Below are 114,854 nucleotides of genomic sequence, written 5' to 3'. Positions count from 1 at the left end.
CCAACGGTAGCCTAGGGGAACATGCGTCGCGAGCAATTGCGTCGTTTGAAGCTTTCCCGACAACGTAGCCCCTGGTGGCAACAGGTGTACGTGTACTGTGAGGTACGCGTGCAGAGACTCCCAGCAGCGAGGGGGTTGAGGAGCAAGGCTGGCTGGCAAGGTTAATGTAAGTGAACTGCTGATAAACCTCGTGATAAGGACCGTGCTCAAGCTGCTAATGGGCACAAGCCAAAAGGTATGCGGTCGGATAACTCGCTGAAAGTTCGGGTTACGTCGTCTTCAGATCGCCGGGGAATAGGTAGAACCTAAACCAGTCGTGTGACAGGCCGGGAACGTGGTAAGCCCGTATCTCCGCCAGCGGTGGATCGCTGGCAAGTGAACCGCGAGGGGAACCGTCGGAGGTGCGGGTATGGGAGCGAGGAAAAAGCGAACGCTGTCCTGTAATGGGGCGGATAGGGGTTGGAACATCACCCCACCGTGAAAACGGGCTGACTTCCTTATGGTCCACCGTCGCAAGACGGCTGTGAGACCCTTGAAAACTGGTCGCGACACGGATTCGTCCGCGTCGCTATGAATTATTCCCCGCGGGGGGCGTTGCTGCTCCCCGTCGGGGAGTGGTGCGCCTCCTTGTCCGGGGAATTTCTTTTTCCGGAAAGGAGAGCAGCATGGAAGAGTCAATCCGAAAGGATGGATCTGCGCTTTCCCGCGCACCGGACGACTGGCACGCCGTTGATTGGCGGCGGGTTGTACGGAACGTGAGGGGGATGCAGATACGAATTGCGAAGGCGACGCGGGAACGCGACTGGCGCAGAGTGAAAGCCCTGCAACGGATGCTGACCCGCACGTTGTCCGCGAAGTTGTATGCGGTACGACGGGTTACTGAAAACACTGGTGCGCGAACGGCGGGAGTCGATCGTGAACTGTGGGCAACGCCTGAAAGCCGACTGGCAGCAGTCGGCCGATTGAAACGGCGCGGATACCGACCCTTGCCACTGCGGCGGGTCTACATCCCGAAGGCCAATGGAAAGAGGCGCCCTCTGGGCATTCCGACCATGCGGGACAGGGCTATGCAAGCCCTGCACCTATTGGCTCTCGAGCCGGTGGCAGAGTCGACGAGCGACCTGAACTCTTACGGGTTTCGGCAAAACCGCTCGACCGCTGACGCCATGTCTCAGATATTCGTCACCATGTCCAAGCGGGTCTCGGCCCAATGGGTACTAGAAGCGGATATCAAGGGATGCTTCGATCACATTAGCCACAACTGGCTGGAAAACAACGTCCCCATGGACCGCGTGATCCTCCGGCAGTGGCTGAAGTCCGGACTGGTGTATCAAGGCCGGTACGAGGCAACGGACGCCGGAACGCCGCAAGGGGGGATCATCTCCCCGACGCTGGCGAACATGGCGCTGAACGGGCTGGAACGTGAACTGGCGCAGCACCTTGGTGCAAAACTGGGGATCGTGAAAGCGTCGAAGCTGAAGATCAACGTAGTTCGATACGCGGATGACTTTGTGATTACCGGCGACTCGAAAGAGACGCTAGATTGCGAAGTCAGGCCTTGGGTGGAGGCATTCCTTGCGGTTCGAGGGCTGCAGCTGTCCGAGGAAAAGACGCGCGTCACACACATCGACGACGGTTTCGACTTCCTCGGGTGGAATTTCCGGAAGTATTCTGGAAAACTGCTCATCAAGCCTGCGAAGAAGAACGTGCAGACGTTCTATCGTAAGGTGGCGGAGACGATCAGCGGCAACAAGGCGGTAACGCAGACGGATTTGATTCGCCTGCTGAATCCGATGTTGCGGGGTTGGGCGCAGTATCACCAGCCCGTCGTTGCCAAACAGGCGTATAGCCGCATGGAGCATCTGCTCTTCGGGAGGCTCTGGCGGTGGTCGAAACGGCGGCATCCCAACAAGGGATCCGATTGGGTGAGAAAGAAGTACTTTCACTCGGTGGGAGACCGGCGCTGGGTGTTCGCCGCGCCCATGGAACGTGATGACGGTAGTAAGGGGCTGCTTGAGTTGTATCAGATCAGCGGTACAGCGATTGAGCGGCACAGGAAGGTTAAGGGCGATTACAACCCTTTCGATCCGACAATGGAGCAGTACGGTGAGGAACTGCGTCAGAAGCGTATGGAGCGATCCAGAAGCTATCTGAAGGAATGGTTCTCGTTGTACTCATCGCAGAGCGGGATATGTGCGCACTGCGGCGGTGCCTTGACGGATGAGACAAGTTGGCACGATCATCATCTGGTGTATCGGATGCATGGCGGGTCAAATGCGCTCTCCAACCGGGTTCTGCTTCACCCTGACTGCCACCGACAGGTGCATGCTAGGAATATTGCAGTAACGAAGCCGGTTCGACCTTCGGGTCGGGCTTTGAAAAAGTTGTAGGCGTGGGCTTGAGCCGTATGCGGTGAAAGTCGCACGTACGGTTCTTAGGGGGCCCTTTCTCCGCAAGGGGGGAGGGCTACCCTACATGGTCGTCAAACTCGTTAGTCAACAGCGGGAATCCTGATTCATGGCACGCAAGTGGCTCCGCGACGGCGTGCTGATCGCCGCCTTGACGGTCGGTCTTGTCGGCGGATTTCCGTCAGGTGTCTGGGCTCGGGAAGCGCAACAGGGACAGGTCGGGGGCACCATCGCGGCGGCGCAATTACCGCCCGAAGCCGCCCGCACATTGAACTTGATTGCAGCTGGCGGGCCTTACCCGTATGAGAAGGACGGCGTCGTATTCGGCAATCGTGAGCGGTTGCTGCCGCCGCACCGGCGCGGTTATTACCGCGAATACACCGTTCCCACGCCAGGCGCCCGCGATCGCGGCGCACGCCGCATAGTCTGTGGAGGGCCGCTCAGGCGGACCAGCAATTGTTATTACTCAGACGACCACTACGCCAGTTTTAATCGCATTATTGAATGACATCGGGATAATCGGCATGAGCGACAACGTCTACGCGCACGACTCGAAAGTCGCGACGGATTTTTTCGCGCCCGGCGAGGGCAATATGTTCCAGCGCGTCATGCAGATGCGCGATGCTGGCCAGGACCATGGCGCTCATCACGAAGCCGGCACGAGACCTTCATCGGAAGAGGAACGCATGGAGCTTTTCCAGACCGTACGACCGAACATCGTGCAGTCGATCCGCGCGTTCCGCGTGCAGGATCTCGCCGACGAAGCAAATCGGCTCGGTCAGCATTTTCTCTATGCGTTTGTCGGGAATGCCCAGTCGAAACAGGAAGTGATGGAAACGATCGCGACGTCGTTCCTGTTTCCGAAGCATTTCGGCAAGAACTACGACGCGCTGTACGACTCGCTGACTGACCTCGTGCACAAGGCGGGAACGCAACCCGGCTTCGTCATCGTCCTCGAGGCGCTGCCCATCGCGATCAAATTCGACAAGGAAGCGCGCGAGACGCTGCTCGACGTGTTCCGCGAGGCGGCGGAGTTCTGGGCTGAGCGCAAGGTCGCGTTCCGGGTGTTTTACTCGTTTGCCTGAGTTGTCTCATTCGACGTGAAATGAAAAAGGCCCGCCAGATTGGCGGGCCTTTTTGCATTTTCGGCGATGTTTTTATCTGAAGCGGTGGAAACGCTGCTTACCAGCCGCCCCATCGCGCAGCCAGCGCGGACAGGACAGCGATCCCAGCCGTTTCGGTACGCAGCACGCGCGGACCGAGGCCGACGGCCATGAAACCGTGGCTCGCGGCCGCCGCTTCTTCGGCAGCCGAAAAGCCGCCTTCCGGACCGACCAGCACCAGCGCACGGACTTTCGGCGGCTCGGTCGGCAGCGCGGAGAACGGCACGCTCGCGCGCGGCGACAGCAGCAGACGCAGTTCGCCGTCGACGGGATCTTTCGGCATCGAACTGAGCCAGGTGGCCAGTTCGCGCGTCGGCATCACTTCGGGAAGGCGGTTGCGGCCGCACTGTTCGCACGACGCCTGCACGATCCGCTGCCAGTGAACCTGGCGACGTTGCGCGCGCTCGCCCGCGAGCCGCACGACGCTGCGCGTCGTCGTGAGCGGCACGAATTCGCACGCGCCGAGTTCGGTGGCTTTTTCGATCAGCCAGTCCATCTTGTCGCTGCCGGCGATACCTTGCGCGAGCGTCAGCTGGTACGGCGGCTCGGCTTCGATGTCGCGGAATTCGCCGATCCGCACGATGGTGCCATGTCGATCCATATCGACGATTTCGGCGCCGTACTCGCCGCCGTTGCCGTTGAACAGGCTCACGGTATCGCCCGGCTGCAGGCGAAGGACGCGGACGTGCCGGTTGACTTCATCCGGCAAGGAAACGATGTCGTCGGTTTTGAACGGGGTGCCGACGAAGAAGCGAGGCATAAGGAAAGTTCTCATTCACTCAAGACAGATGGCAGGCTAACGCCCAGCGATAGCCGTCGAGATCTTCGATCTGGGCGAAACGATCGCCCCAGAACTGATCTTGTGGTTCGCTCAGCGACCTGGCGCCGGCCGCGATGGCGCGCGCATAAACCGAGTCGACGTCGTCGACGTAGAGGTAAAACGATTGGGGTGCCGTCGTGGCCGCGCTTTTCGGCGTTTGGGCCGTCGAGCCGAACGCGCCCTCCGGAGCGAACATCACAATCAGCTGGTCCTGATATGTCATCTCGACATGCATGACGGCGCCGTCGTCATGCACGCTGTCCCGGATGCGGAAACCAAACGCTGCTTCGAAGAATGCGATCGAGGTACGCGCGTCACGGACGGTCAGATACGGCGTCAGCCACGGCACTCCGGCTGGGCGTGGGGCAGTCATCGAACTCTCCTGAAACCAGTGGGTCGGTATGCCATCGCCTTCGCATCCCGGTTGCCTTGCGGCGGCCAGTGCCGAAGAAGCGATGAATTTTGCAGCACTCTCAAGGCTAACGCTCTAAGAATCGGCTTAGTTTATCGCCGCACGCGCGACGAACGGCGAATGTTCGCGCGCGAAGCGATATTTCCGGGCGTTGGGTGTTGATGGATTTTCGCAGGTTCGAACCATCGGAACGAGCCGATCCGCCGCTCCGGCCAATTCGCCTGTGCATGGAAAGATTCCGATAGCGCCACAAAAGTTCGGAAGAATACGCGGTATCGACCTGTACGGCGACCCGCGGCGGAAACCTTCCGGATGGTTGACCGATCGAGTCCGGGCGTGCCGTGCAGACACCCGTTTGCAGTGCGCCGACGGCAGGATCATGCGCGCCGGATCGCTCCGAAACGCCCGTCTATGGCCGAAGCCAAGGCTGGCTATCTGTTAGAATATCCCGCTTTGCAGCCCTGTCCGTTTGCTCTGCCCGCCTCGCGTCTCCCGGCGCCGCACCGTGCGCCGAAGCAGATTGGCCGCACGACTTCCGGACCACCATCGGCGCCCCCGCTTTTTGGACCATTCTCCGGACTCGACATGACGACCCCGTCTCCCGCCCCTACTTCCCTGATGGCCAACGCGATCCGCGCGCTCGCCATGGATGCCGTTCAAGCAGCGAACTCCGGTCACCCCGGCATGCCGATGGGCATGGCCGAGATCGGCGTGGCGCTCTGGTCGCGTCATCTTCGTCACAACCCGAAGAACCCGCACTGGGCCGATCGTGACCGCTTCGTGCTGTCGAACGGTCACGGCTCGATGCTGCTGTACTCGCTGCTCCATCTGACGGGCTACGACCTGCCGATGGAAGAGCTGAAGAACTTCCGTCAGCTGCATTCGAAGACGCCGGGCCACCCGGAATACGGCATCACGCCGGGCGTCGAGACGACCACGGGCCCGCTCGGCCAGGGTCTCGCGAACTCGGTCGGCATGGCGCTCGCCGAATCGCTGCTCGCGAACGAGTTCAACAAGCCTGACGCGACGATCGTCGATCACCACACGTACGTGTTCCTCGGCGACGGCTGCCTGATGGAAGGCATTTCGCACGAAGCCTGCTCGCTGGCAGGCGTGCTGAAGCTGAACAAGCTGATCGCGTTCTACGACGACAACGGCATTTCGATCGACGGCGACGTGATCCACTGGTTCCACGACGACACGCCGAAGCGCTTCGAAGCGTACGGCTGGAACGTGATCCCGGGCGTGATCGGCCACGACGTCGAAGCTGTCGACGCCGCCATCAAGAAGGCGAAGCAGTCGGACAAGCCGACGCTCATCTGCTGCAAGACCGTGATCGGCGAAGGCTCGCCGAACAAGGCGGGCTCGCACGACGTGCACGGCGCGGCGCTCGGCGATAAGGAAGTGGCGGCCACGCGCGAAAAGCTCGGCTGGAACTACCCGCCGTTCGTGATCCCCGAAGAAGTCTACGCAGCGTGGGACGCGAAGGAGCAGGGCGCGAAGATCGAACGCGAGTGGAACGACGCGTTCGCTGCCTACCGCGCGAAGTATCCGCAGGAAGCCGCCGATTTCGAGCGCCGCATGGCGAACAAGCTCCCGGCCGACTGGGCGGAAAAGGCGCAGGCGATCATTGCCGGCGCAAACGAGCGCGCTGAAACCATCGCGACCCGCAAGGCGTCGCAGCAGGCCATCGAAGGCCTGTCGGCTGTGCTGCCGGAACTGGTCGGCGGCTCGGCCGACCTGACGGGCTCGAACCTCACGAACTGGAAGGCGGCGAAGTACGTGCGCGTCGGCGAAAACGGCGCGGCGGGCAACTACGTCAACTACGGCGTGCGCGAATTCGGCATGAGCGCGGCCATCAACGGCCTCGCCGTGCACGGCGGCCACAAGGCGTTCGGCGGCACGTTCCTGACGTTCTCGGACTACAGCCGCAACGCGCTGCGCGTCGCCGCGCTGATGAAGTCGCCGTCCATCTTCGTGTTCACGCACGACTCGATCGGTCTCGGCGAAGACGGTCCGACGCACCAGTCGATCGAACACGTCGCGAGCCTGCGTCTGATTCCGCACATGCAGGTGTGGCGTCCGGCGGATACCGTCGAAACGGCCGTCGCGTGGACGCAAGCCGTCGAACATCAAGGCCCGTCGTGCCTGATCTTCAGCCGTCAGAACCTCGCGTTCAACACCCGCACCGACGCTCAGATCGCGAACATCGCGAAGGGCGGCTACGTGCTGAAGGACTGGAACGACGACATCCCGGCACGCAAGATCATCCTGATCGCGACGGGCTCGGAAGTCGAACTGGCGATGAAGTCGGTCGAAGCGCTCGCGCGCGAAGGCATTGCGGCACGTGTCGTGTCGATGCCGTCGACGACCACGTTCGACAAGCAGGACGCCGAATACCGCGAGCGCGTTCTGCCGCACGGCGTGCGCCGCGTCGCGATCGAGGCGGGCGTCACCGACTTCTGGCGCAAGTATGTGGGCCTGGAAGGCGGCGTCGTCGGTATCGACGTGTTCGGCGAGTCGGCCCCGGCCGGCGTGCTGTTCAAGTTTTTCGGCTTCACCGTCGAGAAGGTTGTCGAGACGGCTAAGGCCGCACTCGGCTGATCGCGCGCAGCGTCGTGCGCGCCGCTTTTCGGGCGGCGCGCGTGAACGCTTCGAAGCGCATGAGCCGAAGCATCACCGATTTTTTCAGCCATCAGGAGATAGAACATGACGATTCGCGTCGCAATCAACGGCTATGGCCGTATTGGCCGCAACACGCTGCGCGCTTTCTATGAAAACGGCAAGAAGCACGACCTCGAGATCGTTGCGATCAACGACCTCGGCGATGCCAAGACCAACGCGCACCTGACGCAGTACGACACGGCGCACGGCAAGTTCCCGGGCGAAGTGACCGTCGACGGCGAGAACCTGATCGTCAACGGCGACAAGATCCGCGTGCTGGCCAACCGCAACCCGGCTGAACTGCCGTGGGGCGAGCTGGGCGTCGACGTTGTGATGGAGTGCACGGGCTTTTTCACGACGAAGGAAAAGGCAAGCGCGCACATCAAGGGTGGCGCGAAGAAGGTGATCATCTCGGCGCCGGGCGGCAAGGACGTCGACGCGACGATCGTCTACGGCGTGAACCACAACGTGCTGAAGGCTGAGCACACGGTCATCTCGAACGCATCGTGCACGACGAACTGTCTGGCACCGCTCGTCAAGCCGCTGAACGACAAGATCGGTCTGGAAACGGGTCTGATGACCACGATCCACGCGTACACGAACGACCAGGTTCTGACGGACGTGTACCACGAAGACCTGCGCCGCGCGCGCTCGGCCACGCACAGCCAGATCCCGACGAAGACGGGCGCGGCATCGGCTGTCGGCCTGGTGCTGCCGGAACTGAACGGCAAGCTGGACGGCTACGCGATCCGCGTCCCGACGATCAACGTGTCGATCGTCGACCTGTCGTTCATCGCCAAGCGCGACACGACCGTCGATGAAGTCAACGCGATCATGAAGGAAGCATCGGAAGGCGCGCTGAAGGGCATCCTCGGGTATAACTCGGCACCGCTGGTGTCGATCGACTTCAACCACAACCCGGCTTCGTCGACGTTCGACGCGACGCTGACCAAGGTGTCGGGCCGTCTGGTGAAGGTGTCGAGCTGGTACGACAACGAGTGGGGCTTCTCGAACCGTATGCTTGATACGGCGGTCGCTTTCGCTAACGCGAAGTAAGGTTTTTTGTTTTTTTGTTCTGCCGAAGGCCGCTCTTTTGGGTGGCCTTTTTTTTGACTTCGCTGGCATCCGCGATTTGCTTTCGGTTTATTAGCGTTGCCCCGCACAGGGGCAACGCATGAAGCACAGAAAGCAAAACGCGGATGCCAGCGCAGCAAAACCAAAAGCAAAAACCAAAGGCCAGAATCACGCCTGCGGCGTAGGAAAATAAACCCCGGCCCGCTGCGCGGCATTAGCGATGTGCTTCTCGATAGCAAGACCAGCGCGGTGAGGATCCCGCGCCTTAAGCGCATCAAGAATCGCGCGATGCTCATGATAAGTAGACAGCACAAGCTCACGCCGATAGAAAGGCATCCGCTGACTCTCCTTCATGATATCCGCGCTGCTGCGCAGAATAGACTCGATGGCAGCATTGCCAGCAATCGCCACGATGCGCATATGAAAGTCGAAATCGAGCTGCGAGGCGTCGTCCAGATCACCGTTCACGAGCGCCGTCTGCAAGGCGGCGATATTGTCCTCGAACCACACAACATCGTCGTCACCGATAGCCAGCGCAGCCATCCGCGCGACAAACCCTTCCAGCGCAAACCGCATCTGATACGTATCCGGCAACGACGACTGATCGGCAAACCGCCACGGATGCGCCGACGATGCCTTCGCCGACTGCACGTACACGCCCTTGCCAGGGCGAATCGTCAGCATGCCGAGCGCTTCGAGCGTCGATAGCGCCTCGCGCAGCGACGCCCGGCTGATGTCCAGTTCCTCCGACAATTGCCGCTGCGCCGGCAACAAGCTGCCGACAGGATAAGCGCCGCCTTCGATCCTCTCGCGGATCGTCGCGATAGCGGCGTCAGTGACGGTGTGCGGCACGTTTTTCATGATGTCGGCGGCGGTTTGGGGCGGTCTGACCAGCATTCTAGAACGGCTTCGCATTCAACGTGCAATCCGCGTTCCGATAGCAAGTTCCGCGCGAGAAAGCCGGTCAGACCAGATCGGGTAAACACCGTCCCGCCAAACCTTGACCTCACTATATCGGCTTCCTACTATTGGCCATAACAGCACTGGTCAGACCGGTATGAATGGAGACCTGATAATCGTGCTGCTGACCCAATTCGTGACCGGGAGAAAGCCGTGTTGAAGTTTTTCAATTCGCTGTTTGGCCGGGTGGTGATCGCTCTCGTAGCGGGCATCGTGATCGGCGCGCTGTTTCCGCATTTCGCGCAGTCGCTGCGTCCGTTGGGCGATGGTTTTCTCAAGCTGATCAAGATGGTGATCGGCCCGATCGTGTTCTGCGTGGTCGTCAGCGGCATGGCGCACGCGGGCGATCTGAAGAAAGTAGGGCGCGTCGGCTTGAAAGCGGTCGTCTACTTCGAAATCATGACGACGATCGCGCTCGTGATCGGCGCGGTGCTCGCGTACGTGACGCGCCCGGGCGTCGGCATGAACATCGATCTGCATTCGCTCGATCCCGCGTCGCTCGCCTCGTACACCGAGCACGCGAAAAGCCTCAAGGACACGGCCGGCTTCCTGCTGAAGATCATCCCCGAGACCGCGTTCGATGCCTTCGCGAAAGGCGACATCCTGCAGATTCTCGTGTTCTCCGTGCTGGTCGGCTCGGCGCTGTCGCTGCTCGGCCCGCGCGTGCAGCGCGTCAATGGTCTGATCGACGAACTCGCGCAAGTGTTCTTCCGCGTGATGAGCTTCATCATCAAGCTCGCGCCGCTCGGCGTGCTGGGCGCGATCGCGTTCACGACGGGCACCTACGGCGTCGCGTCGCTCAAGCAGCTCGGCATGCTCGTCGTCGTGTTCTACGCGAGCTGCTTCGTGTTCGTCGTCGTCGTGCTGGGCGTCGTGATGCGTCTCGCCGGCTTCAGCATCTTCAAGCTGATCCGCTATCTGCGCGAAGAACTGTCGATCGTGCTCGGCACCGCGTCGTCCGATGCCGTGCTGCCGCAGATCATGCGCAAGCTCGAATGGATGGGCGTGAAGGATTCGACCGTCGGTCTCGTGATTCCGACCGGCTACTCGTTCAACCTCGACGGTTTTTCGATTTATCTGACGCTCGCCGTGATCTTCATCGCGCAGGCTACGAATACGCCGCTGTCGATGCACGATCTGATCGTCGTCGTGCTCGTTTCGCTGATTACGTCGAAGGGCGCGCACGGCATTCCCGGCTCGGCGATCGTGATTCTCGCCGCGACGCTCTCCGCGATTCCGGCGATTCCCGTGCTCGGCCTCGTTCTGATCCTGCCCGTCGACTGGTTTGTCGGCATCGCTCGCGCGCTGACCAATCTGATCGGCAACTGCGTCGCGACGGTCGTCGTCGGCGTGTGGGAGAACGACATCGACAAGGCGCGCGCCCGCCGCGTTCTGAATCTCGACAGCGACTTCCGCTTCGTGCCCGCCAGCCCCGATCTCGACGACGAGACGGGCCACGCGAACCCGGCGCACGCCTGACCACGCTTTCCCGCCATCTGACCGACCAATCGTGGCACGCGGCGGACCGAAACGGTCCGCCGCCTATTCAAGCAAATTGCTCTAGAACGCACCTCAAACGAACCTCTCGACCGAAGACTGAACCGATCATGGCTAATCCGATTCTCGATCCGAACGCACCCGCCTTCACGCGCCGCTACATGAATCTCGCCGACCCGCGCCTCGGTGCGAAGGCGCTCTTCGCCAGCGACGAATTCTTCGCGCCGAAGGAGCGAATGCTCGACCCGCAGCCGGCCGTCTTCATCCCCGGCAAATACGACGACCACGGCAAGTGGATGGACGGCTGGGAAACGCGCCGCAAGCGTACGACGGGCCACGACTATTGCGTCGTGCGACTCGCGCGGCCGGGTGTCGTGCATGGCGTCGATCTCGATACGAGCCACTTCACGGGCAACTTCCCGCCGGCGGCATCGATCGAAGCCTGCTATTCGAACGACGACATCCCCGCCGACAACGCCGACTGGCAAAGCATCGTGCCCGCGACCACGCTGCAGGGCAATCAGCACCAATACGTCGAGGTGCATGACGCACGCGCGTTCACGCATCTGCGCGTGAATCTGTATCCGGACGGCGGACTTGCGCGTCTGCGCGTCTACGGGCAACCGAAGCGCGACTGGGAGCGCACCGAACGTGGCAGCCTGATCGACCTGGCGGCCGTCGAAAACGGCGCGTATCTCGTCGCGGCGAACAACCAGCATTTCGGACCGGCATCGCAGATGCTGATGCCGGGGCGCGGCGTCAACATGGGCGACGGCTGGGAAACGCGCCGACGCCGCGAGCCGGGCAACGACTGGGCGATCGTCGCGCTCGCGCGGCCGGGCGTGATCCGCAAGGTTGAAGTCGACACGGCGCACTTCAAGGGGAATTTCCCGGATCGCTGTTCGCTGCAGGCGGCGTCCGTCACGGGCGGCACCGACGATTCCCTCGTCACGCAAGCGATGTTCTGGCCCATTCTGCTGCCCGAACAGAAGCTGCAGATGGACAACATCCACACGTTCGCTGCGGAACTCGCCGCGCTCGGCCCCGTGACGCACGTGCGCTTCAACATCTATCCGGACGGCGGCGTGTCGCGCCTGCGTCTGTGGGGCGAACCCGAGTAACGCGTACTGCAAGGATCGACGGAGAAGGCCATGAACACACTGCGCATCGAGCGCCTGACGCGCGAAGCGTTCGCCCCGTTCGGCGACGTGATCGAACTGGACGGCGCGCGCCATTACCCGATCAACGAAGGCACGACCGAGCGCTTCCACGATCTGGCGAAAGTCGACGTGAACACGCAGGGCGGCCGGCCGCTGATCAACGTGTTTCGCGCGCAGCCGCGTGCATGGCCGATCGACATCGTGATGATGGAGCGGCATCCGCTTGGCAGTCAGGCGTTCGTACCGCTATCGGCGGCGCCGTATCTGATCGTCGTCGCGCCCGCTGGCGAACTTGATCCTACGAAGCTCAGGGCGTTCTCGACGCACGGCTGGCAGGGCGTCAATTACGCGAAAGGCGTCTGGCATCATCCGCTGCTGGCGTTGGAGCGCGTGAGCGATTTCGTCGTGGTCGATCGTGGTGGAGAAGGGCCGAATTGCGACGAACTCGCGTTGCCGCAGACGTGGCGGCTGGAGCGTGAATCGTTCGAAATGCTGGCGGTTTGAGGCCAGTTTTCGGTGGTGAGCGGTCGATGTAAGCACCGGAAAGCAAAAGGCCCGACCGATGAGAATCGGCCGGGCCTTTCTGCGTCTTACCGGCAAAACCGGCGGGACGGGAACGTCAATGCTTGCGATGCGGGCACTTGTCTTTCGTGCACGCGCCATAGAGCGCGAGCGCGTGTTCCTGCAGCTTGAAGCCACGTTCTTTCGCGATCGCCTGCTGGCGATTCTCGATCTCGGGGTCGAAAAATTCTTCAACGAGACCGCAATCGATACACACCAGATGGTCGTGGTGTGTCCCTTCGTTCAGCTCAAAAACGGCTTTACCCGACTCGAAGTTGCTGCGCGACAGCAGACCTGCCTGCTCGAACTGCGTGAGCACGCGATACACCGTGGCGAGCCCGATATCCAGTTCTTCGTGCAGCAGGTTGCGGTAGACATCTTCGGCGGTCAGATGGCGCACCGGGCTGTGCTGAAAGATCTCCAGAATCTTGAGGCGCGGTAGGGTCGCCTTGAGTCCGATATTTTTCAGATCGGTTGGATTGGTCATGGCAAGGGATCCCTAGAGTACAATGCGGGGTTCTAATGGTAATGTGAATTGCTGTTCAGGTCATCTTACACGGAAACACGCGCGGCTCGGGAAGCCCGCACGGTGAGGGAAATGATTCCAAAAGCTCTATTGATCAACCGGGGGAGCCGCATACGGCGTTCCTTGATCGTCGCTGCGGCTGTGGCCGTACTTGCTGGATGTTCCACGTATGACAGCCTGACTCAGCGTGTTGCCCAAAGCATCACGCCGTATCGCATTACTGTGGTTCAAGGCAATTTCGTGTCGAGCGAAATGGCCGCGCAGATGCAAGTCGGTATGTCGCGGGCGCAGGTCAGACAGGTACTCGGCACACCGCTCCTGGCGGACATGTTCCACGCGGATCGCTGGGACTACGTGTTCTATTTCAAGCGCGGCTCGACGTCGATCGTCCAGCAGCGTGACTTCATTGTGAACTTCACCGGCGACCGTGTCGCGAGCTGGTCGGGCGGCGAAGATCTGCCGTCCAACCTCGAACTGCTCGCCGATATCGACGGCGACCGCACCGGCAAGAAAAAGGCCGTCGCGCCCGCGGTTGCGAGCGCAGCCAGCGCGCCTGCTGCGGCAGCGGCAGCGCCTGCTGTCTCGCCCGACACGGTGCAGTCGCCGACGTCCGACGCCGCGCAGGCAGGCAATCTGCCCGCCGTCGATCCGAACGCGCAGGCTGCGCAGGCTGCGAACCGCCTGACCAACGCGGTGCAGGCGCCCGCGCCGGGTGCGACGCCGTCGGTGCGTGCGAACACGCCGCCGTCGAACGGTGGCGTTCCGCAGAACTCGACGGAGCCGGGCAAGCCGCAATTTCGCTTCACGCGTCCGCCGCCGCCGCAGATGCAGGGTGTGCCGAGCGACAACCCTGTCGGCCCGACCGGCCCGGAAAGCAACAACGGCCAGTCGAAAGACAAGTCGGCCAAATCGTCGCAATCTTCCGTACAAACGGGCACGGGAACGGGCGGCTGATTCCGTTGTCCGTAACATGATGGGCGGGTGACTCGGTCACCTTCCCATCATGTGTCTTGCACCGGCGCACCGCCACCGCGAGACACCGCCCGCTTCGTTTCTTTTGTCGCTCTGCCGCGCGCCATCCATCGGCGCAGTGCACAGGCGCTGTTTCTGGACTACCCATGAAAATTGCCATCGCCGGCGCATCGGGCCGCATGGGCCGGATGCTCATCGAAACCGTTCTCAACGATCCTGAAGTCAAGCTGTCGGGCGCGCTCGACCGCACCGGCGCGCCGCAACTCGGCCAGGACGCCGGCGCGTTTCTGGGCAAGCAGACGGGCGTGCTGATGTCGGACGATATCGACGCCGTGCTCGCGCAATCCGACTACCTGATCGACTTCACGCGCCCCGAGGGCACGCTCGCGCACATCGAAGCCGCGCTGCGCACGAACACGAAGCTCGTGATCGGCACGACGGGCTTCGACGACGCGCAAAAGGCGCAGATCCGCGCCGCGTCGGAGAAAATCGGCATCGTGTTCGCGTCGAACTTCAGCGTCGGCGTGAACGTCACGATGAAGCTGCTCGAATTCGCCGCACGCCATTTCTCGCAGGGCTACGACATCGAAATCATCGAGGCGCATCACCGTCACAAGGTCGACGCGCCGTCGGGTACCGCGCTGACGATGGGCGAAGTGATCGCCGGCGCGCTCGGCCGCAAGCTCGAAGACTGCGCCGTCTACGCGCGCGAAGGCGTGACGGGCGAGCGCGATCCGTCGACGATCGGCTTTTCGGCGATTCGCGGCGGCGATATCGTTGGCGATCACACGGTGCTGTTCGCGGGCATCGGCGAGCGCATCGAAATCACGCACAAATCGGCGAGCCGTCTGTCGTACGCGCAAGGCGCGGTGCGCGCGGTACGCTTTCTCGAAGGCCACGCGAACGGCCTGTTCGACATGCAGGACGTGCTCGGCTTGCGCTAAGCCCGGCATCGGCCTGTTTTTGATTTGCCCCGGGCGCGCCAGCCCGGGCGACCGGCGAGGTCCGATGGCAAACACCGGCATCATCCATTATCTGCAAACCAGCGACGCCATTACGCATGGCGTCGCCTATGTGCTGCTGGCGATGTCGATTGCGAGCTGGTGTTTCCTGATCGTCAAAAGCTGGATGCTGAGCCGCGCAAAGCGGCAAGGGCCGCGCGCCGTCGCGCGGTTCTGGCAGGCGCCGACGCTCTCCGATGGCGTCGCCACGTTAAGACTCGCGGATCGCGAGCATATCTTTTCCCCGTTGGCTGAAGCGGCGCTGCTGGCGTCGGAAGTCGAGACGCCGGGCGCGCTGCTCGCGCGCGTCGAGCGCAGCGAACGCGTACTGCGCGCGCTGCGCCAGGCGCTGCATCGCTCGCAGCGGCGGCTCGAGTTCGGTCAGGTGCTGCTGGCGTCGGTGGGCAGCACGGCGCCGTTCGTCGGGTTGCTCGGCACCGTGTGGGGCATTTATCACGCGCTCGGCAGCATCGCGCAGAGCGGGCAGGCGATGATCGAAAACGTCTCGGGCCCGGTCGGCGAGGCGCTGATCATGACGGCCTTCGGCCTCGTCGTCGCGATTCCCGCCGTGCTCGCCTATAACGTGCTGGGGCGGATGGTGCGGCAGGTGTCGGAGGAACTCGACGGCTTTGCGCACGATCTGCACGCATACGTCTGCGCACCCGCCGACGAAGCGCACGGCGCCACGCGCGGCGATCTGCGCGACGCGCAAGGTGCGCGGTCGCCCGCGCGGACGCAGGCGTAAGCGCAAATAAGCGCACATAACCGGCGAGAGCGAGGCACGGCACATGGCATTCGGCGGACTCGAACGACACAAGACAGCGGCGCCGATGGCGGACATCAACATGACGCCGCTCATCGACGTGATGCTCGTGCTGCTCGTCATTTTCATCATCACGGCGCCGCTTTTCACGCACGCGATCCGGCTGGATCTGCCGCGCGTCGCGGCCGCCGAGTCGCGCGAAACGCCGCAGACCATCACGCTGTCGATCGACGCGGCCGGCAAGCTCTACTGGAACGACAAACCCATCACGCTCGACCAGATGCGCGCGCAGTTCAACGACGCGGGCAAACAGAAGGAACAGCCGGAAATCCATCTGCGCGCCGAGCGCTCGACGCGCTACGAAGTGATCGCGCAGGTGATGGGCGCGGCGCAGCAGGCGGGGCTGGAGCGGATCGGCTTCGTGACGGAGCCGCCATCGGACGTTACGAAAGCTGGCGGACCGGCGACGGCGCCAGCCGCCGCGTCGTCCGCACAGTAGGGCGCATACGGCTTAAAACCCCCCGCGATCACGCCCAATCGGCACGCAATTGCCGCGCAAAACGCGGCGCATCCGCTCAATCGCGCGCGGCGTGAACCCGGCCGAACGGTATAATCAGCCCTTTCCCCTTGACGAAAGGGGAATCGACGAGACTTTCATCACGCAGAGCACCCCGCCGGTGCCGAAGCAACTGAACAGCGGCACCGAACAGCGATCCCATCACACCATGCACGAAAAATACGTTCCCTCCGACGTCGAATCCGCCGCGCAAGGACAATGGCGCGCCACCGACGCGTACAAGACGACGGAAAAGGCCGACAAGCCCAAGTTCTATTGCGTTTCGATGCTGCCGTATCCGTCGGGCAAGCTGCACATGGGGCACGTACGCAACTACACGATCAATGACGTGATGTACCGCTATCTGCGGATGAACGGCTACAACACGCTGATGCCGATGGGCTGGGACGCGTTCGGCATGCCCGCCGAAAACGCCGCGATGGCCAACGGCGTGCCGCCCGCAAAGTGGACGTACGACAACATCGCGTACATGAAGAAGCAGATGCAGTCGATGGGTCTCGCTATCGACTGGTCGCGCGAAGTCGCCACCTGCTCGCCCGACTACTACAAGTGGAACCAGTGGATCTTCCTGAAGATGCTGAAAAAGGGCATCGCGTACAAGAAGACGGGCACGGTGAACTGGGACCCCGTCGATCAAACGGTGCTCGCGAACGAGCAGGTGATCGACGGCCGTGGCTGGCGCTCGGGCGCGCTCGTCGAAAAGCGCGAAATCCCGATGTACTACATGCGCATCACGCAGTACGCGGATGAACTGCTGAACGATCTCGAAGGCCTCGGCTGGCCCGAGCGCGTGAAGGTGATGCAGCAGAACTGGATCGGCAAGAGCTTCGGCGTGAACTTCGGCTTTCCGTACGAACTGGATGGCGAGCAGAAGTTGCTGCGCGTGTTCACGACGCGTGCCGACACGATCATGGGCGTGACCTTCTGCGCAATCGCTGCAGAACATCCGCTCGCCACACGTCTCGCGCAAGACAAGCCCGAACTGCAGCCGTTCATCGACGAATGCAAGCACGGCGGCGTCGCCGAAGCCGACATGGCGACGATGGAAAAGAAGGGCATGGCCACGGGCTTTTTCGTCACGCATCCGCTGACGCAGGAAAAGGTCGAAGTGTGGATCGGCAACTATGTGCTGATGAGCTACGGCGAAGGCGCTGTGATGGGCGTGCCGGCGCACGACGAGCGCGACTTCGCGTTCGTGAAGAAGTACGGTATTCCTGTGAAGCAGGTGGTCGCCGTCGAAGGCCAGACGTTCTCGACGGACGCGTGGCAGGAGTCGTACGGCGACAAGGAAAACGGCGTCCTGATCAATAGCGGCAAGTACGACGGCCTCAAGTACGGCGAAGCCGTCGACGCGATCGCGGCTGATCTGAAAGCGCTCGACCTCGGCGACAAGCAAGTCACGTGGCGTCTGCGCGACTGGGGCATCTCGCGCCAGCGCTACTGGGGCACGCCGATCCCGATCATCCACTGCCCGTCGTGCGGCGACGTGCCTGTGCCGGAGAAGGATCTGCCCGTCGTGCTGCCGGAAGATCTCGTGCCGGACGGCACGGGCAATCCGCTCGCGAAGTCGGAAGCGTTCGTGAACTGCACGTGTCCGACGTGCGGCGCGGCCGCGAAGCGCGAAACCGACACGATGGACACGTTCGTCGATTCGTCCTGGTACTTCTATCGCTACGCCGCGCCGGACGCGAAGACGATGGTCGACGAGCGTACCGATTACTGGATGCCGATGGATCAGTACATCGGCGGGATCGAGCACGCCATTCTTCACCTGCTGTACTCGCGTTTCTGGGCGAAGGTCTGCCGCGATCTGGGCATTGTGAAGTTCGGCGAGCCGGCGAAGAACCTGCTCACGCAGGGCATGGTGCTCAACGAAACGTATTACCGCGAAAACGACGCGGGCAAGAAGACCTGGTACAACCCTGCCGACGTCACCGTCACGCACGACGACAAGGGCCGCCCGGTCGGTGCGACGCTGAATGCGGACGGCCAGCCTGTCGTGCTCGGCGGCGTCGAGAAGATGTCGAAGTCGAAGAACAACGGCGTCGACCCGCAGGTGCTGATCGACCAGTACGGCGCCGACACCGCGCGTCTCTTCACGATGTTCGCCGCGCCGCCTGAACAGCAGCTCGAGTGGTCGGGCGCGGGCGTCGAAGGCGCGAGCCGCTTCCTGCGCCGCGTGTGGGCGTTCGGTCAGGCGAACGAAGCCGCGCTGTCGCAGCGCGGCGCGTTCGATGCCGCGAAGCTCGCCGATACGGACAAGACGCTGCGCCGCGAAATCTATACGGTGCTCAAGCAGGCGGACTTCGACTATCAACGTCTGCAGTACAACACGGTCGTGTCGGCGGCGATGAAGATGCTGAACGCGATCGAAGGCGCGAAGGGCGCAAGCGCCGCCGTGCTGCACGAAACTTACGGCGTGCTGCTGCGCGTGCTGTACCCGGTTGTGCCGCACCTCACCTTTCAGCTGTGGCAGGAACTCGGCTATGAAGGCGAGTTCGGCAATCTGCTCGACGCTGCGTGGCCGAAGGTCGACGAAAAAGCGCTGGAACAGAGCGAGATCGAACTCGTGCTGCAGGTGAACGGCAAGGTGCGCGGCGCCGTGACGATCGCGAAGGATGCCTCGAAGGAAACGATCGAAGCCGCTGCCCTCGCGCACGAAATGTTCGCGAAGTTCAGCGAAGGCAAGCCGGCGAAGAAGGTCATCGTCGTGCCGGGCCGCCTCGTGAACGTCGTCGTCTGACGGCCGCGCCGATCTCGCCTTAACTGCGAACCAGGAGCTCATGTGACTCGCAGATCGTTTTTGACTCTGGCGTGCAGCGCGGCGCTGCTGTCCGCGTGCGGCTTCCAGCTGCGCGGACAGCAGGACTACGCGTTCAAGCGCCTTGCCATTTCGGGCGCGTCGGCGTCCGTCGCCGCGCGCCTCACGCGTATGGTGCAGGGCGGCAGCGACACGGTGATCGTGACGTCGCCCGGCAATGCCGACGCGATCCTGTCGGTGTCGGAAGGGCGCGGCACGGCTGTGCTGACGCTGAACTCGCTCGGGGTGGTGGAAGAATACGCGCTGAACTACTCGCTGAACTACACGCTGCGCGGCGCGGACGGCACCTTGCTGATTCCGCCGAGCTCGATCGCGCTGAACCGCGCGATGACCTATAGCGACCAGTTCTCGCAGGCGAAGGCTTCGGAAGCGGACATCCTCTACGCCGACATGCAGAACGATGCCGTCGATCAGCTGATGCGTCGTCTGGCCGTCGTGCGTTCGCTGCATCCGGCGCCGGGCCAGGAAGTGCCGGGCATCGCGCCGCGCGCGCCGCTGCCGCCGCCGCCGCTTTGATTCATCGCGTAACGCAGCTTTACCCGCTTTCACTCTCGAATATCCGTCGCCATGCAACTGCGTCTTGACGCGCTCGAAGCGCATCTCGCGAAAGGTCTCGCCGGTCTGTACGTCGTGTACGGCGACGAGCATCTGCTCGCGCAGGAAGCGTGCGACCGCATCCGCGCGGCGGCGCGCGCGGGCGGCTTCACGGATCGCACGGTCTTCACGGTGGAGCGTGGTTTCGACTGGAGTTCACTACTCGGCGCGAGCCAGTCGATGTCGCTGTTCGGCGACCGCCAGCTGGTCGAATTGCGCGTTCCGACGGGCAAGCCCGGCAAGGAAGGCGCCGACGCGCTGAAGACGCTGGCGGCTGCCGCGAATCCCGATGTGCTGACGCTCGTCACGCTGCCGCGCCTCGATGCGGCGACGCAAAAGGCCGGGTGGTTCACGGCGCTGGCTGATGCAGGCGTCGCGCTGAAAATCGATCCCGTCGAACGCGCGCAATTGCCGAACTGGGTCGGACAGCGGCTTGCGCAGCAGGGGCAACGCGTCGCAGCGGGCGAAGAGGGCAGGCGCGCGCTGCAATTCATTGCGGAGCGCGTCGAAGGGAATCTGCTCGCTGCGCATCAGGAGATTCAGAAGCTCGGGTTGCTGTATCCGTCGGGCGCATTGACGTTCGAGCAGGTGCACGATGCCGTGCTGAACGTCGCGCGTTACGACGTGTTCAAGCTCAACGAAGCGATGCTGGCGGGCGACGTCGGCCGTCTGTCGCGGATGATCGACGGTCTGAAGGGCGAAGGCGAGGCCGCCGTGCTCGTGCTGTGGGCCGTCGTCGAAGAGATTCGCACGCTGTTGCGCATCAAGCGCGGCGTCGAGGCGGGCAAGCCGCTCGCGATGCTGCTGCGGGAAAACCGCGTGTGGGGGCCGCGCGAGCGGCTCGTCGGACCGGCTCTGTCGCGCGTGACTGAGGCGTCGCTGGAAAAGGCGCTGGCGCTCGCGGCGAAGCTCGATCGACAGGTGAAGGGCTTGTCGGGTGGCACGCCGGGCAATCATCGCAACGATCCACCGCCCGACGCGTGGGCGGGGCTTTTCGAACTCGCGATGGCCGTGGCGGGCGCTTCTGCTTCACAGGCGCACGCCGCGCCGATGCGGCCCGCTCCGGCGCGACCGGCGCCAATGCGCCGACCGTCGTAGGCGTGTCGCACGCCTGATGGGGTTCCTCGCGGCTCCTGTGGCGCCGCGAACATCCGTCATCCAGGCCACGCGGCAGCCGTTCCCAGCCCGTGACACGGCGCCGCTGCGCCGAGCAGACTACTGTCACACGTCATACAATCGGCGGATCGTTCCGCTCTCAGAAATTGTCAGCCGCACTTCAGATAACGCTGAAGCATCGAGCGGCACAACGGGAATCATCATGGATATCGACCAGTACATGACCGACCTCGGCCGCCGCGCGCGTCACGCATCGCGTGCGATGGCGCGGGCGTCGACGGCGGCGAAGAATGCCGCGCTCGAAGCCGTTGCCGCCGCTATCGAGCGCGAGACGGCCACGCTGAAAGAAGCGAACGCGCGCGATCTGGCACGAGCGAAAGACAAAGGCCACGACGCGGCGTTCATCGACCGTCTGACGCTGTCCGACAAGGCGCTTAAGACGATGGTCGAAGGTTTGCGGCAAGTGGCGGCGCTGTCCGATCCGATCGGCGAGATCAGCAATCTCAAGTATCGGCCGAGCGGCATCCAGGTCGGCCAGATGCGCGTGCCGCTCGGCGTGATCGGCATCATCTACGAATCGCGCCCGAACGTGACGATCGACGCGGCCGCGTTATGCCTGAAATCCGGCAACGCGACGATTCTGCGCGGCGGTTCCGAAGCGCTCGAATGCAACACGGCGCTGGCCAGGCTGATCGGCGAAGGCCTTGAAAAGGCCGGTTTGCCCCAGGAAGCGGTGCAAGTTGTCGAAACCGCGGATCGCGCGGCTGTCGGCAAGCTGATCACGATGACCGAGTACGTCGACGTGATCGTGCCGCGCGGCGGCAAGAGCCTGATCGCGCGGCTGATCGAAGAAGGCCGCGTGCCGATGATCAAGCATCTGGACGGCATCTGCCATGTGTATGTCGACGATCGCGCGGACATCGCGAAGGCGCTGAACGTGTGCGACAACGCGAAGACGCATCGCTACGGCACCTGCAACACGATGGAGACGCTGCTCGTCGCACGCGGCATCGCGAGCGAGGTGCTGCCGGCGCTCGGCAAGCTGTATCGCGAGAAGGAAGTCGAACTGCGTGTCGATCCGGCGGCGCGCAAGGTGCTCGCGGATGCGGGCGTCGGCCCGCTGGTCGATGCGACGGAAGAAGACTGGCGCACCGAATATCTCGCGCCCGTATTGGCGGTGAAGATCGTCGACGGCATGGACGAGGCGATCGAGCACATCAACGAATACGGCTCGCACCACACGGACGCGATCGTCACGGAAGACCACGATCGCGCGATGCGTTTCCTGCGCGAAGTCGATTCCGCGAGCGTGATGGTGAACGCATCGACGCGTTTCGCCGACGGCTTCGAGTTCGGCCTGGGTGCGGAAATCGGCATTTCGAACGACAAGCTGCACGCGCGCGGGCCGGTCGGGCTGGAAGGGCTGACGTCGCTGAAGTACGTCGTGCTGGGCCACGGCGAGGGGCGTCAGTAGTCTTAAGAACCTAAAACGGAGAGCAAGATTGCAGATGCTGTGGGTCAAGACGTTTCACATCGTTCTGGTCGCGTCGTGGTTTGCGGGGCTGTTCTATCTGCCGCGTATCTTTGTGAATCTCGCGATGGAGACCGATCCGAATGCCGTCAAGCGTCTGCTGCTGATGGGGCGCAAGCTGTTCCGCTTCATGACGTTCATCGCCGTGCCGGCGCTGGCTTGTGGGCTGTGGCTTTGGCTCGCCGTGGGCATCGGCAGCGGGCAGGGCTGGATTCACGCGAAGGTGGGCGTGGTCGTGCTGCTTGTGATTTATCACGCGTATTGCGGGGTGCTACTGCGGACCTTCGAGCGCGGTGAAAACAGGCGCTCGCACAAGTGGTATCGGATGTTCAATGAGTTACCTGTTCTGGGGATGCTTGCGGCTGTGGCGCTGGTGGTGATCAAGCCGTTTTGAGCTTTTGATTTTCGAATGTTGACGGGGCTTCGGTCCCGTTGTTTTTTGCGGGTGCCGTTGCTGTCGATCCGCTTTCCAACTTATTTAATTTATAAGTAATCCTACGGAAAATCGTTAAGCTCACACTCACATCTGTGCAGTTCCGCCTCATTCAAAAGCACCCTTAGGTTGTGACCTCGACTTTGGGAGTCGTCCTATTCGTCGTGCTGACGGCTCCGTTGCGGGTCGTGCGAACACGGTGTCGGTGGGCTCCGCGGGCAATGAACGCCAGGTCGCGAACGTTGCAGCCGGTACGCAGACGACGGATGCCGTCAACGTCGGTCAGTTGAACGAGCCGATCGCGGCGGCCGTCGGCGATCTGCCGGCTGGCATGACCTCGAAGGACTACACGGATCAGCAGATCCAGAAGGTCCAGGCGGGTGTCAACGACGTGGCGCGCAACGCCTACTCGGGTATCGCGGCAGCGACCGCGCTGACGATGATCCCCGACGTCGATCAGGGCAAGACGATCGCGGTCGGCATCGGCGTTGCGTCGTACCACGGCTACGCGCCGACTGCGCTGGGTGCTTAGGCACGCCTCACGCAGAACATCAAGGTCAAGGTCGGCGCGGGCATCAGCGCGCAGGGCACAACCCTAGGTGTCGGCGGCTCCTGCCAGTGGTAAGCAATACGAGGTGAGCGCGAGGGCGGCGCAGTAGGGCCGCCTGAACGCAAGCAGTACGCTACAAAACGAAAAGGGCTCCTTCGGGAGCCCTTTTTGTGTTTATGCATCGCTCATGCATTCTTCAAGCGCACGTCGCTATGTCGCCACGCGACGCTGCGCAATCAGATCCTTCGCCCCCGCCAGCTTCTCAGCCAGTTCCGGACCGCGCTGCAGCGCGACGCCCACCGCCAGGATATCGCCGATCGCGAGATGCGACGTGCGCGAGGTCATCGGCGAAAAGATGTCGGTGTCTTCGTCGACGTTCGCGAACAGGCCGATCGACGCAATCCGTGCCAGTGGCGAATTCCCATGGGTTACCGCAATCACTTTTGCGCCCGCGGCGAGCGCGGATTTCGCCGCGTCGATGATGTCGCGCGTGCGCCCCGTGTTCGAGATCGCCACGACGACATCGCCTTCGCCCAGCAGCGCCGCCGACATCAGAAACGTATGCGGATCGGAATACGCGACGCTCGGCATACCGAGCCGGAAAAACTTGTGCTGCATATCGAGGGCAGCGATGCCCGAGCCGCCCGCACCGTAGAACTCGATGCGTTTTGCACGCGACAGCAGCTGGATCGCGGCCGCGACGCTATCGGAGGACAAATTGTTGCGCACCTGGATCAGCGCGCCGATCGTCCGGTCGAGTACTTTCGCCGCGACGCCGGGCGCGGGCTCATCGGGCCGCACGTCGCGATAAACGGCGGGCACCTCCGTTGCTATGCCTTGTGCGAGACGGATCTTGAATTCGCGGAAGCCCGAAAAGCCGAGCGCGTGACAGAAGCGCGCGATGGTCGGCTGGCTGACGCCCGCGCGCGCAGCGACTTCGGTCATCGACAGATCGAGCACTTCGCGCGGCGCCTCGATCACGTAGTCGGCGAGCTTGCGTTCGGAAGGGCGCATCTGATCGCGCATCGCTTCCACCTGGGACAGCATCATCGGAAATCTCGCACTATGCTGAAGAATGCGTGGACTATAGCTGATAGACGGATCAAGTACAAAAACTACATCTGTACTGTAGGTGATTACCCTGACGAAGTGCGTTCAGTCGCTGAAAGCACCAATGGACAATGGTTTGGCGTGACTCCGGGCGTTCCGCGGATTCAGCAACTGCCACATTGTGCGCGTGTAGTTTTTCTACTAATATCCCGGTTGCCGGCTTTCCATGCCGTTCCCCGCGATATCAATCTGGCGCAACGCGCGCATCAGCGCGAGCCAGCGACGAAGGAGCATCGATGGTTTCCCCGCATTCGCAACTGATGAAAGTCACGAAGCGCGTGATCGAGCGCAGCAAGCCGACGCGCGAAGCGTATCTGGCGCGCATCGACCAGGCGCAGGGCAAGTTCCCGGCGCGCGGCGCGCTATCCTGCGCGAACCTCGCGCATGGCTTCGCCGGCCTCGAAGGCAACGACAAGCTCGTCATCAAGCAGATCCGGCAGCCGAATATCGGCATCGTCTCGTCGTACAACGAGATGCTGTCGGCGCACGCGCCGTACAAGGATTTCCCCGAGATCATCAAGGCCGCCGCGCGTGAGAACGGCGGCGTCGCGCAGTTCGCGGGCGGTGTCCCGGCGATGTGCGACGGCATCACGCAGGGCAACGCAGGCATGGAGCTGTCGCTGTTCTCGCGCGAAGTAATCGCGATGAGCACTGCCGTCGCGCTTACGCACAACATGTTCGACGCGGCGCTGTGCCTCGGCGTGTGCGACAAGATCGTGCCGGGCCTGTTGATCGGCGCGTTGCAATTCGGCCATCTGCCGACCATTTTCGTGCCCGCCGGTCCGATGACGAGCGGCATTTCGAACGACGCCAAGGCGAAGGTTCGCCAGGAATTCGCGACGGGCCAATGCAACCGCGACGCGCTGCTCGAGTCCGAAGCGGCCGCGTATCACGGCCACGGCACGTGCACGTTCTATGGCACGGCCAACAGCAACCAGATGCTGATGGAAATCATGGGCCTGCATCTGCCGGGCTCGGCGTTCGTGCATCCGCATACGCCGCTGCGCGACGCACTCACCGCGCAGGCCGCGCGCCGCGTGCTCGATCTGACGGTGGAGCGCGGCAACTACATGCCGATCGGCCACGTGATCGACGAGAAGGCGATCGTCAACGGCATCGTCGGCTTGCTGGCGACGGGCGGCTCGACCAATCACACGTTGCATCTCGTGGCAATTGCGCGCGCGGCGGGCATCATCATCGACTGGGACGACTTCGACACGCTGTCGGCGTCCGTGCCGCTGCTCGCGAAGGTTTATCCGAACGGCAAGGCCGACGTGAACCATTTCCACGCGGCGGGCGGCATGGCGTTCCTGACGCGCAACCTGCTCGAAGGCGGCCTGCTGCACGACGACGTGAACACGGTCGCGGGCAACGGTTTGTCGCATTACACGGAAGAGCCGAAGTTGCTCGACGGCAAGCTGACGTGGGTGCCGGGCGTCGCGCAAAGCCAGGATTCGAGTGTGCTGCGTACATTCGGCGAGCCGTTCCAGCCGGACGGCGGTCTGCGTCTGATGCAAGGCAAGCTCGGTCGCGGTGTCATCAAGATTTCGGCGGTCGCGCAGCAGCATCGTACGGTGAAGGCGCCTGCCATCGTGTTCGATTCGCAGGAAGCCGTGCAGGAAGCATTCGATAACGGCGAACTGAAGCGCGACTTCATCGCCGTCGTGCGCTTCCAGGGCGCGCGGGCAAACGGTATGCCTGAACTGCATCGTTTGACGCCGCTGCTCGGCGTGTTGCAGGATCAGGGTTTCCATGTCGCGCTCGTTACCGACGGACGTATGTCCGGTGCATCTGGCAAGGTACCCGCCGTGATTCACGTGTCGCCAGAAGCGCTGCTGCAGGGACCGCTCGGCAAGGTGCGCACGGGCGACAAGCTCGTGATCGATGCGGAAGCCGGCCTGCTCGACATCGAAATCGACGACGCCGAATGGGCTGCGCGTCCGATTGCCGTGTCGCAGCATCAGGCCGAAAACGAAGTCGGTTTCGGCCGCGAACTGTTCGGCGTGTTCCGTGCTGCGGCTGCGCCGGCGGAACTGGGCGCGTCGGTGTTCGGGTCGCTGGTCGGCGAAGCGCCGCAAGCCACGCAGCACGCGGAACGCGCGCCGGCCGCTAGCGAAGCCACTCACGCAATGCAGAAATAAGTGCAGAAATAAGCGATAAGGAGTTTGAAGATGACGTCGAAAACAGTCAGCGAAATCGTGCGCCTCGGACCGGTGATTCCCGTCCTCGCATTCGATACCGTCGAACAGGGCGAACACGTCTCGCGCGCGCTGCACGCGGGTGGCGTGAAAGTGCTGGAAATCACGCTGCGCACGCCGGCAGGCATCGAGGCGATCAAACGCGCGAGCCAGCTTGCCGAGGACATCGTCGTCGGTGTCGGCACGATCACGAAGCCCGAGCATTGCGAGCAGGCGAAGAAGGCGGGCGCGCAGTTCGGCGTGTCGCCCGGCCTGACGAAGGACATGCACAAGGCCGCGCAGGACGCCGGTCTGCCGCTTCTGCCCGGCGTGATGACGCCGAGCGACATCATCGTCGCGCTCGAACTCGGCTATGAAATCGTCAAGTTCTTCCCGGCGCAGCAGGCGGGTGGCGTGCCGATGCTGCAAGCCTTCCACGGCCCGTTCCCGGCACTGAAGTTCTGCCCGACGGGCGGCATCACGGCGGAAAGCGCGCCGAACTTCCTCGCACTGCCGAACGTGGTGTGCGTCGGCGGTTCGTGGCTCACGCCGAAGGCCGCGCTCGCCGCGCAGAACTGGGACGAAGTCACGCGTCTCGCGCGCGCTGCCAGCGAACTGGCTGCTCCCGCACATTGACGCGCTGCACCGCGTTTTGACGCAGCGTGCAACCGGCATTCGAGAACCTCGCCGTTTCAGCTCTGACGGGCTGCAGCGGCGAGGTTTTTTATTTTTCCGCGGGTTTATTCCGTGCGCGGTATTCGTCAACAAACAGTAAAATTCAGCGTCCGCGAAAGCGCCCGTTTTGCAGGCGTTTTTAGCATCCGGAAGCGGGCGAGGTGCAGCAGCACTTTGCAATTCCAACGAACAAACCAACAACGCAAAGGAGGAGCTTCATGGAAGCTGTCCACGGCAGCATGCTGCTGATCTACGCCCTGATTGCCATTGCGGTGCTGATCCTGATGATCACGCGCTTCAAGGTCTATCCGTTCCTCGTCCTCATCATCGTTTCGTTGCTGCTGGGTCTTGCCGTCGGCATGCCGGCGGGGACGATCGTGAAGTCGTTCGAAACGGGCAACGGCAATACGCTGGGTCACATCGCAATCGTCGTCGGCCTCGGCACGATGCTCGGCAAGATGATGGCCGAATCGGGCGGCGCCGAACGCGTCGCCACGACGCTGATCAACTGGTTCGGCGAGAAGAACATTCACTGGGCAATGATGGTCGTCGCGATCATCGTCGGCTTGCCGGTGTTCTTCGAAGTCGGCTTCGTGCTGCTGATCCCGATCGCGTTCAACGTCGCGAAGCGCACGGGCAAATCGCTGCTGCTGATCGGCCTGCCGATGGTCGCGGGTCTGTCCGTCGTGCACGGCCTGATTCCGCCGCACCCGGCCGCGCTGCTTGCCGTGCAGGCGTATCACGCGGATATCGGCCGCACGATTGCGTACGGTCTGATCGTCGGCGTGCCGACGGCGATCGTCGCCGGTCCGCTGTTCGCACTGCTGATCCACCGCCATATCAAGCTCGCGGCGAACAATCCGCTCGCCGCGCAGTTCATCGATGCCGAAGAGCGCGACACGAAGCGCGAGCTGCCCGGCTTCGGCATCACGCTGTTCACGATCCTGTTGCCCGTCATCCTGATGCTGGTAGGCAGCTGGGCCGACCTCGTGTTCGCGCCGAAGACGACAGCGAACGATCTGCTGAAGTTCATCGGCACGTCCGATGTCGCGCTGTTGATCGCGGTGCTCGTGAGCTTCTGGACGTTCGGTGCGCAACGCGGCTTCAACCGTGAGCAGATCCAGAAGTTCTGTGGCGACTGCCTGGCGCCGATCGCGGGCATTACGCTCATCGTCGGTGCGGGCGGCGGTTTTGGCCGCGTGCTGATGGACAGCGGCATCTCGAAGGAAATCGTCGCGACGGCGACGGCGGCGCATCTGTCGCCGCTGCTGTTCGGCTGGTTCGTCGCGGCGCTGATTCGTCTCGCGACGGGTTCGGCGACGGTCGCAATGACGACGGCCTGCGGCATCGTCGCGCCCGTTGCAGCGGCGAGCGGCGTGCAGGTGAAGCCGGAATTGCTGGTGCTGGCGACGGGTTCGGGCTCGCTGATTTTCTCGCACGTCAACGACGGCGGTTTTTGGCTCATCAAGGAATACTTCGGCATGACCGTGGGGCAGACGTTCAAGACGTGGTCGCTCTGCGAAACGATCATTTCGCTGATGGGTCTGGGTTTGACCTTCGCTTTGGCGGCGGTCCTGTAAGGAGTTTCAAATGATTTTGATCGCGATGGGCGTGTCGGGCGCCGGCAAGACCCGCATTGGCGAAATGCTGGCGGAGCGGCTCAAGTGCACATTCACCGATGGCGACGCGTTTCACAGCGCCGCCAACAAGGAGAAGATGCACAACGGCATTCCGTTGACCGACGAAGACCGTTGGCCGTGGCTCAGGACGATCCGTGCGGCGATCGAAGAAAAGCAGCGGGCGGGTGAGACGGCCGTGTTCACCTGCTCGTCGTTGAAGCGTTCTTATCGCGATGTGTTGCGCGATGGGGATCGCGATGTGTGCTTTGTTTATCTCAAGGGTACGCAGGAGGTTCTGCAGCAGCGGTTGCAGACGCGGACAGGGCATTTCTTCGATCCGTCTTTGTTGCAGAGTCAGCTTGATACTTTGGAAGAGCCTGGTGAGGATGAGGCTATCACCGTGAGTATCGAGCTGACGCCCGAGCAAATTGTGGATGAGGCGCTTGCCAAGATTGAAGCGCGGTAGGGGTTGGTTTTTTTGTTTGCGACGCTAGTCGCGATTGTGGTTTTTTGCTTTTTTTGGTTTTTTGGGCTTTCGCTGGCATCCGCGTTTTGTCTCTGGTTCGCTAGCGTTGCCCCTGTGCGGGGCGGCACCTACTTTTCTTTGCAGCGGCAAAGAAAAGTAGGCAAAAGAAAGCCGCTTCAAACCTCCGGTGCCGGCCAGGATAACGCCACGACACACCGTCTCTGAGCTGTCGCGCAGCGACGCAAACACTCCGTAGGAAGCCCGCAGTCAGGCGCGCGCGGCGCGAAAGATGACATCCGCCCGGGGCACATTCGGTCGGCTTGTTTTCGTGTGTTTGCCGTCGGTCTGATTGTGGTGGTATGTGTTCCGGATTGTGTGTGGGTTTTCGCGCCGTGCGCGGTTGACTGCGGGCTTTCTACAGAGTGCGGAAGTCGCTGCGCGACGGCTCAACTGCGGCAGGGCGCGGCGCTATCCTGGCAGGCACTGGAGGTTCAAAAGCGGCTTTCTTTTGCCTACTTTTCTTTGCCGCTGCAAAGAAAAGTAGGTGCCGCCCCGCACAGGGGCGACGCGTGAAGCACGGATACGAAAACGCGGATGCCAGCGACAAAAAGCCGTCGCAGACAAAAAAGAGTTATTTGATCCGCTTAGCCAGCTCGGCAGCCTTGCCGACATAAGACCCTGGCGTCATCGCAAGAAGCCGCTCTTTAGCGTCAGCAGGAATAGAGAGCCCATTAACAAAAGTCTGCAGCGCCTCACGCGTGATGCCCTTCCCACGCGTCAATTCCTTGAGCTGCTCATACGGATTCTCGATCCCATACCGACGCATAACAGTCTGCACAGGCTCAGCCAGAACTTCCCACGTAGCATCGAGATCATCGTTCAAACGCTGCGGATTAACCTCAAGCTTATCGAGCCCACGATTCAATGCGTCATACGCGAGCAGCGAATACCCAAACGCCACACCAATATTCCGCAGCACCGTCGAATCGGTCAGATCACGCTGCCAGCGCGAAACCGGCAGCTTGTCTGCCAGATGTCGCAGCGTCGCATTCGCGAGACCCAGATTGCCTTCCGAGTTCTCGAAGTCGATCGGATTGACCTTGTGCGGCATCGTCGACGAACCGATTTCGCCCGCCTTCGTCCTCTGCTTGAAATAACCGAGCGAGATATAACCCCACACGTCACGGTCGAGGTCCAAAAGAATCGTGTTCGCGCGCGAAATGGCATCGAACAGTTCGGCCATGTAGTCGTGCGGCTCGATCTGGATCGTGTACGGATTGAACGTCAGCTTCAGACGCTTTTCCACGACTTCCTTCGAAAACGCTTCCCAGTCGAACTCCGGATACGCGGACAAATGCGCATTGAAGTTGCCGACGGCACCGTTCATCTTGCCGAGCAGTTCGACCTTCGCGATGCGGTCGATCGCGCGCGACAGACGCGCCGCGACGTTCGCGATTTCCTTGCCGAGCGTCGTCGGGCTGGCGGGCTGGCCGTGCGTGCGCGAGAGCATTGGCTGATCGGCCTGTGCATGCGCGATCGCGACGAGGCGCTGATGCACGGCGCGCAGCGCGGGCAGGATCACGTGTTCGCGCGCACCGGCGAGCATCAGGCCGTGCGACGTGTTGTTGATGTCTTCCGACGTGCACGCGAAGTGGATGAACTCGCTAGCACGCTCCAGTTCCGGCTGGCCCTTTACCGATTCCTTCAGCCAGTATTCGACGGCTTTCACGTCGTGGTTCGTCACGCGCTCGATGTCCTTGATGCGCGCGGCGTCATGCGCGGTGAAGCGCTCAGCCAGTTGCAGCAGGAACTGCTCCGACGCCTCCGAGAAGCGCGGCACTTCGGCGAAACCGGCGTGCGACAACGCAATCAGCCAGTGGATTTCGACCGTCACGCGATGGCGCATGAACGCAGCTTCCGAGAGCCAGTCTCGCAAGGCTTCGGTTTTCGATGCGTAACGGCCGTCGAGCGGGGAGAGAGCGGTCAGCGCGAAGAGGGTGTCGGGGCGGGTGTCGGACATGATGGGACGCAGGCAGGAACGGTGACGGGAGAACCGCGAATTTTACCACTTTAGGAGATAGGCTCCGGCGCGTGCCCCCGCATCGATGCGCTCGCCCATCCGCGGCGCCGCTAGAATGCAGGCTTTCCGATACTGGTGGAGCGCTAGGTCCGTATGGAACTGAAATGGCTCGAAGATTTCGTGTCGCTGGCGGAAACGCGCAGTTTCAGCCGTTCGGCAGAATTGCGGCACGTGACGCAGCCCGCTTTCTCGCGCCGCATCCAGGCGCTCGAAGCGTGGCTCGGCACCGAACTGATCGACCGTTCGGTTTACCCGACGCGCCTCACGGCAGCGGGCCAGGTCTTCTACGAGCAGGCGCTTGCGATGCTCTCGCAGTTCCACGAAGCGCGCACGCTGCTGCGCGGCCATACGGCAACGCCCGCCGCGACGATCGAATTCGCGGTGCCGCACACGCTATCGCTCACGTATTTTCCGCGCTGGCTGCAAAGCATCGAAGCGCAACTCGGCTCGATCCATACGCGGCTGCGCGCGTTGAACGTGCACGACGCCGTGCTGTCGCTGGTCGAAGGCGGCTGCGATCTGGTGATGGGCTATCACCATCCGAGCCATCCCGTCGCGCTCGATCCCGCGCGGTACGACATGCTGACCCTCGGCATCGAAGCGATCAGCCCGTTCTCCGCGCCGGGCAAGGGCGGCCGCGCGCGCTACACGCTGCCCGGCACACCGGATGCGCCGACGCCGTATCTGTCCTACACACCGAACGCCTATCTGGGCCGCATGACGGAGGTGATCTTTGCGACGGCGCCGGGGCGGCTGTATCTCGATCGCGTGTATGAAACGGACATGGCCGAAGGGCTGAAGGCGATGGCGCTCGCCGGACACGGCGTCGCGTTCCTGCCGCACAGTGCCGTCGAAGACGCCGTCGCCGAGGGCAAGCTGATTCGCCTCGACCGCGCGACGCGCGGTGTTGCGCAAGGCCAGCTCACGCTGACGATGGAGATTCGCCTCTATCGCGACAAGCTCGCCGTGCAAGCCGACGACGCGCGCCAGCAACTCGTGCGCGCGCTGTGGGATGTCGTGAGCGCGGAGCTGGCGCAAGCGTCGAAGTAGGCAACAGTGCATTGCCTCGCCCGCAAATAACGGCCAGGCGACAGCCATTTGCGCTTTCTGCAGCGTTATGCAAGAAAAACATAATCGGATGACCAAACGGCATTGGACCCTTTCGGCGCTTTTTTTCGACAATGACGTCACCCGATAAAACGCTGGAGCGTTCATGTCTACCGCGGCAAATCTGCAGTCCATCCCGTCCTACCTTCATGCCGACGATCTCGGTCCGTGGGGCAACTATCTCCGTCAGGTCGATCGCGTCGCGCCGTACCTCGGCTCGCTGTCGCGCTGGCTCGAAACCCTGAAGCGCCCGAAGCGCATTCTCATCGTCGATGTGCCCATCGAACTCGATAACGGCACGGTGGCTCACTTCGAAGGCTATCGCGTGCAGCACAACGTGTCGCGCGGTCCGGGCAAGGGCGGCGTGCGTTATCACCAGGACGTGACGCTGTCTGAAGTGATGGCGCTGTCGGCGTGGATGTCGGTCAAGAATGCGGCTGTGAACGTGCCGTACGGCGGTGCGAAGGGCGGTATCCGCGTCGATCCGCGCACGCTGTCGCGTGGCGAACTCGAGCGCGTGACGCGCCGCTACACGAGCGAAATCGGCATCATCATCGGACCGAACACAGACATCCCCGCGCCGGACGTGAACACGAACGAGCAGATCATGGCGTGGATGATGGACACGTACTCGATGAACCAGGGCCAAACGGCTACGGGCGTCGTGACGGGCAAGCCGATCACGCTGGGCGGCTCGCTCGGCCGTCGTGAAGCAACGGGCCGCGGCGTGTTCGTCGTCGGCTGCGAAGCGGCGCGTCGTATAGGCATGGACATCGAAGGCGCGCGTATCGCCGTGCAGGGCTTCGGCAACGTCGGCGGCATCGCGGCGCGTCTGTATCAGGAAGCGGGCGCGAAGGTCGTCGCCGTGCAGGATCACACGGGCACGCTGTACAAGGCATCGGGCATCGACGCAGTTGCGCTGCTCGAGCACGTCGCGAAGCATGGCGGCGTCGGCGGCTACGCGGAAGCAGACACGATCGCGAACGAAGACTTCTGGACGGTCGAATCGGACATCCTGATTCCTGCCGCGCTCGAAAACCAGATCACCGAGAAGAACGCGGGCAAGATCCGCACGAAGATCATCGTCGAAGGCGCAAACGGCCCGACCACGACGGCCGCCGACGACATCCTGCACGACAAGGGCATCCTCGTGATCCCGGACGTCGTTGCCAACGCGGGTGGCGTGACGGTGTCGTACTTCGAGTGGGTGCAGGACTTCTCGAGCTTCTTCTGGACGGAAGAGGAGATCAACGAGCGCCTCGAACGCGTGATGCGCGAAGCGTTTGCAGCCGTGTGGCAGGTGGCGAGCGAGCAGAAGGTGTCGGTGCGTACGGCAGCGTTCATCGTCGCTTGCAAACGCATCCTTCAGGCGCGCGAACTGCGCGGCCTGTATCCCTGATATCGGGCGCGGCCGTGTATATCAGCTACACGGCAATCACGGCGCCCGTCATCGACGCGGCGCCACGCAATACTGCTTTTCCAGCGCGATTTCACGAAGTCGCGCAGAATACCGGCGGACGGCACTTTCGGGTGCCGTCCGCTTTTGTGTAGTTGAAGTCACCCGGACCGGTTGCCAAAACCGGCAAAAACGACGCGAACCATGAGGTTTGCATCGACCGGTAAAGGGGCTGTAAGCCAATACCGGCGCCGCCGTCGCGCAAATTGGTGGCTTTATGCAACACTGCGCGCGGAACATGGTTAACAACCATACTTTCAGAATAATTACTGAGATACACTGGCGCCGGTTCTTGCCAAGGAGATCACAAATGAAGGTTAAAAAAGCTGCGCTGCTTCTCGCGACTCTGGGTTTGTTCACCGTAGGCGCGCAAGCGCAGGACGCCGGCACGCTCAAGAAGATCAAGGATACGGGTGTCATTTCGCTGGGCCACCGCGAATCGTCGATTCCCTTCTCGTACTACGACGACAAGCAGAACGTCATCGGCTACTCGCAGGAATTCGCGCTCAAGGTCGTGGATGCCGTCAAGCAGAAGCTGAACATGCCGAACCTGAAGGTCAAGCTGACGCCTGTCACGTCGCAAAACCGTATTCCGCTGGTGCAGAACGGCACCGTCGACCTCGAATGCGGCTCGACCACCAACAACGCCGAGCGTCAGCAGCAGGTCGCATTCTCGAACACGATTTTCGTGATTGGCACGCGTCTGATGACGAAGAAGGATTCGGGCGTGAAGGACTGGGCTGACCTGAAGGGCAAGACGGTCGTCACGACGGCGGGCACGACGTCGGAGCGCCTGCTTCGCAAGATGAATCAGGACAAGAACATGGGCATGAACATCATCAGCGCGAAGGATCACGGGGAATCGTTCCTGACGCTGTCGACGGGTCGTGCCGCTGCGTTCATGATGGACGACGCACTGCTCGCAGGCGAGCGCGCGAAGTCGAACAATCCGGGCGATTTCGTGATCGTCGGCGCGCCGCAATCGCATGAAGCGTACGGCTGCATGCTGCGCAAGAACGATCCGGAATTCAAGAAGGTCGTCGACGACGCGATCGCGAAGGTCGAAACGTCGGGCGAAGCAGCGACGATCTACAAGAAGTGGTTCGAATCGCCGATCCCGCCGAAGGGCCTGAACCTGGCCTTCCCGGAAAGCGACGACATGAAGGCGCTGTACAAGGCACCGAACGACAAGGCAATCGACTAAACCTCGAGCAACCCGTTAGTCAGTCAACGTGTTGAACGGAACGGAAGGGGCAGGCGCTTCTTCCGTTTCTTTTTGTTGGAGTCTTCGTCATGTCATACCACTGGAACTGGGGCATTCTGCTAAGTCCGGTTTCCACCGGCGAGCCGACCACCTATCTCGGCTGGCTCCTGTCCGGCCTCTGGGTGACGGTCACCGTTTCGCTGTCCGCGTGGGTGATCGCGCTGATCGTGGGTTCGCTGTTCGGCGTGCTGCGCACGGTCCCGAACAAGAAGCTCGCGGCGATCGGCACCGTCTACGTCGCCATCTTCCGTAACATTCCGCTGATCGTTCAGTTCTTCGTCTGGTATCTGGTGATACCGGAACTGCTGCCCGTTTCGATCGGTACGTGGTTCAAGCAACTGCCGCCCGGCGCGCAGTTCTTCTCGTCGTCGATCATCTGTCTCGGGCTGTTCACGGCCGCACGGGTGTGCGAGCAGGTGCGCTCGGGCATCAACGCACTGCCGCGCGGCCAGCGCGGCGCGGGTCTCGCGCTCGGCTTGACGCAATGGCAGACGTATCGCTACGTGCTGCTGCCCGTTGCGTACCGGATCATCGTGCCGCCGCTCACGTCCGAGTTCCTGAACATCTTCAAGAACTCCGCCGTCGCGTCGACCATCGGTCTGCTCGATCTGTCGGCGCAGGCGCGTCAGCTCGTCGACTACACGGCGCAGACGTATGAGTCGTTCATCGCTGTCACGGTCGCGTATCTGCTCATCAACCTGATCGTGATGACGCTGATGCGCATCGTCGAAGCCAAGAGCCGGCTGCCTGGCTATATCGGAGGCAAGTGATGCATCATTTCGACTGGAGCGGTATTCCGGGCGCACTGCCGACGCTGTGGACGGGCGCCATCGTCACGTTCAAGATCACGCTGCTCGCGATCGTGATCGGTATCGTGTGGGGCACGGTGCTCGCGCTCTTGCGCCTGTCGGGCGTCAAGCCGCTGGAGTGGTTCGCGAAGCTGTACGTGACGCTCTTCCGCTCGATCCCGCTGGTGATGGTTCTGCTGTGGTTCTTCCTGATCGTGCCGCAGGTGCTTCAGAACGTGTTGGGCCTTTCCGCGGACATCGACATCCGCCTCGCTTCGGCGATGGTCGCGTTCTCGCTGTTCGAAGCCGCGTATTACTCGGAAATCATCCGTGCCGGCATTCAGGCGGTACCGCGCGGGCAGGTCAATGCGTCGTTCGCGCTCGGCATGAACTATTCGCAGGCGATGCGCCTCGTGGTGCTGCCGCAGGCGTTCCGCGCGATGGTGCCGCTGCTGCTCACGCAGGCCATCGTGCTGTTTCAGGATACGTCGCTCGTCTACGTGATCAGTCTCGCCGACTTCTTCCGCACGGCCACGAATATTGGCGACCGTGACGGTACGAACGTCGAAATGGTACTGTTCGCCGGTGCGTGTTACTTCGTGATCTGCGTGGTCGCGTCGGGCCTCGTCAAAAGTCTTCAGAAAAAGGTCGCAAGATGATCTCTATCAAGAATGTGTCGAAGTGGTACGGCCAGTTTCAAGTGCTGACCGACTGCACGACGGAAATCAAAAAGGGCGAAGTGGTCGTCGTGTGCGGCCCGTCGGGTTCGGGCAAATCGACGCTCATCAAGACCGTGAACGGCCTCGAGCCGTTCCAGAAGGGTGACATCGTCATCAACGGCCAGTCGCTGACCGACAAGAAGACGAACCTGTCGAAGCTGCGTGCGAAGGTCGGCATGGTGTTCCAGCACTTCGAACTGTTCCCGCATCTGTCGATCACCGAAAACCTGACGCTCGCGCAGATCAAGGTGCTCGGCCGTTCGAAGGACGAAGCGACCGCGAAGGGCCTGAAGCTGCTCGATCGCGTCGGCCTGCGCGCGCATGCCGACAAGTATCCGGGCCAGCTGTCGGGCGGTCAGCAGCAGCGCGTGGCGATTGCGCGCGCGCTGTCGATGGATCCCGTCGCGATGCTATTCGACGAGCCGACGTCGGCGCTCGACCCCGAGATGATCAACGAAGTGCTCGACGTGATGGTCGAACTCGCGCAGGAAGGCATGACCATGATGTGCGTGACGCACGAAATGGGCTTCGCGAAGAAGGTCGCGCATCGCGTGATCTTCATGGACAAGGGCTTGATCGTCGAGGACGACCGCAAGGAAGACTTCTTTGCGAATCCGAAGTCGGATCGCGCGAAGGACTTCCTCGCAAAGATCCTGCACTGAGATTAGGCTTCAGTTGTTGAAAAAGCCGCTTCTTCGGAAGCGGCTTTTTTATTTGTCGCAGAGTTGTCTTGCCGTCGCTTGCGCAACATAAGACTAAGCGAGGAAATGTTAGGAATGTTATCTATTAATGCGTTGATTAATCGGACTCGTCTCATGTGATCCATACTCGCGCGAGCATAAGCTTGCCGGGCGAAATGCGATGAGTGCGGGCGAACTGCGTTGCCGTCATCCGTTTCGATCGACAAGAGAGTGTCATGAAAGTGTTTTTGTTGAGCGACCTCGTCGTTCACGAGCTGATGTCAATGCACTTGGAAGGACAGTGGCTGACGCCCGGGCAATTCCTGGAATCGGCGCGGTTGTGGGTTTCACGTTATGCGTTTAATAATCAGTTATCCAAAGAATTGTTAGGGGTACTGGAGACTGAGGCGATCCGGATCGCAGAGCGTCTGATGCGAGATGTCGAATTCAAGGGACAAGAGTCGCAGCTAGAGCGTCTGTTGCTCGATATTCATGCCGTCGACTACGCAGATCCGTTGAGCGCGCGCATCCTGGCGGCGAGTCTGGAAATCTGTCGCTCGAAGTTGTGCGATAGCTGTTCACATTGCGCTGAACGCAGCGAGGCGAAAGGCGCGTGCGAGGACGGATGGCGTTGTCATCCAGCGTTGCAGTTGCTTCTGTGCGGAACACACGCCACCGCCAGATAAAACGATCAGGATTCGTACGCCGCCGCGTCGTCCGATTCGAGATCGGCCACGGAAGCGGCGGGCAGCATGCTCGCCGATGCGCCGGGATCGCAAGCCGGATTGCGCGCCTTCTCCAGCACGGCAGGCGGCACAGGCACATTGGCACGCGCGATCACTTCGCCATGCTGGAACATCAGCAGGTCGCCGGGCTCGAAGGCCGTCCAGATTTCGTTGTCCGTCAGCGGCTGCGTGGCGATGACGGCGACGCGGTCTTCGGGCGTCGTGTACTTCGCGAAGTCGATCGACACGTCCGCGTCGACGAGATGCGCGGTCGAAAAAGGCCAACTGCGCACGAGGTAATGCAGATGCGTCGAGCAATGTGCGAACAGCGCCTGGCCGTTCGACATCAGAAAATTGAACACGCCGAACTGTGTGATTTCCTTCGTGAGCGTTTCGAGTGCGGCGAACAGTTCGTCGAGCGGCGGCTGCGAGCCTGGAAACGCCTTGCGCAGACCTTGAAGCAGCGCGCAGAACGCCAGTTCGCTATCCGTGCTGCCGACGGGCTGATACACGCCCGACAACACCGGGCTGTAGTTCTGCAGATCGCCGTTGTGCGCGAAGATCCAGTGACGTCCCCACAGTTCGCGCATGAACGGGTGACAGTTCTCGAGCACGATATGCCCTTGCGTCGCCTTACGGATATGCGCAATCGTGTTCTTCGACTTGATCGGGTAGCTCTTGACCATGTCGGCGATCGGCGAGGTGGCCGACGACTGATGGTCGATGAACAGGCGACAGGCCTTGTCTTCGAAGAAGGCGATGCCCCAGCCGTCGGAGTGGTGGTCGGTGACGCCGCCGCGTGCTGCGAAGCCGGTGAACGAGAACGTGACGTCCGTCGGCGCGGCGCAATTCATTCCGAGTAGTTGGCACATGATGCGGAAGACAAGCCTTTCGAACGGGGTATGCAGCGGGGCATCAGCACGCCGGAGCCGACCCGTTACAATGATGATTTTCCAAGCATATCACCGAGCCAGAAACGGCAAAAAGCAAAATTGACGGGTGTTTTGGCTGCATTTGTGGATTAGCCTCGTCAGTTATGTCGTGCGTCGTGCGGTTTGCCGTGTCTGCGCCCCTCGTGAGTTCCCGCCATGACTGCTTCTACCGCTGCTTCCGTCGATACCCTCACGCTCGCCCGTCCCGATGACTGGCACCTGCACGTCCGCGACGGCGCGATGCTCGCGGCCGTCCTGCCGCATACCGCGCGCCAGTTCGGCCGCGCGATCATCATGCCGAACCTGAAGCCGCCCGTCACGACGACAGAAATGGCGCGCGCCTATCGCGAGCGGATCGTCGCGGCGATTCCGGCGGGCGTGAAGTTCGAGCCGCTGATGACGTTGTATCTCACCGACAACACACCGCCCGACGAAATCCGCCGCGCGCGCGAAAGCGGCTTCGTGCATGGCGTGAAGCTCTACCCGGCAGGTGCGACGACGAACTCGGACGCAGGTGTCACCGACATCCACAAGTGCGCGAAGACGCTGGAAGCGATGCAGGAAGTGGGGATGCCGCTGCTGATCCACGGCGAAGTGACGGAGTCGTCGATCGATCTGTTCGATCGCGAGAAAGTGTTCATCGATCGCGTAATGACGCCGCTGCGCCGCGATTTCCCGGCGCTGAAAGTCGTGTTCGAGCACATCACGACCAAAGATGCCGCCGATTACGTCCGCGACGCGGGCGCGCCGCCCGAACTGCTCGGCGCGACGATCACCGCGCATCATCTGCTGTACAACCGCAACGCGATTTTCCAGGGCGGCATTCGTCCGCATTACTACTGTCTGCCGGTGCTGAAGCGCGAGACGCATCGCGTGGCGCTCGTCGAAGCGGCGACGTCGGGCAATCCGCGCTTCTTCCTCGGCACGGACAGCGCGCCGCATCCGAAGGGTCTGAAGGAGCATGCATGCGGCTGCGCGGGCTGCTACACGGCGCTGCATGCGCTCGAACTGTACGCAGAAGCGTTCGATACGGCGGGCGCGCTGGACAAGCTCGAAGGTTTCGCGAGCTTCTACGGTGCGGACTTCTACGGTCTGCCGCGTAGCGAAGAGAAAGTGACGCTGCGTCGCGAACAGTGGACGCTTCCCGCGGAAGTTGAAGCGGGCGATACGCCCGTCGTGCCGCTGCGCGGTGGCGAGGCAATCGACTGGAAGCTCGTTTGAGAACCGGCTGACGGTATGTCGCGTGGTGCAGTTTCACTGGACGGTGCGCCGAAGCGCGCCGCGCCGGGCTTTGCGGATATCGACTGGTCGCGGCCGTGGTTTGCGCAGGTCGCGGCTCTCGGCGTGCGGTGGCAACAGGCCGCGCTGGTCGGCGCGTTCGAACAGTTGCGTGAGATGAATGCGGACGCGGCTTCCGCTCTCATCACGACGGGACGCGGACAGAAGCTCGCGTTCATCCCTCAGGATGCGTTGCCGCCCGGCACCGCCTACGAGGCGCATATCGCGGCAACGGGCTGCGTGCCGACGCGCCACAATCTCCATGACTTCTTCAATGCGCTGACGTGGTTCCAGTTTCCGCGCATCAAGGCAGCGCTGAGCGCGCGCGGATCGGCGGCCGTCGATGCGCTGGGCATCGGTCCGACGCGTGGCGGCATCCGCGATGCACTCACGGTGTTCGATGAAAACGCCGTGCTGTTTGCATCGTCAGATCCGACGTTGAGCACCGCGCTGCGCTCGTTCGACTGGAAGACGCTTTTCATCGATCAACGCCCTGCATGGGACTCGCGCTGCGAAGTGCGCTGTTTCGGGCACGCGCTGCTCGAAAAGCTCGTCATGCCTTACAAGGCATGCACTGGGCATGCGTGGATCGTCGCGGTGCCGTCGGCGTATTTCACGTGGACACGCGCTGCACGCGACGCGTTTCTGGATGATGCCGTCGCCTGCGCATTGCTGGACGGCGACGCCTTCAGCAGCCAGATGTTCGCGCCGCTCCCGGTGCTCGGCATTCCAGGCTGGTGGGCGGACAACGAGACGGCATCCTTTTACGACGACGGTTCCGTGTTTCGCAGCGGCCGACGGTCCCGCGTCGCGCCCGATGGTAAAATCGCCGCCAGCAAAGCAGGCCAGGCAGTCGCGGCCTCGGCGGTTTCGGCCGGCGAGGGCGAGGAAAGTCCGGACTCCACAGGGCAGGGTGATGGCTAACGGCCATCCGTGGTGACACGCGGAACAGGGCAACAGAAAGCAAACCGCCGATGGCCCGTCGCAAGACGGGATCAGGTAAGGGTGAAACGGTGCGGTAAGAGCGCACCGCGGCTGCGGCGACGTAGACCGGCACGGTAACCTCCACCCGGAGCAATTCCAAGTAGGCTGGCTAGCATCTTCGAGATGCAGGACGGGGCCCCCGTCACGTCAGCGGGTAGGAAGCTTGAGCGCGTCAGTAATGGCGCGCCTAGAGGAATGACTGCCACGCGTGACGCGCTTTCGGGCGCGTCGCGTGCACAGAATCCGGCTTATCGGCCTGCTTTGCCGCTTAAATGACAAATGCCGGCGTCCGTTGGGACGCCGGCATTTTTATTGACACGCCGATTCCGGTCTGGACTCAGTCCGCGACGATATCGAACGAATGCGTGAGTTCGGCTGTCTTCGCGATCATGATTGACGCCGAGCAATATTTGTCGTGCGACAGATTGATCGCGCGTTCCACCGTCGACGGATTCAGGTTCTTGCCCGTCACCGTGAAGTGGAAGTGGACCTTGGTAAACACCTTCGGGTCTTCGCTTGCGCGCTCGGCTTTCAGCGTCACCGAACAGCCGCTGATTTCCTGACGGCTTTTCTTCAGGATCATCACAACGTCGTACGCGGTGCAGCCGCCCGTGCCGAGCAACACCATTTCCATGGGACGCGGCGCCAGATTGCGGCCGCCGCCTTCCGGCGCGCCGTCCATCGCGACGAGGTGGCCGCTGCCCGTTTCGGCGGCGAATGCCATGCCGTCCTGACCCATCCAGCTGACTTTGCATTCCATGCGTGTACTCCGTCTGACAAGCTTGAATTCGAGAAGCGCATTGTAGCCCGACCGATGGTGGCTCGCCCGGAGCGACATCGGTCGCAGCTTATGCGCGGTCGGGGTTGTATGTTGCGCCGCCGCATGTTCCGCGCATAGGGGATAGCACGGACCATTTTGAGATTGCTGCCTGACATCAACTTGGGTGCCGGATCGCTGAAAATCAAGCAACCCATTGTTTTCAAACCGGATGGCGCCCGATGTGAAGACGGTTGGTGGATTTCAAATTATGAAATCGAATTTCGCATTGCAAATGTTCTTGCGTTGCACAAGCTGCGCCCATATAATCTGTTCATTGGTTGTCGCAGTTCGACAATCTCCGCATGTCTCCTCCACCCTCCTCCTAAGGTGGATTAAGCCCGAACCGCTAGTTCGGGCTTTTTTTCGTCCATCCTTCCCCGGTTGCCTCTCATGTTTTGACTCTTTGAGGCAAAATCCTTTATAATCATCAGCTTTTCCGCAATCGTGCCCGCGGAGGAAGAACAGGGAGAGCCTGCACGCGCCTCGAAGCGCACATACAAGCAGGAAAAACACTGGGCGCAGCACTAATTTTTTGGATCGATCATGAAGACGTTTTCCGCAAAAGCCCATGAGGTGACGCGTGAATGGTTTGTGATTGACGCGACGGATAAGGTTCTCGGCCGTGTCGCCAGCGAAGTGGCACACCGTCTTCGCGGCAAGCACAAGCCTGAGTTCACTCCGCACGTCGACACCGGTGATTTCATCATCGTTATCAACGCCGGCAAGCTGAAGGTCACGGGCAACAAGACCACGGACAAGAAGTACTATCGCCACTCGGGCTACCCGGGCGGTATCTATGAAACGACGTTCGGCAAGATGCAAGAACGCTTCCCGGGCCGTGCGCTCGAGAAGGCGGTCAAGGGCATGCTGCCGAAGGGCCCGCTGGGCTACGCGATGATCAAGAAGCTGAAGGTCTACGCAGACGCAACGCATCCGCACTCGGCTCAACAGCCGAAGGCGCTCGAGATCTAAGGGGAGCCCACATGATCGGTAACTGGAATTACGGTACGGGCCGCCGCAAGAGCGCAGTTGCTCGTGTCTTCATCAAGGCAGGCAAGGGCGACATCGTCGTCAATGGCAAGCCCATCGCTGACTACTTCTCGCGCGAAACGTCGCTGATGATCGTGCGCCAGCCGCTGGAACTGACGAACCACGGCGCCACGTTCGACATCAAGGTCAACGTGTCGGGCGGCGGTGAAACGGGCCAGGCGGGCGCAGTTCGCCACGGCATCACCCGCGCGCTGATGGACTACGACGCAACGCTGAAGTCGGCACTGTCGAACGCAGGCTTCGTGACGCGTGACGCACGTGAAGTCGAGCGTAAGAAGGTCGGTTTCCACAAGGCACGTCGCCGCAAGCAGTTCTCGAAGCGTTAATCGTTTCGGGCTGGCTCTGTTTCAGACAGGGCCTGCTGCAGAAAGCCGCCAACGCAGATGCGAAGGCGGCTTTTTTATTTTCGGCTTTTTATTTTCCATCGTGCGTGCCGTCTGCCTTTGGGGCGCGTCGGGACAGGGGTAACACATCCAGTCCGAGCTTGTCCTAAGCTGTTCTGCATAAGAACCTATTGATTTCATGGGCATCAGCACGATATCGGGAAGAGCAATACAATAGCGGCTAGAAGCTTTTTTGGAGAGTTCGCATGGACGCAGTGACCGACACCCCCGTGACCGAGATGCCGGCACCGTTCGTCTTTACCGACGCAGCGGCTGACAAGGTCAAGGAACTGATCGAAGAAGAAGGCAACCCGGAACTGAAACTGCGCGTTTTCGTGCAGGGTGGCGGTTGCTCGGGCTTTCAGTATGGTTTCACCTTCGACGAAGCAATCAACGAAGACGACACCGTGATGAACAAGAGCGGCGTCCAGTTGCTGATCGACTCGATGAGCTACCAGTACTTGGTGGGCGCTGAGATCGACTACAAGGACGATATCAACGGCGCTCAGTTCGTGATCAAGAACCCGAACGCCACGACCACCTGTGGTTGCGGTTCGTCGTTCTCGGTGTAATCGAATCTATTTCGCGCTTTACGTCGCGCAAATGATGGTAAAACGGGGCTTCGGCCCCGTTTTTGTTTTCGCAAGTCGACTTCCGGGCAGTCGCTCAACGCGGATAGATCGCGCCAAGCACCCGTTCGTCGGCCGCGCCGGTTACTGACGGCAAATTCCCGGGCTCCCGCGCGACGCAGCGCATGGCGAGCCACGCGAACGCCAGCGGCTCGACCTGGTGCGGCGGCACGCCGAGCGCCTCAGTCGTCATGACCGGGACGCCGCTACAGCCGCTTTCCGCAAGCGCGCTCTGCAGCGCTTTCATGATCTCGGGATTGCGCGCTCCGCCACCGCATACATATACGGCCTTGCAGTCGGGCGCATGGCGCTCGATTTCGCGCGCGACCGTCACGGCGGTCAGCGCGACCAGCGTGGCCTGGACGTCGGCGGGACTGACATCGGCGAAACCTTGCAGCTTGGCGTCGAGCCACTCCGGGTTGAACAGGTCGCGCCCCGTGCTCTTGGGCGGTTGCGCCTCGAAAAACGGCTCGTCGAGGAACGCGTTCAACAGCGGCCGATGCACCTGGCCCGTCGCGGCAAACTGACCGTTCTCATCGAAGGGTTTGCGCAGATGCCGGTGCGCCCATTCGTCGAGCAGCGCATTCGCGGGGCCGCAATCGAAGCCGCGCACGGCCCCGTTCGCCGACAGAATCGTGATATTGCTGATCCCGCCGAGGTTGCAAACCACGCGCGTCTCGTTCTTCGCCCCGAAAACCGTCGCGTGGAACGCAGGCACAAGGGGCGCGCCCTGGCCGCCCGCTGCGACATCGCGGCTACGGAAATCGGCGATCACGTCGATGTGCGTCATTTCTGCGAGCAAGGCCGGGTTGTTGATCTGGCGCGTGTAACCCTTTTCGGGCCGATGCCGCACCGTCTGACCGTGCACGCCGATCGCGCGCACATCGGCGGCGGACAGATTTCCCGAACGCAGCAACTCATGGCAGCACACCGTGTAGCGTGCAGCCAGCGCGTTGGCGGCCAGTGCCTCGCGCTCGATTTCGTTGTCGCCGGGCTGCTGGAGACGGAACAGTGCTTCGCGCAGGCCTTCGGAAAAACCCACGAATGCCTGCGACCGCACGACGGGCGCCTTACCCGCCGCAAACTCGACCGCGACCCCGTCCACGCCGTCCATGCTCGTGCCCGACATCAATCCGAAATACACGCCGTCTGCCCTGTTGCCTGTGTTGTCCACGTTGTGCTCCTGTAGCGCTGACGCACGCTTCTCGCGTGCTGTTGTCGAGAATTGTCGCTCAACGGCGAGTTGCATAACAACCTGGCCGATCGGCCAGGGTGCGCGTCGGCGAAAAATCCGGACAATGTGCTTCGACGTAGTTCCCGACGTTTGCAGCGAGTAGAGGGCGCAATGCGCCGCAACTATGGGACAATCTCTCTTTTTGCGATCTCCCGTTCCAGCATGAGCACCGAGTCCACCGCCAAGCCCAATTCCGCCTACCCGATCACCGACGAAGTCCGCCACGCGCTCGAAGTCACGAAGCGCGGCGTCGACGAACTGCTGATCGAAGAGGAGTTCGCGCAAAAGCTCGCGAAGAGCGCGGCCACAGGTACGCCGCTGCGTATCAAGCTCGGTCTCGACCCGACGGCGCCCGACATCCACATCGGCCACACCGTCGTGCTGAACAAGATGCGCCAGTTGCAGGACCTCGGCCACACGGTGATCTTCCTGATCGGCGATTTCACGTCGCTGATTGGCGATCCGTCCGGCCGCAATGCGACGCGTCCGCCGCTCACGCGCGAGCAGATCGAATCGAACGCGAAGACGTACTTCGAACAGGCCGCGCTCGTGCTCGACCGCGCGAAGACGGAAATCCGCTACAACAGCGAATGGTCGATGCCGCTCGGCGCCGACGGCATGATCAAGCTCGCATCGCGTTACACCGTCGCGCGCATTCTGGAACGCGAAGACTTCACGAAGCGGTTCCAGAGCGGCGTGCCCATTTCGATCCACGAATTCCTGTATCCGCTGATGCAGGGCTACGACTCGGTCGCGCTGAATGCCGACCTCGAACTCGGTGGCACGGACCAGAAGTTCAACCTGCTGGTCGGCCGTGAACTGCAGAAGCAGTATGGCCAGGAACAGCAGTGCATTCTGACGATGCCGCTGCTCGAAGGTCTCGACGGCGTCGAAAAGATGTCGAAGTCGAAGGGCAACTACGTCGGTATCAGCGAGAAGCCGACCGACATGTTCGGCAAGCTGATGAGCATCTCCGACGTGCTGATGTGGCGCTACTTCGAACTGCTGTCGTTCCGTCCGATGACGGAAATCGAGGGCTACAAGCGCGAGATCGAAGGCGGGCGCAATCCGCGCGACTTCAAGGTGTTGCTCGCGCAGGAAATTGTCGCGCGCTTTCACTCGCAGGCCGACGCCGAACGCGCGCTCGAAGACTTCAATCACCGTGCGAAGGGCGGCGTGCCGGACGATATCCCGTCGGTGACGCTGGCGGGCGCGCCGCTGGCTATTGGCCAGTTGCTGAAGCAGGCGGGCCTCGTGCCGTCGACGAGCGAAGCGCTGCGCAACATCGAGCAGGGCGGCGTGAAGATCGACGGCGCCACCGTTTCGGACAAGGGGCTGAAGGTCGAAGCGGGCGAGTTCGTCGTGCAAGTCGGCAAGCGCCGCTTTGCGCGTGTCACGTTGACGGCATGATGCGCTGCCTGCGTTCGAACGCGACTCAACGGGCTCGCGCCGCATGATCGCGCTGATACAACGCGTGCGGCGAGCCGAAGTACGCGTCGACGATCGCGTGACGGGTGCGATCGATGCAGGCCTGCTCGCGCTGGTCTGCGCGGAGCGCGGCGACACCGACGCCATCGCCGACAAGCTGCTAGCCAAGTTGCTCGGCTATCGCGTGTTCAGTGACGTTGCGGGCAAGATGAATCTGCCGGTGCAGAATATCGACGGCGCGGGGAGCGCGGGCGGCTTATTGCTGGTGTCTCAGTTCACGCTGGCCGCCGACACGAACAGCGGTCTGCGTCCGAGTTTTACGCCTGCCGCGCCGCCTGACGAGGGCAAGCGGCTGTTCGACTACTTCGTCTCGGCGGCGCGGGCGAAGCATCCCATCGTCGAAACGGGCGAGTTCGGCGCGGACATGCAGGTGTCGCTCGTCAACGACGGTCCAGTGACGTTCTGGTTGCAAACGCGCGCGTAATCTTCGTTTTCCGGTTCCGAATTCATGGCGACACAAGTTCTCTTCATCCGACACGGCGAAACCGACTGGAACCGCATCAAGCGCATTCAAGGGCACATCGACATTCCGCTCGCGACGAGCGGCGTCGAGCAGGCCCAGCGGCTCGCTGAACGGTTTGCGCGCGAGTTGAAAGAGGGCGCGCGACTCGACGCGATCTATTCGAGCGATCTGATGCGCGCACAGCAAACGGCGCAGCCTTTTGCTGATGTGCTCGGACTGCCGCTGCAACTCAGCGAAGGCCTGCGCGAGCGCAATTACGGCGCGTTCCAGGGGCACGACAGCGACGAGATCGCGCTGCGCTTTCCCGATGAGTACGCGCAATGGCAAACGCGCGATCCTGGCTTCCACCCGCCGGAAGGCGAATCGCAGCGCGTGTTCTATCACCGCGTGCTGCATGCGCTCGAACCGATCGTCGCTGCGCATCCGAATGGACGGATTGCGTGTGTCGCGCATGGCGGCGTGCTGGATTGTGTGTATCGCTTCGCGAACGGTTTGTCGCTGGATGCGCCGCGCAACTATCAGTTGCTGAACACGAGCGTGAACGTGGTCGATTTCGAAGACGGCCGCGCGTCGGTCGTGTCGTGGGCGGATGTCACACATCTTGGCGGCCACGCCGAAGACGACAGCTTCAAGAAGACGCCTGAATCAGCGCGTTGAATTCGATAAGACGCGGCGACATGGCGCACCGCGTGTCCTGTTTCCGAGGAGCCGCTTAGCTCTTCTCCGAATCCCACAGATTGCGGACCGGGCTCGCCGAATCGGGTGCGGCCAGGCCGAAGTGCCGATACGTCAGCATCGTTGCGACTCGTCCGCGCGGCGTGCGTTGCAGAAAGCCTTGCTGAATCAGATACGGCTCAAGCACGTCTTCGATCGTGTCGCGCTCTTCACCGATTGCCGCCGCCAGATTGTCGACGCCGACCGGACCGCCATCGAACTTGTGCAGGATCGCTTCAAGCAGCTTGCGGTCCATCAGATCGAAACCGACGGGATCGACATCCAGCATTTTCAGCGCCGCATCCGCGACCTTCGCGGTGATATTGCCGTCTGCCTTCACTTCGGCGTAATCGCGCACGCGGCGCAGCAGCCGGTTCGCGATACGCGGTGTACCGCGCGAGCGCTTCGCGATTTCCAGTGCGCCATCGGGATGAATCTGCGCGCCCAGCAGCGACGCCGAACGGCTCACGATGCGCGCCAGTTCTTCCGCGTTATAAAACTCCAGCCGCGCGACGATACCGAATCGGTCGCGCAACGGATTGGTCAGCATGCCCGCACGCGTCGTTGCGCCGACCAGCGTGAACGGCTGCAGATCGAGCTTCACGCTGCGCGCGGCGGGGCCTTCGCCGATCATGATGTCGATCTGATAATCCTCGAGTGCCGGATACAGGATTTCCTCGACGACGGGCGACAGCCGGTGAATCTCGTCGATGAAGAGCACGTCGTTGGCTTCGAGATTGGTCAGCAGCGCCGCGAGATCGCCTGCGCGCTCCAGCACGGGGCCTGACGTCTGCCGCAGATTCACGCCCATTTCGCGCGCGATGATGTGTGCAAGTGTGGTCTTGCCGAGACCCGGCGGACCGAACAGCAGAACGTGATCCAGCGATTCCGAACGGCGCTTGGCCGCCTCGATGAAAATTTCGAGCTGGCCGCGCACCTTTTCCTGGCCGACGTATTCGTCGAGCTGACGTGGGCGCAACGCGCGCTCGAACGCTTCCTCATTCGGCGACACAGGCGTGGCGGCGATGATGCGTTCGGCGGCGAGTTTGTCGTGTTCGATCATGCGGGCATTGTACCGCGCGCGGCCCGTTCGAAGACCTGGCCGAACGGCCAGGGTGTGTTTCAAAAAACGGCGTGCGAAGCTTCACGCATGCCGTTTGTCGAGCGCGAAATCAGGCCTTCGACAGCGCCTTCAAAGCGAGCTTGATGCCTTCGGAAACACCCGTGCCGGCGGGCACGTTCTTGATGGCAGCCAGCGCTTCTTTTTCGGAGTAACCCAATGCCAGCAATGCATTCAGGATGTCGGACGCATGATCGGACTGCGACGCGGCGCCCGCCATCGCGCCGAGGTCGGCGCCGAGCTTGCCCTTCAGTTCGAGCAGGAGCCGCTCCGCCGTCTTCTTGCCGATGCCCGGCACCCGCGTGAGACGCGCGGCGTCCTGCATCGTCACAGTCTGCGACAGTTCCTGCACGCTCATGCCCGACAGGACGGCCAGCGCCATGCGCGCGCCGATACCCGTGATCTTTAACAATTCGCGAAACGTCGAACGCTCTTGCGGCGTGAGAAAGCCATACAGCAGATGCGCGTCTTCGCGCACGATCATCTGCGTGAGCAGCACGACCTTTTCGCCCGTTCCCGGAAGGTTGTAGAACGTGCTCATCGGTACATCGACTTCGTAGCCGACACCGTTGCAGTCGATCAGAAGGTGAGGCGGATTCTTTTCCAGCAGGACGCCGGCGATGCGACCGATCATGGCGGGTTCAATCGAGAGGGAAAGCGCGAGTGTAGCGCAGCACGATCGGCTTTCGTACGCTGCGTCTGACGAAGTCGGAAGCGGCGGCCGATTGACCTCGCGGTACGCGCTCCTTAAACTGAGATCCCTTTTGGACGTTCCACCACTGGCCAAAAGGGGTCTTCGATGCTCAGTCTTACCACGCTCGCGCTGTTTTCAGGCGCGTGTCTCGCGCTTACTGCCACACCCGGTCCTGATATGTTGCTGATTGCGTCCCGCAGCGTGAGTCAGGGAAGGGCGGCGGGCTTTGCGTCGTTCGCCGGGATTATGGTCGGCACATACTGCCACGCGCTTGCCGCGGCGTTCGGTCTGTCACAGCTCTTTCTTGCCGCGCCGATGGCCTACGACATCGTGCGCTTCGCGGGCGCGGCCTACCTGCTCTATCTCGCGTGGAAGACGCTCCGCTCGGAGGGCACGATGCTCGCACCCGACGCGTCGATGCGACGCTATCCCGTTGGTCGAATTTTCAGTCAAGGGCTGTTCACGAACCTGCTCAATCCAAAGGTTGCGCTGTTCGTGCTCGCGCTGTTTCCACAGTTCGTGAAGCCGGAGGCAGGATCGGTCGCTGTGCAGATCATGTTGCTTGCGACCGTGCTCAATGTGATCGGCTTCTTTGTGAATGGCAGCGTGATTCTGCTGGCCAGCAAGCTGAACCGAAAACTGACTGGCGGCAAGCGTCCTTCGCGTTGGCCGCAGTATCTGCTCAGTTCGGTGTTCGCCGGCCTGGCGTGCCGACTCGCACTGGCAGGACAACGCTGACGCCGGGGGCGTTTAGCCCACCAACCGCCCGCGCCGTACCCGCAAGCCCTTCTTCGCGAGCGCCGGCGCAATGCCGCCCAGCGTGCTCAACGTGCCGCCGCCATGCGCGTGGCAGATCGCCATGCCGAGCGCGTCGGCGGCGTCCGTCGACGGAATGCCCGACAGGCACAAGAGCCGCACGACCATCTGCTGCATCTGTTCCTTGGTCGCGCGTCCGTAGCCGACCACGGCCTGCTTCAGTTGAAGCGCGGTGTATTCGGCAACGGGCACGCCGCCCGCCACCATCCCGCAAATCGCTGCGCCACGCGCCTGACCGAGCAGCAGCGTCGACTGCGGGTTGACGTTGACGAACACCTTTTCGATTGCCGCCTGGTCGGGCGCATGCTGGCGGATCAGTGTCGAGATGCCTTCGAAAATGGTGCCGAGGCGCGTCGGAAGATCGGCGTCGGCTGTCTTGATGACGCCGCTCGTGACGTAAGTCAGCTGATGGCCGGACTGATCGATCACGCCGAAACCGGTCACGCGCAAGCCTGGGTCGATGCCGAGAATTCTCATAAGTGCCGTGCGTATTCAGTGCCTGCGATACTACAACGGCACAACGTCAAACGCGAAATGCAAAACGGCCCGGCAGTTGCACACTGCCGGGCCGTTTCAAAACGCTTCGGGAGAAGCAGGTCAGATCAGTGGCGGAAGTGGCGGACGCCCGTCACGACCATTGCGATATTGTGCTCGTCGGCGGCGGCGATCACTTCGTCGTCGCGCATCGAGCCGCCCGGCTGGATCACGCACGTTGCGCCCGCGTTGACGACCACGTCGAGGCCGTCGCGGAACGGGAAGAACGCATCCGACGCCACGGCCGTGCCCGACAGCGTCAGGCCAGCGTTCTGCGCCTTGATGCTCGCGATACGCGCCGAGTCCACGCGGCTCATCTGGCCCGCGCCCACGCCCATCGTCATGCCGTTTGCGCAGAACACGATTGCGTTTGACTTCACGAACTTCGCGACGCGCCACGCGAACAGCAGATCGTCCATTTCCTTCGGCGTGGGGTGACGCTTCGTGACGACGCGCAGTTCGTGCGGCTGCACGTTCTTGGCGTCGAGCGATTGCACCAGCAGGCCGCCGCCCACGCGCTTCAGATCGAACGCGTTATGGCCGTCGCCCAAAGCGATCTCGAGCAGACGCACGTTCTGCTTGGCTGCGAAGACCTGCTTCGCCGCTTCACTGAACGACGGTGCGATCAGCACCTCGACGAACTGCTTCGCGACAGCCTGAGCAGCCGTATCGTCGACTTCGCGGTTGAACGCGATGATGCCGCCGAACGCCGAAGTCGGATCCGTCTGGAACGCCTTCGAATACGCTTCGTGCGGGTTCGCGCCGATAGCCACGCCGCACGGATTCGCGTGCTTGATGATCACGCAGGCGGGCGCGTCGAACGTCTTCACGCATTCCCACGCCGCGTCCGAATCGGCGATGTTGTTGTACGACAGTTCCTTGCCCTGCAGCTGGCGATAGTTCGCCAGTGCGCCTGCGGGCACCGCGATGTCACGGTAGAAAGCGGCGCTCTGATGCGGATTCTCGCCGTAGCGCAGGTCCTGCACCTTGTCGAACGCCATGTTCAGCGTGGCCGGATACGTGTTGCGGTCGCGGTGCTGCAGTTCTTCCGTGAGGCTCGTCAGGTAGTTCGTGATCGCGCCGTCGTATTGCGCGGTGTGTGCGAACACCTTGGTCGCGAGGCGGAAGTTGGTCTTGTAGCCGACCGTGTTGCCGTTCGCGCGCATTTCTTCGAGCACGGTCGCGTAGTCAGCCGGATCGACGACGACGGTCACGTCGCGATGATTCTTCGCCGCCGAACGCAGCATCGTCGGGCCGCCGATATCGATGTTCTCGATCGCGTCTTCGAGCGAGCACTCTTCCTTCGAGATCGTCTGCACGAACGGATACAGGTTTACGACGAGCAGGTCGATGGTCGGAATGTCGTGCTTTTCGAGCGCGGCCATGTGTTCGGGCAGATCGCGGCGGGCGAGGATGCCGCCGTGCACCTTCGGGTGCAGTGTCTTCACGCGCCCATCCAGCATTTCCGGAAAGCCCGTGTAGTCGGCCACTTCGGTAACGGAAAGACCGGCGTCCGCGAGCAGTTTCGCGGTGCCGCCCGTCGACAGGATCTTGACGCCGAGGTCCGACAGCGATTTCGCGAAATCGACGATGCCGGACTTGTCGGAAACGGAGATGAGCGCTTGCTTGATCATGATGGGAACAAATAGCCGATGAAAGGCGTGGCAGGGCGCCGAAACTACAGCAGGCCGTGCTGTTGCAGTTTCTTGCGCAGCGTATTGCGGTTGATGCCGAGATACTCGGCTGCCAGCGACTGGTTGCCGCCGGCCTGCTCGAGCACCACCTCGAGCAGCGGTTTTTCGACGCACGAAATCACCATGTCGTAGACGTCGTGCGGATTGGAGCCGTCGAGATCCTGGAAGTACATCCCCAGGCTATCGCGGACACATTGTTCGATATTGTGCTTGCTCATGCTGCTAGTCGGTCGGTTTGATCCTGCTCACCGTTGTTGTTGACTTCGTTGTCGACGTACACGAGGCGGTCCGAAATCGCCTTTTGCGCGTCGAAGAATTCGTTGACGGCGAGCAGTTGTTCGCGCGTCGTGTCCAGCGTATTCATGCGATGGCGGAACACGTTGGCGCCGGAAAGGCCGCGAGTGTACCAGCCGATGTGCTTGCGCGCAGTGCGAACGCCCGTAAATTCGCCGTAGAAGGCGTAGTGATCTTCCAGATGCTCGTTCATCACCTGCTGGATCTCGTCGATCCGCGGCGCTTCCATCAGCTCGCCCGTCTGGAGGAAAAATTCGATCTCGCGGAACAGCCACGGGCGGCCCTGCGCCGCGCGGCCGATCATGATCGCGTCCGCGCCCGTCGCGGCCAGCACGTGACGCGCCTTCTGCGGCGACGTGATATCGCCGTTCGCAACCACGGGAATCTTCACCGCGGCCTTCACGGCGGCAATCGTTTCGTACTCCGCGTCGCCGTGGTAAAGATCGGCGCGCGTGCGGCCATGCACGGTGAGCATCGAAATGCCGGCGTTTTCGGCGAGACGCGCGACACTCAGCGCATTCTTGTTCTCGCGATCCCAACCGGTGCGGATTTTCAGCGTGACGGGCACGGCGTCCGGTCCGACGCCAACCGCGTTCACCACGGCCTCGACGATGCGCTGCACGAGCGGCTCGTTCTGCAGCAGCGCGGAACCGGCCGCGACGTTGCAGACCTTCTTGGCCGGGCAGCCCATGTTGATGTCGATGATCTGCGCGCCGTTCGCGACGTTGTAGCGAGCGGCCTCGGCCATCATCTGCGGATCGGCACCCGCAATCTGCACCGCGATCGGCTCGACTTCGCCCGTGTGATTGGCGCGGCGCATCGTTTTTTCGCTTTTCCACAGCTGCGCGTTCGACGCGACCATCTCCGACACCGCGTAGCCAGCGCCCATGCGCTTGCAGAGCTGGCGGAACGGCCGGTCGGTCACACCTGCCATCGGGGCGACGAACAGGTTGTTGCGCAGAGTGTGGGAGCCGAGAGTGGGCATGGCGGACATCGGCGGCGAGCGACGGGTGCGCCGAAAATGTGGACTTCGCGCACCGCTCGTACCGCAAAATACGAGGGAAAACCGCTATTTTAGCGTTAACGGACTAGCCCCAGACAGAACCGCATCTGAGGTAACTCATTAAATCTTCTATGAAAGTGGCCGCGTTCATAGAACGGCGACCACTTTTGTGCGATCTCGCCAGGCGTCAGCGACGTTGTCCGAACATCATCTGGCGGGCCAATGCTGTCTTCAGCGGCGGCACGAATTCGAGCGCGGTGAGCGCGAGGCCGCGCAGCGTCGCAATCGGCGGAAAGTCGATCGTGAAGAGGCGGGCGAGCGTATCGGTGGCGCCGATCGTCATGCGGCGATCCAGCGCGCGGCGTTGCGCGAAGGCGAGCAGCGCGGTGCGCGTCGCGCCGTATTGCGAGAGCGCGTCGGCGAGCGCGTGGGCATCGCGCAGGCCGAGGTTCAGACCTTGGCCCGCGACGGGATGCAGCGTCTGCGCCGCATTGCCGATCGCGACGACGTTGCCTTTGACGAGCGTATCGACGGTATTCAGGCCGAGCGGGAACGCGGCGCGGCCCTTGATCTGCACGAAGCGGCCCATCCGGTCGCCGAATTCCGCGCCCAGTTCGCGCAGAAAGTCTTCGTCCGACAATTGCGCACGGCGTGCCGCTTCCTCCGGCGCGCAGCACCAGACGAGCGCGTAGTCCGCGCCGCGCACGCCGCCCGTCGGCAGCAGGGCGATCGGACCTTGCCGCGTGAAGCGCTCCCACGCCACATGCGGTTGCGGCGACGAAAGCGTCACCGTGCCGACGAGCGCCGTTTGCCCGTAATCGCGCGTTTCGCCGGAACCTGCCTGCTGCTCGCCGAACAGACCGCCTTCCGCGTTCACCAGAATGCGCGTGCGCAACGTGCGCGTGACGTGCGCGCTTTCGATCGGCAGCAGCACGCCGTCGTCTTCGAGTTGCTGCGGCGCCTGTGCTTTCGTCGATTTGAACCAGTGCACGGGCGTCGCGCGCACCGACTCGGCGAGTGCGTGAACGATCGAGCCGTAACGCAGCACGTAGCCGAGCGCGGGCAAGCCGTGTTCCGCGTGATCGATCAGCGTGCGTCCGAAATGGCCACGCTGCGAAACGTGAATGCGCTGGATCGCGGTCGCGTCCGACGGCCAGCTCAATGGTTCGAGAATCATCCGGCTGCCATGCGACACGGCGATTGCGCGCGGATCGGCAATCGAATCTTCGGGCTCGCGCGCGTCGATCAGCGCGACGCTCAGCTTCTGCGTCGCGCTGCGGCGCGCCAGCCAGCCCGCGAGCGCGAGACCGACAGGTCCTGCGCCGACGATCGTCACGTCGTAGTCGTAGGGCAGGTTGTTCGAAGGCACACTCGCCGCTTGCTGGACTTCGCTCATCTTCTTCTCTGTTCCCTGGGCGCTCAGGCTGCGCCCGTCGTCTGCGCTTCGTGCATCAGCGCTTCGATTTCGTCGGCGTCGACGGGCACGTCGCGCGTGATCAGCTCGCAGCCCGTGGCCGTCACGATCGCGTCGTCCTCGATGCGAATGCCGATGTTCCAGTACTTCTCGGGCACGTCGTCCGCCGCGCGGATGTAGAGGCCCGGCTCGATCGTCAGCGTCATGCCCGGTTTGAGCGTGCGCCACGGCAGCGCGCCGTTTTCATCGGCGGGCACGCCGCGCTCGCGATAGTCGCCTGCATCGTGCACGTCCATGCCGATCCAGTGTCCCGTCCGATGCATGTAGAAACGCGCGTAGGCGCGCTCTTGGATCACTTCATCGACGCTTGCGAACAGATCGCGATTCAGGATGCCCGTGTCGAGCAGCCCTTGTGCAAGCACGCGTACGGCGGCCTGATGCGGCGCGTCGAAACTGACGCCCGCCTTCGTCGCGTCGACGGCGGCTTGCTGCGCGGCCAGAACGATATCGTAGATCTCGCGCTGCGCGGGCGTGAAGCGGCCGCTCGCTGGAAACGTGCGCGTAATGTCGGACGCGTAGCCATCCAGTTCGCACGCCGCATCGATCAGGATCAGGTCGCCGTCCTGTGCGACGGCATTGCCCGCCGGATAGTGCAGCACGCATGCATTCGCGCCCGCAGCCACGATCGAACCATAAGCGGGCGCCTGCGCGCCGTGCTTGCGGAACGTGTACAGCAGTTCGGCTTCGAGTTCGTATTCGCGCACGCCCGGATGGCACGCGGCCATCGCGCGACGGTGCGCCTGCGCGGAGATCGCGGCGGCGCGGCGCATGATCGACAGTTCGTGGTCGTCTTTCACGAGCCGCATCTCATCGAGCAAGGGCATCAGATCATGCACGGCCGACGGCGCCAGCACGCCGCTTCTGCCCTGCACGCGTACTGCGTCGAGCCATTGACGCACCTTGCCGTCGAACTGTTCCGACGCGCCGAGCGCATAGTGCAGCGCCGGCTTGTCGGCGATGATGCGCGGCAGTTGAGCGTCGATTTCGTCGAACGCAAAAGCGGCGTCGAAACCGAATGCTTCGCGTGCGCCTTCCGGGCCGAAGCGGAAGCCTTCCCACGTTTCGCGCTCCGCGTTCTTCGCGCGGCAGAAGAGGATCGACGAAGCCTCGTTCGACTTCGCGCTTGCATCGAGCACGAGCGTCGCTTCCGGTTCGGTGAAGCCGGTCAGATAGTAGAAGTAGCTGTCGTGCCGGTACGGATAGTCGGCGTCGCGGTTGCGCAGTGCCTCGGGCGCAGTCGGAACGATTGCAACGCCGCCGCCCGCCGCGCGCAGCGCCTCGAGCACGCGCGCGCGGCGCTGGCGGTAGATGTCGATAGCCGGAGTCAGATCGGTCATGAGTTCGGTCGGCGGTTCATCGTGCGAAGTGGACGGCGGCGCGGCTGGCTACGTCGTTTGCCGCGATGCAGGGTGCGATTCAATGATGCGATTGTATCGCCCAACGGAAATTGGTTCCGGCTCGCCCGTTCGCGTCCGTTTGCCGTCCGCGCTGTGAGAATGCTGGCCATCTGGCCAGGTAGACCGTCGCGCCGGCAGCCGGCATTGTTGCAATCTGTCGACAGCCATACCCGTTCCGGCGGCGAAGCGCGGCGGGCGTTGCATGGAAAAGCCTCCAACGCCCGCCAACGCACGTATGCTTTCGGCCAATTTCAATAGAGGCAGGATGGAATGAAACTCATCGGTTCGCTGTCGAGCCCGTTTGTCCGCAAGGCGCGGATCGTGCTCGCCGAGAAGAAAATCGACTATAAGTTCGAACTCGAAAACGTCTGGGCCGACGATACGGCCATCCACAACTTCAATCCGGTCGGCAAGGTGCCGTGTCTCGTGATGGAAGACGGCGCGGCCGTGTTCGATTCACGCGTGATCTGCGAATACGTCGACACGCTGTCGCCCGTGTGCAAGCTCGTGCCGCAGTCGGGCCGCGAGCGCGTCGAAGTGCGCTGCTGGGAAGCGCTCGCCGACGGCATCATGGACGCCGCCGTGCTGATCCGTCTGGAAGGCGTGCTGCGCGAGGAAGAACATCGCAGCGCATCGTGGGTCGCGCGTCAGCAGCACAAGATCGACGACGGCCTGAAAGCAATGGCGCAAGGCCTCGGTACGAAGGCCTGGTGCGCGGGCAACCACTACACGCTCGCCGACGTGGCCGTCGGCTGCGCGCTGAGCTATCTGGACTTCCGCATGCCGCAGCTGAACTGGCGCGAGCTTCATCCGAATCTCGACAAGTACTACCAGAAGCTGTCGCAGCGCCAGTCGTTCATCGACACCGTATTGACCTGAACGGTATCCGGCGATTCATCGCGCATCGAACGCCCGCGCGAGTGTCGCCTGAGACCGACGGAGTGTTAAGAAAGCTTACGTTTTCCTCGACATTTCCTTTCTGCATGTTACAAAAGCGCCTGTCCGTCAGGCGCTTTGCTTTTGGGCGTCTGTCCGGAAGCGACCATCGATAACATCAGTCAAAGGGACGTTCGTCATGAAAACGATCCGCGTTGCTCTCGTTGCCGCTGCGTGCGGCACGCTTGTCGCCTGTTCAGGGATGAGCCTCGATCCCAATTCGCTCGTGCAGTCCGGCTCGCAGGCCGTGCAGGCCGCGTCGCTCACCGACTCCGACGTGCGCACGCTGTCCGACAAGTCCTGCGCGCAGCTCGATTCGGAAAACCAGATCGCGCCCGCCGGCAGCGCCTACACGAAGCGCCTGAACAAGATCGCGTCGCAGCTCGGCGACAACATCAATGGCGTGCCCGTCAACTACAAGGTCTACATCACGAAGGACGTCAACGCGTGGGCGATGGCGAACGGCTGCGTGCGCGTCTATAGCGGACTGATGGACATGATGACGGACGACGAAGTGCGCGGCGTCGTCGGCCACGAAATGGGCCACGTCGCGCTCGGTCACACGAAGAAGGCGATGCAGGTCGCGTATGCGACATCGGCGGTTCGCTCGGTGGCATCGTCGGCGGGCGGCGTCACGGGCGCGCTCTCGGCGTCGCAGATCGGCGACTTTTCCGAGAAGCTGATCAACGCGCAGTTCTCGCAAACACAGGAATCGGCCGCCGACGATTATTCGTTCGATATCCAGAAGAAGAAAGGCCAGGACCCGTCCGGACTCGTGACCGCGTTCCAGAAACTCGCGAAGCTCGACGGCGGCAAGTCGAGCATGCTGAGTTCGCATCCGGCGTCGGCGGCGCGAGCGCAGCATATCCAGCAGCGCATCGCGTCGAACAAGTAACGCGGCTTCGGACAAAACCGCGGCCAAAACAAAACGCGCGTTGGATGTCAGTCCAACGCGCGTTTTTTATTTCACTTCAGAACGAACGCTGCGTCATGCAACGGCCGGTTCTTCGAGGTTCGGCGCGAACGAATCGCTGCGCGCCACCGGCCACCATTTTTCATAGAGCGTGTAGCGGTAGCGGCCCGTCAGCAGATCGCCGGGTTCGAGATACTTCAGCAGATCGGACATCAGCCGCACTTCATACGACGACACGCGCCGCACGATGTGATGCGCGCGCAGATCGGCGGGATGGCGCAGGCCCGCGGCCTGGACGATTTCCTGCAGCGCGTGCAGCGTGTTGTGGTGGAAGTTGAACACGCGGTCCGACTTGTCGGTGACGATCAGCGCGCGTTGACGCACCGGGTCCTGCGTCGCGACGCCTGTCGGGCAGCGGCCCGTGTGGCACGTCTGCGCCTGAATGCAGCCGACGGCGAACATGAAGCCGCGCGCCGCGTTCACCCAGTCCGCGCCGATGGCGAGCGTCTTGGCGATATCGAACGCGGTGATCATCTTGCCGCTTGCGCCGATGCGAATCTTGTCGCGCAGTCCGATGCCGACCAGCGTGTTGTGCACGAGCAGCAGTCCTTCCTGCAGCGGCACGCCGATGTGATCGGTGAATTCGAGCGGCGCCGCGCCCGTGCCGCCTTCCGCGCCGTCGACGACGATGAAGTCGGGCAGGATGCCCGTTTCCAGCATGGCCTTGGCGATGCCGAAGAATTCCCACGGATGACCGATGCACAGCTTGAAGCCCGTCGGCTTGCCGCCCGACAGATTGCGCAGCCGCTCGACGAATTCGAGCAGTTCGCGCGGCGTCGAGAATTCGGAGTGCGTCGCGGGCGAAATGCAGTCGCGGCCCATCGGCACGCCGCGCGTTTCGGCGATTTCCGGCGTGATCTTCGCGGCGGGCAGCACGCCGCCGTGTCCGGGCTTCGCGCCTTGCGACAGCTTCACTTCGATCATCTTCACTTGCGGCTCGCCGGCCTGCTTCGCGAACTTGTCGGCGTTGAACGTGCCGTCGTCGTTGCGGCAACCGAAGTAGCCCGACGCTATTTCCCAGATGATGTCGCCACCGTGCTCGCGGTGATATTTCGACATCGAGCCTTCGCCCGTGTCGTGCGCGAAGTTGCCTTTCTTCGCGCCGAGGTTCAGCGCGCGGATCGCGTTCGCCGACAGCGAGCCGAAGCTCATCGCCGAGATGTTGAAGATCGACATCGAATACGGTTTGGCGCGGTTCGCGCCGACGACGATGCGGAAGTCGTGGCCATCGAGTTTCGTCGGCACGAGCGAATGGCTGATGAACTCGTGGCCCGTCGCCTTCACGTCCATTTCGGTGCCGTACGGACGGCTGTCGACTTCGTTCTTCGCGCGCTGATAGACGATGCTGCGCTGTGCGCGCGAGAACGGCTTTTCTTCCGTGTCGTCTTCAACGAAATATTGGCGGATCTCAGGCCGGATGAACTCGAACAGGAAGCGCAGATGGCCCCAGAGCGGATAGTTGCGCAGGATCGCGTGGCGCTCCTGCGTCAGATCGTAGGCGCCGAGCGCGACCAGCAACACGGGCACGATGATCCACAGCCATGCGATGTGACCGGTTGCCGCGAGCGCGGCGCAGGCCGCGAGCAGCAGGATGGCACACCACATCGCCAGATAACGTCGAGAAAACATGACAACTCCATTCCAGTGAATTCACGGGTTGTCCGCACGGCGGCGCTTTACATCGACATTACGGTTGCGCTCTATGGCGCAGGGTCGTGTGGAACGGCGGCGGGGACAACCGTCGCCGCGAACGATACATCGAACCGGAAAGAATTGCAGCGTTCCTCGCACGGCGGGCCGTGGAGCAACGCGGAAGATGCGCTCAGTACGAGGTCACCGCGCCGTCAGCAGCGCCGCCTTCTGCGGCTGACGCGTCACCGGCTGGGCCGTCGCCGCGTGCTCGATGATCCCGCCGCCGAGGCAAACGTCGCCATCGTAGAGCACGGCCGATTGCCCCGGTGTGACAGCCCATTGGGCGTCGGCGAAATGAAGTGAGAAGAGGGTGTTCGGATCTGCGTCGGCGTTTGCCGCGCCGAACGTGCACGCCGCATCGGCCTGCCGATACCGCGTCTTGGCCGCGCACGCATGACCCACTTCGGGCGCGTGTCCGGCGACCCAGCTCGTGTTGCCCGCCGTCAGCGTATGGCTCAGCAGCCACGGATGGTCATGGCCCTGCGCGACATACAGCGTGTTCGACTCGATGTCCTTGCCCGCGACGAACCACGGCTCGCCGCTGCCGTCCTTGCTGCCGCCGAGTCCGATGCCCTTGCGCTGTCCGAACGTATAGAACGCGAGGCCGATGTGTTCGCCGACGCGCTTGCCGTCGGTGGTTTTCATCGGGCCGGGCTTGGTGGGGAGATAGCGGTTCAGGAAGTCGCGGAACGGCCGCTCGCCGATGAAGCAGATGCCCGTCGAATCCTTCTTCTTCGCGTTCGGCAGGCCGATCTGTTCGGCGATCTCGCGCACCTTCGTCTTCGGGATTTCGCCGAGCGGGAACAGCGTCTTCGACAACTGCGCCTGATTCAGCCGATGCAGGAAGTACGACTGATCTTTCGTGTGATCGAGCGCCTTGAGCAGTTCGAAGCGGCCTTCGACTTCGCGCACGCGCGCGTAGTGGCCCGTCGCGATGGTTTCCGCGCCGAGCGACATCGCGTGATCGAGGAAGGCCTTGAACTTGATTTCGGCGTTGCACAGCACGTCCGGGTTCGGCGTGCGGCCGGCCGAATATTCGCGCAGGAATTCGGCGAACACGCGGTCCTTGTATTCCGCCGCGAAGTTGACGGCTTCGACGTCGATGCCGATCAGGTCCGCGACGGACACGACGTCGATCCAGTCCTGACGCGTCGAACAGTATTCGCTGTCGTCGTCGTCTTCCCAGTTCTTCATGAACAGGCCGACGACGTCGTAACCCTGTTCCTTCAGCAGCCACGCCGTGACGGACGAATCGACGCCGCCCGACATGCCTACCACCACTCGTTTTTTGCTCATCTGAATCTGCCTGACTGCTTGCTCTGTGCTTCGTGCGGAAGCACGCGTTCTATCGGGAGGGCCCGACCGAATGCGTGTGCACGAAGTCGAGCGGGAAACGCCGGCCTGCGAGGTAGTCGTCGACACATTGCATCACGAGCGGCGTGCGATGCCGCTCGGGGCAGGCGCGCAAATCGTCGGCGCTCATCCAGACGGTACGGACGATGTCGGGATCGAGCGCGCGGCCTTCGGCGGGTTCGCCGTCCGTCGTGCCGCAATACGTGAAGCGCAGATACGTGACGCCATCCTGTGGACCGTCAACGGTCGTCGGCCGGCTGAAATGCGTCATGTACACGCCGACCAGCGCCTCGGGCGCGAACTTCTGCGCCGTCTCTTCGAGCGTCTCGCGGACGACGGCTTGCGCCAGTGTTTCGCCCGCTTCGAGATGCCCGGCGGGCTGGTTCAGCCGCAGCCCGGCGGCCGTGTGTTCTTCGACCAGCAGGAAGCGCCCGTCGCGTTCGACGACAGCCGCCACCGTGACATGCGGAGCCCAGGTTTCCGGTTTCATGGGACGGCATTTTACCGTTTATGGCCCGCGCTTGCCGACGCCCGACAAGTGAGGAAGGGCCGCGGCCTAGCACAGAACGGTGAAAAAGGCACGGAAAGACATAAGGATCGTGTTCCTGAATACCGGGATCGTTACCAATTTCGATCCGCCCCTGGACTTCGGTTAAAGTGGATCTCGTGGCTGAGCCCCAGCCGTGCGTAGCCGTTGCACTTGCCTTTTTTGCATTGCCGGCGTTGCCCCTCGTCGGCGATTCCAGATTTTCATAACAGGATGGTCGAGGAGGATTCACGATGCACATCGGAGTGCCAGCCGAGACGCGGCCGTACGAAACACGCGTCGCCGCGACGCCCGAGACGGTCAAGAAGTACGTGTCGCAGGGCCACAGGGTTAGCGTACAGCGCGGCGCAGGAACGGCCGCAAGTTATCTGGACGACGCGTACGCAGCAGCGGGCGCCGAACTCGTCGATGCGCCTGGCGCATTCGGCGCAGAACTCGTTCTCAAGGTTCAAAGCCCGACCGATTCAGAACTGCCGCTTCTTAAACGCAGCGCAGTGCTGGTCGGCATGCTTGAGCCGTTTAATACTGAAAACGCATCGAAGCTAGCAACTGCGGGCATTACTGCGTTCGCGCTCGAAGCCGCGCCGCGTACGACACGCGCGCAAAGCCTCGACGTACTGTCGTCTCAAGCCAACATTGCGGGCTACAAAGCGGTGCTGCTTGCCGCCGATCTGTATCCGCGCTTCATGCCGATGCTGATGACGGCGGCGGGCACGGTGAAAGCCGCGCGCGTGCTGATTCTCGGCGCAGGCGTCGCGGGCTTGCAGGCGATTGCGACCGCGAAGCGCCTCGGCGCCGTGATCGAAGCGTCCGACGTGCGGCCTGCCGTGAAAGAGCAGATCGAATCGCTCGGTGCGAAGTTTCTCGATGTGCCTTACGAAACCGATGAGGAGCGCGAAGCAGCGCAAGGCGTCGGCGGCTATGCGCGGCCGATGCCGCCTTCTTGGCTCGCGCGCCAGTCGGTGCTCGTCCACGAGCGTGCGAAGCAGGCCGACATCGTCATTTCGACGGCGCTGATTCCGGGCCGTGCGGCACCGACGCTGCTGTCCGTCGAAGCCGTGCAGGCGATGAAGCCGGGTTCCGTGCTGATCGACCTCGCGGCCGGACGCGGCGCCGAGTACGAAGGCCAGCGCGGCGGTAACTGTCCGCTGACGGAAGCGGACAAGGTCGTCGTCAAGCATGGCGTGACTATCGCGGGCTATACGAATCTCGCGTCGATGGTCGCTTCGGATGCTTCGGCGCTGTACGCGCGCAATCTGCTCGACTTCATGAAGCTGATCGTCACGAAGGAAGGCACGCTCAATATCGATCTCGCGGACGACATCGTCGCGGCCACGCTGCTGGCACGCGATGGCGAAGTCACGCGCAAGGCATAAGAGACAAAGGAGACGGGTGATGGAAGTCATCAACCATACCGTGATCAATCTGATCATTTTCGTGCTGGCGATCTACGTCGGCTACCACGTTGTCTGGAATGTGACGCCCGCATTGCACACGCCGCTGATGGCCGTGACGAATGCGATTTCGGCGATCGTGATCGTCGGCGCGATGCTCGCTGCTGGCCTCACCGTCGGCGGCACGGGCAAGTTCTTCGGCACGGTTGCGGTCGCGCTCGCGGCGGTGAACGTGTTCGGCGGATTCCTCGTAACGAGGCGAATGCTGGAGATGTTCAAGAAGAAAGAGCCGAAGAAGATTGCTGGCCCGAAGGAGGGTGCGTAAATGAGCCTGAACGTCGTTACGCTTCTCTACCTGATCGCCTCCGTCTGTTTCATTCAGGCGCTCAAGGGGCTGTCGAATCCGAAGACGGCACGAACGGGTAATCTGTTCGGCATGGTCGGCATGGCGATCGCGATTCTGACGACCGTCGCGCTGATCGCGAAGCAGGCCGCAGTGCTCGGTTCGAATCTGTCGCTCGGTTTGTCGCTGGTGTTCGTCGCGCTGATTGTCGGCGGCGGGATCGGCGCGTTCGTCGCGGCGCGCGTCGAGATGACGAAGATGCCGGAACTGGTCGCGGCGATGCACTCGCTGATCGGTATGGCGGCAGTGTGTATCGCGTATGCCGTCGTATCGGAACCGGCTGCGTTCGGGCTGGGCGCCGAAGAAGGAATCCCTGGCTTCTTGCCCTACGGCAACCGGATTGAGCTGTTCATCGGCACGTTCGTCGGCGCGATTACGTTCAGCGGTTCGGTGATCGCGTTCGGCAAGCTGTCGGGCAAGTACAAGTTCCGGCTGTTTCAGGGCGCGCCTGTCGTGTATCCGGGCCAGCATCTGATCAACCTGCTGCTTGCGCTCGCGATGATCGGCTTCGGCGTGATCTTCTTCCTCACGCAATCGTGGCTGCCGTTCATCATCATGACGCTGATCGCGTTTGCGCTGGGCGTGCTGATCATCATCCCGATCGGCGGCGCGGACATGCCCGTGGTCGTGTCGATGCTGAACTCGTACTCGGGCTGGGCGGCGGCGGGCATCGGCTTCTCGCTGAACAACGCGATGCTGATCATTGCCGGTTCGCTGGTCGGTTCGTCGGGTGCGATTCTGTCGTACATCATGTGCAAGGCGATGAACCGCTCGTTCTTCAACGTGATTCTGGGCGGCTTCGGCGGCGAAGCAGGCGCGGCTGCGGCGGCCGGTTCGGGCGAACAGAAGCCGGTGAAGTCGGGTTCGGCTGAGGATGCCTCGTTCATGCTCGGCAATGCCGAGACCGTTGTGATCGTGCCGGGTTATGGTCTGGCCGTGGCGCGCGCTCAGCACGCGTTGAAGGAACTGACCGATCTGCTGATCGAGAAGGGCGTGGACGTGAAGTATGCGATTCACCCTGTCGCGGGGCGGATGCCTGGGCATATGAACGTGCTGCTCGCCGAAGCCGAAGTGCCGTATGAGATCGTGCATGAGATGGAAGATATCAACGGTGAATTTGGCCAGGTCGATGTGGTGCTTGTGCTTGGCGCGAATGACGTTGTGAATCCTGCGGCCAAGACTGATCCGAAGTCGCCGATTGCTGGTATGCCGATTATTGAGGCCTATAAGGCTCGTACTGTGATCGTCAACAAGCGGTCTATGGCGGCTGGGTATGCCGGGCTCGATAACGATCTCTTCTATATGGACAAGACCATGATGGTGTTTGGTGATGCCAAGAAGGTCATCGAGGATATGGTTAAGGCTGTAGATTGAGGTTGGGGTTTTGGTTTTTGCGTACCCGCGGGGTGGTGGTTTTTTTGCCCCTCCGCGGGTTTTTGTTTTTCTGGCATCCGCGAATTCGTATTGGTGCTTCACGCGTTGCCCCTGTGCGGGGCGGCACCTACTTTTCTTTGCAGCGGTGTAAAGACTGGAGACGTAGCTGACAGGTGTACAGGGACATGGTTGACACTTTCGGGTAATCAAACGCCCGGATTCAACCATGCCCTGGGAAGCAAAAAACACCATGAATCTTCGCGAAGAATTCGTCAGCCTGGCCGCCACACAGGCCCTGTCATTCAGCGAGCTATGCCGGCGCTACCGGATCAGCCGCCAGACCGGCTACAAGTGGCTGGACCGTCACAAGGCCGAAGGCCCCGGCGGGCTGGCCGACCGCTCCCGACGCCCGCACCACAGCCCCCTGCGCTCACCTGAACACATCGAAGCGCGGGTGCTGGAACTGCGTCGCGAACATGGCTGGGGCGGACGCAAGATCGAACGGCGCCTGAGGGATCTGGGTGAGACAGAGGTGCCCGCGCCCGCCACGATCACCGAAATCCTGCGCCGCCACGGGCTCATCGATGAACAGGCGTCGCAGCAGCGCCAGCACTGGCAGCGCTTCGAGCACGCGCATCCGAACCTGCTGTGGCAGATGGACTTCAAGGGTGACGTCCAGACGCTGAAGGATGGGCGCTGCATGCCGCTGACGGTCATCGATGATCACTCGCGCTACAACATCGTGCTGAGCGCCTGCTCGCGCACCACCACGCAGGTCGTGCAGGCCGCGCTCGAGCGCGCGTTCCGCTGCTACGGGCTGCCCGCGCGCATCAACACCGACAATGGGGCGCCGTGGGGCTCGCCCGGCGCGCCGGGGCAACTCACCGAACTGGCGGTCTGGCTGATCCGGCTGGGCATCGAGGTGAGCTACAGCCGGCCGTATCACCCGCAGACCAACGGCAAGGACGAACGGTTTCACCGCACGCTGAAGGCCGAGGTGCTGCAGCGGCAGGCCTTCAGCACGCACGAGGACATGCAGCGGGCACTGGATCGCTGGCGGCACGTGTACAACGTCGAACGTCCGCACGAGGCACTCGGGATGGCCACGCCCATCACGCGCTACGCGTGCAGCCTGCGCGCGATGCCCGAGCGGGTGCCCGAGCCCGAATACGGCTGTGGCGATGAAGTCTTACGGGTCAATGCCAGCGGCGTGGTGCGCCTGCGCGGCCAGAAACTGAAGCTGTCGATCGCGCTCAAGGGGCTGCAGGTGGCAGCCCGCCCGTGTGAGAAGGAAGACGGAGTGATCGAGATCTGGTTCGCCCATCAGCGCGTCGCAAAACTTGACCTGAAGGCACCCAAACCCTGACCATCAGGTGTCAACGATGTCCCCGTACATGTGTCAACCATGTCTCCAGTCTGTACACAGCGGCAAAGAAAAGTAGGCAAAAGAAAGCCGCTTTTGAACCTCCGGTGCCTGCCAGGATACCGCTTCGGCACAGGTACTTTGAGCTGTCGCGCAGCGAAGTCCGCACGCTGTAGAAACCCCGCAGTCAACCGCTCACGGCGCGAAAACCCACGCACAGTCTGGAGCACATATCGCCGCAATCAGAGCGACGGCAAACACACGAAAACAAGCCGACCGAATGTGCCCCGAGTGGATGTCATCTTGCGCGCCGCGCGCGGTTGACTGCGAGCTTTCTACGGAGTGTTTGCGTCGCTGCGCGACAGCTCAAGGAACGTGTGCCGTAGCGGCATCCTGACAAACACCGGAGGTTTGAAGCGGCTTTCTTTTGCCTACTTTTCTTTGCCGCTGCAAAGAAAAGTAGGTGCCGCCCCGCAGAGGGGCAACGCATGAAGCACCGACACGACAACGCGGATGCCAGAAAAACAAAAACCCGCGTGGACTCACCGCGCCTTAACCCCGATACTTCGCATGAAATCAGCGAGCCTTCTCCCTTCAACATCAGGAAACACCTCAAGCACTTCAAGTGCGCCGATATTAGAAAGCGCGAAATGCCGGAAGTCGCACCGCAATTCACACCAGGCCCCAAGCGTAAACCGAGCTCCCCAATAAGCGAGAGCGAGCGGCCAAACCCGCCGCTCAGTCTCAGCACCATGCCTGTCGAGATAAGCAAACCTAACGACACGCCGCGCATCGATCGCCCGATGCAACGTATCGACGATCACAGACACCTCGCCATCGACATGAAACGAAGGCGCAAAAAACGCAAGACGATCGATGGCCGCACGCTTGTCGGCGGGCATCGCGGACGCGATCTTGGCCAGCGCGCCGCGCGCCCCCGCCGCCATGCTTTCGCCGCCCCATGATTCGAGCATCCGCGCGCCGGCGGCCAGCGCCATCAGCTCGTCAGCGGTGAAGGTAAGCGGCGGTAGGCTCGCGCTGCGACTCAGCCGGTAGCCGATTCCCGGCTCGCCTTCAATCGGCACGCCCGACAACTGCAAATCCTGCACATCGCGATACACCGTCCGCAACGACACATGCAGCCAGTCGGCGAGTTGCTGTGCCGTCGTCAGCCTTCGGCCGCGCAGCAGCTCGGCGATCTGGAACAGGCGGTCGGCGCGACGCGTCATCGTAGGAGTCTCCCGGAAATAGACGGGCAATCTCCCGCGATGATAGCGCCGCACGACACTCTCCCGGCGCGTCCCGCGTCACCTCATCCGTTGGTCTTCGAATGCAGACCGATGCGGTTGCCTTCCGTGTCGGTGAAAAATCCGATCCAGCCGATGTCGTTCGGCAACTGCACGGCAGGCCCTTCGACCTTGCCGCCCGCGCGCTTCACGCGTTCAAGCGTCGCATTGACGGTCGGCCGTGCGTTCAGATAAACGAGCGATCCCGTCGACGACGGCTCCAGCGTCGAACTCTTGACGATGGAACCGCCCGTCGACGGCTCGTCGTAGCTGAAGATCGCCATCGGCACGCCGAAGTCTTCGCGGCGCAGTTGCGTATCGAGCGCGGCTTCGTAGAAACGGACGGCGCGGTCGAAATCGACGGACGGGATTTCGAACCAGGCGATCGCGCGATTGAGTTCTGCTGACATGACCTTCTCCTGTAAGTGGCGTGTGCCTTGTGTTTCGCCGGATGGCGTAGGAGAAGTGTGCTGGGGTGCTACTGACAACGTTCTGTCAGTAGCGTTGAGACGACCAGAAGCGCGGGCAATAAAAAAGCGGGCATCGCGCCCGCCTCGTTTAACAATACGAAAACCGCTTACTCCTTCGACTCATCCGCCGCCGGCCTTTGCCGCACGCTGCCCGCAATCAGATCGAAGCGGAACAACCGGCATTCGAGCGCGCCGTTATACAAAGGCGTCTTGGCCGACTCGCGCAAACGCAATTGTCCCGGCAGCTTGCGATCCGAGGTCAGCACGAACGCGTGCCAGCCGGTAAAGCGCTTCTTGAGCGCATCGCCGAACGACTGGAAGAACTCGGTCATGTCCGGCGTATCGGCCGTCTCTGCGCGGCGGAACCCGCCTTCCTCGCGTCCCGTGTTGCGGATCTCGCCGCGCGGACCTCGCCCGCGCACTTCGATCCGCTCGCCATACGGCGGATTCGCGACAAGGATGCCCGCTTCGGCGACAGGCGGCGTCATATTGCGCGCGTCGATCTGCTTCAGCGGCAGCGCCGGGAAACCGGCGCGCTCGAAGTTCATGCGCGCCTTGTCGAGCATGTTGTCGGAGATGTCGCTGCCGAAGATCAGCAGATCTTTGCGGCCCGCGCGCGCCGCGCGTTTCGCGTCCTGCGCCGCGACCTTCAGCGACTGCCAAGCCGACACGTCGTACTGCTTGAAGCGCTCGAAACCGAAGCGCCGGTCGACGCCCGGCGCAATGTTCAGCGCGACCTGCGCGGCTTCCGCGAGGAACGTGCCGCTGCCGCACATCGGGTCGTACAGCGGCGTGCCCGGCGTCCAGCCCGTCAGCCGCAGAATGCCCGCCGCGAGATTCTCGCGCAGCGGCGCCGCGCCCTTGTCGAGACGCCAGCCTCGCTTGAAAAGCGGTTCGCCGGACGTGTCGAGATACAGCGTGCAGTCGGTGGCCGTCAGGAACGCGAACACGCGCACGTCGGGCGCGCCCGTGTCGATGCTCGGACGTGCGCCCGTCTTGTCGCGCAGACGGTCGCAGATCCCGTCCTTCACGCGCAACGTCGCGAATTCGAGGCTGCGCAGCGGTGACTTGATTGCGGTGACGTCGACGCGCAGCGTCTCGTTCGCCGAGAACCATTGCTCCCAGCTCTGTTCGAGCGCGAGCGCAAAAATGTCCTGCTCGTTGCGGTACGGGCGATGCGCGATCTTCAGCAGCACGCGGCTCGCGATCCGCGAATGCAGGTTGGCGGCCATGCCGGCTGCCCAGCCGCCCTTGAAGTGCACGCCGCCGGGCACCTGCGCGCCGGCGGTGAACGGCGCGCCGTTCAGATGACGCGCGGCGATCTCGGCGAGTTCGGCGGCGAGCGCGGCTTCGAGGCCGCGCGGGCAGGGGATGAAAAATTCGAAGGACATGGAGATTGCCGCAAAGGCGTTGATTAAGGCGACATTGTACGCGGTCGCCTCGTTGAGCCTTGCGGCGGAATCAGCCCTTCGTTCCTGCGCTCGATGCCGACGCCGCGCTGGGCGCCGCTGCCGGGCCCGTCGTCGAAGCAGGACAGGTCACGGCCACGCCGCGCGCCGGCGCCGCTGCCAGATTGCGCACGGCCGCCGCAATCTCCGTCGAAATCTGCTGCACCGCGCGCCGATGCCCATCGGCGATTGCGTCGTAACCGCCCGAAACGGGTTCGCTGACTGAACTGCGGCAAGTCAGCACGGCCTGCGTGCGCACCGCGCGCACGCTCCACACGGCGTCGATCTGCGCGCGCGAGCCGGGCCACGACTCGAAGCGCTGCACGTTCACGCTGACACGATAGACGGGCACGCGATCCGGATACGGCGAGCCGTACACGTCGATCGTGCCAAGCTGCTGCGTGAGCGAACTCGACAGCGCACGGCGGATTTCATCGCCCGGCAGCGACGCCCAGCGTTCCTGTTCGAGCACCTGGACCTGGGTCGGCCCCGTCTGCACGACGAACTGGTTCTTCGCGACTTGCGGCGGCACGTCGACGGGCGGCACTTCGATCAGGAACGCCGGGTTGCTCGCGGTGCGCGCGGCATCGGCCGACTGGTCGCCGGCCGAGAGCGTGTAGAAGTGGCTCGGCGGCGACGCACATGCGGCCAGCGCGGCCAGCAATACAACAGAAAGCGCGCCGCGCATCGTTCGAGGGACGCGTGCAAACGTCATGGCTTGTCTCCTGATTTACCGCGCAGCAGCGATTCGGGGTGGCGTTCGAGATAGTCCGACAGCGCGTTCAGCGATTGCAGCGTGCGCGTCAATTCTTGCAGCGCCTGGTGCACGTCGGATTGCAGCGGCGAGTCCTGCTGCAGCGTCGCTTCCGCCGAGCCGAAGGTCTGCTTCGCCGCCGCCAGCGTGTCGCGCGCCTGAGGCAGCACTTCCTTGTCGAGCTGCGAGAACAGATGGTCGGCGTTCTTCAGCGCAGTGTTCAGGTTGTTGCCGATCTGATCGAACGGCACCTGATCGAGCTTCTTCGCGATATCGGCGATCTGCAGCTGCAGTTCGTCGAGCGAGTTCGGAATGGTCGGCAGCTCGATCGGATCGCGCGAGATGTCGACGGTCGCTTTCGGCGCTTTCGGGAACAGATCGATCGCAACGTACAGCTGGCCCGTCAGAAGATTGCCCGTGCGCAACTGGCCGCGCAGGCCGTGATTGACGAGCGCGAGCAGCATCCGGTGGCTTTCGTCCGTACCCGACTCCGGCACCGGCTGACCGCGCGAGCGGCGGCGCAGGCGGTCGGGGTAGAGATCCATCGTGACGGGCATGTTGAAGTTCTTCGTCTGCGGATCGAACTCGACGCCGATGTTGGTCACCTGACCGAGCACGATGCCGCGGAAATCGACGGGCGCGCCGACCGACAGTCCGCGCAGCGACTGGTTGAAGTTCATCACGACGCGCACGGGCTCGCCGTCAGGCTCGCGCATCGCGTCGGCTTCGTCGGAACCGAGGCGGAACGTCATATTGTTCGGCGCCTGCACGCCGACGGCCTGTCCGGGCGGCGACTGGAACGCCAGCCCGCCGACGATCACCGTCGCGAGCGACTGCGTGTTCAGCTTGAAGCCGCTCGAATCGAGCCGCACGTCGACGCCGCTTGCATGCCACCAGCGCGAGTTCGTGCCGACGTACTGGTCGAACGGCGCGCTGACGAACACCTGCAGCGTGACGCCCGTGCCGTCCTTGTCGAGCGAGAAGCCCGTCACCTGGCCGACCTGCACGCGCCGGTAGAACACGGGCGAGCCGATATCGATCGAACCGAGCGATTCGCCGCGCAGAGTGAACTGGCGGCCTTTCTGGTCGACGGTGACAGCGGGCGGCGATTCGAGGCCGACGAACTGCGTCTGCGTTTCCGTCGAGCGTCCGCCGTCGACGCCGATGTACGCACCCGACAGCAACGTGCCGAGTCCCGACACGCCGCTCGCGCCGATACGCGGACGCACGACCCAGAAGCGGCTGTCCTTCACCGCGAAGTCTTCGGCTTCCTTCGTCAGCTGCACTTCGACGTTCACGCGCGAGTGATTCTTCGCGAGCTTGATCGACTTCACGAAGCCGATGTCGACGTCCTTGTACTTGACCTTGGTCTTGCCCGGCTCCAGGCCCTCCGCGCTGACGAAGGTGATGTTGATGGTCGGCCCTTTCTCGAGCACCGACTTCACGACGAGACCGACGCCGATCAGCGCCGCGATCAGCGGAATCACCCAGACGAGCGAAGGCAGCCAGCCCCGTTTCGTGACGATCTCGGGCTCGGGCGGCTCATTGTTCGGCGCACCGGAAGGCGGCGTCGGCTCTTTGGGGCTATTCATGTTTCGGGTCCTGAGGTTTGGCGGCCTGTCCAGCGGCGCCGCCATGGTCGTTGTCCGCGTCGTCCCAGATCAGGCGCGGATCGAATTGCATCGAGGCGATCATCGTGAGAATCACGACGGAGCCGAACGCGAGCGCGCCCGGTCCGGCAGTAATAACAGCGAGCGACTTGAAGCGCACCAGCGCGACCGTCAGCGTGATGACGAAGATGTCGAGCATCGACCAGCGTCCGATGCGCTCGACGATCCGGTACAGCTTCGTGCGTTCGAGCGGCCGCCACGTCGAGCGGCGCTGCGCCGTGATGGTCAGCAGCGCGAGCACGGACAGCTTGAGCATCGGCACAAGAATACTGGCGATGAACACGATCATCGCGAGCGGCCAGTCGCCCGAGGTCCAGAAGTAGACGACGCCACTCATGATCGTGTCGTCCTCCGCGCCGAGCAGCGACGACGTGTGCATCACGGGCAGCAGGTTCGCGGGAATGTAGAGCACGGCAGCGGCGATCAGCAGCGCCCAGGTGCGCATCAGGCTGTCGGGATTGCGCCGGTGCATGATCGCGCCGCAGCGCGTGCAGATTTGCGGATCTTTCGCGCGCACGCGCGGCTGCACGCGCGAACACGCGTGACAGGCGATCAGACCGGCGCGCGAGGCCGTGATGTATTTCATCGGCCTGTTATCCCCGATGCGGCGCGGTGGGACCATCGACATCGGGCGCGTTCGCGCCGTTATCGTCACCACGGCCGTCATGCCGGTCGTGAGCGCGCGCTTCCCGCTCTTCTTCTTCGCGTGCATGCCGCTCGCGTCGCGCCTGCAGCACGCCGAGCCCTTCGGCGACGTCCCACAACGTGCGCGGATCGAACGTGACGACCACGACGAACATCAAGGTGAGCGCGCCGAACGCGAACATCGCGGCTTCGGGAATCACGCGCGCGAGACTCACCATTTTCACCATCGTCACGAGCACGCCGAGCATGAACACTTCGATCATGCCCCACGGCCGCACGAACTGGATCGCGCGCAGCACGGCGTTGAAGAACGGCGGCACGACGCCCGCGCGAATCGGGATCAGCAGATAGAGCAGCGCGAGCAGCTCGGTGAGCGGGAAGAGCACGGTCGAGCAGAACACCATGATCGCGACGATCTGCATCTCCTCGTCCCACAGCGCGACGATGGCGCCGAGCAGACTGGTCTGCGAGGTAATGCCGTTGGTTTCCAGTTCAACGATCGGGAAACCCTGCGCGATCAGAAACGTGATCAGCGCGGCGACCGTCATGGCCGTGATGCCGTCCAGCCGGCCCGATGCGCTCCAGTACAGCATCGCGCCGCATCGCTGGCAGCGCGCGATGCGTCCGCGTCCAAGGCGCGGTTTCTGGAACAGCGCGTCGCACTCGTGACAGGCAATCAGATGGTCATGTTCCATGCAGGCGATCGGGAATCGGGAAGCGATGTTGTCGTCGTGTTGGTCGTCGGCGTATTACGGACTATTACTGCGATCTGCGCAGCGCTTCATGCATGTTGAGAGCGCATGCGCGGCGCGGCCTGGCGCAATAGTATCAAAGCTCGCTACGGTAACGTCTTACAGGTAGGCGCCCGTAAGCCCTGTCGGCGGATGAGGCGCTTGTCGTACGGGGCGTAGGCCTTGTCTGACGGATCCGGCGCACGAGCGTTCGATCGGCAACAGCAATTTCCGGGCCGCGCGCAAAGGCGTCAGCCGATTGCCGCCGCTTGCGGTACGATGAGCGCCGCGCAAGCCGTTGGCGCCGATGCCGGATGCGAGCGGAATAAGGGCATCGTCCGGGTCGTTTAACGTTTATATCGACGTCGGTTCTGTCATGGCACACACCTCTTCGTTTCGTTCGTTCTCCGATCGCGGCTCGTCGTATACATCGACAGCCATCGCGCTGCACTGGCTCATCGCGCTTCTGATCGTCTGCGGTTTCTCGCTCGGCTGGGTGATGACGGACATCCCCGGCTTCACGCCGACCAAGCTCAAGTACTTCTCGTGGCATAAGTGGATCGGCGTGACGGTGTTCGCGCTGGTCATCATCCGCATTCTCTGGCGCGCGACGCACACCGTGCCGCCGATGCCTTCGCACATGCCCGCGTGGCAGCGCGGCGTCGCGCATCTGACGCACTTCCTGCTGTACGTGCTGATGGTCGCGATTCCCGTGTCGGGCTATCTGTACAGCTCGGCGGCCAACGTGCCCGTCGTCTATCTTGGCCTCGTGCCGCTGCCGCGTCTGATCGCGCCCGATCCGCATCTCAAGGAAGTGCTGAAGGCCGTTCACATCACGCTCAACTACACGCTGCTCGTGCTCGTCGCGCTGCATGTCGTCGCGGCGCTCAAGCATCAGATTCTCGATCGCGACGGCCTGCTGTCGCGCATGATCCCGTTCCTCAAATAAGGACAAACATGAAGGCATCGTTTTATCGCTACATGCTCGCCGCGTTTGCGGCTGCGTCGCTGGTTGCGTCGGGCGGCGCGTTCGCGCAGGTCGACATGGGCAAGAGCACGGTCACGGCGATCTCGAAACAGATGAACGTGCCCGTCGAAGGCAAGTTCAACAAGTTCACCGCGCAGATCGCGTTCGATCCTGCAAAACCGGCGGCGGGCACCGCGCAGGTTACCGTCGATACGTCGAGCTACGATCTCGGCGACGAAAGCTATAACGAGCAGGTGCGCGGCAAGGAATGGTTCGATTCGAAGACATTCCCGACTGCAACCTTCGTTTCCAGCGCGATTGCGCCCGCGGGCAACAACCAGTTCAAGGTGACGGGCAAGCTGACCATGAAGGGCAAGTCGCAGACGGTCGTCGTGCCCGTCACGGTGACGAAGCAGGGCGCTGCGCAGGTCTATGACGGCGCGGTGACTGTCAAGCGTTCGCAGTTCGATATCGGCACGGGCGAATGGAAGGACACGTCGGTGGTCGCGGACGACGTGACGATCAAGTTCCATATCGTCGCCGCGAGCAAGTGATCCGCGGTTTGTAGCAGTCAGGCAGACAGAAAAGGAGAATGAATTGAAACCGATGCTTTTGATTGTGGCCGGCGCGCTGGCGTCGTCGATGGCGGCGGGCGCATTTGCCGCCGATACCTATCAGCTCGATCCCGCTCACACCTATCCGAGTTTCGAGGCGGATCACATGGGCGGCGTGTCGACGTGGCGCGGCAAGTTCACGAAGAGTTCGGGCACGGTGACGCTCGACCGCGCGGCGAAGACGGGCACGGTCGAAGTGAACGTCGACATGTCGTCGGTGCAGATCGGCAATACCAAGCTCGACGAGCATCTGCGTTCGCCCGATTTCTTCGACGTCGCGAAATATCCGACGGCGAACTACAAGGGCACGGCGATTAAGTTCGACGGCGACACACCCGTTGCCGTCGACGGCCAGCTGACGATGAAAGGCGTCACGAAGCCGGTGAATCTGAAGATCGAGTCGTTCAAATGCATTCAGCATCCCGTGCTCAAGCGCGAGGTGTGCGGCGTCGAGGCGACGGGCGAATTCAATCGCTCGGACTTCGGCATGGACTTCGGCACGAAATACGGTTTCAGCATGAAGACGGTGCTGCACATTCAGGCCGAGGGCATCAAACAGTAAGCCTTGCCGGCGCGAGTCGCTGCACTTGCCAAAACCGCTTCGTTCGCCATGCGACGAAGCGGTTTTTTATTGGCGCCAGAACCTGGCGCTTTCACCGCTCGTACAGAATTAATTTTTGGTCCATAGTGGACGACAAACGCCGGATCGGTTGTGCGCGCATCGAATCCGGCGACAGGACAAGGACCGGACGCCCTCGCGTGAGCTTCACGCCGATCGTCACTATAACGACTAACCGCGCGACTACCCGCGCGCCCCTGGAGATCCGCAATGAGTTCAACGATAGCCGCGAGCACGGCGCAAAGACGTTCCGATACGTGGCGCACGGTGGTGGCCGCGTCGATCGGCAATGCGCTGGAATGGTTCGACCTCGTCGTCTACGGCTTTTTTGCCGTCGTTATTTCGAAGCTGTTTTTTCCGGCAGGCAACGATACCGTGTCGCTGCTGCTGACGCTCGGCACGTTCGGTGTATCGTTCTTCATGCGGCCGCTGGGCGCGATCGTGCTCGGCGCGTATGCGGACCGGGCAGGGCGCAAGGCCGCGCTGACGCTGTCCATTTTGTTGATGATGGCAGGCACGCTGATCATCGCCGTGCTGCCGACGTATCAGTCGATCGGCCTCGCGGCGCCGCTGATTCTCGTCGTCGCGCGTCTGATGCAGGGCTTCTCGGCGGGCGGTGAATTCGGCAGCGCGACGGCTTTTCTCGCGGAGCACGTGCCGGGACGGCGCGGCTATTTCGCCAGCTGGCAGATCGCGAGCCAGGGCATCACGACGCTGCTCGCCGCGATCTTCGGCGCGGTGCTGACGAGCCAGCTGTCGCCCGAGCAACTGAACACATGGGGCTGGCGCGTGCCGTTCTTCTTCGGGCTGCTGATCGGGCCTGTTGCGTGGTACATCCGCACGAAGCTTGACGAAACGCCTGAATTCCTCGCCGCCGAAACCACGCAGACGCCGATCCGCGATACGTTCGCGAGCCAGAAGACGCGGCTTTTTATCGGCATGGGCATCGTCGTGCTCGGCACGGTGGCGACCTATCTTGTGCTCTTTATGCCGACTTACGCGATCAAGCAGCTGAAGCTCGCGCCGTCTGTCGCGTTCACGGCGATTTCGCTGGTCGGCATCATCCAGCTGGTGTTTTCGCCGATCATCGGGCATCTGTCCGATCGTCACGGTCGCGTGCGCATCATGCTCGTGCCGGCCGTGCTGCTGTTTCTGCTGATCTGCCCGGCGTTTTCATATCTCGTCGCGCATCCGACGTTCGGCACGCTGCTGGCGATGCAGATCCTGCTCGGTATCCTGATGACGGGCTACTTCGGCGCGTTGCCGGGTTTGCTGTCGGAAATCTTCCCGGTGCAGACGCGCACAACGGGCATGTCGCTCGCCTATAACATCGCGGTGACGATCTTCGGCGGCTTCGGGCCGTTCATCATCGCGTGGCTGATCGACGCGACGGGTTCGAAAATCGCGCCGGGCTTCTATCTGATGCTCGCGGCCGTGGTGAGCGTGACCGCGCTGATTGCGGCGCGCCGGAAGCTCGGTTTCCGCTAAACGAGCGGGGCGGTAAAAGGTCGCTAAAACGGGTCGGTAAACGACAAAGGCCGGTTCGATTGAACCGGCCTTTTTTTGCCTGCGTGCTTCCGAGCAGAATCAGACGCTAGCGATCAAACCTGCGCGCCTGCGTTCGGATCGTTCGGATCGTGACGTTCCTTCTTGTCCTTCAGCAGATCTTCGCGCTTCACGCCGAACCACATCGCCAGCGCCGCCGCGACGAACACCGACGAGTAGATACCGAACAGAATACCGACCGTCAGCGCGAGTGCGAAGTAGTGCAGCGTCGGGCCGCCGAACAGGAACATCGACAGCACCATCATCTGCGTACAGCCGTGCGTGATGATCGTACGCGACATCGTGCTCGTGATTGCGTGGTTGATCACTTCGATCACGCTCATCTTGCGTTCGCGGCGGAAGGTCTCGCGAATCCGGTCGAAGATAACCACGGATTCGTTCACCGAGTAACCGAGCACGGCCAGCACGGCAGCCAGCACGGAGAGCGAGAACTCCCACTGGAAGAACGCGAAGAAGCCGAGAATGATCACGACGTCGTGCAAGTTCGCGATCACGCCCGCAACGGCGTACTTCCATTCGAAGCGGAACGACAGATAGATCACGATGCCCGCGACCACGCACGCGAGCGCGAGCAGGCCGTCGGTGGCGAGTTCCTTGCCGACCTGCGGACCGACGAACTCGACGCGTTGCAGCTTCGCGTCCGCGTCCTGGCCTTTCAGCGAGGCCATCACCTGATCGCTCTGTTGCGCAGACGTCAAACCCTGCTTGAGCGGCAGACGGATCAGCACGTCGCGTGAGGTGCCGAAGTTCTGCACCTGAGCGTCGCCGTAGCCGATCTTCGTCAGCGTTTCGCGCACGGGTTCGAGCGGCACGGCGCCGGGATACTGCACTTCGATCACGGTACCGCCCGTGAACTCGACGGACAGATGCAGCCCGCGATGCAGCAGGAAAAACACGGCGGCGATGAACGTCAGCAGCGAGATCGCGTTGAACACCAACGCGCGCTGCATGAACGGAATGTCTTTACGGATGCGGAAAAATTCCATGTTCTCTTTCTCCGGGACTCAGCGGGTCGAACCCGGCTTGTTCGTGCCACCCGGCGCGTTGCGATTGCGCAGCGTCGGTTTGCCAGCGCGGGCTTGCGCGCCCGCCTGAGCCTTGGCCTTGGGCTTCGGCGCCTTGGTCGCGGCGATCTGTGCAGCCGTGTCGGTCTGCTGGTCGGCGTTGTCGAGGTAAGCCGTGGCGCCATCGGCGGCAGCGGGCTTCCACACCTGGCCGATCGCGAGCGATTGCAGCTTCTTCTTGCCGCCGTACCACACGTTCACAAGACCGCGCGAGAAGAACACGGCCGAGAACATCGACGTCATGATGCCGATACAGTGCACGACGGCAAAGCCGCGCACCGGGCCGGAGCCGAACGCGAGCAGCGCGAGACCGGCGATCAGCGTCGTCACGTTCGAGTCGAGAATCGTCGCCCATGCATGCGCGTAGCCGTTCTGGATGGCCAGTTGCGGCGGCGCGCCGTTGCGCAGTTCTTCACGCACGCGCTCGTTGATCAGCACGTTCGCGTCGATGGCCATACCGAGCGCCAGCGCGATAGCGGCGATGCCCGGCAAGGTCAGCGTGGCCTGCAGCATCGACAGCACGGCGATCAGCAGCAGCAGGTTCACCGACAGCGCGATCATCGAGATCAGGCCGAACAGCATGTAGTACGCGATCATGAAGACGGCAATTGCCGCGAAGCCCCACACGACCGAGTGGAAGCCCTTCTTGATGTTGTCGGCGCCGAGGCTCGGGCCGATCGTGCGTTCTTCGATGATGTCCATCGGCGCGGCGAGCGAGCCGGCGCGCAGCAGCAGCGCGAGATCGGTTGCGGCTTGCGGCGTCGGCTGGCCGGTGATCTGGAAGCGGTCGCCCAGTTCCGACTGGATCGTCGCGACCGTTAGCACTTCGCCCTTGCCTTTTTCGAACAGCACCATCGCCATCGGCTTGCCGATGTTGTCGCGCGACACGCTGCGCACCGCGCGGCCGCCGGCCGAGTCGAGACGGATGTTGACGGACGGACGCTGATGCTCGTCGAAGCCCGCCGACGCGTCGATGATGCGGTCGCCCGTGAAGATCACGGCCTTGCGCAGCAGCACGGGCACGGCGTTGCCTTGCGTGAAGAGTTCGTCGCCGGCGGGAACGGGGTCGGACGGATTCGGATGCAGGCCGTTCGGATCGGCGAGGCGCGCTTCGAGCGTCGCCGTGCGGCCGATGATGTCCTTCGCCTTCGCCGTATCCTGCACGCCCGGCAGTTCGACGACGATGCGGTCGGAGCCTTGCTGCTGGATCACCGGCTCGGCCACGCCGAGTTCGTTGACGCGGTTATGCAGCGTCGTGATGTTCTGCTTGAGCGCCGCGTCTTCCACCGTCTTCTGCACGGCGGGCGTGAACGTGCCCACCACCTGGAAGCCGCCCGCCGGATTCGGCTGCGTCGCCCACTGGAGTTCGGCCACGCCGGTTGCCAGTTGCTTGCGCGCCGTTTCCGCGACGTCCTGATCGGCGAAATTGACGACGACCGTCTGGCCCGTGCGGTTCACACCGCCGTCACGGATGCCCTTGTCACGCAGCAGCGTGCGCGCATCGGATGCGTCGGAGTCCAGCTTCTTGTTGAGCGCGCCCGCCATGTCGACCTGCAGCAGGAAGTGCACGCCGCCGCGCAGATCGAGACCGAGGTACATGGGCAGCGCGTGCAGCGCGGTCAGCCAGTGCGGCGACGCGCTTTGCAGGTTCAGCGCAACGATGAACTGCGGATCGCTCGGGTCGCTGTTGAGCGCCTTTTGCAGCAGATCCTTGACGCGCAGCTGCGTGTCGGTGTCCTTCAGACGCACGCGGATGTTCGCGTTTTGCGTCGAGTTGTCGAACGTGACGTCGTCGGGCTTGATCTGGCTGGAGGCGAGCGCCGCTTCGACCTGCGACAACGTGGTCGAATCGAGCTTCACCGTTGCCTTGCCGCTCGACACCTGCACCGCCGGCGCTTCGCCGAAGAAATTGGGCAGCGTGTACACGAGGCCGATGACGAGCGCCACCAGCATCACGGCATACTTCCAGAGGGGGTAACGATTCATGGGGTGGTCCAACGGGAGGTTGGCTTGAAAGCGATGCGTCCGGCGATGAGCGCGGCGAGCGGAAGAGCCGGTTGGAGGTTCCGCTCGGCGCGAGGCCGCGCCGGACGCAAGAGAGCAGGCCTTACAGCGACTTCAGGGTGCCCTTCGGCAGAATGGTCGTGACGGAGGCCTTCTGCACGGTGATTTCGGTGCCTTCAGCGATTTCGACGCCAACGTAGGCTTCGCCGACCTTCGTCACCTTGCCGACGATGCCGCCGTTCGTCACCACTTCATCGCCCTTCGCCATGGCCGAGAGCATGTTGCGGTGTTCCTTCTGGCGCTTCATTTGCGGGCGAATCATGATGAAATACAGCACCGCGAACATCAGAATCAGCGGCAGGAAGCTCATCAGGCTCGATTCGGCGCCACCTGCTGCACTGCCTTGCGCGAAGGCATCGGTAATGAACGACACGTTGGTCTCTCCGTTATAACAATCGAAAAAAATCAGCCGGTTATTCTACCACCGGCCATTTGCGGGACGGCACCGGGAACGGGTTTTCCTGACTGCGTGTCAGGCCGTTCAAGGTGCTTTCCGAAAGTTAATTGTAATGTCTGACGCGCTATGTGGGAGGTTCGCTTTTTCACGAGCCTGCCGAGGCCGCGTTCAAGCCTGATCCGTCCCGCGTGCGCGATTCTCGTGAAACTGCTTGCGGAACGCGCCGAACATCTGCGCGTCGATGGCGTCGCGCATTTCCTGCATCAGTTCGAGGTAGTAGTGCAGGTTGTGGATCGTGTTTAGCTGCGCGCCTAGAATTTCGCCGACGCGATGCAGATGGTGCAGATAGCCGCGCGTGAAGTTGCGGCAGGTGTAGCAGCCGCATTGCTCGTCGAGCGGGCGCATCGAGTTCTTGTGCGTCGCGTTGCGGATCTTGATGTCGCCGAAACGCGTGAAGAGCCAGCCGTTGCGCGCGTTGCGGGTCGGCATCACGCAGTCGAACATGTCGACGCCCGCCGCGACGCCCGCCACGAGGTCTTCCGGCGTGCCGACGCCCATCAGGTAGTGCGGCATGTCGGCGGGCAGCTTCGGACCGATATGGTTCAGCACGCGCATCATGTCTTCCTTCGGCTCGCCGACGGACAGCCCGCCGATCGCGAGCCCGTGGAAGCCGATCTCCGACAGCCCCGCGAGCGACTCGTCGCGCAGATCCTCGAACATGCCACCCTGGACGATGCCGAACAGCGCGTTCGGATTGCCGAGCTTGTTGAATTCGTCGATCGAGCGCTTGGCCCAGCGCATCGACATGCGCATCGAATCGGCAGCTTCCTTGTGCGAGGTCGGTACGCCGTTGGTCGCGTAGGGCGTGCATTCGTCGAACTGCATCACGATGTCCGAGTTCAGCACCTTCTGGATCTGCATCGACACTTCCGGCGACAGAAACAGCTTGTCGCCGTTGATCGGCGATGCGAACGTCACGCCGTCTTCGGTGATCTTGCGCAGATCGCCGAGCGAGAAGACCTGAAAGCCGCCCGAATCCGTGAGGATCGGCCGCTTCCAGCCCATAAAGCCGTGCAGGCCGCCGTGCGCCGCGATCGTTTCCAGACCGGGACGCAGCCAGAGGTGAAACGTGTTGCCGAGAATGATCTGCGCGCGGATTTCTTCGAGTTCGCGCGGCTGGATCGCCTTGACCGTGCCGTACGTGCCGACGGGTTGGAAGATCGGCGTTTCGACGACGCCGTGATTGAGCGTCAGGCGGCCGCGGCGCGCGAGGCCGTCGGTTTTCAGCAGCTCGAATTTGAGGCCGTTGTCGGGGCGAACGTGGTCGCCGAGGTAGGCGCCGTCGGCGCGTGCGGCGTTGTTGTGACCATTGGTCATCTTTTGATGCTCCTGTGCAACCGGAGAACAGTCCGGCGCATGGTGTTAAACGCGACCAGAGGGTTTCTGGCCGTGGGAAGCGATTATGCGTTCAATGCGTCGTCGCTGCGCGTAAGCAGCATCGCGTCGCCATAGCTGAAAAAGCGGTAACGCTCGTCGATCGCGTGTCGATAGGCCGCGCGAATTGTCTCGATGCCCGCGAACGCGGACACGAGCATCAGCAGCGTCGACTTCGGCAGGTGGAAATTCGTCACCAGCCGGTCGACCACGCGGAACTGGTAGCCGGGCGTGATGAAAATATCGGTTTCGGCGCTGGTTGCAGCGAGCGGTTTTCCGGCGGCTTCGGCGTCGCGCGCCGCGGCTTCGAGCGCGCGCATCGACGTCGTGCCGACCGCGATCACGCGATTGCCACGCGCCTTGGTCGCCGCGATCTTGTCGACGAGCGATTGCGGCAACTGATACCACTCGCTATGCATCTTGTGCTCAGCAATATTCTCGACGCGCACCGGCTGGAACGTGCCCGCGCCGACGTGCAGCGTGAGCGTCGCGCGCTCGACGCCTTTCGCATCCAGCCGCGCGAAGATCGAATCGTCGAAATGCAGGCCGGCCGTGGGTGCTGCGACCGCGCCCGGATTCTGCGCATACACCGTCTGATAGCGCGTTTCATCGAACGCGTCGGGATCGTGCTCGATATACGGCGGCAGCGGCAGACGGCCGAACTGCTCGATCAGCGTCAGGCAGTCGTCGGGGAAATGCAGCGTGTAGAACGGCTCGACGCGTTCGCCGACGGTCACGTCGAACGCATCGGCGAGATGCAGCACGGTGCCCGGACCCGGACTCTTGCTCGCGCGAATCTGCGCGAGGGCGGTGCGCTCGCCCGTCAGCCGCTCGACCAGCACCTCGATCTTGCCGCCGCTGGCCTTCTGGCCGAGGAAACGCGCCTTCAGCACTTTGGTATCGTTGAAGACGAGCAGATCGCCGGACTCGATGCACTCGGGCAGTTCGGCGAAACGGCGGTCGGTAAAGGTGGCGGGCGTGGTCTGCCCGGTCACTTCGAGCAGACGGCTCGCGCTGCGCTCGGGCAGGGCGATTTGCGCGATCAGCTCGGGCGGCAGGTCGAAATCGAAATCGGAAAGCGTGAACATGCGGACTGACTTGAAGCGAAATGAGACTGTGCGAAGCGGGAACGCCGCCCGGACGGCGCGCCGCCGAAACGACGGCTGAAGCATCAGCGTCTACGACAGCGCCCTTCGAGCGGCTATGATTGCGGGACATTGCCGCGGCGGCCCGGCGTGCGCACGACTCCCGCGCGCACTGGCCGCAAAACTTCTGAAGCCGATATTGTACTTGCGAAGCGACTCATGCCTTTGTCCGATACCCGTTCACCTCTCGACACCGACGACGACAGCGCTCCGAAGAAGCGCCGCGCCGCGCGGAGCAAGGCGGGCGCGGACGCGGATGCGCCCGACGTGAAGGACGCGCCCAAGAAGGCGAAAAAGCCCGCCGCGAAGAAACCCGTGCTCGCCAAAACGGCCGACAAGCTCGCCAAACTCGGCCTCACGCGCGATATCGACCTCGTGCTGCATCTGCCCATGCGCTACGAGGACGAAACGTCGCTGACGCCGATCGGCGAACTGCTGCCGGGCGGCGTCGAGCAGACGGAAGGCGTCGTGTTCGACAACGAGATCGCGTACCGGCCGCGTCGTCAGCTGCTCGTGAAAATGCGTGACGACGCGGGCGACGAGCTGATCCTGCGCTTTCTGAATTTCTACGGTTCGCAGGTCAAGCAGATGTCGGTGGGCGTGCGGCTGCGCGTGCGCGGCGACGTGCGCGGCGGTTTCTTCGGGATGGAGATGGTGCACCCGGCCGTGCGCGTCGTCGATGACGACACGCCGCTGCCGCAAGCGCTCACGCCCGTTTATCCGAGCACGGCGGGCGTGTCGCAGGTCTATCTGCGCAAGGCGATCGACAACGCGCTCGCGCGCACGTCGCTGCCCGAACTGCTGCCCGAGGCCGTCGCGAAGCAATATCTGCAGCCGCTCGAGGTTCCTGAACTGATGGACGCCGTGCGCACGCTGCATCATCCGAATTCGCATTCGGACGAGGCCGCGATGATCGACGGCACGCATCCCGCGTGGACGCGCATCAAGTTCGAGGAACTGCTCGCGCAGCAACTGTCGCTCAAGCGCGCGCACGAAGAGCGTCGCACGCGCGCCGCGCCCGCGATGCCGCGCCGCGCCGCCACCGACGAGCAATCGCTGTTGACGCGTCTGATGCAGACGCTGCCGTTCTCGCTGACAGGCGCGCAGCAGCGCGTGTGCGCGGAAATCTCGCAGGATCTGACGCAGGCGCATCCGATGCAGCGTCTGTTGCAGGGCGATGTCGGCAGCGGCAAGACGGTCGTCGCGGCGCTCGCGGCCGCGCAGGCCATCGACGCCGGTTATCAGGCCGCGATGATGGCGCCGACGGAAATCCTCGCCGAACAGCACGCACGCAAGCTGCGCGGCTGGCTGGAGCCGCTCGGCGTGACGGTCGCGTGGCTCGCGGGCAGTCTGAAGACGAAGGAAAAGCGCAGCGCGCTCGAAGCCGCCGCGCTCGGCACCGCGCAACTCGTGATCGGTACGCACGCGATCATTCAGGATGCCGTCGAATTCGCGCGGCTCGGCCTCGTGATCGTCGACGAACAGCATCGCTTCGGCGTCGAGCAGCGGCTCGCGCTGCGCGCCAAGGCGCAGAACGCCGCCGACGGCGCGCGCGACTTCCAGCCGCATCAGTTGATGATGTCCGCGACGCCGATTCCGCGAACGCTCGCGATGACGTACTACGCGGACCTCGACGTCTCGACGATCGACGAATTGCCGCCCGGCCGCACGCCGATTCTGACCAAGCTCGTCTCCGACGCGCGCCGCGAAGAAGTGATCGGGCGCGTGCGCGAGGCGGCGCTGACGGGCCGCCAGGTGTACTGGGTGTGTCCGCTGATCGAGGAAAGCGAGACGCTGCAATTGCAGACGGCCGTCGAAACCTACGAAACGCTCGTCGCCGCGCTGCCGGAACTGAAGGTCGGGCTGGTGCACGGGCGCCTCACGCCCGTCGAGAAAGCGACCGTCATGGACGCGTTCAGCCGCAACGAAGTGCAGCTGCTGGTCGCGACGACGGTGATCGAAGTGGGCGTCGACGTGCCGAACGCGTCGCTGATGGTGATCGAGCATGCGGAGCGCTTCGGGCTCGCGCAGTTGCACCAGTTGCGCGGGCGGGTCGGGCGCGGCAGCGCGGCGTCCGTGTGCGTGCTGCTGTACACCGGACCGCTGTCGATGACGGCCCGCGCGCGCCTGCAAACGATGCGCGAAACCACCGACGGCTTCGAAATCGCGCGGCGCGACCTCGAAATCCGCGGGCCCGGTGAGTTTCTTGGCGCGCGGCAATCGGGGGCCGCGATGCTGCGTTTCGCCGATCTCGAAAACGACGGCTGGCTGATCGAACCGGCGCGCGAGGCGGCGACGACGCTGCTGGCGCAGTATCCGAACGTCGTGACGCAGCATCTTTTGCGCTGGCTGAATACCCGCGAGCAGTATCTGAAAGCCTGATGAAACCTGCCGATGGAAACGCTTTCGCACCGCAGCATGCCTGATTCGGGCTGGAAGGTTGGCGAATTGGCCCCATAGGTGTATAACAGAAACCTATCGAATCTATCGCCCTGATTGGTCCCCAATGACCCTCACAGAACTGAAGTACATCGTCGCGGTAGCGCGTGAGCGCCATTTTGGCCGCGCGGCAGAAGCGTGTTTCGTGAGCCAGCCGACGTTGTCGGTCGCGATCAAAAAGCTCGAAGACGAGCTGAACGTACAGATTTTCGAGCGCGGCACGAGCGAAGTCAGCGTCACGCCGATTGGCGAGCAGATCGTCACCCAGGCGCAACGTGTGCTCGAACAGACGCTCGCCATCAAGGAAATCGCCAAGCAAGGCAAGGATCCCCTCGTCGGGCCGCTGCGCCTGGGCGTGATCTACACGATCGGGCCGTATCTGCTGCCCACGCTCGTCAAGCAGATGATCAAGCGCGTTCCGCAGATGCCGCTGATGCTGCAGGAAAACTACACGCTCAAGCTGATCGAACTGCTGAAGCAGGGCGAAATCGACGTCGCGATCATGGCGCTGCCGTTTCCGGAAACGGGTTTGATGCTTCGTCCGCTGTACGACGAGCCGTTCGTCGTCGCGCTGCCGTCCGGCCATGCGTGGGAGTCGCGCAACAAGATCGATCCCGGCGATCTCAAGCAGGAAACCATGCTGCTGCTCGGCAGCGGCCATTGCTTCCGCGATCACGTGCTCGGCGTGTGTCCGGAGTTGATGCGCTTCTCGCAGAACGCGGACGGTATCCAGAAGACCTTCGAAGGATCGTCGCTGGAGACGATCCGCCATATGGTCGCGAGCGGCGTCGGCATTACCGTGCTGCCGCGCATGTCGGTGCATGAAGTGAAGCCGCACGCGGGCGGCGTCGATTCCGGCCTGCTCAGCTACGTGCCGTTCGACGATCCCGTGCCGGATCGCCGCGTCGTGCTGGCCTGGCGCAAGAGCTTCACGCGGATGCCTGCCATCGATGCAATCTGCGATGCGATCGCCGCCTGCGATCTGCCAGGTGTGAAGAAGCTCGATCTGCCTGCAGCCGTCAACTGAACGCTGTTTCGGCGGCGCATCGTCTGATGCGCCGCTCGCCGCCTTCTGCATGAGGCGGCGCCTATCGAATATATAAAATTAATCAAATCGCTATATTCGATAGCTTTTAATAAGATTTCCTCCATGGATCCCTGAGATCCACCACGACAAACCGGAGGAATCATGCAGCCATCCACGTCTTCGCTGTTCCCGTCAGTTTCCTCATCGTCTCAGCCGACGCCTGCCGCCAGCAGCGCGTCCAGCTTCAGGACCGTCGCGTTCGCGCTACTCGTCGATCGCGCGCTGTCTGCCTGACGCGCCACACGTTTCTCACCGAATACATCCCACGCTACGAAGGCTCTTGAAGCCGCTGTTGAAATATCACGCCGGAGAACAACTATGACCGAACGCAATCTCACCACCGCCTCGGGCGCGCCCGTCGCCGACAACCAGAATTCGCTCACGGCCGGCCCGCGCGGCCCCGTTGCGCTGCAGGACGTGTGGCTGATCGAAAAGCTCGCGCACTTCGATCGCGAAGTGATCCCCGAGCGCCGCGTTCACGCGAAAGGTTCGGGCGCGTTCGGCACGCTCAAGGTGACGCACGACATCTCGCGCTACACGAAGGCAAAGGTGTTCTCGGAAGTCGGCAAGGAAACGCCGCTCTTCATGCGCTTTTCGACGGTGGCAGGTGAGCGTGGCGCGGCCGATGCCGAGCGCGACGTGCGTGGCTTTTCGATCAAGTTCTACACGGAAGAGGGTAACTGGGACGTGGTGGGCAATAACACGCCCGTGTTCTTCATCCGCGATCCGTTGAAGTTTCCCGATTTCATCCACACGCAAAAGCGCGATCCGTACACGAACATGCGCAGCGCGACGAACGCGTGGGACTTCTTCTCGCGTCATCCCGAGTCGCTGCATCAGGTGACGATCGTGATGAGCGATCGCGGCATTCCGAAGAACTACCGGCAGATGCATGGTTTCGGCTCGCACACGTACTCGTTCATCAACGCGAATGGCGAGCGCTTCTGGGTGAAATTCCACTTCAAGTCGATGCAGGGCGTCGAGAACTTTACCGACGCAGAAGCGGCGCAAGTCGTGGCGCGCGATCGCGAAAGCGGGCAGCGCGATCTGGTCCAGTCAATCGACGGCGGCAACTTTCCGAAGTGGCGCTTCCAGATCCAGGTGATGCCGGAGGCGGACGCAGCGGCGTATCGCTACAACCCGTTCGACATCACGAAAGTGTGGCCGCACAAGGACTATCCGCTGATCGACGTCGGCGTGATCGAGTTGAATCGCAATGCGCAGAACTATTTCGCGGACGTCGAGCAGGCTGCGTTCACGCCGGCGAATGTGGTGCCGGGCATCGGCTTTTCGCCAGATCGTCTGTTGCAAGGGCGTCTGTTCTCGTACGGCGATACGCAACGCTATCGGCTCGGCGTGAATCACCATCTGATTCCCGTGAACGCGTCGCGTGCGCCGAACGCTCACTCGTTCCATCGCGATGGTGGGATGCGCGTCGATGGCAATCTGGGCGGCAACGTGAACTACGAACCGAACCGTTTCGGCGACTTCGCGCAGGATCGTAACGCGATCGAGCCGCCGCTCGCGGCAGGCAACGTCGATCACTACAACCATCGCGAAGACGACGACTACTACAGCCAGCCGGCCGCGTTGTTCCGTCTCTTCGACAGCGCGCAGCGCGAGCGTCTGTTCGGGAACATCGCGCGGGCGATCGACGGCGTGCCCGCCGATATCGTCGCGCGTCAGGTCGAGCACTTCCGCAAGATCGATCCGGCCTACGCAGACGGGGTGCTCGCAGCCATCGAGGCGCTTGCGAAGGCGAAGTAACGGATCGAATGACGGGAGGCGGCGCGACATCATGCGCGCCGCCGACATCGAAGGAGAAAGATCATGGTTCAGATGGTGATGAACGCAGTGGGTTACCACGCAAGCAACGCAAGCAATGCAGGCAACGCGCGCAGCGTGGCGCAACAGGTGCGCACTCCGATGCTTTTCCAGAAGCTCGTGGGGTTCGCGATTCTCGGCAGTGGCTATGTGGCGATCGTCGCAACGCTGGTGCACGCCATCGGCGGATGACGAAGCGCACACATGGCCATGCGTGGTTTGCGGGCTGCGGAAGCGAGGCGTAGGGTCGCGCGAACGTGCGCGCGTTCCAGGCTAAACTGGCGGGCGTTCGAGCGTTGAACGATTGCACACGCGCAGTTCCGGGCAAGCAGACCGGTTCGAATCACTCTTAAAAGGAGTCGTCATGGCCAAGAAAGAAGCCGTACCGCACGTCAATATTGGTATCAGCGACAAGGATCGCAAGAAGATCGCAGAAGGTCTTTCGCGTCTTCTCGCCGACACGTACACGCTTTATCTGAAGACCCATAACTTCCACTGGAACGTCACGGGTCCGATGTTCAACACGCTGCATCTGATGTTCGAGACGCAGTACACGGAACTGGCGACGGCCGTCGATCTGATCGCCGAACGCATTCGTGCACTGGGCGTCGCTGCGCCTGGCAGCTACAAGGAATTCGCAAAGCTGTCGTCGATCGCCGAAGCGGAAGGCGTGCCCGCCGCTGAAGACATGATCCGCCAGCTGGTGGAAGGCCAGGAATCCGTGGTGCGCACCGCGCGCGCGATCTTCCCGGTGACGGACGCGGCCCATGACGAGCCGACGGCCGACCTGCTGACGCAACGTATGCAGACGCACGAAAAGAACGCGTGGATGCTGGCGTAAGCGCTCGCATTTACGTTGGCGTTGCTGAACTGAAAGCCCGGCGGGTGACAACCTGCCGGGCTTTAATGCTTTTTGTCTGCACTTGTCTGCGCGTCAGAAGAGGGCTGTCACGCGCGCTGCTCTAAAATAGCGGGATCGAATCTCTGCGCACCGCCATGTTCGCCCGACTTCCGCTCTATCTGCGCCTTGTCCGCATGGACAAGCCAATCGGCAGCCTGCTGCTGCTATGGCCGACGCTCAACGCGTTGTGGATTGCCTCCGATGGCCATCCGTCGCTGTCGCTGCTGGTGATCTTCACGATCGGCACGATCCTGATGCGCTCGGCCGGCTGCGCGATCAACGACTACGCAGACCGCGATTTCGACCGCTTCGTGAAGCGCACCGAAAACCGTCCGATCACGTCGGGCAAGATCAAGGCATGGGAAGCCGTCGCGCTGGCAGCGGGGCTCTCGCTGATCGCGTTCCTGCTGATTCTGCCGCTCAATGCGCTGACGAAGGAGTTGTCGGTGGCGGCGCTGTTCGTCGCGGGCACTTATCCGTTCACGAAGCGCTTCTTTGCGATTCCGCAGGCGTATCTGGGCATCGCGTTCGGTTTCGGCATTCCGATGGCGTTTGCCGCTGTGCAGAATCAGGTGCCGCTGCTCGCGTGGGTGATGCTGATTGCGAACGTGTTCTGGTCGGTCGCCTACGACACCGAATACGCGATGGTCGATCGCGACGACGACATCAAGATCGGTATTCGTACGTCCGCGTTGACGTTCGGCCGCTTCGACGTGCTCGCGATCATGCTGTGCTACGCGGCGACGCTCGGCATCTATGTCGGCATCGGCGTCGCGTTGGGCTTCGGCGTGCTGTACTGGATCGGGCTGGCCGCCGCCGTGGGTTGCGCGATCTACCACTACACGCTGATCAAGGGACGCGAGCGCATGCCTTGCTTCGCGGCGTTCCGGCACAACAACTGGCTCGGCGGCGCGCTGTTCGCGGGCATTGCCGCGCATTACGCGGCGCAGGCGTTCTGATTCTTCATCTTTCGGCGAGATGAAGCGCGGAGATCCCACGCTTCATTCGCCGATGCACTTCAGTTCCAGCAAGCGATATCACTGCTTGCCGAATTCCTCTCCCATTTCACGCGCACGCGCATCCGCGGCCAGCGCGCCTCGGACGATCGCGTCCTTCACGCCTTGCGCGTCGAACGATGCGAGCGCCGCCGCCGTCGTGCCGCCCTTCGACGTCACGCGTTCACGCAACACACTTGCCGGCTCGCCCGATTGCGCGGCGAGTTGCGCTGCGCCCGTGAACGTTGCGACAGCCAGCGCGCGACCTTGCTCTTCGTCCATGCCGAGTTGCCGCGCTGCTTCCTGCATCGCCTCAATGAAGTAGAACACGTAGGCCGGGCCGCTGCCCGAGATTGCGGTGACGGCATCGATCTTCGCTTCGTCGTCGAACCACACCGTTTGTCCGACCGCGCCGAGCACCTGCGAGGCCAGTTCGCGTCCCGCTTCGTCGACACCTTCCGTTGCAACCAGACCCGTCACGCCCATGCCGATCAGCGCCGGCGTGTTCGGCATCGTGCGCACGAGGCGCGCATGGCCGCCGAGCCAGCGCGTGAGGTCCGCGCTGCGAATGCCCGCGACGATACTGATGACGAGCTGCGAAGCCGACAGATGCGGCGCGAGGGTAGCCGCGACGTCCTTCACGATCTGCGGCTTGACGGCGAGCACGACGGCATCGAACGATTTCAGCGACGCGTCCGCCGCAGCGCCCGTACCGACGCCGAACTGCTGCTCGTTGCGCTTGCGCACGTCTTCGTTGGGATCGATGGCGAGGATGTCCGACGGCGCAACGCCGCGCTTGATCATTCCGCCGATGAGCGCGGCGGCCATGTTGCCGCCGCCGATGAAGGCAATTTTCATGATGTTCGGGAAGTTCAGTGAGAGTAATCGCGGGCGCCGAAGATTGCGGTGCCGACGCGCACGATCGTCGCGCCTTCGAGCACGGCCGCTTCGAGATCGCCCGACATGCCCATCGACAGCGTGTCGAGTTCGAGTCCTTCAGCGCGCAGTTTGTCGAACAGTTCGCGCAGCGCGCGATGCGGCACGCGCTGCTGTTCGACGCCGCCTTCGGGTTCGGGAATCGCCATCAGGCCGCGCAGACGCAGCCTGGGCAGCGCGGCGATCTGGCGCGCGACGTCGACGGCTTCGTCTGGCGTGATGCCGCTTTTCGACGCTTCGCCGCTGATGTTGACCTGCAGGCACACATTGAGCGCGGGCAGCGTATCCGGACGCTGCTCCGACAAACGCTGCGCGATTTTCAGCCGGTCGACGGAATGCACCCAGTCGAAGTTTTCAGCGACGGGACGCGTCTTGTTCGATTGCAGCGGCCCGATGAAATGCCAGTCGAGCGAGGCGCGCAGATCGGACAGCGCGCCGATTTTCGTCAACGCTTCCTGCACGTAGTTTTCGCCGAACGCGCGCTGGCCGGCGGCATGCGCGGCGCGAACGTCTTCGGCGGGGAACGTCTTCGAGACGGCGAGAAGCGCAATGGAGCGAGGATCGCGGCCCGCGACCTGCGCGGCGAGGGCGATGCGCTGATGCACTGCGTCGAGATTGTGAGCGAGGTCGGGCATGAAGCGGGGTACCGGGGCGAGGGGCGACGATTTGAATTATACGGACGCCGACCGCATGCCACGACCTGGCCGAACGGCCAGGTTGTGGACGAACTACCCGCCAGGCGATGCTGTCGTTCAGGACGCGAGCATGTGCTCGACGAGTTCGACCCAATGCACGACAGGCGTGGAGGTGCCGCTTTGCAGATGCGCGATACAACCCACATTCGCGGACACGACGATCTGCGGCTCCTGTGCCTTCAGTTTTTCCAGCTTCTGGTTGCGCAATGCGTACGACAGCGCGGGCTGCGTGAGCGAATAGGTGCCGGCCGAGCCGCAGCACAGATGGCTGTCGGCGGGAAGCCTGACTTCGATGCCCAGCGCCGTCAGCAGATGCTCGACCTTGCCGCGAATCTGCTGGCCATGCTGCAGCGTGCAGGGCGGGTGATACGCAACCGTATGAATCGCGCGGCGTCGCGTGAGCGGTGTCAACGCTTCTTCGAAGTCCGGCAGGATTTCGCTGATATCGCGCGTCAGTTCAACAATGCGTTTTGCTTTTTCCGCGTACACAGGGTCGTTGCGCATCAGGTGCGCGTATTCCTTGACGGTCGCACCGCAGCCGGACGCGTTCATCACGATCGCTTCCGCGCCCTGTTCGACGTGCGGCCACCAGGCGTCGATGTTCTGACGCACGTCGTCGAGCGCTTCGTCGTTGTAGCCGAGATGCAGACGGATCGCACCGCAGCAACCCGCTTCTGGCGCAATCACGGTCTGAATGCCGAGCGCGTCGAGCACACGCGCTGTCGCGATGTTGACGTTCGGCATCATCGCAGGCTGCACGCAACCCGCGAGCATCAGCATTTTGCGCGGATGCGTGGCCGTCGGCCATTCGAGCTGACGCTGGCGCTGTGGAACCTTGTCGCGCAGCTTCTTCGGCAGCAGCGGGCGAAAGTGCTGGCCGAGGCGCATCGCGGGCGTGAACAGCGTGCTGTTGGGTACGAAGCTCGCGAGGACGCGGCGCATCAGGCGCTGGCCGAACGGACGCGGCACTTTCTCTTCGGTGAGCTTGCGGCCAATTTCAACGAGCTTGCCGTACTGAACGCCGGAAGGGCAGGTGGATTCGCAATTGCGGCACGTCAGGCAACGATCCAGATGCAGCTGCGTGCTGCGCGTGACGGGCGTGCCTTCCACCATCTGCTTGATCAGATAGATGCGTCCGCGTGGACCGTCGAGTTCGTCGCCGAGCAGTTGATAGGTCGGGCAGGTGGCCGTGCAGAACCCGCAATGCACGCATTTGCGCAGGATGGCGTCGGCTTCTTCACCGTCGGGTGTGTTGCGGATGAAGTCGGCGAGGTTGGTTTGCATCGCGCGCGCTCAGAAGTCGGGGTACAGCCGGCCGCGATTGAAGATGCGGGCTGGGTCGAAGGTGGCTTTCAGGCCGCGATGGATCTTCATCAGCGGAGCGGGCAGCGGGGTGAATACGCCAGCGCCACGGTCATAACCGTGGCCGGTGCGGAAGATCGTCGCGTGGCCGCCCGCCTGTTTCGCGCTGATGCGTACGGTTTGCGCGTCGGCGTCGGTGATCCACCAGCGTTGTGCGCCGCCCCATTCCATCAACTGCGCGCCGGGCAATTGCAGCGGCTCGGTGATGGTCGGCAGCGCGAGACGCCAGAGCGCGGACTTCGGCGCGATGGCCGCGAAGAACGGATCGGTCTGTTCGCGCAACCCGGCCCAGAAGCGTTCGGCTTCCACTGCATCGACCACTTCGCCGCCCAGCGACGTGCGCGCCGATTTGACGGCCGCTTCGGCGCCGCCCAGACGCACGGCGAGCGTGCCGTGGCGCCACGCGCTGCCCGTGATCGGCAACGGACGGCCGCCCCATTCGTTGAGCTTGCGCACGGCATCCGTGCCGTTCATGTCGAACTTGAGCGTGGCTTCCGCCTTCGGACGCGGCAGAACCTTGACGGATAACTCGAGGATCAGGCCGAGCGTGCCGAGCGAGCCGGCCATCAGCCGGGACACGTCGTAGCCAGCGACGTTCTTCACGACCTGGCCACCGAACGTCAGCACTTGCCCGTGACCGTTCATGACGACGGCACCGAGCACGAAGTCGCGCGCCGCGCCCGCCGAATGACGGCGCGGTCCCGCGATGCCCGCTGCGATGCAGCCGCCGAGCGTCGCTTGCGGTCCGAAATGAGGCGGCTCGAAAGCGAGCATCTGATCGTGTTCGGCGAGCGCCGCTTCGATTTCGAGGAGCGGTGTGCCGGCGCGCGCCGTGACCACCAGCTCGGCGGGATCGTACGCGATGATGCCGCGATGTGCGCGCGTGTCGAGGACCTCACCCTGCAATGACTGGCCGTACCAGTCCTTCGTGCCGCCGCCACGGATGCGGATCGGCTGCTCCGCGGCCGTGGCCGCGCGAACCCGTTCCGACCACGCGGCGACGATGTCGTCCTCTTTCATGGTGCGTTGCTTCGTTGTAGTGCTTTCGATTGTACCGAGGCAAGCCGCGCCCGCAACCCGGTTCAGACCCGTATCGAAGGGTTTGCTGCTTTTATGCGTTATGACGATGCAACGACGATGCAGGCGCCATGAAGCCGTAGCTGCATGGCGCTCGCTGCTTAGCTCACAAACTAAGGTTCACAAACTAAGGCTCACAAACTAAGGCTCAGAAACCAGTGCTCAGAATCGCGGCAGTTCCGGATGAGGCAGCAGCCCGCCCCGCACATGCATCTTTCCGTACTCGGCGCAGCGGGCTCGTGTCGGGATGCCTTTGTCGGGGTTGAGCAGGCAGGCGGGATCGAACGCGCGCTTGACCGCGTGGAACGCATCGCGCTCTTCCGGCGAAAACTGCACGCACATCGAATTGATCTTCTCGATGCCCACGCCATGTTCGCCCGTCACCGTCCCGCCCAGTTCGACGCATGTTTCGAGAATGTCGCAGCCGAAGGCCTCGGCGCGATGCCACTCGTCCAGGTCGTTGCCGTTGAAGAGGATCAGCGGATGCATGTTGCCGTCGCCCGCGTGGAACACGTTGATGCAGCGCAGGTTGTACTTCTTTTCCATCTCTTCGATACGTGCGAGCAGCGGTCCGATGCTGCGGCGCGGCACCGTGCCGTCCATGCAGTAGTAGTCGGGCGAGATGCGGCCGGCGGCGGGGAACGCGTTCTTGCGACCCGACCAGAACCGCAGGCGCTCGGCTTCCGTGCGCGAAATCTGGATGCGTGTCGCGCCGTGTTCGCGCAGCACGGCCGTCATGCGGACGATTTCTTCGCTGACTTCCTCGGGCGTCCCGTCCGATTCGCATAGCAGGATGGCGGCCGCGTCGAGGTCGTAGCCGGCGTTCACAAATTCTTCGACGGCGCGCGTCGCCGGCTTGTCCATCATTTCCAGACCGGCCGGGATGATGCCCGCGGCAATGATGCCCGCGACGGCATCGCCGCCTTTCACGACGTCGTCGAAACTTGCCATGATGACCTGCGACGCTTGCGGCTTCGGAATCAGTTTGACCGTGACTTCCGTGACGATCGCGAACATGCCTTCGCTGCCGATCACCACAGCAAGCAGATCGAGACCCGGCGCGTCCGGGCTCAGCGAGCCGAACTCGACGATCTCGCCTTCCATCGTGATCGCGCGCACGCGCATGACGTTGTGCACGGTCAGGCCGTACTTCAGGCAGTGCACACCGCCCGAATTTTCCGCGACATTGCCGCCGATCGTGCAGGCGATCTGCGACGAAGGATCGGGTGCGTAGTAAAGGCCATAAGGCGCGGCCGCTTCGGAGATCGACAGATTGCGCACGCCGGGCTGGACGGTCGCCGTGCGCGCGTACGGATCGACTTCGATGATCTTGCGAAAGCGCGCGAGCGACACGACGACGCCATGACGGATCGGCATCGCGCCGCCCGACAGGCTCGTGCCTGCACCGCGCGGCACGATGGGCACGTTCAGCCGATGGCAGATCTGCACGATGCGCTGCACCTGCGATTCCGTTTCAGGCAACGCAACGGCCAGCGGCAAACGACGATACGCGGCAAGGCCGTCGCATTCGTACGCGACCGTGTCTTCCTCGCGGTACAACAGGCAATGCGTTGGCAGCACGGCCATCAACGCCTGCACAACTTCGCGCTGACGCTGCGCGAGCATCTCGGGCGACAGCTCTGGGGACAGCTCGCCGGGTGCGTTCATGGAATGTCTCCTCCTTCGACGGCCGCGCGCGTCGTTGCGCAGCGCGGCCCGACATACGGTTACGCTAAGCCGCCCACGAAAAAATCTTGCCTGGATTCATCAGGTTGCGCGGATCGAGCGAACGCTTGATCGAGCGCATGACATCGACCGCGACGGGGCCGTGCTCTTCGAGCAGGAAGCCCATCTTGTGCAGGCCGACGCCATGCTCGCCCGTGCAGGTGCCGTCCATGCGCAGCGCGCGTTGCACGATGCGATGATTCAGGCGCTCCGCTTCCTCCAGCTCTTCGGGCTTATTCGGGTCGATCAGCATCGCGACGTGGAAGTTGCCGTCGCCGACGTGCCCGACGATCGGGCAGGGCAGCGGCGAAGTCTTCAGGTCTTCTTCCGTTTCGACCACGCATTCGGCGAGGCGCGAGATAGGCACGCAGACGTCGGTGGTGACGGCGCGACTGCCGGGCTTCAGCTGCAGCATCGCGAAGTAGGCGTTGTGACGCGCGTTCCACAGACGGCTACGGTCTTCCGGACGCGTCGCCCATTCGAAGCCTTCGCCCTTGTTCTGCGCGGCGAGTTCCTGCACGAGTTCTGCCTGTTCCTTCACGCCGGCTTCCGTGCCATGGAATTCGAAGAACAGCGTGGGCGCTTCGCGAAGCGTCAGATTCGAATGACGGTTGATCGAACGGACGGCGAGCGAATCGACGAACTCGACGCGCGCGATCGGCACGCCGATCTGGATGGTTTCGATGACGGCACGCACGGCGTCGCCCATCGACGGGAACGTGCACACGGCCGCCGACACCGCTTCCGGCTGCGGATACAGACGCACGGTGATTTCGGTGATCACGCCGAGCGTGCCTTCCGAACCGACGAACAGACGCGTGAGGTCATAGCCCGCCGACGACTTGCGTGCGCGCGTTCCCGTATGGATTACGCGGCCATCGGCCAGCACGACGGTCAGGCCGAGCACGTTTTCGCGCATCGTGCCGTAGCGCACGGCATTTGTGCCGGACGCGCGCGTGGCCGACATGCCGCCGATGCTGGCGTCCGCGCCCGGATCGATCGGGAAGAAAAGGCCTGTGTCGCGCAGCGCTTCGTTCAGTTGCTTGCGCGAGATGCCGGGCTCGACGGTGACGGTCAGATCTTCTGCGTTGATCGCAAGCACGCGGTTCATTTCGGAAAGATCGATCGACACGCCGCCTTGCACGGCAAGCAGGTGGCCTTCGAGCGAGGAGCCGTTGCCGTACGGAATGATGGGCACGTCGTATTGACCGCACAGCTTGACGATGGTCTGCACGTCTTCCGTACTGCGCGCGTAGACGACGGCGTCGGGCAGTTGCGGATCGAATGGCGATTCGTCGCGGCCATGATGGGCGCGGACGGCTTCGGACGTGGATACGCGTTCGCCGAATGCCGACTTGAGTGCAGTGAGAAGTTCAGCAGGAAAAGGGCGGCGCACGGGGGGCGGCGGCACGGGATGGTTCACCTGCGTCTCCTGGTGGCGAATGTTCTGATGGTTGCTGCCCATTTTACGCCCATAGACGGCCTGCGCGGCGCCATGCTTGCAGACCACCCGCTGCGAGCGCGAGGCACGGCATCCTTAATCCTTATAATGGATCGAAGCATTGACTGGCATGCACGCTGTATCCGGACGGATGCATCGCGGACCACTACGAGGACACGGACATCATGGGCAACCGCTTGAGCAAAATCGCGACGCGTACGGGCGACGACGGCACCACTGGTCTCGGCGACGGCAGCCGCGTGCGCAAGGACGACGCGCGTATCGCGGCGATCGGCGACGTCGACGAGTTGAACTCGAACATCGGCGTGTTGCTGTGCGAAACCTTGCCCGACGGGGTGCGCGCCGCGCTGACGATGATCCAGCACGACCTGTTCGATCTGGGCGGCGAGCTATGCATCCCGGGCCATTCGATGATCGCCGATTCGCATCTCGCGCAACTCGATACCTGGCTTGCTGAATACAACGAGACGCTGCCTCCGCTCAAGGAGTTCATCTTGCCCGCTGGCACGCGTGCGGCTTCGCTTGCTCATGTGTGCCGGACGGTTTGCCGGCGGGCGGAGCGGTCGATCGTTGCGCTTGGGGTTGTCGATGCGGTTAATGATGCGCCGCGTCGGTATGTGAACCGGTTATCTGATTTGCTTTTTGTGCTGGCACGCGTGCTGAATCGCGTGGATGGCGGTGGCGATGTGCTGTGGCGTCATGATCGCGGTGGGCGTGCGACGGATGTGTAACGGTGTTGGAGGGTGAGATTTGCTTACGTTTTCGCTGGCATCCGCGAATTCGTATCCGTACTTCATGCGTTGCCCCTGTGCGGGGCGGCACTTACTTTCTTTGCCGCCGCAAAGAAAGTAAGCAAAGAAAGCGGCTTCTAACCTCCGGTGTCTGCCAGGATACCGCTTCGGCATGCCGCAGTTGAGCTATCGCACAGCGACGCCAACACTCCGTAGAAAGCCCGTGATGAGGCGTGCGCAGCGCGAGAGATGACATCCACTTGGGGCACATCCGGTCGGCTTGTTTTTTGTGCGTTTGCCGTCCCGTTTGCGGCGGTATGTGCTCCATCCTGCGTGTGGGTTTTCGCGCCGTGCGCGGTTGACTGCGGGCTTTCTACAGAGTGCGGACGCCGCTGCGCGACAGTTCAAAGAACCTGTGCCGCAGCGCCATCCAGGCAGGCACCGTAGGTTCAAAAGCGGCTTTCTTTTGCCTACTTTTCTTTGCCGCGGTGTACAGACTGGAGACATAGCTGACAGGTGTACAGGGACATGGTTGACACTTTCGGGTAATCAAACGCCCGGATTCAACCATGCCCTGGGAAGCAAAAAACACCATGAATCTCCGCGAAGAATTCGTCAGCCTGGCCGCCACACAGGCCCTGTCATTCAGCGAGCTATGCCGGCGCTACCGGATCAGCCGCCAGACCGGCTACAAGTGGCTGGACCGTCACAAGGCCGAAGGCCCCGGCGGGCTGGCCGACCGCTCCCGACGCCCGCACCACAGCCCCCTGCGCTCACCTGAACACATCGAAGCGCGGGTGCTGGAACTGCGTCGCGAACATGGCTGGGGCGGACGCAAGATCGAACGGCGCCTGAAGGATCTGGGCGAGACAGAGGTGCCCGCGCCCGCCACGATCACCGAAATCCTGCGCCGCCATGGGCTCATCGATGAACAGGCGTCGCAGCAGCGCCAGCACTGGCAGCGCTTCGAGCACGCGCATCCGAACCTGCTGTGGCAGATGGACTTCAAGGGCGACGTCCAGACGCTGAAGGATGGGCGCTGCATGCCGCTGACGGTCATCGACGATCACTCGCGCTACAACCTCGTGCTGAGCGCCTGCTCGCGTACGACCACACAGGTCGTGCAGGCCGAGCTTGAGCGCGCGTTCCGCTGCTACGGGCTGCCCGCGCGCATCAACACCGACAACGGCGCGCCGTGGGGCTCGCCCAGCGCGCCGGGGCAGCTCACCGAACTCGCGGTCTGGCTGATCCGGCTGGGCATCCTGGTGAGCTACAGCCGGCCGTATCACCCGCAGACCAATGGTAAGGACGAACGGTTTCACCGCACGCTGAAGGCCGAAGTGCTGGACCGGCAGGCCTTCAGCACACATGCGCACATGCAGCAGGCACTGGATCGCTGGCGGCACGTGTACAACGTCGAACGTCCGCACGAGGCACTCGGGATGGCCACGCCCATCACGCGCTACGCGTGTAGCCTGCGCGCGATGCCCGAGCGGGTGCCCGAGCCCGAATACGGCCCCGGCGATGAAGTGTTGCGGGTCAATGCCAGCGGCGTGGTGCGCCTGCGCGGCCAGAAACTGAAGCTGTCGATCGCGCTCAAGGGGCTGCAGGTAGCCGCCCGCATGAGCGAGAAGGAAGACGGGGTGATCGAGATCTGGTTCGCCCATCAGCGGGTCGCAAAACTTGACCTGAAGACTCCCAAACCCTGACCATCAGGTGTCAACGATGTCCCCGTACAGGTGTCAACCATGTCTCCAGTCTGTACACCGCGGCAAAGAAAAGTAGGTGCCGCCCCGCACAGGGGCAACGCTAATAAACCGGCAACATCAAGCGGATGCCAACAAAAAAAACCGGCAACAATCAGTTGCCACTACCACGCGCGACGCGCCGCTGCTTAACAGCATCAGCGAGGCCCTCGAGCACGCCAACGCTGTCGTCCCAGCCGATACACGCATCAGTGATGCTCTGGCCATAAGTCAGCGCGCACCCGTCCTGCAAATCCTGCCGCCCCGCGACAAGATGTGACTCGACCATCACCCCGACGATGCGCTCGTCGCCCGCCGCGATCTGACGGCCGATGTCGGCGCACACGGGAATCTGGTTCTCGTGCTTCTTCGAGCTGTTCGCGTGGCTCGCGTCGATCATCAGGCGCGCGGCGAGGCCCGCCTTGCCGATGTCGCTGCACGCGGCATTCACGCTGTCCGCATCGTAGTTCGGCGCTTTACCGCCGCGCAGGATGATGTGGCAGTCCTCATTGCCCGCTGTCGAGACGATAGCCGAATGGCCGCCCTTCGTCACCGACAGGAAGTGGTGCGGCTGCGACGCGGCCTTGATCGCGTCGACGGCGATCTTCACGTTGCCGTCCGTGCCGTTCTTGAAGCCGACCGGGCACGACAGACCCGACGCAAGCTCGCGGTGCACCTGCGATTCCGTCGTGCGCGCGCCGATCGCGCCCCACGAGATCAGGTCGGCGATGTACTGCGGGCTGATCATGTCGAGGTATTCGGTGCCAGCGGGCAGGCCCAGCTCGTTGATCTTCATCAGCAGCTCGCGCGCGGTGCGCAGGCCGTCGTTGATCTTGAAGCTGTTGTCCATGTACGGGTCGTTGATGAGGCCTTTCCAGCCCACCGTCGTGCGCGGCTTTTCGAAGTACACGCGCATCACGACTTCCAGCTCACCAGCGAAACGCTTGCGCTGCTCGATCAGACGGCCCGCGTATTCCAGCGCGGCCTTCGTGTCGTGAATCGAGCAGGGCCCGACGATCACGATCAGCCGGTCGTCCATACCGTGCAGGATCCGATGCATCGATTGACGCGCGTTGAAGATCAGGTCCGACACCTTCTCGTCGCAAGGGAATTCGCGGATCAGGTGCGCGGGCGGCGTCAGTTCTTTCAGTTCGCGGATGCGGACATCGTCGGTATTGTGCGGGGGCATGGTTTTCTCCTCGATTCGAATCGTAGTGCGTGGCACGTTCGGGCGGTCTGCTGCGATTCAACGACGGCGCCGCGGCGAACAGGTCAACAGGCTAAAAAGGTCAAAGTCAAAGTTGTTAGGGACGAAAAAAAAACCGCCAGACTCGCTGGCGGTTTTTTCGGGAATTTCAGGTGCTTATGTACGTTCACACCCCTCTCGATCCGCCAGCGGTCTGAGATGCCCAAAAAAAGTAAAAATAAAACTTGGCGGACATGGCGAAAAAGGGATGGCTCGTCAAAAAGGTTGATTGGCTTTATAACCCGAGGTTTGCTCGGTTGGCAACCCGAAGGCAGTAAAAATGCGGAAAATCCGCACGAATCGATGAGTCAATGCATGATTCGTGCGGATGACGCAAATTCAGACCGTGCCGCCGACCGTCATCTTCTCGATGCGCAGCGTCGGCTGGCCGACGCCCACGGGCACGCTCTGGCCTTCCTTGCCGCACACGCCGACGCCCGTATCCAGTGACATGTCGTTGCCGATCATGCTCACGTACTTGAGCGATTCCGGGCCGCTGCCGATCAGCGTCGCGCCCTTGACGGGATACGTGATCTTGCCGTTTTCGATCATGTACGCCTCGGACGCCGAGAACACGAACTTGCCGTTCGTGATGTCGACCTGGCCGCCGCCGAAGTTCACCGCGTACAGGCCGTTCTTCACGGAGGCGATGATTTCCTGCGGATCCTTGTCGCCGTTGAGCATGTACGTGTTGGTCATGCGCGGCATCGGCAGCGCGGCGTACGATTCGCGGCGCGCGTTGCCCGTCACGGGCATCTTCATCAGACGCGCGTTCAGCGTGTCCTGGATGTAGCCCTTGAGAATGCCGTCTTCGATCAGCGTCGTGCACTGCGTCGGATTGCCTTCGTCGTCGATGTTCAGCGAACCGCGGCGGTTCGGCAGCGTGCCGTCGTCGACCACCGTCACGCCCTTGGCCGCGACCTGTTCGCCGATACGTCCCGCGAATGCCGACGAACCCTTACGGTTGAAGTCGCCTTCCAGACCGTGGCCGATCGCTTCGTGCAGCAGCACGCCGGGCCAGCCCGGTCCGAGCACGACCGTCATTGCGCCCGCGGGCGCAGGACGCGCGTCGAGATTGACGAGCGCCGCGTGGACCGCGTCGTCGACGTACTTCGACAGGAGTTCGTCGGTGAAATAGCCGTAGTCGTAGCGTCCGCCGCCGCCGCCGCTGCCGATTTCGCGGCGGCCGTTCTGTTCGGCGATCACCGTCACCGACACGCGCACGAGCGGGCGGATGTCCGCGGCCAGCGCGCCGTCGCTGCGCGCGACGAGCACGACGTCGTATTCGCCCGCGAGGCCCGCCATCACCTGCGTGATGCGCGGATCGCGGCTGCGCGCCATCTGTTCGATGCGCTCGAGCAGCTTGACCTTTGCGGTCGCGTCGAGCGAATGCAGCGGATCGGACGGCAGGTACAGATCGCGCCCGGACACACCCGTCAGCGTCGACGCCGCCTTGATCTTCTGCTTGCCGCCGCCAGCCTTCGCGATAGCACGCGTGGCGATCGCGGCCTGGCGGATCGCTTCGGGCGACAGGTCGTCCGAATAGGCGAATGCCGTGCGGTCACCCGACACGGCGCGCACGCCGACGCCCTGGTCGATGCTGAAGCTGCCCGACTTGACGATGCCTTCCTCGAGGCTCCATGCCTCGCTGCGCGTGGTCTGGAAGTAGAGGTCGGCGTAATCGACGCGATGCGTGAAGATTTCGGCGAGCGTGCGGGTCAGCACGGCTTCGTCGAGGCCATAGGGCGTGAGCAGCACGTCTTTGGCCGTCGCGAGATTACGGATGCTGGGTTCGATGATGTTCATGCGAAGTTCGCTCGATTCAGGGTATTCGGTTGCGTACACGCTATCAGATGGGTCACGACAGCGGCACTTTCAATGTATCGGTCCAGCAGATCAGCAGGTTAGTCGGGCAATCAGCTCAATACGCGGTGACGCCAGGCCGGCAGGCTTTGCCGCACTTCGTCGATGCGTGCGCGCTCGATGTTGCCCGCGACGACGCCCGCACCTTCGTCGCGCACGTCGAGAATCTCGCCCCACGGGTCGATCAGCATGCTGTGGCCCCACGTGCGCCGGCCGTTTTCATGCTTGCCGCCTTGCGCCGCGGCCAGCACGTAGCACTGGTTTTCGACGGCCCGCGCGCGCAGCAGCGTTTCCCAGTGCGCCCGACCCGTCGTGTACGTGAATGCGGACGGCACGACGATCAGCGCGCAGTCGCCCATGCGCCGGTACAGCTCGGGAAAGCGTAGATCGTAGCAGACGGACAGGCCCACGCGCCCAAACGGCGCATCGAACGTGCGGACCGTGTCGCCGGGGCGGATCGTGCGCGCTTCGTCGAACGATTCTTCGCCTTTCTCGAAGTTGAACAGATGGATCTTGTCGTAGCGCGCGGCCTCGTTGCCCTGCGGATCGAACACGAGCGTCGTGTTCAGCACGCGGGTTTCTTCGGGCGCCTTCAAAGGCAGCGTGCCGCCGATGATCCACACCTTATGCCGGCGCGCGGCATCGGCGAGAAACTGCTGGATTGGCCCGTCGCCATAGGATTCGCGCACGGTGAGCTTGTCGGTGTCCTTGAAGCCCATGAAGCAGAAATACTCGGGCAGCAGGACGAGCTGCGCGCCGTCGGCGGCGGCTTGCGCGATCAGGCGTTCAGCATCGGCGAGATTGCGGTCGCGCTCGGGCGTGCTCACCATCTGCAGCGCGGCGACGCGGAACGGACCAGCGTAGGAAGGAGACTGCGCGGACTGCGTGTTCAGGTCGCTCATAAGCGTTCGAAAAACTCCTGCAAGGGCAGTGCGGACAAGCGGAAACGGACAGCAATCTTGGACATTCAGCAACGCACGAAGCGGGCCAACACTCGCTGGAAGCGCCGCCATCGGCCTCAGTTCGGTGTCGCGATGGCGGCCGGCGCGTTCATATTACCGCTATCTCCGTGGACCCGCTCGACGTGCGGCTTGGCCCACGAACCCGTGATCGAGTAATCGCGCGCGAACGCATGTTCGATCGAATGCGACAGCGCGAGATCGCCCACCAGCGCGGCGAGCCCGAGCAGCGGATTGATCACGGCTGCCACGACGACGCCCGTGCCCGCGCTGATGGTCGGCACGATATGCACGTTCAGGTTCTGCGTTTCGTGGGTCAGATCGACGGTGCCTTTCATGTTGGCGCGCGCGGGCGCCGTCACCAGCTCGAAGTTGTTCGTCGAGCCGATGCCGTTCACGACCTGCGCCGTGCCCGTTACGTGTTCGAACGGCAGGCCTTCGCCGATCACGTCACGGAAGTCCATCTGCGCATAGCGCGCGAGGCTTTGCAGGCTCAGCACGCCGAGCAGCTTCGCGACACCGGGATCAACCTTGAGAATCTGTCCGTGCCGCAGATCGACGGCGAGATTGCCGTTGAGCGTCGGGTAGTCGGGCTTGGTCGGGCCGCCGCGCCAGGCGAGCTTGCCCGACAGCGAGCCTTCGCCTGCCTTGATCGTGCGCGGCAGGCCGGCGCGTTCGAGCAGCAGGCCCGCGTCCTTGATGTCCAGCTTGAAACCCAGTTCGGTGCTGCGCTCGGCTTCGTCGTCCTGATTCGCGCCGTAGTTACGGCCCGTGCGCCAGTTCGCCGTCGCCTTCAGGTCTGCGGCCGGGTTGCTGATTTCGAGCGAATCGAGTTGCCAGACGGGCGTGCCGTTGTCCTCGAAGTTATGCGCGTTGACCTCGAGCTTGCCGAGATTGCGCTCGCGCACGATCAGTTCGTTGACGACGAGGTCGATCGACGGAATGTTTTGCGCCGGCTGGTTGATCGCGGGGCCGAGCAGGTCGTTCTCGGTCGCCGAAGGAATCACGAGCCGCGCGAGCCGTGCCTGCAGCGTGCCCGGCGAACCCGGCTGCGCGCCCGGCAGCCACGACACGTGACCCGACACCTGGTTCGACGCGATGTTCGCCTGCCATTGCTTGTCGAAGTGAGACGCGCCGACCACCACGCTTTCCCAGTGACGCTTGAGCAGCGTCAGCGTGCCGATGTGGACCGCGAAGCGGTTCGGCATGAACTGCGCGGCCGTCGCGCTGGGCGGCACTGGCGCGACGCCTTCGTTGGCCTTGCGCATTTGCAGGAAGAGGGCGCGCCACGCGTCGGCGTCGAGTGCGTCAATGTCGACGGCGGCGATCACGCCTTCCGAGGGCAGGTCCGTGGTCCGGTTCACGCCGATCGCGCCGCGCACGACCTCGGGCGGCTGGCCGGGCGTGCGCTTCACCAGATACGTGGCCGCGATCGGGCCGAAGGTCAGGTCGGCGCGTTGCAGGTTCTCGCTATTCGCGTTGTCGCTGGCGTTCGTGACAGAGCCGACAGTCGGTTTGAACGTGAAGTCGAGCGGCATCGGCGTGCCGATCGGCTTGTCGAAGGGCGCCGGGAAATTGAGCGCGAGCCCCGTCAGGTCGGAATGGACGGCGACCTCGGGCAAACCGCCTTTCGCTCCGTGCACGCTGATGTTGTAGGGCGCGCTGCCGTTCATGCGCGTGAGCACCTGCGCGGGCAGGCCACGCAGATTGAGGTCGCGCGCGGCGTCGACAGCGACGTGACCGGACACGTCGAGCGCGTATGCGCCTTGCTGGTTCAGCCCGCCTTTCGCGTGTACGTCGCCGCCCATGAATTGCCCCGACAGCCCGTCGACCTGCGCCGTATGGTCGGTGAAGCGAACCTTGCCGCGCAGTTCCGACAGCGGCGGAACGTTGTCCATCGCGAGCCGGTCGTTCTCGAATGCGAGCGAACCTTCGACGGCCACATGCGTCTTCGGCGGCGTGACGCCTGGCGGCACGGGCGGGTTGCGCGGCACGGTCAGCTTGAGCGCGAGCGCCGCGGGGCCTTCGGCGTGCAGCTTTTCCGTCTGATGTTTCGCGAGGCCGCCGAGCGCGCTGTTGTTCACGTAGTCGAGCATGTCGGCGAGCGGCCCGCGTCCGTCGCCCGTGATGATCAGGCTCGACGCCCGGTTGCCCATGTCGTCGATCTTGCCCGCCACCGGGCCGAGCGCGACGCGCTTGTAGTGCGCGCGGTCGATGTCGAAACGCAGCAGCTGCTCTTTCAGCAGGAACGTGCCGTCGATGCCGTCGAGCGCGGGCCACACGTTCGGCGTGCCGTTTTTCATCGTGCGCGGCGGATACGGCGACGGATCGAAGCGGCCGCCCTTGAACGGCGCGACGATCTTGAAGACGCCCGCGCTGGGGTCGCGCGAGTAGGGGAATTTCTCGAGATTGCCGTGAATTTCGATCGTGGCGCCGCGCGAGATGCCCGCTTGCAGCCCGTGCGTCAGATAGATGCGCAGCCTTTCGCTGATGCTTGTCGGCAGGTAGCGGGTGATGCGCGTGACCTGCGCGCGCTCGAAGTCGGCTTTCAGATCGAGCGCGCCGCGTCCGCTGCCGACGTTCGAATAGCTGGCCGTCGCTTTGGCATCCACGTCCGCGTTCGATACCTTCAGTTCCGACACATCCACCTTGAACGCCTTGTGCCGTTGGCCGGGATCGATGGTCGACGCGATCGTCCACGCGCCCTTGCCGCTCAGGTGGTCGAACGTCAGGCGCGGATCGTCGAACACGCCGGGCAGCGTGAGCGCTGCGTTGGCCGTATCGATTGTGATCGCGCCGTGCTTTTCGTCGGCATCGACGCTGCCCCACAGATTCTCGACGCCCGGAATGCCGGCGCGCGGGTGATTGCGCGCGGTCAGGCCCGGCGGCGGTTCCTGCGCGGCGACGCTGATGCCCTGCAGATCGCCCTTGAACCGATAGCGGACGATCGGCTCCGCGCCCGGCTCGCGATGCTCGGTGGCCGCTTCGCCCGAATCCGGTTTGCCGCGTTCGACTTCGATCGTGTAGTTCGCCACCAGACCGCGCGGGTTGAAGCGCACGAGGCCGTTCAGCAGCCGCTTCGGCAGCGGCAGCGCGCGGCTGAACTCGGCGAGGATGCCGAGATCGACGCGGTCGCCCGTGATGCTGATCAGCTGGCCGTGCTGGACGCTCGGACTCCGCAAACGGCTCGACAGTGTGTGCAGCGCAAGAATGCGCGCGACGGGCGTGCCGTCGTCGAGCGGCGGCTGGCCGAGTTCGGCGCGCAGATCGTTGAGATCGAGCGTCCACTCGTCGCCGTCATGCGCGACGGCCCACGAAAAGCGCGCGACGGGCACGTCGAGCTTCGGCTGCGTCGGCTTCACGCGCAGCGCGATGTTGTTGCCCGACGCCTCGCCCGACGCCGAGCGCACGCGCCCTTGCGCGAACTGCAGCCAGATCTTGCTGGCGACACGGCCCGCGTACGTTTCGATCGGGAAGTCCATGTAGCGCGCGAGCATGGGGAGATCGACGGAGCCCGTCGAAATGTAGGCTTCGCCCGTCCAGTTGACCGGCTTGCCGATCGCCGCGAGCCGCGTATGACGGAAGTCCGCGCGGAAGTCGAGCGGTCCGAACAGCACCTTGCCGTCGGGCGGCGCCTGCAAAGCGAGCTTGTGATCGTAGCCGTCGCTGAGAATGGCGAGGCGGATGTTCTGCAGCGCGATTTCGGGCGCATCGCGGCGCGTGTCGTGCCAGCGCAGCGTGCCGCCGCGCAGGATCATCGCCTGCTGGCGCAGCAGCCACGTGCTGAACGTGTCGTTGCCCGAATGCGTGGTCGGCACCATCACGCCCGCGACGGTCAGCGAGCCGTCCGATTCGCGCTCGATCAGCAGATCCGGCTTGTCGACGATCACGCTCGACAGGATGGGCGCGAGCTTCCAGATGGACGACCACGACACCGTCGCGCTCGCATGCGGAATGGTCAGCGCGGCCCTGCCGTCGCTTTTGGTGATGGTGACGTCGGTGACTTCGAGGCCCGGCTGGAAGCCGGTCCAGTGCGGCGCAATCTTGCCGATCCTGAACTGCGCGTGGATCTTGTCGGAGATGGCCGTCTCGATTTGCGGACGGAACGAATCGACGCGCGGCAGCACGACATAGCGCAGGCCGAGTACGGCGAGCACGACGACGAAGTACAGGAACAGCGCGATGCCGAGCACGACGCGCAGCGTGTGGCGCAGCACTGCATGATCGCTCCCGCCTACGGGCTTGACGCGTCCAGCTTCGTGCGGGTCGGCGGATGAGTTTCGCTCGGACATGCTGCGACGGGGTAGGCGTATGGTAGTTTTGCGGTCTAACGACGAAATGTATCACACGGGCCAGCCGCCACGAACATATGGGTCGGCCTTTGTGGACAAGGCCACACGGGGTGTCGGCGGCGTGCGACGAGCAGCGGCTGCGATGGCCCGAAGCAGGAATCAAGCAACGAGCGAGCCAGATCTTTGATGACCGAACCATCCCTGTTGAGTTCCAGCTATTCGCACTACGCGTCCCGTGCCTACGCGGCACAGCCCGATCTCGCGGCCCGCGTGGCGGCGCTGACGGCGGCGCCCATCACCCGCGAGCGTATCGATGAGCGCCTCGATGCCTTGCTGAACGCATTGCGCGCGACGCCCGACGCGCCGCTCTCAGAAGACGCGCTGAAAAAGGCGCTGCGCCAGCTGCGCGCCGAAGTGTTCTGTGCGGTGATGGAGCGCGACCTGTCCCGTGCCGCCGATGTCGCCGAAGTGACGGGGACGATGACCGATCTGGCGGAAGCGACGGTCCAGCGCGCGATGGCGGTTGTGTCCGCCGATCTCGAAGCGCTTTTCGGCGAGCCGCGCGGCGCGCAGGGCGAACGGCTGTCGCTGGGCGTGGTCGGCATGGGCAAGCTGGGCGGACGCGAGCTGAACGTGTCGTCGGACATCGATCTGATTTTCGTCTACGAGGACGACGGCGAAACGACGGGCGGCCAGCGCTCGCCCATCGCGACTCAGGATTTTTTTACGCGACTCGGCAAGCGGCTGATCGCGGCGCTCGCCGAAGTGACGGCGGACGGCTACGTGTTTCGCGTCGACATGCGGCTGCGGCCGAACGGCGATTCGGGGCCGCTCGTGTGCAGCCTGGGCATGCTCGAAGAATATTTTTACGTGCAGGGCCGTGAGTGGGAGCGCTATGCGTGGATCAAGGGCCGCCTCGTGTCGGAGCACGCCAGCGATTCGGCGCGGCGCCTGTCGAAGCAGCTCGACGCGATCGTCAAGCCGTTCGTCTACCGGCGCTATCTGGACTTTGGCGTGATCAGCGCGATCCGCTCGCTGCATCTGCAGATTCGTCAGGAAGCGCAGCGGCGCGCGTCGATGCGCCCCGACAAGGCCGACGACATCAAGCTCGGCCGCGGCGGCATCCGTGAAATCGAATTCAGCGCGCAGGTGTTTCAACTGATCCGCGGCGGCCAGGACGCGGGCTTCCGCGTGCGTCCGACGCTCGCCGTGCTGCGCCACGCGGCCGCGCGCGGGCTCGTTTCGCCGGGCGTGTGCGCGGATCTGACGAGCGCCTATCTGTTTCTGCGCGATGTCGAACACCGTCTGCAATACAGAAACGACGCGCAGACCCACGCGATGCCTGTCGATCCCGCCGAGCGCGCGCATCTCGCTCAGGCGATGGGATTCGACGACTACGCGTCGCTGATGGCGAAGCTCGAAGCGCACCGCGAACTGGTCGAGCAGCAGTTCGACCAGATTTTCGCCGACAAGGTGAGCGGGCAGGGCGGCTGCGGCGCGCGCGAAGACGGCGCGGCCGTGTGGGTGTGGAGCAGCGCGCTCACTGACGACAGCGCCGACGAGGCGCTCGCCGCGCGGCTCGTCGAGCTGGGGATCGAGCGTCCTGCCGATCTGCTCGCGCGCCTGAAGGCCGTGTGGCAGTCGTCGCGTTATGCGGGGCTGGCGGAAAGCAGCCGCCAGCGCTTCGACATCGTCGCGCAACGGGCACTCGAAGCCGCGCACACGCTTGAGCCCGCCGAGCGGCGCGGCGATATTCTCGTGCGCCTGTTCGATCTGCTCGAAGCGGTCGGGCGGCGCGGCGCCTATCTCGCGCTGCTGACCGAGTATCCGCAGGCGCTGCATCGCGTGCTGTCGGTGCTCGGCGCGTCGCGCTGGGCGGCCGGTTATCTGATTCGCCATCCGCAACTGCTCGACGAACTGCTCGATGACGAAGCGATGGCGAGCCCGTTCGACTGGCCGGAGTTCAAGCGCACATTGCGCGCGCGGCTCGCGGCGGCCGACGGCGTCGAGCATCAGATGGATCTGCTGCGGCACGCGCACCAGGCTGAGGTGTTCCGCATTCTGCTGATCGACCTCGCGGGCAAGCTGAGCGTCGAGCATGTCAGCGACCGGCTGTCCGAACTCGCCGACGCCGTGCTCGACGTGACGATCGAAGCCGTCTGGAACCAGCTTGCCAAGCGCCATCGCCAGGTGCCGCGCTTCGCGATCATCGCGTACGGCAAGCTGGGCGGAAAGGAGCTCGGCTATGCGTCGGACCTCGATCTGATCTTCCTGTACGACGACGCCGACGACAACGCGTCCGATATCTACGCAACCTTCACGCGTCGCCTGATCACGTGGCTCACGACGGCGACGGGCGCGGGCACGCTGTTCGACGTGGATCTTCGGCTGCGGCCGAACGGCGAGTCGGGCCTGCTCGTCACCGATCTCGACGCATTCCGCCGCTACCAGTTGCGCGAAGGTGATGCGGCCAATACGGCGTGGGTTTGGGAGCACCAGGCACTGACGCGCGCACGCTATTGCGCGGGCGATCCGGGCATCGGCGCGCAGTTCGAGGCGATCCGCGAGCAGGTGCTGACGACGCCGCGCGATGCGGCCACGCTCTCTGCCGAGATCGTCGATATGCGGCGGCGCGTCGAGGAAGGTCATCCGAACCGGACCGAGCTGTTCGACCTCAAGCACGATCGAGGCGGCATGGTCGATATCGAGTTCGCGGTGCAGTACTGGGTCCTGCTGCACGCGGCGCGCGATCCCGAGCTGATCCGCAATACGGGGAATATCGCGCTGCTGCGCGAGGTGTCGCGCTTCGGGCTGATGAGCGGCGAGGAGGCGGATACGGTTGGCGCGGCTTACCGCACGTATCGGAAGCTCCAGCACAAGCTGCGGCTGGACGGCATGGAGAAGGCGCGGGTCGAGCCGCAGACGGTCGAGAAGGAGCGTGAAGCCGTGCTGCGGTTGTGGCGGCGCGTGTTCGGATAACTTCTGCCGACGCGACGCAAAGCGCGGGACGGCATTGAGGTCCGTCCCGCCTGCTGTGTAAGCTGCTGTATAAGTGTTACGCCGCTCTCAGCATTTCCTTCGCGTGCTTGCGCGTGGTGGCCGTGATCTCCAGGCCGCCCAGCATGCGCGCGACTTCCTCGACACGGCTCGACTTGTCCAGCGACGTCACCGTACTGATCGTGCCACCCTTGCCGTTGCCGCTCTTGGCGACCTGGAAATGCTGATCGCCGCGCGCGGCGACCTGCGGTAAGTGCGTCACACACAGCACCTGGCGTTGTTCGCCGAGCTGACGCAACAGCCGGCCGACCACTTCCGCGACGCCGCCGCCGATGCCCGTGTCCACTTCGTCGAAGATCAGCGTCGGCGTGGGGCTGGCGGCGCTCGCGATCACGGCGAGCGCGAGGCTGATACGCGCGAGTTCGCCGCCCGAGGCCACTTTCGCGAGCGGCCGCAGCGGCACGCCGGCATGACCCGCTACGCGGAATTCGATCTGCTCCATCCCATGCGCACCGCCTTCCGGCAGCGGCACGAGCGCGACTTCGAAGCTGCCGCCCACCATCGACAGTTCCTGCATGCCCGTCGTGACGGCGGCGCCCAGCGCCTTTGCCGCTTTGGCGCGGGCCTTGGACAGCACCTTCGCTTCGGCCGTAAAGGCTTCTTTCGCTTTGGCTTCGGCAGCGCGGAGTGCGTCGAGATCGGCGGCGGCATCGAGCTTCGCCAGTTGCTCGCGGCGCTCCTGATGTTCCTGTGGCAACGTTTCCGGCTTCAGCCGGAATTTGCGGGCGGTGGAATGCAGCGAGTCGAGACGCTTTTCGACCTGCGCGAGCCGGTCGGGATCGAGTTCGAGGCGCTGAGCATAGTGGCTCAGCGAGTACGCGGCTTCCTGTAACTGGATCTCGGCCGGTTCGAGCGCGGCGAGCGCGTCGTTGAGTTCGGGATCGATTTCGGCGAGATCGCGCAGCTTCGAGATGATCGACGACAGATGGCCGAGCATCGCCTCGTCCGATTCGGAGAGCGCCGACAGCGCGCCCTGCACGCCGTCGATCAGATTCGCCGAATGCGACAGGCGCCGGTGTTCCGTGTTGACCTCTTCCCACTCGCCGGGCTGCGGCGAGAGCTTGTCGAGTTCGGTGAGCTGCCACGCGAGGCGCTCACGTTCCAGTTGCAGTTCGCGGTCCTTGCTCTGCGCGGTTTCGACAGCCTGCGCGGCGTCGCGCCAGCCGCGCCAGGCGCGGGTGACGGCGGCCGCCGTGTCGAGCAGGCCGGCGTGCGTGTCGAACAGTTCGCGCTGCGCGTCCGGCCGCATCAACAGCTGGTGCGCGTGCTGGCCGTGAATGTCGACGAGCATTTCGCCGACTTCGCGCAACTGCGTGAGCGTTGCTGCCGTGCCGTTGATGAAGGCGCGCGAGCGGCCGTTCGCGTCGACCACGCGGCGCAGCATCACGATGTTGCCGTGCTCTGTTTCGTCGGCGGCGAGCGCCTGTTCTTCGAGCCAGTCATCGACGAGCGGGTGCGTGTCGAACTCGGCCGTGATGTCCGCGCGCGCTTCGCCCGTGCGCACGACGCTCGCATCGGCGCGCGAGCCGAGCGCCAGTGCCAGGGCGTCGATGAGAATGGATTTGCCGGCGCCCGTTTCGCCGGAGAAGACCGTAAAGCCGCTGTCGAATTCGAGGTCGAGCGCGGCGACGATGACGAAGTCGCGTATCGATAAGTGGCGGAGCATGGCGCGTCTGTCTGGCGTGGCTTACGTGAGTTGGCGTTACGGTTGGGGTGTCCGGCGGCGGCGCTGCGCGCGCTCAGTTGTCCGGGTCGTCTTCGTGCGACGGGTACTCGTTCCAGTGCAGCTTCTTGCGCAGCGTCGCGTAGTAGCTGTAGCCGACGGGATGCAGGAAAGGCACGGTATGGCGCGAGCGGCGCACGTCGATGGTGTCGTTCAGTTCGAGCGCGGTGAACGACTGCATGTCGAAATTCACGTTGACGTCGCGGCCCGAGATGATCTGGATGCTGACCTTCGAGTCGTCGGGAATCACGATAGGCCGGTTCGACAGCGCGTGCGGCGCGATCGGCACGAGCACAAGACCCTGTAGCTGCGGATGCAGGATGGGCCCTTGCGACGACAGCGCATAGGCCGTCGAG

The 114,854-nt window shown here is 63.1% G+C and carries 99 protein-coding genes, 1 other RNA gene and 2 pseudogenes (1 of these 102 cut by a window edge); 58 read left to right on the top strand and 44 right to left on the bottom strand.

Annotated features, from left to right (window positions below):
- Positions 1-665: 665 nt before the first annotated feature.
- From ltrA to QEN71_RS27025, 3 genes are all read left to right on the top strand, one after another.
- Positions 666-2,390, top strand: a complete 1,725-nt coding sequence (ltrA, locus tag QEN71_RS27035) for a group II intron reverse transcriptase/maturase (RefSeq protein WP_201655803.1) — start codon at positions 666-668, stop codon at positions 2,388-2,390.
- Between the two features lie 127 nt (positions 2,391-2,517).
- The gene (locus QEN71_RS27030) at positions 2,518-2,916 is read left to right on the top strand and encodes a ribonuclease (protein ID WP_201655800.1); all 399 of its coding nucleotides are present in this window, start codon (positions 2,518-2,520) and stop codon (positions 2,914-2,916) included.
- A gap of 16 nt (positions 2,917-2,932) precedes the next feature.
- Positions 2,933-3,493, top strand: a complete 561-nt coding sequence (locus QEN71_RS27025; protein ID WP_201655797.1) for a barstar family protein — start codon at positions 2,933-2,935, stop codon at positions 3,491-3,493.
- 97 nt (positions 3,494-3,590) lie between these two features.
- On the opposite strand, the gene QEN71_RS27020 is transcribed toward QEN71_RS27025, so the two are convergent.
- Positions 3,591-4,331 carry a 16S rRNA (uracil(1498)-N(3))-methyltransferase gene (locus QEN71_RS27020; RefSeq protein WP_201655794.1) on the bottom strand — a complete coding sequence of 247 codons (741 nt, stop codon included), beginning with the start codon at positions 4,329-4,331 and terminating at the stop codon, positions 3,591-3,593.
- Between the two features lie 19 nt (positions 4,332-4,350).
- Positions 4,351-4,764, bottom strand: coding sequence for a VOC family protein (locus tag QEN71_RS27015; protein ID WP_201655791.1), 414 nt, complete (start codon positions 4,762-4,764; stop codon positions 4,351-4,353).
- 624 nt (positions 4,765-5,388) lie between these two features.
- On the opposite strand from QEN71_RS27015, the gene tkt reads away from it, so the two are divergent.
- Positions 5,389-7,407 (top strand): transketolase, encoded by a 2,019-nt coding sequence (gene tkt, locus QEN71_RS27010; protein WP_201655788.1) that lies wholly within the window; start codon positions 5,389-5,391, stop codon positions 7,405-7,407.
- Between the two features lie 105 nt (positions 7,408-7,512).
- A complete protein-coding gene (gap, locus tag QEN71_RS27005) occupies positions 7,513-8,523 on the top strand; it encodes a type I glyceraldehyde-3-phosphate dehydrogenase (RefSeq protein ID WP_028371814.1) in 1,011 nt (336 codons plus the stop codon).
- Between the two features lie 186 nt (positions 8,524-8,709).
- Here the strand turns inward: gap and QEN71_RS27000 are convergent, their stop codons facing one another.
- Positions 8,710-9,402: a FadR/GntR family transcriptional regulator gene (locus QEN71_RS27000; RefSeq protein WP_201656053.1), complete on the bottom strand. Its 693-nt coding sequence runs from the start codon at positions 9,400-9,402 to the stop codon at positions 8,710-8,712.
- A gap of 252 nt (positions 9,403-9,654) precedes the next feature.
- On the opposite strand from QEN71_RS27000, the gene QEN71_RS26995 reads away from it, so the two are divergent.
- The 3 genes from QEN71_RS26995 (at position 9,655) to QEN71_RS26985 (ending at position 12,662) form a co-directional block, all read left to right on the top strand.
- Positions 9,655-10,980, top strand: coding sequence for a C4-dicarboxylate transporter DctA (locus QEN71_RS26995; protein ID WP_201655785.1), 1,326 nt, complete (start codon positions 9,655-9,657; stop codon positions 10,978-10,980).
- 128 nt (positions 10,981-11,108) lie between these two features.
- On the top strand, positions 11,109-12,119 hold the full coding sequence (gene alc / locus QEN71_RS26990) for an allantoicase (protein ID WP_201655782.1): 1,011 nt from the start codon (positions 11,109-11,111) through the stop codon (positions 12,117-12,119).
- Between the two features lie 30 nt (positions 12,120-12,149).
- Positions 12,150-12,662 carry an ureidoglycolate lyase gene (locus QEN71_RS26985; protein ID WP_201655779.1) on the top strand — a complete coding sequence of 171 codons (513 nt, stop codon included), beginning with the start codon at positions 12,150-12,152 and terminating at the stop codon, positions 12,660-12,662.
- A gap of 115 nt (positions 12,663-12,777) precedes the next feature.
- Here QEN71_RS26985 and fur read toward each other — a convergent pair whose 3' ends face one another.
- A complete protein-coding gene (fur, locus tag QEN71_RS26980) occupies positions 12,778-13,206 on the bottom strand; it encodes a ferric iron uptake transcriptional regulator (protein ID WP_012401967.1) in 429 nt (142 codons plus the stop codon).
- Positions 13,207-13,317: 111 nt separating this feature from the next.
- On the opposite strand from fur, the gene bamE reads away from it, so the two are divergent.
- The 10 genes and pseudogenes from bamE to QEN71_RS26930 all read left to right on the top strand — a co-directional run.
- Positions 13,318-14,199 (top strand): outer membrane protein assembly factor BamE, encoded by an 882-nt coding sequence (gene bamE, locus QEN71_RS26975; protein ID WP_201655776.1) that lies wholly within the window; start codon positions 13,318-13,320, stop codon positions 14,197-14,199.
- 164 nt (positions 14,200-14,363) lie between these two features.
- Positions 14,364-15,161: a 4-hydroxy-tetrahydrodipicolinate reductase gene (gene dapB, locus QEN71_RS26970; protein WP_201655773.1), complete on the top strand. Its 798-nt coding sequence runs from the start codon at positions 14,364-14,366 to the stop codon at positions 15,159-15,161.
- Between the two features lie 64 nt (positions 15,162-15,225).
- Positions 15,226-15,963 (top strand): MotA/TolQ/ExbB proton channel family protein, encoded by a 738-nt coding sequence (locus tag QEN71_RS26965; RefSeq protein ID WP_201655769.1) that lies wholly within the window; start codon positions 15,226-15,228, stop codon positions 15,961-15,963.
- A gap of 43 nt (positions 15,964-16,006) precedes the next feature.
- Entirely contained in the window at positions 16,007-16,480 is a 474-nt protein-coding gene (locus tag QEN71_RS26960; RefSeq protein WP_201655766.1) for an ExbD/TolR family protein, read from the top strand.
- Positions 16,481-16,706: 226 nt separating this feature from the next.
- Positions 16,707-19,301: a leucine--tRNA ligase gene (gene leuS, locus QEN71_RS26955; RefSeq protein ID WP_201656050.1), complete on the top strand. Its 2,595-nt coding sequence runs from the start codon at positions 16,707-16,709 to the stop codon at positions 19,299-19,301.
- Between the two features lie 42 nt (positions 19,302-19,343).
- On the top strand, positions 19,344-19,895 hold the full coding sequence (locus QEN71_RS26950) for an LPS-assembly lipoprotein LptE (protein ID WP_201655763.1): 552 nt from the start codon (positions 19,344-19,346) through the stop codon (positions 19,893-19,895).
- 51 nt (positions 19,896-19,946) lie between these two features.
- Positions 19,947-21,071, top strand: coding sequence for a DNA polymerase III subunit delta (holA, locus tag QEN71_RS26945; protein WP_201655759.1), 1,125 nt, complete (start codon positions 19,947-19,949; stop codon positions 21,069-21,071).
- A gap of 220 nt (positions 21,072-21,291) precedes the next feature.
- Positions 21,292-22,563: a glutamate-5-semialdehyde dehydrogenase gene (locus QEN71_RS26940; protein WP_201655756.1), complete on the top strand. Its 1,272-nt coding sequence runs from the start codon at positions 21,292-21,294 to the stop codon at positions 22,561-22,563.
- 34 nt (positions 22,564-22,597) lie between these two features.
- Positions 22,598-23,014: a CopD family protein gene (locus tag QEN71_RS26935; RefSeq protein WP_201656046.1), complete on the top strand. Its 417-nt coding sequence runs from the start codon at positions 22,598-22,600 to the stop codon at positions 23,012-23,014.
- A 208-nt stretch (positions 23,015-23,222) separates the two neighbouring features.
- A pseudogene (locus tag QEN71_RS26930) lies at positions 23,223-23,678 on the top strand (YadA-like family protein); the annotation flags it as partial.
- A 135-nt stretch (positions 23,679-23,813) separates the two neighbouring features.
- On the opposite strand, the gene QEN71_RS26925 reads toward QEN71_RS26930, so the two are convergent.
- The gene (locus tag QEN71_RS26925) at positions 23,814-24,653 is read right to left on the bottom strand and encodes a MurR/RpiR family transcriptional regulator (protein ID WP_201655753.1); all 840 of its coding nucleotides are present in this window, start codon (positions 24,651-24,653) and stop codon (positions 23,814-23,816) included.
- A gap of 296 nt (positions 24,654-24,949) precedes the next feature.
- Here QEN71_RS26925 and edd point away from each other — a divergent pair, with 296 nt between their 5' ends.
- The 4 genes from edd to QEN71_RS26905 all read left to right on the top strand — a co-directional run bounded on the left by edd (position 24,950) and on the right by QEN71_RS26905 (position 29,650).
- Entirely contained in the window at positions 24,950-26,854 is a 1,905-nt protein-coding gene (gene edd / locus QEN71_RS26920) for a phosphogluconate dehydratase (RefSeq protein ID WP_201655750.1), read from the top strand.
- Between the two features lie 30 nt (positions 26,855-26,884).
- Positions 26,885-27,526 (top strand): bifunctional 4-hydroxy-2-oxoglutarate aldolase/2-dehydro-3-deoxy-phosphogluconate aldolase, encoded by a 642-nt coding sequence (gene eda, locus QEN71_RS26915; RefSeq protein WP_201655747.1) that lies wholly within the window; start codon positions 26,885-26,887, stop codon positions 27,524-27,526.
- Positions 27,527-27,783: 257 nt separating this feature from the next.
- Positions 27,784-29,145 (top strand): GntP family permease, encoded by a 1,362-nt coding sequence (locus tag QEN71_RS26910; protein WP_201655744.1) that lies wholly within the window; start codon positions 27,784-27,786, stop codon positions 29,143-29,145.
- Positions 29,146-29,155: 10 nt separating this feature from the next.
- The gene (locus QEN71_RS26905) at positions 29,156-29,650 is read left to right on the top strand and encodes a gluconokinase (RefSeq protein WP_201655741.1); all 495 of its coding nucleotides are present in this window, start codon (positions 29,156-29,158) and stop codon (positions 29,648-29,650) included.
- A gap of 631 nt (positions 29,651-30,281) precedes the next feature.
- Here QEN71_RS26905 and purB read toward each other — a convergent pair.
- A complete protein-coding gene (gene purB, locus QEN71_RS26900; RefSeq protein ID WP_201655738.1) occupies positions 30,282-31,670 on the bottom strand; it encodes an adenylosuccinate lyase in 1,389 nt (462 codons plus the stop codon).
- A gap of 153 nt (positions 31,671-31,823) precedes the next feature.
- Between purB and QEN71_RS26895 the strand changes: the two genes are divergently transcribed.
- From QEN71_RS26895 to QEN71_RS26865, 7 genes are all read left to right on the top strand, one after another.
- Positions 31,824-32,780 carry a LysR family transcriptional regulator gene (locus QEN71_RS26895; RefSeq protein WP_201655735.1) on the top strand — a complete coding sequence of 319 codons (957 nt, stop codon included), beginning with the start codon at positions 31,824-31,826 and terminating at the stop codon, positions 32,778-32,780.
- A gap of 163 nt (positions 32,781-32,943) precedes the next feature.
- A complete protein-coding gene (locus tag QEN71_RS26890) occupies positions 32,944-34,236 on the top strand; it encodes a Glu/Leu/Phe/Val family dehydrogenase (RefSeq protein ID WP_201655732.1) in 1,293 nt (430 codons plus the stop codon).
- 367 nt (positions 34,237-34,603) lie between these two features.
- Positions 34,604-35,497, top strand: coding sequence for a glutamate/aspartate ABC transporter substrate-binding protein (locus QEN71_RS26885; RefSeq protein WP_028371838.1), 894 nt, complete (start codon positions 34,604-34,606; stop codon positions 35,495-35,497).
- An 89-nt stretch (positions 35,498-35,586) separates the two neighbouring features.
- Positions 35,587-36,327, top strand: coding sequence for an amino acid ABC transporter permease (locus QEN71_RS26880; RefSeq protein WP_201655729.1), 741 nt, complete (start codon positions 35,587-35,589; stop codon positions 36,325-36,327).
- Positions 36,327-37,004 (top strand): glutamate/aspartate ABC transporter permease GltK, encoded by a 678-nt coding sequence (gltK, locus tag QEN71_RS26875; protein ID WP_201655726.1) that lies wholly within the window; start codon positions 36,327-36,329, stop codon positions 37,002-37,004. Before QEN71_RS26880 ends, gltK begins: the two co-directional genes overlap by 1 nt.
- Positions 37,001-37,726, top strand: a complete 726-nt coding sequence (locus QEN71_RS26870; RefSeq protein ID WP_201655723.1) for an amino acid ABC transporter ATP-binding protein — start codon at positions 37,001-37,003, stop codon at positions 37,724-37,726. The genes gltK and QEN71_RS26870 overlap by 4 nt, the downstream gene beginning before the upstream one ends.
- 254 nt (positions 37,727-37,980) lie before the next feature.
- Positions 37,981-38,430: a hypothetical protein gene (locus tag QEN71_RS26865; protein ID WP_201655720.1), complete on the top strand. Its 450-nt coding sequence runs from the start codon at positions 37,981-37,983 to the stop codon at positions 38,428-38,430.
- Between the two features lie 5 nt (positions 38,431-38,435).
- Here the strand turns inward: QEN71_RS26865 and QEN71_RS26860 are convergent, their stop codons facing one another.
- Positions 38,436-39,341: a class II glutamine amidotransferase gene (locus QEN71_RS26860; RefSeq protein ID WP_201655717.1), complete on the bottom strand. Its 906-nt coding sequence runs from the start codon at positions 39,339-39,341 to the stop codon at positions 38,436-38,438.
- Positions 39,342-39,557: 216 nt separating this feature from the next.
- Here QEN71_RS26860 and pyrC point away from each other — a divergent pair, with 216 nt between their 5' ends.
- The 3 genes and pseudogenes from pyrC to rnpB all read left to right on the top strand — a co-directional run bounded on the left by pyrC (position 39,558) and on the right by rnpB (position 41,930).
- On the top strand, positions 39,558-40,622 hold the full coding sequence (pyrC, locus tag QEN71_RS26855) for a dihydroorotase (RefSeq protein ID WP_201655714.1): 1,065 nt from the start codon (positions 39,558-39,560) through the stop codon (positions 40,620-40,622).
- 15 nt (positions 40,623-40,637) lie between these two features.
- Positions 40,638-41,417 (top strand): annotated as a pseudogene (locus QEN71_RS26850) (DUF3025 domain-containing protein); the annotation flags it as partial.
- Between the two features lie 99 nt (positions 41,418-41,516).
- Positions 41,517-41,930, top strand: an RNA gene (gene rnpB, locus QEN71_RS26845) — RNase P RNA component class A.
- Positions 41,931-42,000: 70 nt separating this feature from the next.
- Here the strand turns inward: rnpB and QEN71_RS26840 are convergent.
- The gene (locus QEN71_RS26840) at positions 42,001-42,423 is read right to left on the bottom strand and encodes an OsmC family protein (RefSeq protein ID WP_007587439.1); all 423 of its coding nucleotides are present in this window, start codon (positions 42,421-42,423) and stop codon (positions 42,001-42,003) included.
- Positions 42,424-43,026: 603 nt separating this feature from the next.
- Between QEN71_RS26840 and rplM the strand changes: the two genes are divergently transcribed.
- The 3 genes from rplM (at position 43,027) to erpA (ending at position 44,488) form a co-directional block, all read left to right on the top strand.
- Positions 43,027-43,455, top strand: a complete 429-nt coding sequence (gene rplM, locus QEN71_RS26835) for a 50S ribosomal protein L13 (RefSeq protein ID WP_028371847.1) — start codon at positions 43,027-43,029, stop codon at positions 43,453-43,455.
- 11 nt (positions 43,456-43,466) lie between these two features.
- Positions 43,467-43,859 (top strand): 30S ribosomal protein S9, encoded by a 393-nt coding sequence (rpsI, locus tag QEN71_RS26830; protein WP_028371848.1) that lies wholly within the window; start codon positions 43,467-43,469, stop codon positions 43,857-43,859.
- A gap of 263 nt (positions 43,860-44,122) precedes the next feature.
- Positions 44,123-44,488, top strand: a complete 366-nt coding sequence (gene erpA, locus QEN71_RS26825; RefSeq protein WP_007587442.1) for an iron-sulfur cluster insertion protein ErpA — start codon at positions 44,123-44,125, stop codon at positions 44,486-44,488.
- A 94-nt stretch (positions 44,489-44,582) separates the two neighbouring features.
- On the opposite strand, the gene QEN71_RS26820 is transcribed toward erpA, so the two are convergent.
- The gene (locus tag QEN71_RS26820; protein ID WP_233472010.1) at positions 44,583-45,674 is read right to left on the bottom strand and encodes an anhydro-N-acetylmuramic acid kinase; all 1,092 of its coding nucleotides are present in this window, start codon (positions 45,672-45,674) and stop codon (positions 44,583-44,585) included.
- 267 nt (positions 45,675-45,941) lie between these two features.
- Here QEN71_RS26820 and tyrS point away from each other — a divergent pair, with 267 nt between their 5' ends.
- The 3 genes from tyrS to QEN71_RS26805 are packed head-to-tail and all read left to right on the top strand — an operon-like array spanning position 45,942 to position 48,387.
- Positions 45,942-47,189, top strand: a complete 1,248-nt coding sequence (tyrS, locus tag QEN71_RS26815; protein WP_201655708.1) for a tyrosine--tRNA ligase — start codon at positions 45,942-45,944, stop codon at positions 47,187-47,189.
- Positions 47,190-47,232: 43 nt separating this feature from the next.
- Positions 47,233-47,691: a D-aminoacyl-tRNA deacylase gene (gene dtd / locus QEN71_RS26810; RefSeq protein WP_201655705.1), complete on the top strand. Its 459-nt coding sequence runs from the start codon at positions 47,233-47,235 to the stop codon at positions 47,689-47,691.
- Between the two features lie 24 nt (positions 47,692-47,715).
- Positions 47,716-48,387 carry a histidine phosphatase family protein gene (locus tag QEN71_RS26805; RefSeq protein ID WP_201655701.1) on the top strand — a complete coding sequence of 224 codons (672 nt, stop codon included), beginning with the start codon at positions 47,716-47,718 and terminating at the stop codon, positions 48,385-48,387.
- A 55-nt stretch (positions 48,388-48,442) separates the two neighbouring features.
- Here QEN71_RS26805 and ruvB read toward each other — a convergent pair whose 3' ends face one another.
- Together ruvB and ruvA are read right to left on the bottom strand one after the other, a co-directional pair.
- Positions 48,443-49,507: a Holliday junction branch migration DNA helicase RuvB gene (gene ruvB / locus QEN71_RS26800; RefSeq protein WP_201655698.1), complete on the bottom strand. Its 1,065-nt coding sequence runs from the start codon at positions 49,505-49,507 to the stop codon at positions 48,443-48,445.
- A gap of 109 nt (positions 49,508-49,616) precedes the next feature.
- Positions 49,617-50,198, bottom strand: coding sequence for a Holliday junction branch migration protein RuvA (gene ruvA, locus QEN71_RS26795; protein WP_028371854.1), 582 nt, complete (start codon positions 50,196-50,198; stop codon positions 49,617-49,619).
- 165 nt (positions 50,199-50,363) lie between these two features.
- On the opposite strand from ruvA, the gene QEN71_RS26790 reads away from it, so the two are divergent.
- A complete protein-coding gene (locus tag QEN71_RS26790) occupies positions 50,364-50,996 on the top strand; it encodes a LysE family translocator (protein ID WP_201655695.1) in 633 nt (210 codons plus the stop codon).
- 12 nt (positions 50,997-51,008) lie between these two features.
- Here QEN71_RS26790 and ruvC read toward each other — a convergent pair whose 3' ends face one another.
- From ruvC to QEN71_RS26760, 6 genes are all read right to left on the bottom strand, one after another.
- On the bottom strand, positions 51,009-51,551 hold the full coding sequence (gene ruvC / locus QEN71_RS26785; protein ID WP_147234438.1) for a crossover junction endodeoxyribonuclease RuvC: 543 nt from the start codon (positions 51,549-51,551) through the stop codon (positions 51,009-51,011).
- A 125-nt stretch (positions 51,552-51,676) separates the two neighbouring features.
- Positions 51,677-53,242 carry a bifunctional phosphoribosylaminoimidazolecarboxamide formyltransferase/IMP cyclohydrolase gene (gene purH, locus QEN71_RS26780; RefSeq protein WP_201655692.1) on the bottom strand — a complete coding sequence of 522 codons (1,566 nt, stop codon included), beginning with the start codon at positions 53,240-53,242 and terminating at the stop codon, positions 51,677-51,679.
- A 44-nt stretch (positions 53,243-53,286) separates the two neighbouring features.
- The gene (locus QEN71_RS26775) at positions 53,287-53,520 is read right to left on the bottom strand and encodes a Fis family transcriptional regulator (RefSeq protein WP_007587477.1); all 234 of its coding nucleotides are present in this window, start codon (positions 53,518-53,520) and stop codon (positions 53,287-53,289) included.
- Positions 53,517-54,581, bottom strand: coding sequence for a tRNA dihydrouridine synthase DusB (gene dusB, locus QEN71_RS26770; protein WP_201655689.1), 1,065 nt, complete (start codon positions 54,579-54,581; stop codon positions 53,517-53,519). The genes QEN71_RS26775 and dusB overlap by 4 nt, the downstream gene beginning before the upstream one ends.
- 205 nt (positions 54,582-54,786) lie before the next feature.
- Entirely contained in the window at positions 54,787-55,995 is a 1,209-nt protein-coding gene (locus QEN71_RS26765) for a UbiH/UbiF/VisC/COQ6 family ubiquinone biosynthesis hydroxylase (protein WP_201655686.1), read from the bottom strand.
- A gap of 23 nt (positions 55,996-56,018) precedes the next feature.
- Positions 56,019-57,410, bottom strand: coding sequence for an aminopeptidase P N-terminal domain-containing protein (locus QEN71_RS26760; protein ID WP_201655683.1), 1,392 nt, complete (start codon positions 57,408-57,410; stop codon positions 56,019-56,021).
- A 330-nt stretch (positions 57,411-57,740) separates the two neighbouring features.
- Here QEN71_RS26760 and QEN71_RS26755 point away from each other — a divergent pair, with 330 nt between their 5' ends.
- Together QEN71_RS26755 and loiP are read left to right on the top strand one after the other, a co-directional pair.
- Positions 57,741-58,349 (top strand): glutathione S-transferase N-terminal domain-containing protein, encoded by a 609-nt coding sequence (locus tag QEN71_RS26755; protein ID WP_201655680.1) that lies wholly within the window; start codon positions 57,741-57,743, stop codon positions 58,347-58,349.
- A 196-nt stretch (positions 58,350-58,545) separates the two neighbouring features.
- Positions 58,546-59,301, top strand: coding sequence for a metalloprotease LoiP (loiP, locus tag QEN71_RS26750; RefSeq protein WP_201655677.1), 756 nt, complete (start codon positions 58,546-58,548; stop codon positions 59,299-59,301).
- 93 nt (positions 59,302-59,394) lie between these two features.
- Here loiP and QEN71_RS26745 read toward each other — a convergent pair whose 3' ends face one another.
- The 3 genes from QEN71_RS26745 to QEN71_RS26735 form a co-directional block, all read right to left on the bottom strand.
- Positions 59,395-61,008: an FMN-binding glutamate synthase family protein gene (locus QEN71_RS26745; RefSeq protein WP_201655674.1), complete on the bottom strand. Its 1,614-nt coding sequence runs from the start codon at positions 61,006-61,008 to the stop codon at positions 59,395-59,397.
- Between the two features lie 204 nt (positions 61,009-61,212).
- Positions 61,213-62,367, bottom strand: coding sequence for a tRNA 2-thiouridine(34) synthase MnmA (gene mnmA, locus QEN71_RS26740; RefSeq protein ID WP_201655671.1), 1,155 nt, complete (start codon positions 62,365-62,367; stop codon positions 61,213-61,215).
- 49 nt (positions 62,368-62,416) lie between these two features.
- Positions 62,417-62,914: an NUDIX hydrolase gene (locus QEN71_RS26735; protein ID WP_201655668.1), complete on the bottom strand. Its 498-nt coding sequence runs from the start codon at positions 62,912-62,914 to the stop codon at positions 62,417-62,419.
- A 290-nt stretch (positions 62,915-63,204) separates the two neighbouring features.
- Here QEN71_RS26735 and QEN71_RS26730 point away from each other — a divergent pair, with 290 nt between their 5' ends.
- From QEN71_RS26730 to QEN71_RS26715, 4 genes are all read left to right on the top strand, one after another.
- A complete protein-coding gene (locus QEN71_RS26730; RefSeq protein ID WP_201655665.1) occupies positions 63,205-64,347 on the top strand; it encodes a Re/Si-specific NAD(P)(+) transhydrogenase subunit alpha in 1,143 nt (380 codons plus the stop codon).
- Between the two features lie 19 nt (positions 64,348-64,366).
- On the top strand, positions 64,367-64,690 hold the full coding sequence (locus tag QEN71_RS26725; protein ID WP_012401918.1) for an NAD(P) transhydrogenase subunit alpha: 324 nt from the start codon (positions 64,367-64,369) through the stop codon (positions 64,688-64,690).
- Positions 64,691-66,142, top strand: coding sequence for an NAD(P)(+) transhydrogenase (Re/Si-specific) subunit beta (locus tag QEN71_RS26720; RefSeq protein WP_201655662.1), 1,452 nt, complete (start codon positions 64,691-64,693; stop codon positions 66,140-66,142).
- Between the two features lie 226 nt (positions 66,143-66,368).
- A complete protein-coding gene (locus QEN71_RS26715; RefSeq protein WP_290468225.1) occupies positions 66,369-67,508 on the top strand; it encodes an IS481 family transposase in 1,140 nt (379 codons plus the stop codon).
- 539 nt (positions 67,509-68,047) lie between these two features.
- Here QEN71_RS26715 and QEN71_RS26710 read toward each other — a convergent pair.
- The 7 genes from QEN71_RS26710 to QEN71_RS26680 form a co-directional block, all read right to left on the bottom strand.
- Positions 68,048-68,734 (bottom strand): helix-turn-helix transcriptional regulator, encoded by a 687-nt coding sequence (locus QEN71_RS26710; RefSeq protein WP_223959248.1) that lies wholly within the window; start codon positions 68,732-68,734, stop codon positions 68,048-68,050.
- A gap of 83 nt (positions 68,735-68,817) precedes the next feature.
- Positions 68,818-69,201 carry a VOC family protein gene (locus QEN71_RS26705; protein ID WP_201649033.1) on the bottom strand — a complete coding sequence of 128 codons (384 nt, stop codon included), beginning with the start codon at positions 69,199-69,201 and terminating at the stop codon, positions 68,818-68,820.
- 167 nt (positions 69,202-69,368) lie between these two features.
- The gene (locus QEN71_RS26700) at positions 69,369-70,652 is read right to left on the bottom strand and encodes a THUMP domain-containing class I SAM-dependent RNA methyltransferase (RefSeq protein ID WP_201649032.1); all 1,284 of its coding nucleotides are present in this window, start codon (positions 70,650-70,652) and stop codon (positions 69,369-69,371) included.
- 70 nt (positions 70,653-70,722) lie between these two features.
- Positions 70,723-71,424 carry a PqiC family protein gene (locus QEN71_RS26695; RefSeq protein WP_201649031.1) on the bottom strand — a complete coding sequence of 234 codons (702 nt, stop codon included), beginning with the start codon at positions 71,422-71,424 and terminating at the stop codon, positions 70,723-70,725.
- Complete coding sequence (locus QEN71_RS26690) at positions 71,421-73,055, bottom strand: PqiB family protein (RefSeq protein WP_201649030.1); 1,635 nt, start codon at positions 73,053-73,055, stop codon at positions 71,421-71,423. Before QEN71_RS26690 ends, QEN71_RS26695 begins: the two co-directional genes overlap by 4 nt.
- The gene (locus tag QEN71_RS26685) at positions 73,048-73,719 is read right to left on the bottom strand and encodes a paraquat-inducible protein A (RefSeq protein ID WP_201649029.1); all 672 of its coding nucleotides are present in this window, start codon (positions 73,717-73,719) and stop codon (positions 73,048-73,050) included. The genes QEN71_RS26690 and QEN71_RS26685 overlap by 8 nt, the downstream gene beginning before the upstream one ends.
- Before the next feature lie 7 nt (positions 73,720-73,726).
- Positions 73,727-74,473 carry a paraquat-inducible protein A gene (locus QEN71_RS26680; protein WP_201649028.1) on the bottom strand — a complete coding sequence of 249 codons (747 nt, stop codon included), beginning with the start codon at positions 74,471-74,473 and terminating at the stop codon, positions 73,727-73,729.
- 412 nt (positions 74,474-74,885) lie between these two features.
- Here QEN71_RS26680 and QEN71_RS26675 point away from each other — a divergent pair, with 412 nt between their 5' ends.
- The 4 genes from QEN71_RS26675 (at position 74,886) to QEN71_RS26660 (ending at position 78,197) form a co-directional block, all read left to right on the top strand.
- Positions 74,886-75,458 (top strand): cytochrome b, encoded by a 573-nt coding sequence (locus tag QEN71_RS26675; protein ID WP_201649027.1) that lies wholly within the window; start codon positions 74,886-74,888, stop codon positions 75,456-75,458.
- An 8-nt stretch (positions 75,459-75,466) separates the two neighbouring features.
- A complete protein-coding gene (locus tag QEN71_RS26670; protein ID WP_201649026.1) occupies positions 75,467-76,030 on the top strand; it encodes a YceI family protein in 564 nt (187 codons plus the stop codon).
- A 52-nt stretch (positions 76,031-76,082) separates the two neighbouring features.
- A complete protein-coding gene (locus tag QEN71_RS26665) occupies positions 76,083-76,652 on the top strand; it encodes a YceI family protein (RefSeq protein ID WP_201649348.1) in 570 nt (189 codons plus the stop codon).
- A 267-nt stretch (positions 76,653-76,919) separates the two neighbouring features.
- The gene (locus QEN71_RS26660) at positions 76,920-78,197 is read left to right on the top strand and encodes an MFS transporter (RefSeq protein ID WP_201649025.1); all 1,278 of its coding nucleotides are present in this window, start codon (positions 76,920-76,922) and stop codon (positions 78,195-78,197) included.
- A gap of 113 nt (positions 78,198-78,310) precedes the next feature.
- Here QEN71_RS26660 and secF read toward each other — a convergent pair whose 3' ends face one another.
- From secF to queA, 5 genes are all read right to left on the bottom strand, one after another.
- On the bottom strand, positions 78,311-79,261 hold the full coding sequence (gene secF, locus QEN71_RS26655; protein ID WP_201649024.1) for a protein translocase subunit SecF: 951 nt from the start codon (positions 79,259-79,261) through the stop codon (positions 78,311-78,313).
- An 18-nt stretch (positions 79,262-79,279) separates the two neighbouring features.
- Complete coding sequence (gene secD, locus QEN71_RS26650; RefSeq protein ID WP_201649023.1) at positions 79,280-81,325, bottom strand: protein translocase subunit SecD; 2,046 nt, start codon at positions 81,323-81,325, stop codon at positions 79,280-79,282.
- Between the two features lie 121 nt (positions 81,326-81,446).
- Positions 81,447-81,776: a preprotein translocase subunit YajC gene (gene yajC / locus QEN71_RS26645; RefSeq protein WP_028371880.1), complete on the bottom strand. Its 330-nt coding sequence runs from the start codon at positions 81,774-81,776 to the stop codon at positions 81,447-81,449.
- A 192-nt stretch (positions 81,777-81,968) separates the two neighbouring features.
- A complete protein-coding gene (gene tgt / locus QEN71_RS26640) occupies positions 81,969-83,177 on the bottom strand; it encodes a tRNA guanosine(34) transglycosylase Tgt (protein ID WP_201649022.1) in 1,209 nt (402 codons plus the stop codon).
- Positions 83,178-83,260: 83 nt separating this feature from the next.
- On the bottom strand, positions 83,261-84,322 hold the full coding sequence (gene queA / locus QEN71_RS26635; RefSeq protein WP_201649021.1) for a tRNA preQ1(34) S-adenosylmethionine ribosyltransferase-isomerase QueA: 1,062 nt from the start codon (positions 84,320-84,322) through the stop codon (positions 83,261-83,263).
- Positions 84,323-84,538: 216 nt separating this feature from the next.
- On the opposite strand from queA, the gene recG reads away from it, so the two are divergent.
- The 6 genes from recG to ubiA all read left to right on the top strand — a co-directional run bounded on the left by recG (position 84,539) and on the right by ubiA (position 91,589).
- Positions 84,539-86,761 (top strand): ATP-dependent DNA helicase RecG, encoded by a 2,223-nt coding sequence (recG, locus tag QEN71_RS26630; RefSeq protein WP_201649020.1) that lies wholly within the window; start codon positions 84,539-84,541, stop codon positions 86,759-86,761.
- Positions 86,762-86,885: 124 nt separating this feature from the next.
- Positions 86,886-87,845 (top strand): LysR substrate-binding domain-containing protein, encoded by a 960-nt coding sequence (locus tag QEN71_RS26625; protein WP_012401898.1) that lies wholly within the window; start codon positions 86,886-86,888, stop codon positions 87,843-87,845.
- Between the two features lie 378 nt (positions 87,846-88,223).
- A complete protein-coding gene (locus QEN71_RS26620) occupies positions 88,224-89,672 on the top strand; it encodes a catalase (protein WP_201649019.1) in 1,449 nt (482 codons plus the stop codon).
- 63 nt (positions 89,673-89,735) lie between these two features.
- Positions 89,736-89,921 carry a hypothetical protein gene (locus QEN71_RS26615; RefSeq protein WP_201649018.1) on the top strand — a complete coding sequence of 62 codons (186 nt, stop codon included), beginning with the start codon at positions 89,736-89,738 and terminating at the stop codon, positions 89,919-89,921.
- A 172-nt stretch (positions 89,922-90,093) separates the two neighbouring features.
- Positions 90,094-90,570: a Dps family protein gene (locus QEN71_RS26610; RefSeq protein ID WP_201649017.1), complete on the top strand. Its 477-nt coding sequence runs from the start codon at positions 90,094-90,096 to the stop codon at positions 90,568-90,570.
- Between the two features lie 155 nt (positions 90,571-90,725).
- Positions 90,726-91,589 (top strand): 4-hydroxybenzoate octaprenyltransferase, encoded by an 864-nt coding sequence (ubiA, locus tag QEN71_RS26605; protein ID WP_201649016.1) that lies wholly within the window; start codon positions 90,726-90,728, stop codon positions 91,587-91,589.
- 78 nt (positions 91,590-91,667) lie between these two features.
- Here the strand turns inward: ubiA and proC are convergent, their stop codons facing one another.
- The 6 genes from proC to QEN71_RS26575 all read right to left on the bottom strand — a co-directional run bounded on the left by proC (position 91,668) and on the right by QEN71_RS26575 (position 98,843).
- Positions 91,668-92,483, bottom strand: a complete 816-nt coding sequence (gene proC / locus QEN71_RS26600) for a pyrroline-5-carboxylate reductase (RefSeq protein WP_201649015.1) — start codon at positions 92,481-92,483, stop codon at positions 91,668-91,670.
- 14 nt (positions 92,484-92,497) lie between these two features.
- Positions 92,498-93,196, bottom strand: a complete 699-nt coding sequence (locus QEN71_RS26595) for a YggS family pyridoxal phosphate-dependent enzyme (RefSeq protein ID WP_201649014.1) — start codon at positions 93,194-93,196, stop codon at positions 92,498-92,500.
- Positions 93,197-93,313: 117 nt separating this feature from the next.
- Positions 93,314-94,540 (bottom strand): glycolate oxidase subunit GlcF, encoded by a 1,227-nt coding sequence (gene glcF / locus QEN71_RS26590; RefSeq protein WP_201649013.1) that lies wholly within the window; start codon positions 94,538-94,540, stop codon positions 93,314-93,316.
- 9 nt (positions 94,541-94,549) lie between these two features.
- Positions 94,550-95,638, bottom strand: a complete 1,089-nt coding sequence (gene glcE / locus QEN71_RS26585) for a glycolate oxidase subunit GlcE (protein ID WP_201649012.1) — start codon at positions 95,636-95,638, stop codon at positions 94,550-94,552.
- 219 nt (positions 95,639-95,857) lie between these two features.
- Positions 95,858-97,363: an FAD-linked oxidase C-terminal domain-containing protein gene (locus QEN71_RS26580; RefSeq protein WP_201649011.1), complete on the bottom strand. Its 1,506-nt coding sequence runs from the start codon at positions 97,361-97,363 to the stop codon at positions 95,858-95,860.
- A 64-nt stretch (positions 97,364-97,427) separates the two neighbouring features.
- A complete protein-coding gene (locus QEN71_RS26575; RefSeq protein ID WP_201649010.1) occupies positions 97,428-98,843 on the bottom strand; it encodes an FAD-binding oxidoreductase in 1,416 nt (471 codons plus the stop codon).
- A 203-nt stretch (positions 98,844-99,046) separates the two neighbouring features.
- Between QEN71_RS26575 and QEN71_RS26570 the strand changes: the two genes are divergently transcribed.
- Positions 99,047-99,613 (top strand): cob(I)yrinic acid a,c-diamide adenosyltransferase, encoded by a 567-nt coding sequence (locus QEN71_RS26570; RefSeq protein WP_201649009.1) that lies wholly within the window; start codon positions 99,047-99,049, stop codon positions 99,611-99,613.
- A gap of 569 nt (positions 99,614-100,182) precedes the next feature.
- The gene (locus QEN71_RS26565) at positions 100,183-101,322 is read left to right on the top strand and encodes an IS481 family transposase (RefSeq protein WP_290468217.1); all 1,140 of its coding nucleotides are present in this window, start codon (positions 100,183-100,185) and stop codon (positions 101,320-101,322) included.
- A 151-nt stretch (positions 101,323-101,473) separates the two neighbouring features.
- Here QEN71_RS26565 and aroG read toward each other — a convergent pair whose 3' ends face one another.
- From aroG to QEN71_RS26545, 4 genes are all read right to left on the bottom strand, one after another.
- Positions 101,474-102,547 carry a 3-deoxy-7-phosphoheptulonate synthase AroG gene (aroG, locus tag QEN71_RS26560; protein ID WP_201650842.1) on the bottom strand — a complete coding sequence of 358 codons (1,074 nt, stop codon included), beginning with the start codon at positions 102,545-102,547 and terminating at the stop codon, positions 101,474-101,476.
- A gap of 396 nt (positions 102,548-102,943) precedes the next feature.
- On the bottom strand, positions 102,944-104,410 hold the full coding sequence (gene tldD / locus QEN71_RS26555) for a metalloprotease TldD (protein ID WP_201650843.1): 1,467 nt from the start codon (positions 104,408-104,410) through the stop codon (positions 102,944-102,946).
- Positions 104,411-104,520: 110 nt separating this feature from the next.
- Complete coding sequence (locus tag QEN71_RS26550; RefSeq protein ID WP_201650844.1) at positions 104,521-105,369, bottom strand: carbon-nitrogen hydrolase family protein; 849 nt, start codon at positions 105,367-105,369, stop codon at positions 104,521-104,523.
- Between the two features lie 116 nt (positions 105,370-105,485).
- Positions 105,486-109,718: a YhdP family phospholipid transporter gene (locus QEN71_RS26545; protein ID WP_201650845.1), complete on the bottom strand. Its 4,233-nt coding sequence runs from the start codon at positions 109,716-109,718 to the stop codon at positions 105,486-105,488.
- A 186-nt stretch (positions 109,719-109,904) separates the two neighbouring features.
- Here QEN71_RS26545 and glnE point away from each other — a divergent pair, with 186 nt between their 5' ends.
- Positions 109,905-112,697 carry a bifunctional [glutamate--ammonia ligase]-adenylyl-L-tyrosine phosphorylase/[glutamate--ammonia-ligase] adenylyltransferase gene (glnE, locus tag QEN71_RS26540; RefSeq protein WP_201650846.1) on the top strand — a complete coding sequence of 931 codons (2,793 nt, stop codon included), beginning with the start codon at positions 109,905-109,907 and terminating at the stop codon, positions 112,695-112,697.
- 76 nt (positions 112,698-112,773) lie between these two features.
- Here glnE and recN read toward each other — a convergent pair whose 3' ends face one another.
- Entirely contained in the window at positions 112,774-114,441 is a 1,668-nt protein-coding gene (gene recN / locus QEN71_RS26535) for a DNA repair protein RecN (RefSeq protein ID WP_201650847.1), read from the bottom strand.
- A 73-nt stretch (positions 114,442-114,514) separates the two neighbouring features.
- Positions 114,515-114,854, bottom strand: the end of a protein-coding gene (locus QEN71_RS26530; protein WP_201650848.1) for an NAD kinase. Its footprint extends 563 nt past the window's final position; 340 of the gene's 903 nt are visible here — the last part of the coding sequence; the start codon falls outside the window, past its right edge; the stop codon is at positions 114,515-114,517.

The organism is Paraburkholderia sabiae (assembly GCF_030412785.1).
Lineage (GTDB): Bacteria > Pseudomonadota > Gammaproteobacteria > Burkholderiales > Burkholderiaceae > Paraburkholderia > Paraburkholderia sabiae.
This window is presented reverse-complemented; position numbering and strand designations above follow the sequence as displayed.

Bases quoted from the DNA above. Each gene is read 5' to 3' on its own strand.
- ltrA (WP_201655803.1), top strand. From the start codon at position 666: ATGGAAGAGTCAATCCGAAAGGATGGATCTGCGCTTTCCCGCGCACCG.
- QEN71_RS27030 (WP_201655800.1), top strand. From the start codon at position 2,518: ATGGCACGCAAGTGGCTCCGCGACGGCGTGCTGATCGCCGCCTTGACG.
- QEN71_RS27025 (WP_201655797.1), top strand. From the start codon at position 2,933: ATGAGCGACAACGTCTACGCGCACGACTCGAAAGTCGCGACGGATTTT.
- QEN71_RS27020 (WP_201655794.1), bottom strand. From the start codon at position 4,331: ATGCCTCGCTTCTTCGTCGGCACCCCGTTCAAAACCGACGACATCGTT.
- QEN71_RS27015 (WP_201655791.1), bottom strand. From the start codon at position 4,764: ATGACTGCCCCACGCCCAGCCGGAGTGCCGTGGCTGACGCCGTATCTG.
- tkt (WP_201655788.1), top strand. From the start codon at position 5,389: ATGACGACCCCGTCTCCCGCCCCTACTTCCCTGATGGCCAACGCGATC.
- gap (WP_028371814.1), top strand. From the start codon at position 7,513: ATGACGATTCGCGTCGCAATCAACGGCTATGGCCGTATTGGCCGCAAC.
- QEN71_RS27000 (WP_201656053.1), bottom strand. From the start codon at position 9,402: ATGAAAAACGTGCCGCACACCGTCACTGACGCCGCTATCGCGACGATC.
- alc (WP_201655782.1), top strand. From the start codon at position 11,109: ATGGCTAATCCGATTCTCGATCCGAACGCACCCGCCTTCACGCGCCGC.
- QEN71_RS26985 (WP_201655779.1), top strand. From the start codon at position 12,150: ATGAACACACTGCGCATCGAGCGCCTGACGCGCGAAGCGTTCGCCCCG.
- fur (WP_012401967.1), bottom strand. From the start codon at position 13,206: ATGACCAATCCAACCGATCTGAAAAATATCGGACTCAAGGCGACCCTA.
- bamE (WP_201655776.1), top strand. From the start codon at position 13,318: ATGATTCCAAAAGCTCTATTGATCAACCGGGGGAGCCGCATACGGCGT.
- dapB (WP_201655773.1), top strand. From the start codon at position 14,364: ATGAAAATTGCCATCGCCGGCGCATCGGGCCGCATGGGCCGGATGCTC.
- QEN71_RS26965 (WP_201655769.1), top strand. From the start codon at position 15,226: ATGGCAAACACCGGCATCATCCATTATCTGCAAACCAGCGACGCCATT.
- QEN71_RS26960 (WP_201655766.1), top strand. From the start codon at position 16,007: ATGGCATTCGGCGGACTCGAACGACACAAGACAGCGGCGCCGATGGCG.
- leuS (WP_201656050.1), top strand. From the start codon at position 16,707: ATGCACGAAAAATACGTTCCCTCCGACGTCGAATCCGCCGCGCAAGGA.
- holA (WP_201655759.1), top strand. From the start codon at position 19,947: ATGCAACTGCGTCTTGACGCGCTCGAAGCGCATCTCGCGAAAGGTCTC.
- QEN71_RS26940 (WP_201655756.1), top strand. From the start codon at position 21,292: ATGGATATCGACCAGTACATGACCGACCTCGGCCGCCGCGCGCGTCAC.
- QEN71_RS26935 (WP_201656046.1), top strand. From the start codon at position 22,598: ATGCTGTGGGTCAAGACGTTTCACATCGTTCTGGTCGCGTCGTGGTTT.
- QEN71_RS26925 (WP_201655753.1), bottom strand. From the start codon at position 24,653: ATGATGCTGTCCCAGGTGGAAGCGATGCGCGATCAGATGCGCCCTTCC.
- edd (WP_201655750.1), top strand. From the start codon at position 24,950: ATGGTTTCCCCGCATTCGCAACTGATGAAAGTCACGAAGCGCGTGATC.
- eda (WP_201655747.1), top strand. From the start codon at position 26,885: ATGACGTCGAAAACAGTCAGCGAAATCGTGCGCCTCGGACCGGTGATT.
- QEN71_RS26910 (WP_201655744.1), top strand. From the start codon at position 27,784: ATGGAAGCTGTCCACGGCAGCATGCTGCTGATCTACGCCCTGATTGCC.
- QEN71_RS26905 (WP_201655741.1), top strand. From the start codon at position 29,156: ATGATTTTGATCGCGATGGGCGTGTCGGGCGCCGGCAAGACCCGCATT.
- purB (WP_201655738.1), bottom strand. From the start codon at position 31,670: ATGTCCGACACCCGCCCCGACACCCTCTTCGCGCTGACCGCTCTCTCC.
- QEN71_RS26895 (WP_201655735.1), top strand. From the start codon at position 31,824: ATGGAACTGAAATGGCTCGAAGATTTCGTGTCGCTGGCGGAAACGCGC.
- QEN71_RS26890 (WP_201655732.1), top strand. From the start codon at position 32,944: ATGTCTACCGCGGCAAATCTGCAGTCCATCCCGTCCTACCTTCATGCC.
- QEN71_RS26885 (WP_028371838.1), top strand. From the start codon at position 34,604: ATGAAGGTTAAAAAAGCTGCGCTGCTTCTCGCGACTCTGGGTTTGTTC.
- QEN71_RS26880 (WP_201655729.1), top strand. From the start codon at position 35,587: ATGTCATACCACTGGAACTGGGGCATTCTGCTAAGTCCGGTTTCCACC.
- gltK (WP_201655726.1), top strand. From the start codon at position 36,327: ATGCATCATTTCGACTGGAGCGGTATTCCGGGCGCACTGCCGACGCTG.
- QEN71_RS26870 (WP_201655723.1), top strand. From the start codon at position 37,001: ATGATCTCTATCAAGAATGTGTCGAAGTGGTACGGCCAGTTTCAAGTG.
- QEN71_RS26865 (WP_201655720.1), top strand. From the start codon at position 37,981: ATGAAAGTGTTTTTGTTGAGCGACCTCGTCGTTCACGAGCTGATGTCA.
- QEN71_RS26860 (WP_201655717.1), bottom strand. From the start codon at position 39,341: ATGTGCCAACTACTCGGAATGAATTGCGCCGCGCCGACGGACGTCACG.
- pyrC (WP_201655714.1), top strand. From the start codon at position 39,558: ATGACTGCTTCTACCGCTGCTTCCGTCGATACCCTCACGCTCGCCCGT.
- QEN71_RS26840 (WP_007587439.1), bottom strand. From the start codon at position 42,423: ATGGAATGCAAAGTCAGCTGGATGGGTCAGGACGGCATGGCATTCGCC.
- rplM (WP_028371847.1), top strand. From the start codon at position 43,027: ATGAAGACGTTTTCCGCAAAAGCCCATGAGGTGACGCGTGAATGGTTT.
- rpsI (WP_028371848.1), top strand. From the start codon at position 43,467: ATGATCGGTAACTGGAATTACGGTACGGGCCGCCGCAAGAGCGCAGTT.
- erpA (WP_007587442.1), top strand. From the start codon at position 44,123: ATGGACGCAGTGACCGACACCCCCGTGACCGAGATGCCGGCACCGTTC.
- QEN71_RS26820 (WP_233472010.1), bottom strand. From the start codon at position 45,674: ATGTCGGGCACGAGCATGGACGGCGTGGACGGGGTCGCGGTCGAGTTT.
- tyrS (WP_201655708.1), top strand. From the start codon at position 45,942: ATGAGCACCGAGTCCACCGCCAAGCCCAATTCCGCCTACCCGATCACC.
- dtd (WP_201655705.1), top strand. From the start codon at position 47,233: ATGATCGCGCTGATACAACGCGTGCGGCGAGCCGAAGTACGCGTCGAC.
- QEN71_RS26805 (WP_201655701.1), top strand. From the start codon at position 47,716: ATGGCGACACAAGTTCTCTTCATCCGACACGGCGAAACCGACTGGAAC.
- ruvB (WP_201655698.1), bottom strand. From the start codon at position 49,507: ATGATCGAACACGACAAACTCGCCGCCGAACGCATCATCGCCGCCACG.
- ruvA (WP_028371854.1), bottom strand. From the start codon at position 50,198: ATGATCGGTCGCATCGCCGGCGTCCTGCTGGAAAAGAATCCGCCTCAC.
- QEN71_RS26790 (WP_201655695.1), top strand. From the start codon at position 50,364: ATGCTCAGTCTTACCACGCTCGCGCTGTTTTCAGGCGCGTGTCTCGCG.
- ruvC (WP_147234438.1), bottom strand. From the start codon at position 51,551: ATGAGAATTCTCGGCATCGACCCAGGCTTGCGCGTGACCGGTTTCGGC.
- purH (WP_201655692.1), bottom strand. From the start codon at position 53,242: ATGATCAAGCAAGCGCTCATCTCCGTTTCCGACAAGTCCGGCATCGTC.
- QEN71_RS26775 (WP_007587477.1), bottom strand. From the start codon at position 53,520: ATGAGCAAGCACAATATCGAACAATGTGTCCGCGATAGCCTGGGGATG.
- dusB (WP_201655689.1), bottom strand. From the start codon at position 54,581: ATGCCCACTCTCGGCTCCCACACTCTGCGCAACAACCTGTTCGTCGCC.
- QEN71_RS26765 (WP_201655686.1), bottom strand. From the start codon at position 55,995: ATGAGCGAAGTCCAGCAAGCGGCGAGTGTGCCTTCGAACAACCTGCCC.
- QEN71_RS26760 (WP_201655683.1), bottom strand. From the start codon at position 57,410: ATGACCGATCTGACTCCGGCTATCGACATCTACCGCCAGCGCCGCGCG.
- QEN71_RS26755 (WP_201655680.1), top strand. From the start codon at position 57,741: ATGAAACTCATCGGTTCGCTGTCGAGCCCGTTTGTCCGCAAGGCGCGG.
- loiP (WP_201655677.1), top strand. From the start codon at position 58,546: ATGAAAACGATCCGCGTTGCTCTCGTTGCCGCTGCGTGCGGCACGCTT.
- QEN71_RS26745 (WP_201655674.1), bottom strand. From the start codon at position 61,008: ATGTTTTCTCGACGTTATCTGGCGATGTGGTGTGCCATCCTGCTGCTC.
- mnmA (WP_201655671.1), bottom strand. From the start codon at position 62,367: ATGAGCAAAAAACGAGTGGTGGTAGGCATGTCGGGCGGCGTCGATTCG.
- QEN71_RS26735 (WP_201655668.1), bottom strand. From the start codon at position 62,914: ATGAAACCGGAAACCTGGGCTCCGCATGTCACGGTGGCGGCTGTCGTC.
- QEN71_RS26730 (WP_201655665.1), top strand. From the start codon at position 63,205: ATGCACATCGGAGTGCCAGCCGAGACGCGGCCGTACGAAACACGCGTC.
- QEN71_RS26725 (WP_012401918.1), top strand. From the start codon at position 64,367: ATGGAAGTCATCAACCATACCGTGATCAATCTGATCATTTTCGTGCTG.
- QEN71_RS26720 (WP_201655662.1), top strand. From the start codon at position 64,691: ATGAGCCTGAACGTCGTTACGCTTCTCTACCTGATCGCCTCCGTCTGT.
- QEN71_RS26715 (WP_290468225.1), top strand. From the start codon at position 66,369: ATGCCCTGGGAAGCAAAAAACACCATGAATCTTCGCGAAGAATTCGTC.
- QEN71_RS26710 (WP_223959248.1), bottom strand. From the start codon at position 68,734: ATGACGCGTCGCGCCGACCGCCTGTTCCAGATCGCCGAGCTGCTGCGC.
- QEN71_RS26705 (WP_201649033.1), bottom strand. From the start codon at position 69,201: ATGTCAGCAGAACTCAATCGCGCGATCGCCTGGTTCGAAATCCCGTCC.
- QEN71_RS26700 (WP_201649032.1), bottom strand. From the start codon at position 70,652: ATGTCCTTCGAATTTTTCATCCCCTGCCCGCGCGGCCTCGAAGCCGCG.
- QEN71_RS26695 (WP_201649031.1), bottom strand. From the start codon at position 71,424: ATGACGTTTGCACGCGTCCCTCGAACGATGCGCGGCGCGCTTTCTGTT.
- QEN71_RS26690 (WP_201649030.1), bottom strand. From the start codon at position 73,055: ATGAATAGCCCCAAAGAGCCGACGCCGCCTTCCGGTGCGCCGAACAAT.
- QEN71_RS26685 (WP_201649029.1), bottom strand. From the start codon at position 73,719: ATGAAATACATCACGGCCTCGCGCGCCGGTCTGATCGCCTGTCACGCG.
- QEN71_RS26680 (WP_201649028.1), bottom strand. From the start codon at position 74,473: ATGGAACATGACCATCTGATTGCCTGTCACGAGTGCGACGCGCTGTTC.
- QEN71_RS26675 (WP_201649027.1), top strand. From the start codon at position 74,886: ATGGCACACACCTCTTCGTTTCGTTCGTTCTCCGATCGCGGCTCGTCG.
- QEN71_RS26670 (WP_201649026.1), top strand. From the start codon at position 75,467: ATGAAGGCATCGTTTTATCGCTACATGCTCGCCGCGTTTGCGGCTGCG.
- QEN71_RS26665 (WP_201649348.1), top strand. From the start codon at position 76,083: ATGCTTTTGATTGTGGCCGGCGCGCTGGCGTCGTCGATGGCGGCGGGC.
- QEN71_RS26660 (WP_201649025.1), top strand. From the start codon at position 76,920: ATGAGTTCAACGATAGCCGCGAGCACGGCGCAAAGACGTTCCGATACG.
- secF (WP_201649024.1), bottom strand. From the start codon at position 79,261: ATGGAATTTTTCCGCATCCGTAAAGACATTCCGTTCATGCAGCGCGCG.
- secD (WP_201649023.1), bottom strand. From the start codon at position 81,325: ATGAATCGTTACCCCCTCTGGAAGTATGCCGTGATGCTGGTGGCGCTC.
- tgt (WP_201649022.1), bottom strand. From the start codon at position 83,177: ATGACCAATGGTCACAACAACGCCGCACGCGCCGACGGCGCCTACCTC.
- queA (WP_201649021.1), bottom strand. From the start codon at position 84,322: ATGTTCACGCTTTCCGATTTCGATTTCGACCTGCCGCCCGAGCTGATC.
- recG (WP_201649020.1), top strand. From the start codon at position 84,539: ATGCCTTTGTCCGATACCCGTTCACCTCTCGACACCGACGACGACAGC.
- QEN71_RS26625 (WP_012401898.1), top strand. From the start codon at position 86,886: ATGACCCTCACAGAACTGAAGTACATCGTCGCGGTAGCGCGTGAGCGC.
- QEN71_RS26620 (WP_201649019.1), top strand. From the start codon at position 88,224: ATGACCGAACGCAATCTCACCACCGCCTCGGGCGCGCCCGTCGCCGAC.
- QEN71_RS26615 (WP_201649018.1), top strand. From the start codon at position 89,736: ATGGTTCAGATGGTGATGAACGCAGTGGGTTACCACGCAAGCAACGCA.
- QEN71_RS26610 (WP_201649017.1), top strand. From the start codon at position 90,094: ATGGCCAAGAAAGAAGCCGTACCGCACGTCAATATTGGTATCAGCGAC.
- ubiA (WP_201649016.1), top strand. From the start codon at position 90,726: ATGTTCGCCCGACTTCCGCTCTATCTGCGCCTTGTCCGCATGGACAAG.
- proC (WP_201649015.1), bottom strand. From the start codon at position 92,483: ATGAAAATTGCCTTCATCGGCGGCGGCAACATGGCCGCCGCGCTCATC.
- QEN71_RS26595 (WP_201649014.1), bottom strand. From the start codon at position 93,196: ATGCCCGACCTCGCTCACAATCTCGACGCAGTGCATCAGCGCATCGCC.
- glcF (WP_201649013.1), bottom strand. From the start codon at position 94,540: ATGCAAACCAACCTCGCCGACTTCATCCGCAACACACCCGACGGTGAA.
- glcE (WP_201649012.1), bottom strand. From the start codon at position 95,638: ATGAAAGAGGACGACATCGTCGCCGCGTGGTCGGAACGGGTTCGCGCG.
- QEN71_RS26580 (WP_201649011.1), bottom strand. From the start codon at position 97,363: ATGAACGCACCCGGCGAGCTGTCCCCAGAGCTGTCGCCCGAGATGCTC.
- QEN71_RS26570 (WP_201649009.1), top strand. From the start codon at position 99,047: ATGGGCAACCGCTTGAGCAAAATCGCGACGCGTACGGGCGACGACGGC.
- QEN71_RS26565 (WP_290468217.1), top strand. From the start codon at position 100,183: ATGCCCTGGGAAGCAAAAAACACCATGAATCTCCGCGAAGAATTCGTC.
- aroG (WP_201650842.1), bottom strand. From the start codon at position 102,547: ATGCCCCCGCACAATACCGACGATGTCCGCATCCGCGAACTGAAAGAA.
- tldD (WP_201650843.1), bottom strand. From the start codon at position 104,410: ATGAACATCATCGAACCCAGCATCCGTAATCTCGCGACGGCCAAAGAC.
- QEN71_RS26550 (WP_201650844.1), bottom strand. From the start codon at position 105,369: ATGAGCGACCTGAACACGCAGTCCGCGCAGTCTCCTTCCTACGCTGGT.
- QEN71_RS26545 (WP_201650845.1), bottom strand. From the start codon at position 109,718: ATGTCCGAGCGAAACTCATCCGCCGACCCGCACGAAGCTGGACGCGTC.
- glnE (WP_201650846.1), top strand. From the start codon at position 109,905: ATGACCGAACCATCCCTGTTGAGTTCCAGCTATTCGCACTACGCGTCC.
- recN (WP_201650847.1), bottom strand. From the start codon at position 114,441: ATGCTCCGCCACTTATCGATACGCGACTTCGTCATCGTCGCCGCGCTC.